Here is a 115,343-nt window from a genome sequence, read left to right on the forward strand (position 1 = left end):
CGACTGGATGAAATTGGTATTTGAGCGTGTATTGTTTAAAAACAGCCCTGCCACATGGTCAAATTGCGCAACAGTTTGTATCGATATTTCATCAGTAATAGTTACTTGATTGGGATAAACCGTGGTTGTCTGAACCCCAGTCTGTCCAGAATGAGATAAGGTAAATTGCATTATGCACCCTCCATATTTTTGCAGTAATTTTAGAAATATATCTTCTTAACTTACTAAGTAAGAATCTGACAAATTTTTCCGCTCTTTCAGAAAAAATTATTCAAAAAAATAGAAGTTTCCTATTAAATTGCACAGGAAACTTTTTTGATATTCAAAAATTTTTTCAAATCTAACGGAAAAACATCACTTAGTTCTACTTAGTAATGTGTAAGAGATATGTCTAAAAAAATCTCTTGCAAAGTGGAAAATTTAATAAAAACCTTACTTAGTAAGATAGGAGGACCAAATATGGTAAACGAACCATACATCAAACCTGATGAAGACGTAGCTGATACTCTCATCGCTATCAGCGTCATCTCAAAACTACTCGCTCGGAAAATTATGGAGGAAGAATACAATGAGCAAAATGAAAGAACTGAATAGACTAATTCATGATATGGAAGAAACCGCAAAGTACTACCTTCGATTGGTGGAAGAGTTCAAAAAACTCCTATCTAAAGATAATGAAACAGTTCCTGAACCAATATCACCAAAATCTGAACCACAAAGGGAAATTCAATTGGAGGATGTCCGTGCAGTCCTTGCTACAAAGGCAAAAGATGGCTTTAAGAATGAGGTTCGTGCTCTTCTAAATGCTTACGGTGCTTCTTCTCTATCAGCTCTTGACCCTAAACACTTTGCGGCAGTCCTTGAAGAAGCTGGAGGGATTGGTAATGACTAACCACGCCATTCTATCTGCTTCTGCATCACATCGTTGGTTGAACTGCCCACCTTCCGTTCGGTTAACAGAAGATATGCCAGATGTAAACTCTGAGTTTGCCCTTGAAGGTACGGATGCTCACGAGTTATGTGCTTATCTAGTCGAGAAAGCTTTAGGTAGGAATGCGCGTGACCCGACTGAGGATTTAGCATGTTACAATCATGAAATGCAGGATTGCGCAGAAGAATACTGCAATTATGTCATGGAACAAGTCGAGAAAGCCAGAGGCTACTCACGTGACCCTACAGTTCTTGTCGAACAACGACTGGACTTTTCTAAGTGGGTACCTGAAGGATTTGGAACTGGAGATTGCCTTATTGTGGCAGACGGACTTCTTCAGGTTATTGATTATAAGCACGGACTTGGTGTTCTAGTTGATGCAGACCATAACCCACAAATGATGTGTTATGCACTTGGTGCTCTTGAGATGTTTGACGGTCTTTATGATTTTGATAAAGTTACCATGACAATCTTTCAACCACGAAAACATAACATATCTACCTTTGAGATAGAAAAGACTGAGTTGCTTGAATGGGCTGAAAATGTACTCTCTCCAAAAGCTGAACTTGCATTCAAAGGTGAGGGGGATATGCAGTCTGGTAAACACTGCCAATTCTGTAAACTAAAGAATATCTGTCGCAAACGTGCGGAGGATAATTTGGCTCTTGCCAAGATGGAGTTTGCGAATCCAGCTACCCTTGATAACGAGGATATTGCTGATATTTTGCCTAAACTAGACCTGTTGATTTCATGGGCAAATGACATCAAAGCTTATGCTTTAAATCAAGCCACAGATGGACACCCTATCCCAGGATACAAACTGGTTGAAGGTCGCTCTGCTCGTAAATTCTCAGATGAGTCAGCCGTTAGCCAAGCAGTGATTGAAGCAGGCTATGACCCTTATGAGAAGAAACTGCTTACTATCACTGCCATGACTAAGTTACTTGGCAAGAAAACTTTTAACGACCTACTTGGTGGTCTCGTAATAAAACCAAGTGGTAACCCAACACTCGTTCCAATTGACGATAGCCGTCAAGAGATAAACCTAGCAAAAAATGAATTTAAAGAGGAATAACTATATGACAACTAAAGTAATTACAGGACCAAACACTCGCTTCAGCTACTTAAATGCCAACGAACCAAAATCTATCAATGGTAGCACTCCCAAGTACAGTGCCTCACTCATCATTCCAAAAGATGATAGTGAGACTGTCGATAAAATCAAAGCTGCCATTGAGCTTGCCTATAAGGAAGGCGAATCAAAACTCAAAGGTAACGGAAAAACAGTACCAGCACTGTCTATCCTTAAAACACCTCTACGTGATGGGGACTTAGAACGTCCTGATGATGAAGCCTATCGCAATGCCTATTTCGTTAATGCCAACTCGCCACATAAGCCTGGAATCGTTGATGGCAACCGCCAAGAAATTATCGATACGTCTGAACTCTACTCAGGTATCTATGGGCGTGCATCCATCACTTTCTACGCTTTTAACTCCAATGGTAATAAGGGGATTGCCTGTGGGTTGAACAACCTCCAAAAACTCCGTGATGGAGAGCCACTCGGTGGACGAACTCGTGCAGAGGACGACTTTGCGACAGAAGATGATGATGATTTTTTGAACTAAAGTTGGGAGGAATAGTAAATGTTTGATATTATTTTGAGCTATATTTTGATTGGGGTTTACATCTTTCTCGGACTCTACTTTAACTATATGTTAATCCGTGAAGACATTCGTCAGGAAAAGAAACGAAAAGCAGAGAAGAAACTTCAAGAAAGCAATTCAACTCCGCTACGACGTAGCCGATAATACTTCTGGTGGCAGCTCTCCTGCCACCTTTTTAAGAAAGGACAAGAAATGACAATGAAAGAATTGAGTATTGATATTGAATCGTATTCAGAAGTTGATTTACGGAAGTCTGGCGTCTATCGTTATGCGGAGGATAAGAGTTTCGAACTGCTACTCTTTGCCGTATCCGTCGATAATGGACCAGTCACAGTTTTCGACCTGACCAAGGAAGAACTTCCCCAAGAAATTATTCATGCTTTAGTGGACGACACTATCATCAAATGGGCTTTTAATTCTTCTTTTGAACGTATCTGTCTTTCCAACTGGCTGAAGAAACATCACCCTCAACTTTTATCTGAAGGCTTCCTATCTCCATACTCATGGCGTTGTAGCATGATTTGGTCTGCCTATCTAGGACTACCGCTCTCACTTGATGGGGTAGGTACTGTTCTCAAATTAAAAGACCAAAAGCTTAAAGAAGGTAGGGACTTGATTCGCTACTTCTGCTTACCTTGTAAAGCAACCAAAGTAAACGGTGGTCGGACACGTAACTTGCCTAACCATGCCCCAGATAAATGGACTACTTTTATCGCCTATAATAAGCGGGATGTCGAAGTCGAGCTAGCTATTAAAAACCGACTCAAAAAATTTCCAGTTCCTAACTTCGTTTGGGAGGAATACCACCAAGACCAAATCATCAATGACCGTGGGATTGGTATTGATGTGGATTTCGTCAAAGCAGCTATTGCCATTGATGAAGAAAGCAAAGCCAACATCCAAGCTAAATTGAAAGAACTCACTGGACTTGAAAATCCCAACTCTGTCCTTCAGATGATTGGTTGGTTACGGGAACACGGAGTAACCACTGATTCACTTGATAAGAAAGCTGTTAAAGAGCTACTTAAAACCGTTGATAAAAAGACGACTAAAGTCCTTAAATTGAGACAACAGGCTGCCAAATCCAGTGTCTCTAAATACCAAGCCATGATGAACTGTGTCTGCAAGGACGGAAGAGCTAGAGGAATGTTTCAATTCTACGGTGCTAACCGAACTGGGCGATGGGCTGGTCGCTTGGTGCAACTACAGAACCTCCCACAGAACCATCTTCCTGATCTTGAAGAAGCAAGAGAACTCTTCAAAACTGGGGACTTAGAGGCTACTGAACTTTTCTACGATACGCAAGATACCCTGTCACAACTTATCCGCACTGCTTTTGTACCAAACCACAGTAAAAAATTCATCGTCTGTGATTTCTCTGCCATCGAAGCTCGTGTTTTGTCCCATATTGCAGGCGAGACATGGCGAAGCAAGGTCTTTGAGCAAGGGAAAGACATCTACTGCATGTCTGCTTCACAGATGTTTGGAGTTCCAGTTGAGAAACACGGCCAAAATTCCAACCTCAGACAGAAAGGGAAAATTGCGGAGTTGGCTTGTATAGCAGAAGGAGAACTTGTCTTGACTGATAAGGGATTAGTTCCCATTGAACAGGTTTCCACAGAGAGGAAAGTTTGGGATGGACTGAATTGGGTATCTCATGAAGGAGTAATTTACAAAGGAAAAAGAGAGGTGATATCTTATGATGGACTTACAGCGACACCAGACCATCTCGTATGGATCGAAGGGAAATCGGAGCCAGTACCATTTGGAAAAGCCGCCACCAGCAGCTCACGTCTCCTACAAACAGGAAATGGTAGGCGAGCAATACGGTTGGGTAAAGATCATAAGCCCAGAGAAACGGTGGAATCAAAAGATGAATCACTGCTATGTTCTCACCCAATGTCAGAGATGTCAAAGTATTCAATGGCAAAATCGGAACAATCTTACCAGTGGGAAAAGCAAGGGCTGCCAAGCATGCTCACAACCACGTCAAATTCCAAAATGGTTAGACCGACGGCTAACCGCTGCAAAGCAACGATGCGAAAATCCAAACGACAAAGGTTACCACAACTATGGTGCAAGAGGCATTTTATTCAAGTTCGAAAGTGTCACCACTGCTGGTCTTTACCTTATCAAGCAGTACGGTCTTCCAAACAGAAATATGGAAATCGACCGCATCGACAACAACGGTCACTACGAAAAAGGAAATATTCGATTCGTTACCCATACCGAAAACAATCGCAACAAGCAGAGAACAGTCCTAAGCCACTTCTCTCAAAAATATTGGCCCTACACACGAAATGTTGTTATTCGAAAACTCAGCCAAGGAAAAAGCAGAGAGGAGATTATTCACGATGCCGAACTAGCAGTTCTAAACAAGCGGAAAAACTGGCATATCATCAGTGCGAGGTTAGACTTTATGATATACGAAATGCCGGACCACATCACCGTTTTACCGTATCGGATAAACTAGTACATAACTGTGGCTATGGCGGATCTGTTGGTGCATTAAAAGCCATGGGAGCTATTGAAATGGGGCTATTAGAAGAAGAACTTCAGCCACTTGTGGATTCTTGGAGACAAGCTAATCCCAATATTGTTCTCTTTTGGTGGGACGTGGATAGGGCTGTGAAAACTGCAGTCAAAGAGCAAGTCCAAACCGAGACGCACGGTATTCAGTTCGAAGTCAGAAAAGGGATGTTATTTATCACTCTCCCATCTGGACGCAAACTCGCCTATGTCAAACCCAAGATGGGTGAGAACCGATTTGGTGGGGAATCTGTCACCTACGAGGGTACAGGAACTGCTAAACGTTGGGAAAGACTTGAAAGCTACGGTCCGAAGTTCGTCGAAAATATCGTTCAAGCCATTAGCCGTGATATTCTTGCTTTTTCCATGACACAGTTAAAAGGGTTCAGTATTGTCGGTCACGTTCATGATGAAGTCATTATAGAATGTGACGAAACACAACCCCTTGACGTAATTGCCATGCACATGGCTATCGCACCAGACTGGATGCCTGATATCAATCTTCGTGCAGATGGATATGAATGTTCCTTCTACCAAAAAGACTAAACAACAAAAAACGGTTCACTACCTGAATTTGGTAATGAACCGTTTTCGTTTATTCATTATTTCGGATTTAATTCCTTCAATAAGGCCGCCACCAGAGCACGAGCTTTTGGCAAGCGATAGAAACCTGTAGAACGTTTAACCCCAATCCTAGCAAATACATCTTCAATACTCTCATCAAACTCTTTAGCGAGTAAGCCCAAAGTGATATCATACAAATCCTTATCTGCTTGCTTTACTTTCTCAAGTAAATCTTGCAGCATTTCTGCGAACATAAATTCTTCCAGTTCTTCGGTGGAACTGTGAAGAGTAGATTCAGTCGTATCAATCCATTCTTCATATGAAATTATCTCCTCAATATTTTTTGACTTACGTTGACGAAACTCATTCAAAAAATTCTCAACAGCATCTTTGTAGATACGCTCCGTTTGAGCATATTCGTCAGGATTAACTGAGATAAAAGCAACCAATACATAAACATTTAACCGTTTAGCAGGCCGCCAGGAGCGAAGGGTCTCTCTTTTAAGACGCATATCCTCAATAACTTGTTGGTTCTCAACCAGCATAGGAGCTAATACTTGCCCTTCTAAAAGTCCCACTTCTAGCGAGCATTCTTGCTTTTGACATTCATTGTAAATTTTGTCCTTGTTTGTCATCTGTTGGCATACATTTCCTAACAAGGAAAAGTACAGATAACAAACCAAGGCATGCAAAAAATATTCTTGACCGCATCGTATTTTCCTACTTGTAGCGATCAATACACCTCACAAACTGACTATGCACTCCTAACTAATAACCTTAAGGTGTCGGCTATGATCAGTAGCAAGTTATTAACTAGGTTTGTTTACAACTTTAGTATCTCATAGAAATAAAAAAATGAATCCGACTCCTAGATGTCTGATTCAAACTCTCTCTGAAATCAATATTTTTCGATAAAAAATAATAGAAAACTGAGCAAATGCTCTAAAAAGCACACAAAAAACGGACACTCACATGTCCGTTCGTTAGATTGAAACACCAACTTTTTCTAAAAAGGCCTTAACTTGGTCTACTGATTGGCTATGAAAAGTATTCAACACCAGTTGATAGCGACGATGGGTAATATTTCCAGGATCTAATTTCCACTTTGACTTCTCTAATAAGTGCATGGAGATACTGGGTGGTAAGTTCAGATAAACACAGACGAGTATGAATAACTCTAGGCTCCCCTCCCCTTTGAAGAGGCGACTAATTTGCTTCTCTGAGAAAAATAATTCTTCTCCAATTTCTTTGTAAGTCACCTTCCGCCATTTCTTGACAACCTGCATGGAAGCTTCAAAATCGTTGGAAAGCTGGTTATAAATAGCATCTTCCTCTTCCAACTGTTTGAGAAGGGCTTGTTCTTGCTTTTCTTTGGTGGAATTTTCATAGCCATTATGATAGACCAGTTCAAAGGAGATATTACTAAACTGGGAACGGTTTAAGACAAAATCTTGATAAGTGATTTCCTTCTGTTCATCACCTAAACAATGATACTCAAAGAGCAGAGCACACTCATCCAAGTGATAACGGGCATAATCTGTCAGAACTAAGTTCCCACTTATATCCTCGGTCACAAACTGAGGTAGATTCATGACCAGATGGGCCTCAATGTAAACATAGAGGCCTGAATGCAACACCTTGGTAAACGAATAGTCCTCCTCTACCAAACGCTCCAGCTCCGCAAGAGAAATCGAAAAAGTCTGGTTGTTTTTCAGTTCCATATCCCCAATGGTATAAGGTGGGAGATAGCTGCCGTCAACGTATTCCAAAACACCTCGTGCTTCTTTAAAACCCAATTCGACTAGACGAATCTTTGCAGATTGCCTTGAAACTTGAAAGAAACTAGCCAATTCCAAAATAACATGTTCCAAAATAACGAGATAGCTCAATTGAGAGTAGGTTTGCCAATCCTCTATCAAAGCTTGAGCCTTCTTTAGAAACATCTTCTTGGGCATGAGAATCCTAGGGGTAATAGCCTTGGCTTGTCTCTCCAGCCAATACCTAGCCATCTTCATATCGCCATAGACAGATTGATCTGACTCCAGCAAGTCCTTCAAGGCAAAATAGTGCCTATGTTTATACCAATGAAAACATTCATGGATAATCGTGTTACTGCGCCGACCTGCATTGCCACTGCTTGTATCATACAGAACTGTTCCTTCCGAAACCACTCCTCTCTCTTCCTCAGTAGACTTAAAATAGGTTCTTCCCAGTACCTGACTGCAGCTATCAAACTCATAGGGTGTAGCTTTTAAATCTAAGCGCAATGCCACATCAAAGCCATCTATTGGCATCGGCTTAGCTAGAGCTTCTGGATAAACATCACGCAAAAAAACTTCTGCCTCATCATCATAGCGAGAAGATGAGATATAGGGAATCAGGTCTTGTCTTAAGGAATTTGTCTCATCATAATTATCTTTAGCACCTGACCTAGCCTCGACAAAAAGAAAATCATAGCTTCCAGCCTTGTCAAAGGACAAATAGTAATCCAGCGTTAAATCTGATGTCACCTGACACCAATCATCATAACCATCAAAACCAAAACATCCTTCTGAATCCACCTGAAAGTTAATATGAAGCAAAATTAAATTAGCTGTTTTTAAGCGAGGATGGACTGAAATCACAGTTGCACTCTGAAAAATAATATCGTGCACCGTTTTAAGTCCCGGAGTTGAAGTCACCGCAAAAAGAGACTTATCCTCCTCCATGAGTCGCTTAATATCCTCAATAACCTCTTTGGAACAGTGATCAATCACAAACTTTACAATTGGCATCGCAAGCCTGCCTTTCTTTTCTCTTGCACTCTATTATATCCTATGTTATAATTTTGTCAAGTTATAGATTGACAAAAGATAAGGAGAAAGTTATGTTCTCATCCACCAAATTAAAAGAATACAGAACAGCCCAAAAACTATCACAGACAGCCATCGCAAGCAAGCTAAGTGTCACTAGAGCCACACTGTCAGCTTGGGAGACAGGCAAAACTGTCCCCAATAAGAAACACCTACAAGAGCTAGCTCAAGTTCTTCAAATCAAACCCAATGACCTTCAAGAAGAACACCCTCACTTAACCCGCTACAAACAGCTCAACAAGACAAACAAAAAGAAGGTCGATGAGCTAACTCAAGACCTTCTCAGAGCACAAAAAGTTGTGCCTCTCTTTAGTGTACAAGTTCTTGATAATGTCGCCCTCTCGGCAGGACATGGATCTGGCTTCTACGATGAATACGAGACTAGAGAAGTCTTTACAGACAAAGAATACCTCTACGATGTGGCGACTTGGATTGAAGGTCAATCGATGGAACCGGTCTATCAAGACGGTGAGGTAGCCTTAATCCGTGAAGGAAGCTTTGATTACGACGGTGCAGTCTATGCCATTGCCTGGAACGACCAAGTCTACATCAAGAAAGTTTATCTTGAGAAAGATGGCTATCGCCTCGTTTCCATCAATGACTCCTATCCAGATAAGTTTGCGCCAGCAGAGGACGAACCACGAATTGTCGGGAAAATAGTGGGAAATTTTATGCCTATTGAACAGTAAAAACCCTTGAAGAAGTTAATTCTTCAAGGGCTTTTAAGTATTGTATCGGTACTTCCTAGCCAACAAACAATTGATGTAGCTCCGATCGACTAATCGGATTTAGAATAATCTGAGAATCAGTCTCTTTAGCAACTTTACTAGATAACTGTCCCAGTCCTTCTCTAAACGGTAAATCAGCAATAACAGATTCTTCGTCAGAAATTATAGCAAGTATTCTAAACTCCGTCACCTGTTTCCCATCAACCTGATATAATTGTTCAGGATACTTAGGTAACAGGATTTTGTCATCAGAATCACGGATAGGAAATACTCCTAAAATTTCGGATCCATTCTCATAGAATGTCGGTTCAATAACAAGTGGTTTTTGAAACAAATTTTTAAACATTTAACCTCCAAAATGAACTAAATCGTAAGGGTAATACTTATTGTCTTTGAAAGAATCATCTGGGATATTCAACACCTTTACCAGAGCAGCGATTTCTAACGCCCAGTAACCGAAATATAGTAGTTCTGGCTTTTTATCAAAACCATAAAAATAATTCCCTTTTTGACTTCTATACCAGTTCGATAACTGATTCGAAATTATAACATCTCTGTCATCAGACCTTTGATAAAGTTCTGCAATCCAAGGTCTAAACTGTTTGATATCTTTATAGCTATTAATATCAGTAATATTCTTTTTGTTCATAAGAATATCAATCACACCATGTGAAACTTCAAATTTATCAAGTAATGATAAAAATTCCTTATCATCAAATAAATCAACATTCAATAGAACACCCAAAGCTATAAACTGAAGACTATTTACGTCAATAATTTCTGAAAACACAGCCTTATATTTAGGAATAGTATTCATATAATCCTCTCTGATCAAAGCTATGTCTTCACCCTTAGAATATTTCGCTAAAAGGATTTCAAAGGATATCTTGAAAATAGCATTCTTAATATTTCTAATAATCTTTTCATCCAAAGCTTCAATATCTAATAGTTTCTTTTCAAAATTATTTATACGCTGGAACTGTTTAGAAACAAATAGCTCAAAATAATCATGATTTTTTAGTTTATCTCTCATAAATCATAGCCCTCCTTTATGGTAAGGATTTAGACCTGATACTACCATCAGGCATAACTCTTACTAATAAACTATCATATCCGTTCATATTAATAGTATCTGCCAAATCAGCTCCAACAGCATCATCCAGTCGATTTTTTATCCAATCATATCCCATCTGAGGACCATCTTGGGTTTTTCCTAATTGCGCAGTATTATACTTAGCTTCTGCTACAACATATGTATCTGTACCCTTATGATAGTAAACACCATCAATTCCCTGATGCCCTTTAGCATCAATACTAGTTACTCGATCTGTACTTACCCTTGTATATCCCCTCTCTTCCATATAGCGATCCATTTTCATCTCACCATAATTTCCCTTCTGAGCGTTGGTTTTCAGAGGTGTAGTACCATTTTCTACATTATGGATAGCTTTAATAGTTCCTTCACGACGAAGATGTTCATCAAAATTAGAACTATCTCTGGCTTTTTTACTTGCATCAATATTCGCAAGAACTCTCTGACGCATGTCTTTAGGAGATTCAACAGTTGCTGATGGTTTGGTATTCTTAACCGATACATCTCCAGACTTCGGCTTGTTCTTCGGTACATCCGCTTTGGCAGATTTCTTACTTGAAACACTGCCTGAGCCATTGGTAATGAGATTGAGACCATAGTCTGTCACGACATTCTTAAGAGAAATTGGATTCCCTGTCGCAACGGAGATACCCGTATCTATAACGGTCTCAACACCAGCTTCAACACCCGCCTTCGCAACATGACGAACGGTCTGGTTGGCAATATTTTGTGTCACATTAGCGGCCACATTGGCACCAGCTCCAATAAATTGACCACCAACAAAACCTGTAATAGCTCCTAGTCCTGCTCCTTTGGCAATAGAACCAACCAAGGCCCAACCACGTTGCCCTGAGCTATAGGCATCATAGCCAGACATAATGGCTCCAGAAGCCGCACCGCCAATCGCCATTGCGACTGGAGCACCTAGACCACCGGTAGCTACGGTGAGGACAATACCAACACCAATAGCACCAGCTGTGACAGCTACCTTCTTCCAGTCGATTTTCTTAACGTAGTTGGCAACTTGTTTCTTAACACGTTTAGCTGTTTTACACACATGTGTGTACATTTCCTTAAGAGCTTTACCCCAGTTGCGGAACATGCTCTTAGCTTCTCGTGTCTTAGGTGTCGTCTTGATTCCTGTTGACTGACTATACTCATCTCGAATATGCTGCTGGCGACGTTGCTCGGCTTGGGCTCTAGCTTGAGCCTGTTGTTGCTGAGCATAGGCATGACTGCTACTTGGAGAGTGGTATCCTCCACCATAACTGCCTGATGAGGCCTGGTAACTTGGTGCAGAGTGATAGTTATTCCACTGCTGAACTGCCCAGTTCTTGACATGGTTAACTTGAGTACCAACCCAGTTAACCGCCTGACTGACCTTGTTGCCTACCCAATTAACCGCATGAAAGGCTGCACTCTTAACTGCATTCCAAATATTAGACGCAACTGTCTTAACTGCATTCCAAGTATTAGACGCAACTGTCTTGACTGTATTCCAAGCACTGCTTGCGACTTTCTTAACATTTAATATTTCTACTTACTTGAAATAAATTGGAGAAACTAACAGTACAGCCCAAAAATATCTTTTAGTTTTTGATAATCATTTTTTGTTAATGATTTGAATTTTTTTTTATCTATTTCGTATATTGCTGCCTTCCACGAGCCTGATTCAACTAAATCTAAAATTATTTTTTTTTCTTCGGCTCCATTAATATAGTCATTTAAAATATTTAATAGAATATTTTCTGCTTCTGTGTAACTCAACATTAAATCAATCTCCTATTATTGCTACATCTCTGAAGTTAATATTTTTCGCCTTATCTGTAATTAACTGAGGATAACCTCCTGTACCAAATTCAGGATATACCTTAGTTAAGGGTTCTAATGTTTCACCTGCTTTATCGCCATAAGCCCTTGGCACTCTCACATTATCAAATATTTGTAGAGTATCAAATTCACCACGAAGTTTAGTATCACTCCAATCAGGGGCAATCTGGTAGGCATCTTGAACTTGCTTAGCTGAATCGAATCTTGTAAATCCTATATATCCTCCCGGTGCCTGCATTGATTTCACTGTCTGATCTGCATATTGAGAATTCATATAACGATAGCCAGTAGCTGGCAAAGTAGTTCCATCTGGTCCTACATAAAAATCTGTCTTAGGTGTAGATTTAGGTTCTGGTAATGCAAGTGGTTTACTTGTCGGCCCAGGCAATGCTAATTGCTGAACAGGTGTCACATCCTTAAGAGGTTTCGTGACTGGTACATCCCCAGACTTGGGCTTATTCTTAGCTACATCTGCTTTAGGACCTTTAGAAGCTCGAACGGAAATACCTTCTGAAATCGCATTGATCGCAAAGCTAGCCGCAATGCTTCCAGGAGTGACTTTTCCGCCCTGGGTCGCATCCACAATCGTATCTGTTGCGGTTTCACCCACAGTATCTACCACATGACGTGCAAGAGGATTTGCAACGGATGAAGTCGCACTACCAAATCCTCCAAGTAAGCCACCTGTCAATCCGCCTGTGAATGCACCATTGATAGCACCATTAACAGTATTGTTGAGGATGTCACCTGGCTTCTGTCCAGAAAGGACGCCCGAGGTTAAGGCATGTACGCCTCCTCCTGCGGCTCCACTGACAGCTCCAACTGCTACACCCGTGGCTACTGCTGCTCCAAAACCGGTTAGTCCAGTAGCTCCTACTAGCCCCGCAACAACTGGTGCTGCTGCTCCTGCTGTCGCCACAGTAACCGCTACTGCTGCAACAGTCGCTACTGCCGCAATACCGACTTTCTTCCAGTCTACTTTTTTCAGGAATTGAACGGTATCATTTTTTATCCGCTTCGCAGTTGTACAAACATGTGTGTACATTTCTTTCAGTGCCTTACCCCAGTTTCTAAACATACTCTGAGCTTCGCGAGTTTTCGGAGTTGTTTTTAGACCAGTAGCTTGGGTATATTCATCTCGAATATGTTGTTGACGACGTGCCTCAGCTTGCGCTTGAGCCTGCGCTTGTTGCTGGGAAGCATAGGAAGAAGCGCTTGGATAATAGGCTTGTGGTCCCGATGCTTGATAACTTACTCCTCGTTGTTGATAGTTATTCCACTGCTGAGCTGCCCAGTTCGTAGCCTTGTTAACCTGAGTACCAACCCAGTTAGCTGCTTGGCTTACCTTATTGCCGACCCAATTGACAACATTTCTACCAAAATTAACAGCTGACTTAGCCACATTTCCTACAAAGGTTGTCGCTCTATTGTAAAGGTTCTTCACACCGTTCCAAGCTTTTTTAGCGCCGTTGATAAGTCCTTTCAAGAAATGCCCACTTGGGTCGGTGTAGTTGACGGGGTTATTATGGACATAGGCATAGCGGTTCTGGCTAAGTGGGGCTGTTACTTCACCTTGGTAGCTGTCTTCTGTCAGGAAGGTACCCGCATGACTATCATAATACCTTGCCCGTAAATAGTCAAGTCCTGTACTGTCTCTCGCTTCACCATTGTAGGCATAAGGATTGCCTGTCTCGTCTGTGCTCTTCTTAGTAGAACCATAGAGCTGGTAGCTACTTGAAGCAACGGCCTTACCGTCTTGAGTTAGACCTGTCACTGACCCTGACTGGTTGGTCAGATATTGGTAAGATTTGTTGGTCTGGTTGTTCAGGTACGAGGTTCGTCCATGACCATAGCTATAGGTCTCCCGAGCTTTCAAATCATGGTCGTAGGTTTGAAGAACCTCTGTATGTTCCCGATTGACATCATTGACATAGTTATGCTCTTCGTAGTATTTGTAGGTATCCTCTCGTGTGGTGTACGGAATCAAGACATCCTTCACTTCGGAGGCATAGGTCACATCTCCCTCTCCCGGTAGATTGCCGAGAGATGGTGGGTTAACGACAAGCCCATCCTTCGTTGCTCTATCTTTTGCGACCTTTTGGTGATAAGCACTTGACACATCGTCAAAGATACTATGCCAGATAGAACCAACCGTTTGTGGGAAACTAGACAGGGCTTGAAGAACATTTTGACTAAAGCCATACCAGAAGAGAGAGTTTTCCTCACCGTTCGGACTCGTCTTAGGAGATTTGCGACTGTTAGTCGTCTTTTGATCATTCTCTTTTATTCTAAAGAGCTGATAGGTGTTCTTACCTTCCTTACGACTAGCGGTAAACACTCGGTTATCATCCCCATCATAGAGGGCTGCCATGAGAAGCCCATCCTTGTCCTTCACGGCAAGGAGACGGTTTTCTGTATCGTAGATATACTCTAATTTCTCGTTATTCTTTTCTTGTGCAATTCGATTGCCATTCTTGTCATAGCTGTAGCTAATGATGCCTTCTGAACCTTCTAGCTTGATCAAGCGATTGTTGTCATCGTAGCTAAAGGTGGTTTTCTCTTCTTTCCCGTCTACCGTTTCGGTACTTGTGAGTTTATTGCCCGCAAGGTCATAGGTGTAAGAGAGGCTAGAGAGTTCCTCACCAGCCTTAGTAGATACCATCATGGTCTCTACTTGGCCCAACGTATCATAGGTGTAGCTATGGACAAGAGTCTCACCATCTTGCGTGATGGTTTCTTTGGTAATGTAATTCCCATCTCTTTAAGTTTTTGGTTACATTCATCGACAGTTAGATGGTAGCAGTTTCTTAATAACATTTTGTAAACACCATGAAAAACAATGGTATCATCAAACTTACAATTACTCTTATCAATAAGGTCGAAACTGAATGTAGGATATAATTTTAAGCCAATACAAATGGCCATAAGTCTACCTAATGTCTTTTGGTATTCCTTATCGTTTTCCATACGCTGAATAGTGGAAACACTAACAGTTGAGTGTTCTTCCAACTTCTCTCGTGTGAAATTTCTACGTTTGCGATGATACACCATTGTCCCACAAAAATTCCCTGGTAGCTGTTCCATTACCTCAGCAATCTTTGTATATACTTCCGCAGTATACTCTGGCACATTTCCAAGTATTTCCTGACTTATGAGGCATTCTGAAAAATCAACTTTAATCTTAAGTTCGGGATCACTCCCTCTATACATAATATAATCGTTGAAATCTTTGTACGATAAAGTTCCATCGGTTTGATATCGAACATCAAATGTTAAACAGCATTCATCCATATGTTCGTATCCATAATCAGTCATCTGGTAAATACCTAAATCAACCATCTCTACATACTTTTCATTATTCAAACAAAAGTGGGAGTCAACATATACAAAACGCTCTGTATTCATCAAATCCTTAAATTTAGTATTAGTCGCATTAAGCATACAGGCATTATTGAAAGAAATAGTGAACGTTTGACCTTTATTCAATGCCCCCAACTTCAAAAGCATAACTTCTGATGTATTCATTGCCTACGTAATTGTAAGTACCTTCAAATTCACTATAGCCTAGTTGTAATAACCGAATCTTCACAGCCAACCGTGATACTTGGAAGAATTCTGCCAGATCATCAATTACTTGTTCAAACATCAGAGCTTTTTTCTCCTGTTCAAACTCTAATGAGTATTTGACAAAAGACTCTTGAACCATCTGCTTAGTTGCTTTCTTTGGCATTAAAATTCTAGCAGCAATACCATTTGCTTGCCACTCCATCCAATCGTAATCACTCCAAGTAGACGAAGATAATGATGATCTATCACTTTTACTACTACTCAAACGGTGATTATCATCAAAGAGCATCTTATATTCATTGTGATAGCGATGAAGTAGCCAGTGAACGGATTCATGAACAACCGTATTATTATAGCTTCCTTGATTCCGTAAACAAATTACATCGGGGTCTACAAGAATAGTCTTTTTTCTAATCAACTTAGTTTCTGGGATATCCGAATCATAAAATACAACTTCGGTATCTTTAAATACCATCTCACCAAAAACGGAGCTGTCTTTTGTTAGTCTCCCTTCAACTTTCGTTAATCCAATATTTGCTAGGTACTCATCAATTGGAAGTGACATCGGAACTTGTAGTGCATCAGGATAGTATTGTTTTAGTATCTCCTCAGCAATGTCATCCAATTCCTTTGCTTTTATATAAGGGACAAATTCAGGACTTAAACCTAAATTAGATCTATCATAATCGGAAGATTCAAATGGGACAACGCTCATTATTTTAAAATCATGAATGCCTTGTTTTAATTTGTACATAACTTTGACTCGTAACCAAATATTACTACTGTCAGATTCATAACCATATTTAGTGTACCCCTTTATTTCAATGTTTGCAATAACCTGAAGGTCTGAAATAATAAATTTATCTTGAACTTTTCTAGATAAAACCTTTTTGATAGAAAAATCATCCAGTTTCATATAATTCGGGTCTATTATAGTGTGTGACTTAACTGATAAGCTTGCTTTATTAGAATAGATAAAACTATCTATTGCTTTAAATATAATGTTATAAAAATTAGATTCAAGTAATTTTTCAAATGAGATATTTGGCATATTTACCTCCAAAAAACTTTTTAAAACCATTATACTATAAAATTTTCAGCATGAAGTCGTTTATCTAATGGCATATTTTATTAGAAACAAGTGATTTTTTGCTTTAAATCTTACAAGAAGTGTCTTGTCATAGTCCATTATTAATTGTTTTTGATATAAAAATTGTGATATAATTATATTGGTTAAAATCAGGAGATAGATTTATGTTGAAAAACTTGAGAAAATTTCTACTAACTCAGCTTCCAATTAAGATAAGTCAAGGTAATTATTCATCATATAGTACATTTGGTAAAGATATAGAGGACGACATTTCTGACTTAATAGAACAATATCTAACCCAAAAAAACATTACTTATAGAGCAATTAGAGCTGAGACTAAAAATGATTTTCCAGACTTAGAGTTAACACTAAAAAATACCAGCTTTGCTATTGAGTATAAATCAGGCTGCTACGAGAAGGAGGGGAAAAAAAGTAGTGGCCCAGCTAATGATTTAGGAACATTAAATTCTTTTCCATCCCATATTAAAGAATTTGGAGACAGAATTATATGTATTTATTTAAAATACTCAATTAACCAAAACATAATTAAAATAGATGATATTTATATAGACAACATCTATAAGTTTGTGGGTAAAAATAAAGACAAACACAAGTTAATTTTAAAATATAGGTTAAAAGATGGGAATTTACGACCTAAAAACTGGAATGACTTCGATAATCAAACATACTATTTTAAAACACTAGATAGCTTTAAAAATGCTTTAGCACTTACAAACATACACCGCTCTCGTCAGCTTACCCTAAATAACTTAGAAAAGTTGAATCTCAAAGAATTACTAGAATGTAAAAGAAAAATAAACTTACTAATTTCAAGTAAAAAAAAGAAAAAACATACCTAGCACTATGAAAGGAACTCCTATGAAAAATATACACACAATTGAGGAATTATTTAGTTTAACGCACGAAAAACTAGTTGGTCAGAGTGGTGCGATTTCAATCAACTTTGCTAATAGAACTCACGTATACTCTGGCAATGATGTTATCGGTAACTGTCTTCAAGAATGGCTTCCAAGCTGGTTTTCTTTCTTAGGAGTCGATATTCAGGCTGGAGAGCATACTCAAGAATTTCCAGATTTTGTGGCAAATTTTGATGGTATCTCTTATGATGTTGAGGTAAAAGCTTGGAATGTGAATAATGCACCTGCGTTTGACTTAGCTAATTTTTTTAGTTTCCTTGATACAACTTACAATGAACCCGGAAAATTAAACGCTCATTATTTCATTCTTGGTTATCGTCCAGCTACCGATGGATTCTCCCAAGGTTTTCAACTTGAAAAAGTCTATTTGAAGCATATTTGGGAAATTACTAACCCTTCTAGAAATTATTCCATCGGATTACAGGTGAAACGAGGTATTCCTTATGCTATGCGCCCTTGTAATTTTTACAGAAATGAAGACAAACATTTCTCTGATATTTTTGAATTTGTTAGCGCAGTGACTGATGCATTTAAGGAATTTGAATTAGCAGCCGACTTACCTTTTACTCCTGAAGAATGGTATGATAGAGTTATGAGTTATCTCTAATTCAACACGAAAAAGCCAGCTAAAAGTTTAAGATAAAATTATTTAAAAAATCTATTAATTAAGAAGTCGCATGAATCCCGTCGTTTTAAGACGTCAGAATTCATGCGACTTTATTTAATCAGTGGAATTTATAAGTAGGATTTCAGTAATTTAATCGAAACTTCTTTAATCACTGGTACACAAACGGTGTTGCCTAACAAGTCAAATGCTTCGCTAGCTTTCAAAAAATCTAAGCTATAAGTTTCAGGAAATCCAAAAAGTCGGAGTCCTTCTTTGACCGTGAGAGATCTAATTCCTCCATCCACGGGTACTGCTAATTTATGAACATCTGTCGCAACTAAAGTCGGAGTCACATCATAAGGCGACAATATCTTTGTAAATTCAAATGACAACTTTCCTGTCACAATATTATAACCCTTTTCTAGCGTAGTATCTGGTACTCGTTTCCCATTGACCAATTTTTTAGGATGCTCATATGTTAAATAACCCTTTTCTACTAAGTCTTCCAACATAGTACCGAGATCCATGTGTTTATAGAAACTAGAAATCATTGTTTGAGTCAAAGGCATACCATCCATCCAATCAATTCCAATAATCTCAGCCCATTTTTTATTACGTCTTTGCTTCAATAACACTTCCAAGAGTTCTGATTGTTCTTCTGAGATCTCTCCCTTTAGTCCTATATCCCAGCTGTGAATATTATTTTTTCCCCCACGTTTATCTTTAATAGCTTTTCCATATACATCACTTAATTTATAATGACTTAGCAATTTTTCTGAAAAAGATGAACTGACTGGAGGGGTATCTATGTCAATAATATCAGCTAAAACTGATGAAGAATAGTTAAAATTTGTTAAAGGCTCAACACTTTTATTTTTTAAACCAATTATATAAATTCTCTTTCTCGACTGTGCTAATCCAAAATCCTTACCATTAAGTACTTTGTACTGAATATTATATCCAAGATCTGATAAAGTTCTAGTAATAACTTTGAAAGTATTTCCTTTATCATGGCTAACCAAGCCTTCTACATTTTCTAACACAAAACCTACAGGCTGCTTCTCTAGTAAAATTTTAGCTATATCAAAAAATAATGTTCCTCTTGTATCTTGAAAACCTAAACCTAAACCAGCTTGTGAAAAGGCTTGGCAAGGAAATCCTGCTAAAAGAAAATCGAAATTAGGTATACTTGAGGGGGAAATTTTAGTAACATCACACTGCGGGTTATGTCCAAAATTTGATTCGTATGCTTTGATCGCAGCAGGCTTTATATCGCTTGAAAACACACACTTTCCCACAAGCCCGAACTCTGATAGAGCCTGCTCAAAGCCTATTCGAATCCCGCCAAGGCCACTAAACAAATCTATAAACCTTACTTCATTTGATTTAGTATGTAAAGTTTCATGAATATTTTCTACTCCAATGCTGATTAACTCTCTGCATTTTTGAGAAAAATTGGAACTATTTGGAAGTGGCAAGTTGTCAATAATACTCACCTCCTCCTCACTTAAATATACTGTATAAGGTCTTCTCTTATTTTCCTGTGCTTTTCTACCAGCACCCTCTCGAACGCCACCATGCATAGTGAAATCCTCCATTTCTAATTACATTTTACCATTAGAGCATTGTTTTTTCAAGTTTTTAAAATCCCATTTTTCGAGAAATGTAAAACTAAAATTTAGAAGAACGATTATACAACTTTCAACTACTTTATCTTATAATAAACTCTATTGTCGAAATATTTCTTGTAAATTTTAAATAATCTGATATAATTTTGTTGTTTTATAAAACAACAAAAAGGGGTGTTATACCATGTTTTCAGGTAACTATCTCAAGAAAAGAAGAGAAAGTAAGCTATTATCTCAGACTGAAATTGCAACTCAGCTAGGTGTCAACCGTTCTTCATACAATAGCTGGGAGTCTGGCCGTTCAACACCAAACCAAAAAAAACTACTGCTGCTTTCGGAAATTTTAGATGTCGAGCCTAGTTACTTTGAATCTGAATATTATATCGTGACTAACTACCTTCAGCTTAATGAAACTAATCAGGTTCTTGCTGACAAGTTTGTAGAGAATTTACTCGCCAAACAGATTAAGAAAGAGTCTGAATCTAAAGTCATTCCACTCTTTTCAGTGCGTGTTCTTAAAGACGTGCCTCTTTCAGCTGGTCTAGGTGCAACTACTATGATGAATACGAGTATGAAACTGTCTATTCTGAGAAAGATCACAATTATGACATTGCTGCCTATATTCACGGTGACTCAATGTTGCCTAAGTACTCTGATGATGAGGTTGCTCTTATCAATGAAACAGGATTTGATTATAGTGGGGCTGTTTATGCTATCTATCTAAATGGTCAAACCTTCATTAAGAAAGTCTACAAGGAAGATGACCACTATCGCATTGTTTCCATCAATGATAAGTATGCTGACAAATATGCTTATGCTGAAGATGAATTTCGTATTGTTGGTAAAGTCATTGGCCACTTTATGCCAGTAGTTGGTGGATAGTGATGAAACTTAAAGATATTCTTGAACTCGGAACCTATGGTTACAACCCAGACTGTAAGGTTGAAATCTTTGATATGAAGAACTTCGAGGAACGTCTTGAAAATGAAGGTTTCCATGAGATTCTTCTACCTTCAGACGAGAACGCTACTATTCACCCTTATGGTTTCTTAATTGAAGATGCCATTCTTATTGCTATGGCAGATGTGGAGGAAAACAATGGAAGTTGATGATATTATTTACCTAAAAGATGGAAGAATATATATGAAACCCTATCTTAAGGAATACGATATCACTGACCACATTCAAACACTTGTTGATGAACTTGAAAAAATGAAAAGGTAGGTGATGAATAGGTTACACTAAACTAGACAAAAATTATAAAGTGTTCTACACTGAACTAAAAAAGAGGAATCCCTTATGTCTAGAAAACCACGTCGTCACTTCACGGATGATTTCAAAAAACAAATCGTTGACCTTTACCAAGCAGGGAAAAAGCGTAGTGAGCTCATCAGAGAATATGAGCTAACCCCTTCAACCTTCGATAAGTGGGTGAAACAATCCAAAACAACTGGATCGTTTAAGACCGTTGATAACCTTACTGCTGAACAGCGCGAGCTGATTGCCCTCAGAAAACGAAACAAAGAGCTTGAAATGCAGGTTGACATCTTAAAGCAAGCAGCGGTGATTATGGCGCAAAAAGGGAAGTAATCACCGCTAATAAAGATAAATACAAAATTGTAGACATGTGCCGTTGCTTAAATATCCCGCGTTCTAGCTATTATTACAAAGCCGTTGAACCTGTATCTGAAGCAGAGATTGAAGGAAAGGTTAGAAACATTTTCTCTGAAAGCAAGTCCAGATACGGGGCTAGGAAAATCAAGAAATGCCTGGAAGCTGAAGGCATCTGCTTGTCTCGCCGACGGATTCGGCGCATCATGAAGCGCCTAAATTTGGTCTCTGTTTACCAGAAAGCTGTCTTCAAGCCTCGTTCTAAAGGGAAGAACGAAGCTCCCATTCCTAATCTCTTAGATCGACAATTCGATCAACACAAGCCTTTAGAATCCCTTGTCACGGACTTGACCTATGTTCGTATGGACCAGCGTTGGGCTTACGTTTGTCTCATCATCGACCTCTTTAATCGAGAAATCATTGGCCTATCAGTCGGTTGGCAGAAGACCGCAGATCTGGTAAAGCAAGCAATTCAGAGTATCCCTTATGCTTTAACCAAGGTCAATCTTTTTCATTCTGACCGTGGCAAGGAGTTCGATAATCAGCTGATTGATGAGATGCTAGTGGCCTTTGGTATCACCCGTTCTCTTAGTCAAGCTGGTTGCCCTTATGACAATGCCGTGGCTGAAAGCACCTACCGTGCTTTCAAGATTGAGTTTGTTTATCAAGAACAATTTTCAACACTGGAAGAACTGGCCATCAAGACAAGAGACTATGTCCACTGGTGGAACCATCATCGCATTCACGGTAGTCTCAATTACCAAACTCCCATAGCTAAGCGAGGTACCGCTTAAGAAAAACACTTTATAAGACTGTACAGAAAACTGTTGCCTTTTCACCTTATCCTCTGGGATATGAATACCATCCACTTTATAGTGTTTGGTTTCATTCCACTCTGGCATGATATGCATCAATGTCTCTCTTAGGTTTTTGTTCATAATTTGAACAATACCTTTCTGCTCACTCTCTGGCTTAGAAAACTTGAATGAACCACGAGTTTTAGCACGACAAACTTGTAGCCCCATCACTTGAGTGTCCTTATTAAAAGCAATCAACACATGGGCAGGGTAATCTAATTCTTGAACAATCCCCTTACTGAAGGTAATAAAATTCTTATTGATTGTCATTGTGTACTCAAATGAAGCACGTTCAACTGTTACTACTTCTAGGTTAAAATCTTTAAAACGCATATTGGTTCCTCTTTCTTATTTGAATATATTATAAATGTCTTTGGACTTCCAACTGGAATCAAGCACAATAAAATCCCTCAACATACCAGACTTGATTTTCTTGATGTAGAGTTTAGGAGCATTTACTTTAGTTGTAGATTTCGATTTTCTTCTTGGATGTTTAAGTAATTGCTGCACTAGCTCCCATCTAGAATCTGGTATGATAGAGGGAATTCCATTTTTAAGACGGTACTTGGGTTTCTCACCATTGTTCTTGCGAGACTTATGGCTGAAACAATCGACCGTAAAAGTCTTCTGCATGATGATTTCACCCTTATACTTCTCGTTTTTGAGTATATTGTAGATAGCTAGGTTTGACCAAGTATCCAGCCCAGTAACCGTGGGTATCTTATTTTTCATCAATGATTCAGCAATCTCTCGTGCAGACATACCATCGATATAGGAGCCATAAATGAACTTCACAATTTTAGCTTCTGAATCATCAATGATGATACGACCATATTGGTCTTTGGTATATCCCAACAAATTATGTGTTGGAATGATTGGGATACCACGCTTAAACCTTTCGATAACAGACCATGTTATTGACGCACTTTTTTGCTCACTCTCACCTTGAGCCACGATAGACATAACCCCTAAAATGAATTCACTGTTGGTATCAAGTGTATTGAGGTTAATATCCTCTATGTATATGCCAACAGGATTTGGTAAAGTCTTCAGCTCACGGTATATGCCGATGAAGTCTAGTTGATTACGAGCAAAGCGACTGACACTCTTTACGATTATCAAGTCGATATTACCTGCTCTACAATCTTCAAGCATCTGTAAGAATTGTTCACGCTTTTTGATGGTTGTTCCAGAAGCACCTTGGTCTGCATATATTCCAGCTAACTTCCATTCTGGGTTGTTATTTATTTTCTGGGTATAGGTCTGCTTTTGAAGTTCAAAACTCCCAGATTGAGATTCATCAAAAGTACTGACACGACAATAGGCTGCCACACGCAGTTTTTTCGTCTTTATATCAGTATATTCACTTTTAGCTGGAATAATTTCAACAACACGTTCATTCTCAAAAGCTTCACGAATCCGTTCTTGCTGACGAGTTGTCTTTCTAGTATTCCTTCTTACCATAGTAGTTTACCTCCTTTCCAGAAATCTACATCTACAATTATATCTAACAGGACGTTGGTACAAAAATAATCACTGTAAAGCAAAAAAGATAGCAAAATTGCTATCTAGACTTATTATTGAATTTAGTGAATTATCAATAATTTTTTAAGAAATTATACAAGCGAGGATAGTCAAATAGAAGATTATTTGACCAAATTTTACCTCTAGAGTTCGGTCTAAGTAATAAATTACCAGCCTCATGGAACTTATAATCAAAAAGCGGTGAAATCACAAAATTATTATACAATACTTCTCCTTCCTCTCCCAAAGTACCAAAATAGATAATATTAAATATTTCTTGTTCTAGTCTATCATCAATGTTAGGTGTCTTACTATTAAAAATTGTACCGTATACGGTGTTGACTATCCCTAGAACCTTAAATAGTTCAGCAGCTAGCATCTGATATGGAATCTGACCATTATAGCATTTTTTATTACTGAACATCAGATCTTTATCAACATTCTCATGTTGCATTAAATAAGGAATAACTTGTCGGTTTTGGAAAATCTCACGATTTTCAAGAAGTTCCTCAAAAATCAAATCATCTATACCTACGCATTTCCCATCCCGAATTTTTATAACTTTATCTGAATTCGAGATATAATCCCCCCCAGTTTCTGGTGAATAATTCTCTAGGGGAAAGTGGTATTCTAGTTTTTTTACTTGACCATACAACTTTATTTTTTTAAAAAATGCGAATTCCATAAGTCCATTCATTTGACCTTTAGCTTCAAAAAAAGGTTGTAACAGCTCACTAATAGTGTTATAAATGAACCATGTATCTCTCTGATTTGTCTTTTCTATCGTACTTGGTTTTACATGACTAGCACCTAAATCAATTAATTTAACAGAAAGGCTATCTTCACCAATAATGCCCACATTTATTTCTGTCCCAAAATAATTTGAATAATAATGTTTTAATTTATCCTTTATAAACCTTATTCCCGTATCGACTGACTTAGAGTCGGAACTCGTAACTGACTTATATTTTTCAATATCCTCTAATAAGTTACTTGAAAATAGAGAGTTACATATCAGTATATTATCAAGATGCAAGTCACCATGTCGAATATTGCTTTTAATTAAATACGAAATCCCTCTGAGAAAGTAGACTGATATATTAATAGATTCTTGAAACAAGGGGCCAAAAATTGAGTTATATTGAAGTAATTCCTCACCAGGTGAAAGTTCAGATAAAATATTCCAGAAAGAAGTTCTATTATCTAAATAATCTTTCAGAGTCATTGAGTTTCCTACAAATTCCATTATTGAATAAACCACTTCAACTGGTTGACTCAAAATACCAAGGTCATGTACTCTAGCAATTGAATCTGCCAGATTCAAAGTACTATTCTTAATTGACTCTGTCAATGCTTTTTCCTTAGAAATATGATCTGTAAAAAAATATAGTTTCACTAGTTGCTCAATACCTAACATTTTATGTAAAACTCTGTATGTAATTCCGTTTGCTCCATAAGATAATTGAGCTATGAATTCTAAATTATGAAAAGGATAAAGGCCGTTATCCAATTGAAAAGGGCATTCATCATACAATAATACCCCACTTTGGCAATCTATTCTTAATTTCGGAAGAACTTCTTTTTCTATGTACTCTTTAGACATAAGTTATAGTCTCTCCTAACTATACGAATTTCTCTATAAATAGTATACCATAAAGGATGTACTACTGTTATCATATCTTACCTTTTTAAATAAAGTTCTTAAAAAAGTTTTTACTGATGTTCATAATAGAAAAAGATACTTTCTAACGATTTGATACTTTTTAACGTTTAGATTTTTTGCAGACATAAAAGTCGGACTACCATTCCATGAGAGTTTCTAGTTTCCACCAATAACTGCAAAAAAGCCTTGAAACAGGCTGATTTCAAGGCTTTTATTACGTTAAATTGTATCAATTAACTTCTTCTTATTTCGAATAATAGAAATTTGTAATACAATTTTAAGTTTTTCCTTTCTAGGGGTGTGCAAGGCGGTAAAAAGGGTGTGCATAATAGAACAATTCAAGTATCATTATACCACATTACACAAAGAAAATTTCCTATTTTATAAATAGCTTATCCGCCCTAGGTATACATACATCAGCCATTTTCTAGCTTTCATTTTTTCAAAAAATAAAGAATGAGATAAAATAGCTAGTTCCCCCTCAGTTTTATAGAAATATATCACCCTCTACTTAAGCTATCACTTTTAGAGATTCACCTTCACCTTCAACTTTCACTCCAATACTTCTCTACTATATAAGAAAAAACCTGATGTCTCCATCAAACTGAAAAATGATATGATTACTTGAAATAATGACAGAATATGGTATAATGAAATAGAAAAAGGAGCTGAGCGGGAACTCAACTCCAATGTAGAACCGTTTAAGACGGTGACTCGTTTTACAGATTAAATCCGTCCAACCTAGTCAAAAGTGGGGACGGATTTATTTTTTGTCCTTATCTTTGAAGATTTTATAGCACAAGCCAATCAAAGTAATGGTAAAGCTACCAAAACTTAAGATAGTTTGTACAACTTCAAAAGCGGTCAAAAGAGGCTCTTTGTCAACTGTAGTGGGTAGATGAAAAGCTAACACCTAGAGAGGACCAAATTGGTCTTCTCTCGTTTTATGTTTAAAGCAATGAAAATCCGCTTTTTAAAGTTTTCAAAGTTTCGAAAGCCAAAGGCATTGCGTTTGATGACTTTGATGAGATTATTCGTCGCCTCAAGTTTGGCATTTGAGTAAGGCAATTCCATGGCGTTGAGAATCTTATCCTTGTCCTTCAAAAAGGTATTAAATACGGTCTGGAAAATCGGGTCGACAGTCTGCCGAGTGTCTTGGATAAGTCCAAAAAACTGGTCAGCTTGCTTCTCCTGGAAGTGAAAAAGCAGTAGTTGATAGAGCTCGTAGTGTTCTCTCAGTTCTTGAGAATAGCCGAGCAGTTTAGCGACAATCTCCTTATTGGTCAAATGCATCCGAAAGGTCGGGCGGTAAAACCGCTTGTCACTGAGTTTTCGACTGTCCTGTTGTATCAATTTCCAGTAGCGTTTGAGCGTCTTGTATTCATGCGATTTGCGGTCAAAAGCATTCATGATTTGGGTACGGACACGGTTCATAGCACGGCTGAGATGTTGCACAACGTGGAAACGATCAAGCACGATTTTAGCATGAGGAAAAAGTTGTTTGGCTAGTTGATAGTAAGGGCTAAACATGTCCATAGTGATGAATTTAACGCGGTTTCTGACCTGTCTAGGGTATCTCAGAAAGTGATTTCGGATGGTTGCTTGCGTTCTTCCATCAAGGATAGCGATGACATTTAGGGAGTTGAAATCTTGAGCGATAAAGCTCATTTTCCCTTTCTTGAAGGCATACTCATCCCAAGACATGACTTCTGGAAGCTTAGACCACTCCGTTTCAAACTTAAACTCGTTGAGTTTTCGAATAACTGTAGATGTAGAAATGGAAAGTCTGTGTGCGATATGTGTCATTGCTTGCTTTTCGATGAGTAATTGTGCGATTTTCTGGTTGACAGCGACAGAGATTTGATGGTTTTTCTTAACAATAGGAGTTTCAGCGACCGCTATTTTCCCACATTCCTTGCATTTGAAACGACGCTTTCGAAGGCGGATAAGTAGCGGGTAGCCAGCAGTTTCTAAGTAGGGGATTTTAGAGGCTTTCTGGAAGTCGTACTTAGCCATTTGTCCCTTGCAGGAAGGGCATTTAGGGGCTGTGTAATCCAAGTGACCGTGGAGTTCTAAGTGTGTTCCCATGTCGCATTCATTAGTGATCGTGATATTTTTGTCTTTCATTTTGAGAAAATTTGTGATAAGATTTAGTTGTTCCATATGAGTCTTTCTAAATGATATTTTTGTCGCTTTTCATTATAGGTCATATGGGACTTTTTTTCTACACTGAAAAAGGCTCCATAATCTCCACAGTGGATTTACCCACTACAGATATTATAGAGCCTCAAAAGAGTGCTCCCTCCTTTCCGTCAGATTTTGATGAATTGCCCATAGACATCACCTCTCTTTCGGATTCAGGAGCCACCGTCTTCACTTTTCTACAAACAATATTATACTACAAAAGTCGATAGAATGAAACTACCTGTTTCAGTCTAGTACTAAATATAAAAATAAAGAGTGATGAGAAAATCACATAATGATTTCCCAACCACTCTTGACGAATGCTATCCAAAATAGTAATCCACTAATTCTTGGATTTTTCCTTCCTTCGCTGCTGGAACGGTGTCACATAGTACAAAATTCTTCCGACTAATATCCTGTGCATAATGACCAAAGATAAAATTGGTTGCAATGTTATAGATAATTTCCGTCGGTGCGAATCCATAAACTTGCTGTTCTAAGATATGCTTTAAGCGATGGGATTCATCTGGAAAGGCAGAAATCAAGCCCTCGCTATTATACAATCGTTTCACAATTTCAGTAATATAGAGCCCAGATTTCATGTAGAGGTCTATAAAAGTCTTGTCTGGGTCATCAAAAATCCCTGGATTTTCTTTTTCGAGGTCATCCACCATCTTCTTTACCACACGTTTTGGAGTAAAGATTTGGTTGGTCTTTTGAGGAGGAATATAGTCAAAAATATCCTCCTGATTATCTTTGAAATAATCTGCTAGCTCAGCTTTTTTACGAAGAAATTCCTGAATGGCCTCATCAAATGTTGCAGTATCAAAAAGATGTCCATCAAAATCCTGACCTCCATCTCGCAGATAACGAAACTGTTCTGTCGTGATGCCTGTCACTTCGTAAAAGACAGACTCAGGCACATAGGTATCGAAATTCTGCAAATTGAGTTTCTCATCACCATAGGCCATGATGAAACTAGGAATTGTTCTTGCAAATCCTCGCAAATGTCCACGAATTTCATCTTCTGCTACATCTCTAGCTTTTTCTACCTTCTTAACCTCTAATTGTTCAATTAAAGTTTCGGGTAATCGAGTGACTGTTTCTTTCAGATTTTCTTCCAGCTTCGTCTTAAAGGCCTGCCTTGTTTCGATTATTTTTTCGGCAAGGTCGGCTTTTAGATTTTCTTGCTCCGTTTTATCCTCTGTCTGATGAAGGCGTTCTTTAAATTCTTCTTGAATATGTGCTTCAGCGATTTGGCGCTCCATCTCATGACGCTTCACTTGATTGTCCAGAGTTTCCTTAATCTGAGTCTCTATCACCTTTGTTTCTTTCGATTTCAATCCATACTCAGCTCTTAGTTCATCCATCAAAACAGGGGCTACAGCCTTGGTTACTTGCGTAACGAAATTAGCTTTAGAAGGATCTTCTGCTTCTGCCAGCACAGTGGATACAGATTCTCCTAGGCCATAGATCTTTTCACCAAATAGTTTTCCTTGCTGGTTGATGACAATCGTTGTATCGACTACCGCTTCTCCATTTTCATCGACGGTAACATGCGAAAAGTCTAAAAAGTCGTTCTCTGAACTAGTAGCCATTTTCCCATTTTCAGCAACTGGTAATTGGTCCAAAATATCAAGAACCGTTTGAGACGCTCTAAAAATACCTGCAATGTTATCAAAAAGGAGATTAGACATAAAGCCTCGTTTGAGAACTTCTGCCGCCTTAATCTGGCGAGGGATCGTGAGAACAGCCTTAGCATCAATTTCAACCATCTTCCCTTCTCGGTCTTCAGCGATAACTGGGAAGAAATTCAAGAGTTCGCGGATATTATCTTCTCTAGTGGTACTTGTCCCTCCACCGGATACTGTCGCTAAGGACAAGTTATTCGCAAACTCATCAAAGAGAATCAGGGTGCGCTCAGGGGCAAAGTCAAAGACATAGGCATTTTCTTTACGGTAATGATTGCCCTTGCTATCTGTCCAGCTATGAGGATTTTGAGCCCGAAAGGCTGCCTGCATGTAGAGAGCTGGTGACTTGATATTCGACAACATTAGAACAGCTGACCATTCTGGAATCGTCACACCAGTCGTTAATTGCCCCACAGATAGCGTAATCGTCTTGTCATTTGATTGAATAGCCTTGCGCACTGCGTCTAATGATTTCAACTTGGCACGGTCATCATCTTCTGACATTTTCCCATCTCCAGCTGCTAAGACAATCTGATAGTTTTCATAAATGGGATGTTCTTCCAATAATGTCTTTAGAGCTTTTGCAGAAGCGACACGGTCTAAGAGCCAAAAGGTATGCTTTAACTCATTTCTGAGTTCCCTGGTTGAAAATGGATATTTTTCGTTCGTACTCAGGGTATCTAACCAATTTTTAACGGCTTGCTCATAGATAAACTGACCGGATTCATTGGTCGCAAAAAACTCATTTAAATCAAAGGCAAAATCAATGTTGCCACCATCCATCTGCACTCCGTCTTCTAATTGCTCACCAATCATATTCGACATCTGGTAGGTAAACATATTGAGTTGAGGCAGATTTTCATAGAGGTTTTCTTGCTCGACTTCTTTTAACCACCTACTTTTGGCTTTCTGTTCATCTGCATAAGACCAATTGAAAATTTGCTCAGCAGTGAAATCTCCCTTTGCCAACGCCTTAAATGGTGTCCCTGACAAGTGCAAGGTGAAATTTCTCTTAATCTGTTGGAAAGCTGTATCTGTCTTAAAGGTATCAACTCCTTCATGCGCCTCATCAATAACCAGTAAATCCCAAGTCGTATCGGTTACCCACTTGAGTTTAGTGTAATTGCCCCCAAAAAAGATTGAGCCTTTCAAGTCTTGCAAACTCAAAAATGCAATTTGCCCTAGCTCCTCAGTTTCATCTAAGTGAGATTTTAAATAGTCCGTATAGTCTTTTCGGCTCAATACAGGACGGTCTTTCAGACTATCTGACTCAGAAACAAACTTATAATGCGTTTTTCCAGCGATAAATGTCTCAAAATCATCAAACCATGAATTGGCAATCGCTGGACGGTTGGTCACAATCAAAACATTTGTCGCCTGTGTCCGACAAATCAAATCATAGGTAGCTAAGGTCTTTCCAAAGCGAGGTTTCGCATTCCAGAGAAACTTACCAGAAGGGTGCTTGACCATGTAGGCTGCAGTCTTTGTGACGGCCTCTTCTTGCTCCTGCCTCAAAACGTACTCTTGTCCCTGTCCAGGTTGATAATCGGACACATCGTGCACGACGAATTTATCAAATAACTGCTTGGCTTTATCAGGATGACCATTAAAGTAAAACCACTCCGTCCTCGGACGACGCTCTACCTTGTGAAATTTGAGAAATTGGTGAAAATCATGGTCCTTAAACGTCTTCCCTTTATCAGGTTCTGTCAGATACTCCGCCTTTTCAGACCAGAGAATATCGGTTGTCACATGCGCCGTGTGGGTTTGTTCCTTAATTCGCTTTTCTACCTCACGCTCCGTATAGCCAATCTTGATCCACCCATCATTGTCAAGATTTTTAGGTGTGGTGTAGGCATAGATTTTGGGTCTGATTTCTTTTGAAGTTTGAATCTTAACCATCTTATTCCATCTCCCTTACTTTCGTCTCGATGAAGGCGATTTCTTCTGGTGAAAGCTTATATTTTCGATATAATTGTCGGTCAATATCTGCCACTGATTGTGACCAATCAATGTCCGAATTGACCGTAAAGTCTTGGAGAGGGACTTTTGCCCAAGTGTTTCGTGAATTATGTTGAGTGATTTTTAGAACGCCTAACAGAACTCTTACAAAACGAGTTTTTACATATTTTAGACAAGAATTTGCCTCAAATTCTGATTTGAAATTACCAATAGATAAGAAAGTATCTGTATGCCCGATTAGGGGTTCCCCGATTAGGGGTGTAGATAACACTTCACCTAAGGCACCGCTTCCATTTGCTTCAGGAACAAAAACATTATAATTCTCAAACGTTTCTGGAAAATCTATATACCTAACATCAATATATTTATAGACTCTATCTGTACCAATTCTTCCAAGTAATTTCACTTTGCCAGTTTCAGGACTATCTGAAAATACAAAATCCAGTGCTGTCAATGACTTAGAAACAATCTTACTTTTTGTTCCTTTTCCTTGTAATTCCAATGCTTGAGGAAAGTCCTCAAACAGTTTTTTTGAAAATTTATATATACCTTGTGGATAGACAATATCTGAAAAAGGGGAAAATCCAGAGACTGTCATTACTTTTTTAACAATCTGATTCAATTCTTCGAAATGAGTAAAGACACCTATTTCTCCAAAGTTTTTTGTCTCGTCACGATAAGTAATCGCAACGCCACCTTTTATATCTGTATCTGGAAAGACTTTATTGCTCTTTTGTTTATATGACAACACTTTTAGATGTTTATCAGAAAGCATTTTCTTCATCCATGGCTTCGGTGTTTGCCCTGCATTAAAAAGAAAACGTGCTGGAGTAATTAAGCAAGATTTTTTAGCCAACTTATAAGATTCATCCATAAAATAGTGGTAAATCGGTTCGTCTCTTGCCCCGCCTTCCTCCTGATACGGTGGATTGCCAATTACAACATCAAATTTCATTGTTAATTCCTCGCTAGATAGGCGCTGAAAACCTATCATTTTTCCTGTTTTCCAATCTTTGATTTTTGTTTCTTTAGGTATGGGTAAGGGATCGAGCTCTGCTATTTCTTCAAAGAGATCTAGCTGAACAGCTCTTGGTGCTGTTGCAGAAAAAGGCGTTGTCTGCTCCAAACCGTCCATCTGGAATACATTATAGGAAATAATCGTGGCAATCTCTGTTTTTTGAGCGAGAGTTGGCGCATGGTGAAACTTCGCTACATAGTAATCGTCAAAACTTGCTAGTAAATTTTCACGCGCTAATAAGAGAGAATCCCCCTGATACTCATAGCCGTAGGAAGCCTGATAGGCACGCAGGGCTAGTTGGAAAAACGCAGCTTCATCAGATACCTCACGGCTAATCCGCTGAAGCTTTCTGTCTAAAAAGCCCACACGCTCTTCTAAGGGGACTTCTTCTCCAGTCACTGCATCATAACGGCTGACCATGTAAGGTGCTTCACCACAGGTAATTTCTAACCATTTGGTATCGACATACTCTTCAAGAGTTGTTCCAACCAGCTCGTCTTCTACGTACCCGTTTTGCATCTTCACTAACCAAGTCGGGGTAAAGACTTCTGCACGTACTTTCGTGCGGTCTTTTTGCTCTGCCTTTGACTTCTCTGATCGTGGTTGGATGAGATTAGCATAGCCTCCTGTAATCCTTTTCGGTGTCATGCTATCTGCCACACCAAATCCTCTACCCAAAAATTCATAGGAGTGTGTCGCCCAGACAATCGACTTGTTGGTTGTCCTGTCCTTTAGCAGTACCGACAGCAATTCCTTAGACTCTTTCGCTAAGCCTTCTTCACTAATATCAATCTGTGCCATCATCGCTCCTTTCTTTATCGTGTTCTTAGTTCTCATTATATCATAAAATAAGACAAGTGAAAAAAGCTGTTCGTGACAATCGTCCTATTCTGATTAGCTTTTCCTTTTTATGCCATGTAGATTTCTTTGTCCTACAGCGATTTGTCAGAACAGTACAAGAAGCCGTTTCAAAAGAAGTATAAAAAACAAGAGTTCACTGAATGAACTACACCCCAAGCGTTAGATTTTGACTCTAACTTTTAGGGGCAATCACACTTGAACTCCTGTTTTTTTATTTATGAGTAAATTATTGTACCCATTTGTTGTTGTCCATAATAAATGGTTTTGCCAATCCTTCTCCAGTATAATCTGCATATTTTGTCAATAGATACTGGTAGCAATCTTCCTTTGTCTCGAATTTAATCGCTTGATAGGGTTCCTCAAAGGATAGCTTTTCTACAAATAAGAAGCCCGCATCTGTTGGTACCAACACACCGACATGACCAATAAAGAGTGCTTCTCCATCCAAGTTATCGTGCAAAACGACAGAAAGCATTCTTGCCTTGTCGTCAAACTTGAATTGTGAAAGGAAGTTTTCCATTTTTTTCGCATGAACCTTTACATCCGTCGTTGATTCTGTCTTCACTCTTGAGAACAATCGATTAAAGGCTTCTTTATCTTCTGTGTCAAAGAGCTTTCCGCTTTCAATTGCATCATTGTCTATAAACAGCAACGCATCATCTTTTTCAATTGGGGGAATGTCCATCTTGTTTTTCAACAGCACATAGCTATTGATCCGACAGTTGGTTCCCACAAAATCACTGTGCTTTGCGGTCCATAGGTTGCTGATTTTTTCAACGTCATACTCTGTTTTACTAAAAGGAGCAAAATCACCTTGTAAACCTGCAGAAACGACAATTTCGTTGTAGTCATTCACAAGCTTAAAGAAAGCATCCACACTGTCCTTATTCAAATGAGTCGATAACAAAGCCTGCACATCTTCGACACTGGTCCGACTAGCTAAGTTTGTATAGGTCGCTACCCATTGTGGCATTTCTTGCTGCGAACTGCTTGCGGTTGTTTCTTTGGTAACTGGTGATTCTGCTGTTTTTTGTGCCTGCGAACAAGCACTCAAGCCTAAAAGCATTGCTACACAAAAACCAAATGTTACTCCTTTGAAAACTTTTTTCATCTATTCTTCCTCTTTATCTATTTCTTTCTGATACTCTATAACCATCAACATCTGACTAGCTTCCACAATTGAGAATTGTGGAAGCTGGAAATAAAACGAGCGCAGCTCGCACCTTGCAATCGAGAATTGTGGGAGGTGTTCGATAAAACTAGCGTAGCTTATGTACTAAAAAACGCAAGGATAACGATGTCAGATTTTGATTTTTGAGGAGTATTACTCTCCAACACGAAGGCTATTCTTATGACGAGTATAGGCCTATTGTATCAAACTTTAGCCGTATTTTCTACTCGAATGGCTGACACTCGTCATTCTATCACTATTTATAGTGACTTGAATAAAGGTTAGGACATCGTTAAGCCACTTTGATGAACGCTAGTTTTATCTGCCGCTCCTTGCCTTGTCCTATTTCCTTTCTCAATCTACTATAAAAGCTCTTGAAACCAAGCGATTTCAAGAGCTTTTAATCCATTTCTTATGTCATTTAATTTGTAATTAAAGAATAGGACTTTTCTTCTCACAACCGCTCCTTCAATTTCTCCACAAAGAGATAAGCAGCAGGGCAGGTCAGGGTATTTTTGATGGTCAAATGGTTGATTTGGTAGATTTTTTTGCGGTCTGTATGGGGAAATTCACGACAAGCCTTGGGGCGAACATCGTAAATGCTGCACAGATTGTCCTCTCCTAAAAATGGACAAGGCATGGCTTGAAAAACCTTATCCCCATCCTCATCGACCTTGAGATAGAGATCTTCAAAGACAGGTAGTTTCATCCGAAAATGCTTGGCAATGCGGGTAATATCCGCCTCCGTAAAGAGCGGCCCCAAACTCTTGCAGCAGTTGGCACAGGCTGTACAGTCAATCTCCTCAAAAACCTCTTGATGGACTTGTTGCACAATCTTGTCCAAATCCTTGGGCGCTTTTTTCTTTAAGCCAGCTAAAAATTTACGGTGCTCACCCTGCTTTTGCTGGGCTAATTGCTTATAATGCTCAATGTCTATCTGTACTTGGACCATATCCTTACCTTCTGATTTGTTTTTCCACCCTATTATAGCGAATTTTTCCTCGTTTTAACAGCTTTTTTAAACCAAATATTCGTCTTTCTCTCTATAGTTTTTTTAAAATTTTTCGGACAAAGAAGTTCACCATTTCCTTCTCATCAATCACCTAATAAGAGCAAGTTCTTCACACTTCCCGTCACTTTCCGTCTAACTCTTCCAAATCCTTTATTGCCCACCGACTGATTGAGACCATTTGTCTGCCACAATCATGGAAATGTTTCATGAGAGGAAATAAACCTTCCATAGCTTGAGCATCTACAAAGCCTTTCTCAGCATCGTCTAGTAAATAGACATCAACAGATTGCCCCAGAAATTTCCAATCACTTGATGGCAATTGCTTTACAAGTTCTTGACTGGATGCATGTACAATGAATTATCAAATTTTCCTAATTTCTCCGTAGCAGGGAGGGCGGAAACTCCCACCCTGATCTTTCATATCTACTTCGAATGTAGCAAACGTATATGATCAAGTTCATGTCAATCTTTTTCATACCATTTTTTCATCTTATCTAAGCTGGTCTTAAATTCTGCTACTAAACTGTGAAACCTCCGATTTTCCAATAAAATCTTCGAAATCACTAAGATATTCTTTGTATAAAATCAAGAATGTCCTTGTAAATAACGGCAGTAATCCCTAGGAGCATACACCTGTTCGACATCCATACTCGGCTGATACTTTAGAAATCACTGAGAAAGGCAATATCTCTCTGAATGGTTTTTTCACCCCTACCAAATTCTTTAGCGACTTGCTTTTGGAATAGTCTAGCACCTTCTTGAAACCTCAAAAAAAGTTCTAAAATACGTTCTTTGCTCCCTTTCAGCCTACAATATTTTCTCCATGATGGTGGATTGAGAGGTGAGCCCTAACTGTTCATAAAAGCGCAGTGCCCCTCCATTGTCATTCCACACACTCAGCGTGAGATTATAGCAGCCATTTTCACGAGCCAATTCCTCGGCAAATTGATAGAGTTTTTGACCAATCTTTTGTCCACGCGCATGCTCAGCCACACACAAATCCTCAATAAACAGGGTTTGAACTGGTACCAAAACCTTTGAATCAGCCTTTTTTAGCTGACAAAATAAATGACCCAAGACCTCCCCTTGCTCATCTTCATACACAAAAATTAAATGGTTCGGATTCTCCAGCATCTCTAGCAAATCTTGCTCTTGAAACTTCCGTCCCGTTTTTTGAAACAAGTCCGGTCGTACCGCATGATGAACCTGTAAAATCTGCTCCAGCAAGTTCAACATAATAGGAATATCCGTCACTTTCGCTTCTCTAATCATTTCTTTCCTCCACTTCTATTTAAGGTTAAGTTCAAGTTTAGCTTTACTTATTAAAATCTGTATTTACACCATCACAGGAACTTAAAAACAAGACGATTTTGTGATCATTTCACAATTCGGCTTCCTAAGATACTAAAAAATCAGTATCATCAAAAGCCACCTTTATGAAATGATCACATATTGGTCGTCTTTTAAAGGCATCATGATATTGCGAATACAGGTTCTTAAAATTTTCAACAATAGACTAACATGGTAATTAATCCATCTAACCTTCGCTTGTAAAACTCTAAAAACAGTCTAATCAACTGGGCGAAGGGGGAACTATGGAATCTTAAAACCAAATTCTTTCAATGGTTTTTAGTCCTTTCCCACTCCCAATCTCGTTTAAGGCTTCCCTTTTATCCCTAGCACAAACTTCACATTTTTTCTGGTTTTTATCTGACACTTGTAACCTTCTTTTATCGATAAAATATGCACCTGCTTTCCTATCCACAAACGCAAATAGAGGTCTTGCCATACGCTCATTGCGACGAGACCTCTTTTTCGGACTTCTCTATCTTCAAATTTCAGTTCTGTGCTGATTCCAAATCCTAAGAGATGATTATCTGGGTCAAAACCTATTTCAATAAAAATGGAACACTACTCTGAGCCCTTCATTTGACCTTGTTTAGATTGGGTCACTATTCCTACCTCACGTTTCTACTTCTAGGTTTAGAACCCTACGCTTGCACTTAAGGAAACATGCTCGACTGGACTGAACATCGCTTTCCTATTTTTGAGAGCGAGGATAAAACAGCCCCCTGGCGTGACTTCACTCTCTTATTTTCGAGCTTAGGATAAACAGGCTACTTGACTTGCCTCGCTCTCTTATTTTCGAACTCGGATAAACAGGCTACCGGACTTACCGTGCTTTCGGGTTTCTTAGCTCGGGATAAAATAGCACGCCAGACTTGCCTCGCACTTTTATTTTCGAGCTCGGGATGAGGCTGAGACAAAAGTCCTTGCCTCCATTATTTTTGTAGCTTTAACAGTTTGACGCAGTAGTTGTCTGGTTTGTAGAACGTTGATAAATCAACATTCTACAAACCTAATCAACCTTGCGGGGGTGGGACGACAAAATCGATTTCTACGAAATCACGATTTTTGTCCCGCTCCCATTATTCATCATCCATGCTCAAGACGCTTAGGAAGGCTTCTTGTGGGACTTCGACGCTTCCGATGGCTTTCATGCGTTTTTTCCCGGCTTTTTGTTTTTCAAGGAGTTTGCGTTTTCGTGAGACGTCTCCTCCGTAACATTTGGCCAAGACGTTTTTACGGAGGGCTTTGATGTCACTCCGTGCAACGATTTTTTGTCCGATAGCGGCTTGAATTGGGACTTCAAATTGCTGGCGTGGAATGATCTTCTTGAGCTTATCGACAATCAATTTTCCACGTTCATAGGCAAATTCTTTGTGGACGATAAAGCTGAGGGCATCGACCTTATCACCATTCAGGAGAATATCCATTTTCACCAATTTCGATGGACGATATTCTGAAATTTCGTAGTCAAAACTTGCATAACCACGCGTTGAGGATTTTAATTTGTCAAAGAAATCAAAGACAATTTCGGCAAGCGGAATTTGATAAATGACATTGACACGGTTATCATCAATATAATCCATGGTCACAAAATCGCCACGCTTACGCTGTGCCAATTCCATAACAGCTCCGACATATTCCTGCGGTACCATGATTTGGGCCTTGACATATGGCTCTTCGATACTATCAATCTTAGTTGGATCTGGAAATTCAGATGGATTGGAAACTTCAATGGTCTCACCGTCTGTCATATTGACATGGTACACTACGGATGGTGCTGTCATAATCAAGTCAATATTAAATTCTCGCTCAATCCGTTCTTGAATGACATCCATGTGGAGTAAGCCCAAAAATCCGCATCGGAAACCAAATCCAAGTGCCTGAGAGGTTTCTGGTTCGAACTGCAAGCTGGCATCGTTGAGCTGTAATTTTTCAAGCGCCTCACGCAGGTCATTGTATTTGTTGGAATCAATCGGATAAATCCCTGCAAAGACCATGGGATTCATCTGCTTATAGCCTTCAAGTGGGGCATCCGCTGGATTGGTCGCTAGGGTGACAGTATCACCGACACGGGTGTCAGCAACGGTCTTGATTGAGGCTGCAATATAGCCAACATCTCCTGTTGCAAGGTAATCGCGACCGACAGCTTTAGGAGTGAAAATTCCGACCTCTGTCACATCAAAGGTCTTGCCATTGCTCATCATCTGAATGGTGTCCCCAGGCTTAACCACGCCGTCCATGACCCGCACTTGCAGGATAACCCCACGGTAGGCATCATAGACTGAGTCAAAAATCAAGGCTTTGAGAGGTGCTGTCACATCTCCTGACGGAGCAGGGACTTTTTCTACAATTTGCTCTAAAATCTCTTCAATTCCGATTCCTGCCTTGGCTGACGTCGGCACTGCCTCACTCGCATCTAGACCAATCACATCTTCGATTTCTTGACGAACCCGTTCTGGATCTGCCGCTGGCAAGTCAATTTTATTGATAATCGGTAGGATTTCCAAATCATTATCAAGGGCTAGATAGACATTCGCAAGCGTCTGGGCTTCGATTCCCTGCGCCGCATCAACGACCAAAATCGCACCTTCACAGGCAGCTAGCGACCGCGATACTTCATAGGTAAAATCGACGTGTCCCGGGGTGTCAATCAGGTGAAAAATGTAGGTTTCCCCGTCTTTTGCAGTATAGTTGAGCTCAATAGCGTTGAGTTTGATGGTAATCCCACGCTCACGCTCCAAGTCCATGCTATCCAGCAACTGGGCCTGCATTTCACGGCTGGAAACGGTCTCTGTTTTTTCTAAAATCCGATCTGCCAAGGTCGACTTCCCATGGTCAATATGGGCAATAATCGAGAAATTCCGAATCTTCTCTTGGCGTTTCTTTAAATCTTCTAAGTTCATCTGTCTCATCCTTTTAGGGTATTCCCTTTATTATATCACATCTATCGTATAATTTTCCACTCACTATCTAGCAAATTTTCAGAATCTTTCCTTCAATCAACCTACAAGCAGAAGTTCAAAAATCCAATAATCGTTAAGATAAGGCTTCTTTGAATTTCTTATAAAAACGACACGCTTCCTATAACATTATAAGAATGCGCATTTGGATTTCGAAAGATGAAAACTTCAAATAATGAATTCTTATTACATTATATATAAAAAAGAGGAAATCTTTTATTCCTCTCCAAAATCTGGTTTTACAGCGACCAGCTATCATTGATAAAGAACTACTATTCATGTTTCAAGGGATAAACAACTTCAAACTCCTCTAAGACAAGTGGGGTTTTTTCTGTGAACGTCAACCCAACTTCCTCAAAATAAGGACGGAAAAATGCTTCATGTACCTTACGCCAATAGGCCAAGGACTTGTCGCCTTCTCCTTCTTTAAAGGCATGCGCCTCACTTACTTCTTCAAACGGTACAATGCTGACTTTACAAATCTTGATGATGCAAACTGCTTGATTGTCTGCATTTAAAATCACATCCAGTTCACCAACTTGAGGAAGTGGCTCTGCATCTAATTCATAGAGTTCGTAGGCTGAAGCTGTTGCAGTTTTCTCCCCTCGCAGGACCAAATCAGCCAGTAAATCTGGCTCAACTCCAAACTGCCAAGCATCGATATCCTCTCCAATCTGAGGATTGAGAAGGCGGTAAGCCGCCCACATTTCTTCTGCTGTCATCATTTATTTCTCCTTATGTTTCATAAAATGCTCTACGATATACTGCTTTTCCTGTTCAGTCAAGGTACGATAAGCTCCCACTGGGAGCTCCTCCTCTAAGACAAAATGACCAAAGCCTATGCGTTTAAGGGCGGTCACCTTGACTCCGTAGGCTAAAAACATCTTTTTGACCTGATGAAATTTTCCTTCTGAAATCCGAATTCTTGCACGACTAAAGGAAATATCTGCTGACAAAATCTCTAGAATCGCAGGTTGGCAAACCGTTCCATCTAAAAATTCTACCCCATTTTTGAAAAAGGTTACCGCATCAGGAGATAAAAAGCCATTCACCTCCACCTCATAGACCTTGTCCACATGGTACTTGGGGTGGAGCATCCGAAAGCCCAAGGGGCCATTATTGGTAATGAGCAACAACCCTTCTGTATCCCTGTCCAATCGACCAATTGGATAGAGTCCCGCTCGTCTGTCTTTTTCTGCAATGAGGTCAATCACCGTCTGGTGTGTGGCATCTGATACGGCAGAGACGACCCCAGCGGGTTTATGGAGTAGGTAATAAACAGCTGACTCAAGCCCCACCTTTTCCCCACCCACCTCTATGACCTGCAAACCAGGGTCCACAATTTGACTACCAGTCGTAGCAAACATGCCATCCACCGTCACCTGCCGACTTTTGAGCAAAGTTTTAATCTGCTTACGCGAACCCAAGCCCGCCTTTTCTAAACACTTATCTAATCGCATGGATCTATTCTATATTCGTCATCTATCTTTTTCATAGGCCTTATACTCAAAGAGAAAGCGATAGCCAAGCTGTTCTGCTAAATTTTTCGAGGCCTCATTATGTGCATCCCACAAGGGCAATACTCCTCTTCGACAAGATTCCAACATCATCTGCGCTGCTAAACTACGAGCATACCCTTGTCGTCGATGATTAGGAGCCGTTGCAATCTCAATTTCAATCGCTCCTTGATAGACCAAGCCAGTCGAAATCCCTGCACAGACACGTTCCTGACCTATCACCACGAAGCCATATCCACCTGCAGCTTGAAAGTCTGAAAAGGTCTGCCAAGCACCTTTTAAATCCTCAGACCAAACCTCATCTTGCAGACGCTTGAAAATCTCGGAATCAATCGCCTGTATCTCTGCTTGCTGAGGAAGAGCTTGGATAAGCTGGGCTAGGTGCTTCACATCAACATCCGCTTGAGCCTGAAAAGCATAGCGAGTAAAACACTTCACGCTCGTTTCCTCTTGGAACATCTCCTGCCAATCTGCTTCCTCAGAAATGATAATCTTATGCATCAAGTCATACGTGTCTCAGTAAGTAGTCCAAAGAGTTTTATTACTTTCGCCTGCTAGAAAAAGGAAATTTCCCAAATCATATAGAAAGCTCCGTTCACTATCATCCGAAAACAATCTCCCCACCCCTGACGCTAGTCCATAGTGAACCATATTTTTCTGCCAAGATTGAAAGGCAGGAATTGTTCTTACTGCGTGTTCTTTCATGTTTCTATCACTCCATTTAGCCAACTCACGATGCCTTGCATGACTTCTTCCTTATCCCACATGGTCGTGACCGACCACTGCATAACCTGCTTGATTGAAAAACAAGCAGAAGCATCGTCTCGCTCGATATGCTCAATCATGCCGTACACGATTTGAATGACTGCTTTTGGCTCATCGATTGCCCATAGAATCTCCCTGGTTTGCCGTTACTCAAAACATCATCCTGTCACTTTTTTGTCTTTCCCAGTTGATTTATTTTAAGCTCCAGCCACCGTCAATCTTGAGGATTTCCCCCTGCATACCACTAGCTTTTCCGCTGGCCAAAAAGAGGGTGACTTCAGCAATTTCTTCTGGCTCTAGCCAACGCTTAATCGGCGTTTCAGCCGCAACCCAATCTGCGAGGCCTCCTTCTTCAAAGTCACTAGCCGTCATGGCTGTCTTGATCGCACCTGGTGCTAAGCCAAAGACCTGAATACCCTTGTCTGCGTAGTCGAGTGCTAACTGCTTGGTAAAACCTGCAAGGGCATGCTTACTAGTCGTATAGGCTGCACCACCGCCACCTGCTAGGAAACTAGCAATCGAGCACATGTTGATAATGATACCTGCCTTTTTTTCCAGCATCTTTGTCAAATAAAAACGGGTAATCCGCATGGTCGCAAGCAGATTAATAGCTAAGATGTCCTCGATTTCTTCCTCACTCGTATCTAAAAGTGCCTTGTAAGCATCCAATTTCCCAGCGGTATTGCAGAGAATATCCACTTCTGGTAGCCAGTCAAAAAGCGGCACTAAGTTATCCCGTAAATCAAGTTTTAGAAAATGAAAGGCACCGACTAATAAGGGTTTTTCTCCCTTATCGACACCATAGACCTCATAGCCATGCTCCAAAAACAGCTGAGCCTGAGCCCGTCCAATGCCTGAGGAGACCCCTGTTACAAGGACTTTCTTAGTCATGGACTTCCACCCAGTCTGTCGCTAAGACATCACACGGTGTCGGGCTCCACATAGAAAAACCCTCACCCTCGCCTGACACATTGATTAAAAAGTAGGGCGTTACTTCAAGTGCTACACCATTTTGCTCAATCGTGTCAAAGAGTTGGACATAGTTTTCAGCCCCGCCCCAGCCTGTACGGACGTATTTCTTCTTAGCTTTTAGTCCCGGTAAAATGTCTTCAAATGTCATATTTTTTCTCCTTTAGTGGCTATAAACCTTGATTTCAAAAGGTTTTCACAACCTTCTTTTCTATTTTTGATTAGAAGTTACTGGATAACTCCTTTATCTTTTGGAATTTTTATAATCTATCTACTGAAATGAATTTCACGCGCCCATTTCTAGCAAACTTCCCTTACTCCAGTTCCTTTTTCATCTTGACAAAAAGATGAATACCGCCGTTGCTTTCCATCGGTACTCGCTGGACAAATTCAAAGCCCATATTCAGATAGAGTTGCTGAGCACGAGCATTAAAATCCGCCACTGAAAGAGACACAACCTTGCTTGGTATGTGGATAGAACAGTAGTCCAAAATCACCTGCATAAAGGCTTTTCCCTCTCCCTTGCCACAATACTCAGGTTTCATTCCTAGACCCAACTCAAGAACCGCTCCATCTGTATTGACTGTAAAATAGCCATAAAGCTTGCCATCTCTCAGCACTTGGTAATAGTTGTCTCCTCGTAAATCCGAGTTCACCATCTCCTGATAATCTTCTAGATCATTTTCTAAATCATAAAAATCATACGGAGCTGGATAGTGCCAGTGGTTCGCAATTTCCATAGCATGCTCTTGGCTTAATAGCTCAATCTTCATCTGCTCTCTCCCATCGTAAGAAAAATCGTTTTTGGTCTGCTTTTTCTTCACAACCAAGTCTGCGGTAACATTCGTGAGCTCCTTCTCGCATGATACCAGAATTAATCCGTAAGCCATGATAGCCTGCCTTTTTGCCTATCGTTTTGATACCTTCTATCAAAGCACGTGCATGACCTTTCCCGCGCGCTTCTTTTTTGACTGCCAAAGCGAGTAAATTCAGCAAAGGCTCAACATACAGACAGTCATAGGCAGTAGCATGAGCGTAGCCCACAACTTCTCCCTCCTCTTCACAGACAAGAATGATATGCTCCTCACGTAAGAGTAAGTCCCTTAACCGCTTCTGCGTAGCTTCCAGCGGAAAATCATATCCTAAACTATCAGCGTTGAGGAGGCAAATTGCTTTGCCATCTCGTTCCTGTGCTGGTCGAATCATGAACTCACCTCCAGTCTTTATTATAGCATAGAAGCGAGCATTTTTGTAGCAAGAAAAAACGAGGAAAAGACCCACCCTTCTCATCCTCGTGTGACGACTGACTGCTAAAGAAAAAAATGGACAACTATCGCTTTCAAACCACTGTCAGATAGATTTAGTTGCCTGCTACTTCTTGCAGCCATTGTTTAGCATCCTCTAAGGGGGACTGGGTTTCCACGTCCGGCTCTAGAGGATGATTTTCATAGATCCGCCCTGTACTATCCTTAATTCGCCCTGTGCTTAGGACAAGCTCCGCCCCATCATACATGGGATAAGACATGTTAGAAGTCGTGTAGCCTGCAGTGGCTTGGCCAAAAGTCCTCACTTGAGGCAGTTGCTGCAAGGCAAGTATCAAGATTTCCGCAGAACTCGCCGTCTCAGCACTCATCAATATAGCAATCGGAACTTCCTTCCTGTTTTTGGTCGTTCCCTTTATCTCTCTAAGATTTTCCAAACTTACTTTCGAGGACTGCTGCTCACTATAAACAATCTCAAACAGCGTCTTGTCTCTCAGCCAAACGTCAAATCCCGCTGCCATCGCATCCAACCTGCCGCCACTATTGTGACGGACATCCACAATGATCCCCTTCACATCTTGGGCGATGACTCCTGCAATCTTATCTATATAAGCAGCCGCTTGCTTTTCATTTCCTGAAAAGGAAGGCAAGGTTAGCAAAAGAAATTCACCTTCTCTTCGCACTTCCGGCAACTCACTCTTCCTTTTTCGGAGAACCTTAACTTCTTCTGGCGTGTAAAAGTGAGAATGCTTGCCCCCAGCTTTTTGTGCCAAGTCTTTCAGCAAGGGATAAGTATCTTCATATCGCTTCATTTGGCTCCATTGTCCCCGTACAGTCTCCTCGGCTTTATGAAACTCTTCATCCGCATATAAGCCAAAATGCATCCGATACAGGGCACTCTCTGCATACTGCACAGGACTTGGACGCACAATCGTCACCCCATAACGAGGAGCTAGGTAGAAAAAGAGCCCAATCAAGGCCAAACATACCATTGCCACCACCGTCAAACAGCCGACACATCCTTTTTTCATGGTGCCACCTCCTTTTCTTTGAGTATACCTCAAAAAGAAAAGGCACTCCATAACTTGAGCTTACATTTTCTAAGGATTTCTTACAATTCTGTAAGAAAAAAAGCTGGGCAAACACTCCAACTTTTTAACCATTTTTTTCTAAAAAATCCATCACTAAGCACCTAATCAATCTAACCTATCAGCTAAATTTTTTTCACCATCATGATTGATTTTCACGATTGACTTCTGAATGCTGGTAGCCATAAAAGGCATAAATCAGCGTTCCGATAATCAGGGCAAGTCCAAAAGCAATCCACGTATCGGCACTGTATTGGGTCATGAACGAGAGGCAGATAACAATAGACAAAATCGGCAAAAACGGAACCAAAGGGGTACGGAATTGCCCTTCTTTAGGCTCTCCCTGATCCTTACGGAGCTTGATGATCGCATAGGCCAGCATAATGAGATAAGCCAGCGTACAAATGTTCAGAAAGGACGCAATACTTGCTAGTGGGAAAATCCCTGCACAAATGGCAGAAACTACCCCTACCAAAATCGTTGCATTCTTTGGAACCTTGCTGGTCTTGGTTAATTGTTCAAAAGAACGAGGTAAGAGACCATCACGAGCCACACTGTAAATCATCCTAGAAAGGGCATAGCTCATGGAAATGCAAACTGTAATCAAAGTCAAAACAGCGACAACCGAAATATAATTGGCTGCCCAGTCAAGGCCTGCACTCCGAAGAGCAAACGCCACAGCATCCGGCACATTTAATTGGCTGTAATGAACAATCCCTGTCAAGACCAAGGTCACCAAGGCATACAAGATTGTCACGATACTAAGCGAGAGAACAATTCCTTTTGGAATATTCTTTTGAGGGTCTTTGACCTCATCCACAGCCATAGAAATCGATTCAAAGCCTAAAAAGGCAAAAAACATAATCGAGGCACCTGCCATAATTCCGGTCTTGCCTCCATAGATTTGTCCAAAGCCAAAGGGTGCAAAATCAGACCAATTCTCAGGCTTGATGAAAAAGAAACCAGCAATGATAAAGAGGGCAAGAGCTGAAAATTTAAACAATACCAAAACAGAATTAAAACGCAACGCTGCCTTGGAATTTAGCAATACCACACCTGTCACCAGAGCCACCACAACAATTGGCAACAAATCCACATAAGTCCCTGCTTGAGGATTAAAGGTGCCGTTCAGTGCCGTAGGCAAGCTCACTCCGAAATTTCCCAAGAGCCCCTTTAAATAAGCTGCCCAACCAGAAGCCACACCAGAGACAGCCGTCATAAACTCCATCATCGTCAGCCAACCAGCCAGCCAAGCTGGAAACTCCCCTAAAACAGCGTAGAGGTAGGAATAGGCCCCACCCGTCGCAGGGATACGTGAGGCAAATTCAGCAAAAAACAAGGCTGAAATGCTGACACACAAAGCTGAAATAATAATCGAGATAATGAGAGCTGGGCCTGCATACTGAGCCGCTCCAATCCCTGTAATGGTGAAAATCCCTGTCCCCACCATGGCACCAATCCCCAGTACAATCAAATCATAAATCTTGAGATGCCGCTTCATATCCGTTCGGTCTTGGCTGACATCTTTTTTTCTAAAAATGTGCATATCTTTCTCCTTTGTTGATACACCATTTTACCATAGTTTAACCGATTTGAAAACCAGTCAGATGTCCTTTTCTTGCATAAATATTTGAAGGAAGTCCAAAAATATGCCACCATAGAATTAGAAAACGTTTTCGCTATTTTGGAAGAAGAGGAGTATGCTAACAGTTGTTTCTCTTGTCAACCGTGAAGCTCAAATCGAGCCTTTCTTCTCCAAACCTAGAAAAAAACGAGGCTTATTTTTGAAAACCTCGATTTCTTTCTCACTCCTATGATTGGAGGTCCTGATGACTTTATTACAGTTTCTTAAACAACGATTTCACTATTTGATTTACCTCGGCTTTTTCCTCTGGATAGGTGGATTTTTCTTTGAACCAACCCATCTCATTCCTCATTATCAGGGAGCCTTTCGTTGGGGTGGATTTTTAGTGTTCCAACTCCTGCCAGCCATGGGGCTCATTTCCCTCATCCTATCCATTCTTTTTCGAAAATGGGGCTATGCAATTCTCAGCCTGTGCTTGATTTTTGCCTTTCCCATTACCCTGCTCTTGTGTGGAGGGGGTCTCTAAAGATACGGAAGTAGCTTTTCAAGAAGGAGGCGTGCGAGCGGTCCTGCTAGGAGAAAATTCAACGGTAGAGCCATCACTACATTGCTCAAAAAAGCCCTGGCATAACTTGCTAAACTCAGACCAACTCCATTCATCCATAAGCCATAAAGGGACATAAAGGTCACCATAAACAAGGCCATCGTTCCAGAAATCACAAGGATTTTCTGCCAGATTTTGACTGGTTGGGGCAAATGGTGCAGTAGGCGAAAGGCTATGGTCTTTGCAATCGGTCCCACCAAGAAGACATCCAAGCAAAAAGCCAAAATAAAAGCCGGTAAGAAGCCAGCAAACACATGCCCCCAAGAGAACTGCCCAACCAAGACCAAGTTCCAAATGCTCATTCCAAAGACCATGATACTACACATCAAGAAGGTAAATACAAAAGATTCTTTTTTCGTTTTCGGCATTGTCCTCTCCTTTCTAATCAAAGTCCTGCTATTCTACCATATTTCCAGCTTTCGCGTAAGTAGTTTGAAAAAGAAAACGTTTTACCACACTGAACTAAAATCTGCAATTCCTAGTTTTTGTTAGAACAATATGATGATTTTTTATATGAACTATTGTATAATTAAACTAAGATAAAAATTATGATAGAAAGGAAGAAAGTCGGAAACTATATTTTGTAATTTTTATCTACTCCCTCATTCTATGTTTACACAAATACAGAATGATTTTCAAACAGAAAAGGTGAGCACAATGAAAAAATATATTACATTTAGTATTTTTCTACTTGGAGTGCTTGCTTGTTTCCTTGCTATCCAGCCACTGAATCTGAGTAGTGATGTGCAAGTCAACCACCCCAAAACTAGCTATAGTCACGTTCAAAACATTCCCAATCAAACAGTCAGAGAGTTTACTATTTTTTGTGAGGAAACTGGTGCTTCTGTCCAAGAAATCTTGAACTTGGAGTATTTCCCACGAGATGGACAGCGATTTGTCACCTTAGGAGAACACGAGCCAAACAAAGTTCCTGTTCTTGCTTTCTCCTCCCTTGGAGACGAAGGCATTGTTGCAAGGATTGGTGAAGAAATATATGATACAAGTGACAAAACAAACTCATGTACCTATGATGAATTGAAAGAACAGCTACTAGCTTGGGATAAAAAACGATGACAACCTATATAGAATAGGTAAAGTAGATTTCCGCTTCACATAAAAAACGCATAAAATCAATGATTAAGAAGGGTTGATTTATGCGTTTTTCTATTGAATGCGTTTAACTCAGCTTTTTTCTCACAAGGCTACAATCTTATGGTAACTTTTTGAGGTAATGAGAAAGACAAACAGATAGAGAAGAAAGAATAGACCACAGATGCCCAGTGTTACCATCAGCATCAAACTACTATTCAAGACACCCAAGACTTGTAAAATCAGACTGATGATGTGATAGGCAAAAGCCAAGTGCACAAAGGCAAAGATAAGCGGGAGGAAAAAGACGGTCAAGACTTGTTTGCGAATGGTCTGCTTGATTTGCCCTTCATCCAAACCGACCTTTTGCAAGATAACAAAGCGGTCGCGATCCTCAAAACCTTCAGAGATCTGCTTGTAATAGATGACCAGCACCGTTCCTAGCATAAAGACAAAGGATAGGAAAATCCCAATAAAGAAGATACCTCCAATCAAGCCATTCATTTGCTCCACAGCATCTGCCTTGACACTTCCATACAGATACCCTTCTGCTAATCCCTGACTAATTTGATCGATTTTTTCTTCATAGGCTGCTGTTAAGGCCAACTGGCTTTCTCGACTTGCATCTGTATTGAAACCTCCGTAGAGTTCTTGATTCACACGAGCTGTTTCCCTAACGGGGCTTAAAACTTGGCTCGGATCATTGACCACGAGATAGACGATTTTAGAAACCAAGACAGAATATTGATCAGGGATGTTGCCCACGATGAAGTTATCCTTTAAACGTTCCTTGATTTCCAAGTTCTGATTTGCAAAACGAATGGGCTTACTAGAGTCGAGTTGAATATTTTTAGAATAAACAGCTGCTTCATTTTCTTTTAAGGTCAGCTCTTCACCTGTCATCTTTTCATAATCTGCTGCCGAAAAAAGGAGTAAAATAGCTTGTGGCAAAACATTCACTTCCGTTTTATGAAAAACGTCAAATTGATTGCCTTCCTGTGAACGGACACCCAAGACATAACTTTCATAGACATCCTGCTTGGTCATTGTTAACTCATGCTCTTTAGCAAAATCTCGCAAGGCTTCTGTGACAAGAGCAGGGTCAGCTCCTTGACCAGCGACAGCAAAATCCCGTGGATTCATCACCTTTTGGTAAAAGTCACTCCCAGCATAGATATTGATTCCTGCTGTCAAGGTCACAAGCACCATGGTTGACAGGATAGAAATGGTCGCTAATCCGACTGCATTTTTCTTCATGCGGTAGATAAGGTTGGAAACCGAAATCATGTTATTGGGCTGGTAATAATAGTGCTTGCGTTTTTTGAGAAATGCCAAAAAGAGCGTAATACCTGCGTTAAAGAGCAGATACGTCCCCAAAATCACGGCTAGAACTGCTAGAAAAAAAGTCATAATAGCAGCTACCGGGTCTTTTACACTCAAGGCTAAAAAGTAGCCAAGAGCAAGAGAAATCCCACCAAGAAAGGCTTGTAACCCCAGAAAACGCCCCTTTTTCTCCCCGCTAGCCGTTTCCTTAGAAAGTTGCAGTGGATTGAACCGCACAAGACGCCAGCCATTGATGAGAATGAGCAAAGCAAAAATGAGCATGTAAATGATAAGGACAATAACGAGCACCGGCCATTGAAAGCTCGAGATGAGCTCTACTTTTACCTTCATCAGCTTTAAAAGAAAGGCATAAATGAGCTTATCAAAGAGCAAACCAATTCCTAGACCGAGCACAAAGGTGCCTATCCCAAAGAAAATCAATTCTTGTACAGTCATGAGAAAGAGGTGCCACTTGGTCATCCCAAGCATGCCATACACCCCCAGCTCTTTTGAGCGATTCTTCATGACAAAGCTATTGGCATAGAGTACAATAATAACTTCTGCAATGCTCACCACCACAATCCCCAAACCAAGGGCAAAGGCAATGCTCGAAGCCCCCGCAACTTTCTCCAAATGAGGATTGAGGGTAAGGGAGATAAACAGATAGGACAGAGCCACAGCCAGGCAACTAGCTAGGGCAAAGGGATAATAGAGTCTACGGTTTTTAAAGAGATTGGACACCGCTAGCTTACTGGTTAGCTTAATCACGGCCCTTCACCTCACTTGCCATCATGGTGAGGGTATCTGCGATTTCTTGGAACATCTGCCGCTCGCTCTTATCTCCTCGGAAGATTTGATTGTAAAGAATTCCGTCCTTAATAAAGAGAACGCGTTTGGCACGACTGGCTGCTGCTGTCGAGTGCGTAACCATCAGAATGGTTTGCCCCCGACTATTGATATCATCAAAGACATCTAGAAGTGCAGCAGAGGACTTGGAATCTAGTGCCCCTGTCGGTTCATCAGCCAGCAAAATCTCTGGCTCTGTGATAATGGCACGTGCCACAGCCACCCGTTGTTTTTGTCCTCCTGAAATTTCATAGGGGAACTTTTCTTGCAAGCTATTAATTCCCAATTCATTGCAGACGAGGACTAATTTTTTCATCATCTCCGTAATGGGACGGCGAGACAAGACAAGTGGCAGGAGGATATTATCCTTGACAGACAAGGTATCCAGGAGGTTAAAATCTTGAAAGACGAACCCTAACTTCTCCCTTCGAAAACTGGAAGCCTCACTATTTTTAATAGTAGACATGTCCACCTGATTGAGATAAACCCGTCCTTCTGTCGGCTTATCAAGCATAGCAAGGATATTTAAGAGTGTGGATTTCCCAGACCCTGATTCCCCCATGATAGCGACATATTCGCCTTCTTCGACCGTAAAATGAATATCCTTCAACGCTTCCACTTGGCTACCTTGGAAACGAGTTTTGTAAATTTTCTTCACGTGTTGCACATCGAGTAATGACATTGTTATTCTCCTATTCTATATTTACGAGGATTAGTGGCTGTATTGGAGCCAAAAGTAATATTGACTAGTTTCATATCCCAGGCTGACTCTATCAATTTCTTGTTGAGTTAGCTGTTTTTTCTTTTGTTTTCTAAAAAATTTCATAAGCTTTCTCCTTCTGTAGCTAAATCAAATGACATCTCTTATACTCTATAAGCATCAACATCTGACTAGGTTCCACCATTGAGAAATGGGGAAGGTGATCGGTAACACTAGCGTCACTTGTGTCCTAAAAACAGCAGGGGTAGGTACGTTAGCTGGTTTGTCCCAACCTTCAACAGCCCGCTGGACTGTTGAAGCAAGGTGAGTTAAGGACGTCAGATTTTAATTGTTGACGAGTATTACCTCTCTAGTATAGAGCACTCTAGCAGTCGCTTCCATAACCTAATCTTTCATTTTATGTTGATTTCTTACATTTTTGAAAGACGGGAGCGAGAGACGATTGTCTGGTAGCTTCTTGAGGTCAGCCAAAAGACCAGCATATAAACAAGAAGGAAAAGCAAGCAAACGATAACGGTCGTCTGTACCAAAAGAGGGGTATTGGTCGCTCCTAACATCATGACAATCAGACTAATCATCTTAAAGGCGACAGCTAGGTGTAAGAAAGAAAAGAGCAGCGGGAGGAAGAAAACCGTCAAAATCTGTTTTCGAATGGTTGCCCGAGTGGCTCCTTCATCAAGACCCACTTGCTGCAAAATCACAAAGTTTTCCCGGTCTTCATAGCCCTCAGAGATTTGCTTGTAGTAGATGACCAAGACCGTTCCTAATAGAAAGACAAGGGATAGAAAAATACCAATAAAGAGCAGCGTTCCTACAACACTGAGGCTTTCATGCTCAATGTCAGCTCGCACCGCCGTCATAAGTGACTCTCCTTTTTTCTGCCTATCATGAACCGCTTGCATAAAAGCCTGATTCTCCTTGTCCTTGCTATCCACACCGACATAGTAAACGGTCTTTGCATCCGGTGCTAGCATTGCTGCATCCTTGACTACCAACACCAAGATTTTATCAAGGTAGAGCTTGCTAGCATTGCTTATCTTGCTTTGTAAAATATCCTTTTTGGAAAAGCTTCTTACCTTCCATTCCTTAGATTCGATAGTCAGTGGTTTCTGGGGATCAAGCGACACTTTTTGACCAAAAGCTAGAACCTCGTCTTCTTTTAGAGAGACTGTTTCACCAGTCAGAGCTTGGTAGTCTTTTTCGGAAAACGTCAGAACCAGACCAGCTATATCCGTTTCTTCCTTTAATTCATTGATCAAGGTCAAGTGATTGCCCGAAATCTGCTCCAAACTATGTTGCTGGTAGAAAATAGAGGTGAATTGAGGATCGGTTAACCCCGCTTTCTTAGCACTGTCTTTGATCAAGTTCAGGTAAGACTCTGTCCCATCTCTGTCCACATAATAGCGAGAAATATTGTAATCATGGGGATAGAGAGTATTTAGGTAATCTTTTTGACCGACAAAAATGCTAATCGAGCCAGTCAAAGTGACCAAAAGCATGGTGGAAACGATAGAAATGGTAGCCAGACCGGCTGCATTTTTTCGCATGCGTGCCATCAGATTGGACACTGCAATCATATTTTTAGGCTGATAGTAATAGGATTGATGTCTTTTCAGCCCTTGTAACAAGGTAATAGTCCCTGCATTAAAGAGAAGATAAGAAGCAAGGATGACTAAAAGTACTGCTAAAAAGAAATAGGGAATGGCCACCACTGGTCTAGTCACCGTCAGGGCAATACCATAAGCTGTCCCAAGTAAGACCAAACCAAGCAAGGTTTGCAAGCCTAAAAACCGTGCTTTCTTCTCTCCAGCCTTCTTTTCCTTTAGCAGATTTAGCGAGCTGTACCGCCATAAACGCAGGCTGTTGATAGCGACAATCACAAGGAAAATCACGCCCAAACTGCCCAAGGTCAGAAAAACACTACTCCACTGAAAGCTTGAAACAATCACAACTGGCAAATTAGTAATCTTGAGCAAGAAGGCAAAAAGCAACTTGTCTAAGACAAGACCAAGGCCTAGCCCTGCACCGACTGTCCCTAGGAAAAAAAGGAACAATTCGACAAAGGTCATAAGCAGCAAATGCCGCCTTTCCATACCAAGAATACTATAAAGACCCAGCTCTTTCGAGCGATTTTTTATGACAAAGCTATTTGCATAGACGACCATAAATAAGACCGCCAACTGAATGATAAAAATCCCAAATTGTAAGACCGACCGAGCAGGGGAACCCCCATAACTCTCCTCCAAATGCGGACTATGAGCCAAGGCGACAAAGATATATAAAATCGCAGTTGCCACCATCGTAGACAAGGCAAATGGGGTATATAATCTACGATTTTTGATAAGATTGGACACAGCCAATTTGCTAGTTAACGAAAACATCCAAGTTCCTCCCTTTCTACACTTTCAGAAATAGCTACAATTCCTGAGCGATTGCGATTGTTTATACTCCATAACAATCCAAATCTGACTAGGTTCCACAATTGAAAATGGTGGAAGGTGACAGATAACACTAGCGTAACTTGTATCCTAAAAACCGCAAAAGTAACGTAAGTTAGCTGGTTTGTCCCACTCCCTTATTTTCAACCTTCAACAGTCCTGCGGACTGTTGAAGCAAGGTGAGTTAGCGACGTCAGATTTTGATTGTTGACGAATAGTACTCTCTTATTGTATAAAAAATGAAAGGAGCTATCCATAACTTATCCTTTCATTTTTCTATGAAATCTTACAATTTTGTAAGAAAGCTATTCAAATACCAGTCGATGGCGGGCAAAGGAAATCATAACGGTCGTTCCCTGTCCGATGGTGGACGTCAGAGAGAGGCTATGCCCTAGACTGTCTGCGATTTTTTTGGATAAATAAAGTCCCAAACCAGACGATTGCTGGGTCAAGCGACCATTATAGCCAGAAAATCCACGTTCAAAGACCCGCAAACTATCGCTATTTTGTATCCCAATTCCTGTATCTTTGAGGTAGAGAACTCCATTTTCTGCATAAATCTCAATCCCTCCAGTCTTGGTATATTTGAGGCTGTTGGAGAGGATTTGCTCCAAAATCACCAGAAACCATTTTCGATCAGTCACGACAGCTACCTCTAAATCATGCAGATCAAGTGACAGACCTTGGCGGATAAAAAAGAGAGCATACTTTTTCACCACTTCCTTAACCATGGATTCCAAGTTTTCCTGTTGGACAACCAAGTCATCGTGAAAACTTTCTAAGCGTAAGTATTGAAGGACGAGATTGGTATAAGAGTCAATCTTAAACAACTCCTGCTCCATCTGCCCTTTCAACTCTCGGTTTTCAATGGATTGGACCAGCAATTGACCAGCTGCAATGGGAGTTTTAATCTGGTGCACCCAAAGCGTGTAATAATCCAATAAATCGTTTCGCTTTTTCTGCTCTTCTAATTGGAGGGCCGCTTTTTCCTTCTCCAAGGACGCAATTCTTTCTGACAATAATCTTTCCATAGGCGTACGACTGCTCTCTTCTTGGTAGAGAGCGTATTTTTTAAAACGCTGATAGGAGAACACAAGGTCTATGAGCCAAAAAACGCCCCCTAAAATCGTTAAGATGAGTAGAAGATAGCCCAAAACAGTGCGACTTGTTTCAAATAAATAAAGAAAGAGCCCAAAACTTCCATACATGAGGACCAGATAAAATCCCACTTGCCCACATTTTTTCAAATAGGCTTGGGCAAACAGCCATTTTTCCTCTCTAGTCATGACGTAATCCGTATCCTATCCCTTTTTTTGTCTGGATGAATTGGGCCAAGCCATATTCTTCCAGTTTCTTTCGCAGACGAGCCACATTGACAGACAAGGTATTGTCATCAATAAAGAAATCACTATTCCACAATTCCTTCATCAAATCATCTCGTGCCACAATCTCTCCCCTATGTTCAAACAAAACTCGCAAGATGTGAAATTCATTTTTGGTCAAAGAAATCGTCTCTCCATCATACACCATATCCATGGATTTCAAATTTAAAATCGCCCCTTGATACTCTAACAGACTGGTTTCCTGACCAAACTCATAAGAGCGTCGTAAAAGTCCTTGAATTTTTGCCAAGAGGACATTCGTGTCAAAAGGTTTAGTCACAAAATCATCTGCTCCCATGTTAATGGCCATGACAATATCCATGGCTTGGTCACGGGACGATAAAAACATGATGGGAACCTTAGAAATTTTGCGAATTTCCTGACACCAATGGTAGCCATTAAATAAGGGCAAGCCAATATCCATCAGAACCAAATGCGGACTTTCTTTGACAAAAATCGTCAACACCTCCATAAAATCTTCCACCGCAATCACGTCAAATCCCCATTGAGTAAGCATTTTCTTGACCTCTTGGCGAATTACTCCATCATCTTCTACCAATAATATCTTGTGCATGAATATCCCCTTTCTTTTCTCCCTCTATTATAGCAAAGCTAGGGCGAATTATGCTATACTAAATGAAAGATTAAAAAAAGGAAGTGCCATGAACAATATTTTTTCCTACCTTGAGGACATCCAACATCATCATATCTATGACGTTCCATTCAATGCTCTTGATTGCTTGATATTGACCGAATTGACCTATCTAGACTACAAAGAGCTTGTCCCCCAAGCGATTGACCAAGAAATTCGTCTTTCCGACTTAGCTGACTACGAATACTCTGAATCTCTCATTACCCATACGAAAAATCGAATTCAACTCTTTCAGGAAGTGACCACTGCCAAACGCTATAAAAATCTTAAACTCTTTGCCTATCAAGAGGATTTAGACATGGAGGTCGAAAAACAATTTGCCGCCCTCACCTACAAGCTAAAGCCAGATACCTATGTCATCGCCTTTCGCGGGACTGATGATTCGATTATCGGATGGAAGGAAGATTTCCAGATGACTTACCTGTCTCAAATCCCTGCCCAAAAAACAGCAACAGCCTACGTCGAAAAGGTCATGACTGCCTACCCTGAGGGGCAGTTCATTCTCACTGGCCACTCTAAGGGAGGAAATCTCGCTGCTTATGCTGCTAGCCAAATTTCTCCTGCTCTCCAAGATAGAATTACTGATATTTATAGTTATGATGCTCCCGGTCTTAATCGCTCTGTGACACAGTCTTTCGGCTACGAACGGATTTCCCATCTGATTCGCCGTTATATTCCTCAGGGTTCTTTGATTGGGATGATGTTAGATGTGCCAGAACAGGCCTCGATTGTAAAAAGTACAGCCCTTTTTGGACTTGCTCAGCACAATACCTTTTCTTGGGTGGTAGAAGGCCACGAATTTCTACTCCTAGACACCCTCAATCCCGATAGTATCCAAGTAGACCAGACCCTAAAAAACTGGGTGGCCGGTGTTTCAGATGAAGAGCTAAAAGCCTTTTTTGATGTCTTTTTCGGCTTGATTTTGGACGCAGAAATCACCTCTATCAATCAGCTCTTTAAGGCATCTGAACTCAAGAAAGTCTCTCAAATCCTTGACAATGCCAAAAATTTGCCTGACTATCAAAAGGAAATGTTGGAACGCTTGATCCAACTCTTGATTTCCATGCGTTACCAAGCCTTTCTTGGCTCTTTCAAATCCTTTTCTTTCCCTTCTTTATTTGAAACAAATGATACCAACGAGCTCCCAAAAAACTAGGTGAATGGGTAAACTCAACAAATGAAAATCAACGTTGGCATTTTTACTCCTTTCTTAGATGGTTCAGACATAAACTACCTATTTTTAATGCCCATTCCATTTACTGAAACAGTATCCTGTTTCACTCATTTAGTTCTCTATATTTTATACCAAAAAATAAATATACACAGATGAAATAGCTATTTTTGAAATTAAATGAGTATAAGTTGACAGAAGAACTCACATTCTGTTAGAATAAAGAATATTACAACAAAGGAGTTTTTCTATCGTGATTAAATCACTCAACGGCATTGCCCTCTTATTCTTTAGTCTTATACTGACCATTCTAGCCTGGTTGAACGCTGGATTCAGTCAGTTTCTCATTCCAGGACTGGCCCTCACTAGCCTGTCTCTAACTTTTTTACTCTCCACCCGTGCAGCTTTCTTGGAAAAGCTCTTTCACGGTATTGAGAACATGTATTTCTTCCATAAAATTATGGCTACCTTCTCCCTTCTCTTACTCGTATTTCACAATGTAGCCATGGGCGGACTCTGGGGGTCTCACTTGGCCGCTCAGTTGGGGAATATCGCCATTTACCTCTTCTTCAGCATTATTCTCGTCGCTTATTTAGGGAAATTTCTCAAATATGAAAGTTGGCGTATGATTCATCGTTTGGTCTATCTTGCCTATATCTTTGGACTGCTCCATGCTTACATGATTTTAGGAAGAGTCTTGCTCCAGCCGACTTTCCTCGGTTTTGTAGTCGGTGGTTTTGCCCTCATCGGACTAGTTTCTGGCTTTTACATTATTTTTCTCTACCAACGTATCGGCTTTAAACACAAGGGGACCATCAAACGCATTGATAAGCTCAATCACGATACGCTGGATATCGAAATCGAGCTGGATCGCCCCTTTGATTATGACTACGGTCAATTCGCCTTCGTTAAAATTTTTCAAAAAGGCTTAGAAAAAGCACCTCACCCCTTCTCCATCTCAGGAGGACATGGAAATACGGTCTATTTCACCGTCAAGACATCTGGTGATCACACCCAGCAAATGTATGATAAGTTGGCTGTGGGAACATCTGTCAAAATTGACCGTGCTTATGGACACATGAAATTAGACCAAGGTCGTAGCCAGCATATCTGGATTGCAGGTGGAATCGGTATTACTCCTTTTCTGTCCTACATCCGCGAAACTCCAACCCTCAAAAAACCTGTAGATTTTTATTATGCCTATACTGGCGCAGAAAATGCTGTTCATCTGGACTTGCTCATGGACTACCAGGCCAACAACCCGCTCTTTAAGCTCCATCTCCTAGACAGCAAGGTCGATGGGTATCTTGATTTCAGCAATCATCAAATCCCCTCTAATACCACAATTTTTATGTGTGGGCCAACTCCTATGATGAACGCTCTAGCCACTACCTTCAAAAAAGTCAATCCCTTGGCTGAACTCATCTATGAAGGCTTCTCCTTCAAATAAATCTCTATAAAGAAGGCTAGGACAAAATCCAACCCTAAATACAACAAACGAACAAAACGAGTTTTCTGACCTTCAGAATTCTGTCTTGTTCGTTTTTTTATGTCTAATGTATCAAATTTTAGATTAGAGGAACATAAATGTCAACAATCTTATTTTTCCTTATACTCATCAAAAATCAACATCTGACATCGTTAACTCACCTTACTGAACCCTAGTTCTACCTGCGATTTCGTTGCCTAGTCAGATGTTAATCTTTGTAGAGTATAAAACGTTTCCAATACTAATCTTAGCTGAAATTCCAGCCGCATCTTGATTTCAAATTTCGTTTTCCACTTTTATTGTTTAAAATTCAGCAGACGCAATCCATTTAAAATCACTAAAATTGTGGAAGTTTCATGGAAGAAAACTCCTTGAGTAAGATCCAAAAGTCCTAGGATATTTAAGACAATCAAGATAAGAATTACAGCGATGGAAAAGATAATATTGCTCCGCGTAATGCTACCGTATTTTTGACTGAGATGATACAGCAAGCTAATCTTGGCTAGATGATTTTGCGTGATAATCACATCGCTCACATCCATGGCAATATCCGTCCCCCCTCCCATAGCAATACTAATATCTGCATTGGCAAGAATCGGGGCGTCATTAATGCCATCTCCAATCATCCCAACCACTGCTTTTCCAGTCTTTTCTTTCTTGAGATAAGAAAGCTTGTCCTCTGGCATACAAGCAGCATGATAGGAGTCTATCTGCAATTGCTGAGCAGCAAAAGCAGCAGATTTTTCACGGTCGCCTGTCAACATGACCATCTTGACCCCTCTTTGTAAAAAATCACGGACCATTTCCTTGGCATCTGGACGAATTGTATCCACCAATTCAATATAACCAACAAGAATCTGAGATTGGGCCACAAATAAAAGCGTTCCTTGACTATCTTTTTTCAAATAACCATTCGGATCAAAACAGCCCTTTACCAAGGCGTGATTGCCAACAGATACTTCGCCCATAGACAGCCCCTGTCCAGCGATTTCTTGAACAGGCGCCATTATCCCTTGGTAGCGGATGGCTTCCTCTGTAAAACGAACCAAGATAGCCCTTGCTAAAGGATGAGAAGACTGACTCTCCATATAACAAATCAGCGGGAGCAAATCAGGAATGTCCAAATGATAATCATGCACCTCAAACTCACCTCTGGTCAAAGTCCCCGTCTTATCGGAACACAAAACAGACAACTTCATCATATTTTCCAAGGCATCTGCATTTTTGATGAGAATGCCATTCTTTGCTCCAAAACTCATACTACTCAGCATGGCAGGCGTGATAGAAGCAATCAAGGCACAAGGACTTGCCACTGTCAGTAAAATCATCCCTCGGTAAAAAGCTTGAGTGAAGGACAGCTCTTGAAATGTAATCAAAGCAAGGATAAAGACAAGGACTGTTGCTAAAACACCAATCACATAGGTCTTTTGCATTTGGTGAATAGCCTGGTCTCGTTTGCTTTTGGTTTCTGTGGCCTGTTGAACCAACTCCAAGATATGGGAAAAGACGCTTTCTTCATTTCTCTTTGTCACCTCATAACTACTGGCCTCGCCAATATTCACAGTCCCTGCAAACACGGAATCTCCTACCTCCTTATTCACAGGAATACTTTCACCCGTCAAGAGGCTTTCATTGACCAGCATAGCCTGCCTTGCTCGACCATCTAGACTAATCTGTTCACCTTTTTTTACGAGAATCATCTCTCCTTGCTGAATTTCATGTAAAGCCAGAATCTCTGTCGAACCATCTTCCCTTACCACCGTAGCTTGCTTGGGAAGTTGATTCATCAAGCTCTCCATCGTTTTGATGGACTTTCTAAAAACATACTCTTCTAACACTTCTGATCCAGCAAATATAAAGAGCAGAATCGCCGCCTCATGAAAAGAGCCAATCAACATAGCACCAACTGCAGAAACAATCATCAAAAAATCCACCTGCATATCTCTGGTTTTCACCATTTCCAAACATACATCCTTAGCAATCGGATATCCTAATAGGAAAATTGCAATCCCTAAAGCATAAAGGCTCAAGGGAAAAGCTAGGTGATCCAGCACCAATCCTATCCCTAAAAAAGCACTTCCTCCAGCAAAATAGGCACCTTTTTTTGTGTTCAACATCTCTATCATCTTTTTTCTCCTTTCTGATGTTTCCCGAACAAAAAAGAGCATACCTATGGACAGTTTGTACTGTCTCACAGATATGCTCAGTCAATCCTAAAGCTTGTCTGCTGTCTAAACACTTATAGACCCGGCTACGCAAATCACTTTGCTGCTTGTTCATATTTCAAATTTACACTATTATTATAAATAATTTTAATTTCTTTGTCAAGATATTTAAGAAAAAAATGTAATTATTATTCCTCAATTCTTGTCATTTTATAAAGAGTTTGTTTCAATTCCTCAGACAACAGATTTTCCCTGTCCAATTGGAGGTAAATTTCTAGCAAGCAGGAACGTACAGCTGAAAACCGATAAAAATCAAGATTGGTTTCCAAAGGAAAATGCAAGGTTTTAATCCAGTCTATCAAAATGCCCTCCTGAAGATGACCGTGTTTTATTGCCTCATAGATGACACGCGCCAATCGCCATTCCTCGTCATCAACAAATCGCTGAGGCAGACGTTTAAAAATTCCTGTTAGCATTGGAAATAGTCTACTCCAGTCTTCTTGTTGAAAAAAAGGGTGTTTTACAAGAGCAACTGCCAAATCCGCTCCATGGGCAAAGGCATGCACCCAGCCATAGCTTTCTGAATAACCAGTAAAATCCTGCTCTTTTTCTAAATACTCATAGGCTTTCTGGCAAATGCTCTGATACTCCTGCTCAGAAATCAATTGGAAATAGGGGCTATCTAATAGACAACTAACTTCTACGAGATGCCCTAACAGCAAGGCAGTAAAGGAGCGTGTCAAGGTCGCAAGTCCTCTTTCATCTATGCGATAAAGTAAATAGTCTTTCGCCAGACTTTTCTCTACCAATAAGCGAAATTGAGCTCTCGTAAATAGACCTTCAAACAGACCCCGTCCTAGGCTGATATAGACTAATTCATCACGAATAGCCGCATCAGAATGACCGATGTGCTCCAACAACCACATCACTTCATCATCTGAGTAGCTTGGCTTTTCTGATTGTAATTTTTCCTCTAAACGATTTTTCATCATGCACCTCCTTTCTATCAGTATAGCATGAAGAATGAAGAAAAAGCCACCTGACAGGTAGCTTTCCTCTCTATCTTCTAAATAGCGTTCTTATCCAACCCTAATTTCCGTTGAACGAACTTAACAATTTCTACAATGATAATCATAGAGAAACTTCCGATAAGGACGACACCCCATTGTGTCAAGTCAAGATGAGTCACGTGGAAAATGGCTTCTAATGGCTCAATAACAATGGTTGCTGCCAAGAGAATAAAGGAAACAAGGATGGACCAGTTAAAGGTCTTCGACTTGAATGGTCCAACTGTCAAGATGGATTGGTAAACAGACTTCACATTGTAGGCATGGAAGAGCTGGATCAAGCCAAGGGTTGCAAAGGCCATTGTGAGTGCATCGGCATGGATGGCTTTTACATCACCAATATGGACTGGATTTGCAATCGCATAACCATATACCGCAAGAACCAAGGCACCTTGTAAAATTCCTTGATAAATAATGGAGCTCATGACACCACCTGAGAAGAAGCTTGACTTGCGTCCACGAGGTTTGTGGCTCATGACACCTGGTTCAGCTGGCTCGACCCCAAGCGCAATCGCTGGGAAGGTATCCGTTACCAAGTTAATCCACAAAAGATGAACTGGCTGAAGCACATCCCAACCAAAGAGGGTTGCAAGGAAAATGGTCAGAACTTCTGCCGTATTGGCTGAAAGAAGGTATTGAATGGTTTTTTGGATATTGGAGAAGACTTTCCGTCCTTCTTCAACGGCTACGATAATGGTTGCAAAGTTATCATCTGCAAGGACCATATCAGAGGCACCTTTAGATACTTCCGTACCTGTAATTCCCATACCGATACCGATATCAGCTGTTTTAAGGGCTGGAGCGTCGTTGACACCGTCTCCTGTCATGGCAACAACTTTTCCTTGGTTCTGCCATGCTTTCACGATACGTACTTTATGCTCCGGAGATACCCGTGCATAAACAGAGTATTGACCAACCACTTTTTCAAACTCTTCATCTGATAAGTTGTTCAATTCAGCCCCCGTCAAGACATGATCTTCTGTATCATTGGCATCAATAATGCCAAGACGTTTGGCAATTGCTTCTGCTGTATCTTGGTGGTCACCTGTAATCATGATTGGACGAATTCCAGCTTCTTTTGCCACACGCACAGCTTCTGCAGCTTCTGCACGTTCTGGGTCAATCATCCCAATCAAACCTGTAAAGATCAAGTCCGTTTCAAGTGTCTCACTTGTCAATTCTTCTGGGATACTGTCGATAATCTTATAGGCACCTGCAAGAACACGAAGTGCTTGATGCGCCATTTCAGAGTTATTCGCCTTAATAGCTGCGGCTACTTCATCTGTTAATGGACTAACTTCTCCTGCTATATCCACTTTACTTGAACGATGTAAGAGCTGATCTGGCGCCCCTTTAACGGCAACGAAAAATTTTCCATCTGGTAACGGATGAATTGTCGACATGAGTTTGCGATCTGAGTCAAATGGTAACTCAGCAACACGTGGATATTGCGTTAAGAATGCTTTTACATCATAGGCCTTGTCCAGTGCATATTGGATAAAGGCAGTTTCTGTTGGATCCCCAATCAGTTTTCCGTCTGCATCAATCTTCGTATCATTTGCCAGAACAACCGCACCCAGTAATGGTAAATCTAGTCCTGCTTCAATGGTTTCTTTGGCATCCACTAATTGACCATTGTAATAAACTTTTTCAACAGTCATCTTGTTCATGGTAAGAGTCCCCGTCTTATCAGACGCAATAATTTCTGTTGAGCCAAGTGTTTCGACCGCTGGTAATTTCCGAACAATCGAATGACGCTTTGCAAGGACTTGTGTGCCAAGTGAGAGGACAATGGTTACAATAGCTGGCAAACCTTCTGGAATGGCTGCAACTGCAAGAGCAACAGAGGTTAAGAGACCCGTTAATGGATGTTCACCACGAATAAAGACGGCTACAGCAAAGGTAATTGCTGCAATGACCAAAATCACATAGGTCAAAACCTTAGACAGATTGTTCAAGTTTTGTTTGAGTGGTGTATCTGTCTCATCAGCTTCTTGAAGCATACCTGCGATATGACCAACTTCGGTAAACATCCCTGTATTTACAACCACACCAAGTCCACGACCATAGGTGACATTGGAATTTTGGAAGGCCATATTGACACGGTCACCAATTCCGGCATCTTCTGCGACTGTCATACGGACATCTTTTTCAACCGGTACTGATTCTCCAGTCAAAGCAGCTTCTTCGATTTTTAAGGAATTTGCTTCCAATAAGCGCATATCAGCTGGTACGACATCTCCCGCTTCAAGGCTCACAATATCTCCTGGAACCAATTCTTTTGAGTCAATTTCTGTCACATGACCATCTCGTAAGACATGGGCAGAAGGACTAGACATGGATTTCAGAGCGTCGATTGCTTCTTCAGCTTTCCCTTCTTGATAGACACCAAAGAGCGCATTGATAATGACCACAGCAAGAATGATAATCGCATCTGCAATATCTTCACCACCTGATGTTACAACCGATAGAATCGCTGCAAGTAGCAAGATAATAATCATCAGATCCTTGAATTGATCTAGGAATTTCGCTAAAAGGGAGCGTTTCTCACCTTCTGCTAGTTCATTTCGTCCATATTGCTCCAAACGCTTGCTTGCTTCACTCGTTGTTAAGCCTCGCTCACTTGTCTCTAGCTCACGCAAAACAGCATCTGAATCTTGGGCGTAAAAAGCTTGGCGCTTTTGTTCTGTTGACATGTTTTTCTCCTTTTCGTCCCTTTTTGAAAACACAAAAAGAGACTTGTTTTATTCAAACAAGTCTCGCTATTTCATACAAGGCCGGAAATTTCTTTCGGATTGACGACCTTGTAACGGATACTTCCGTCAGCTACTCCCTTGATATGCTGACTATTATAGCAAAAATGAAATTTTTTTGCAAGAATGTTTTCCTTTTTTACATGACAATCGCAGAAAGCCCTTTTTTCCGAAAAATGCAGAAAAGCTTATTTTCTTGCTAAATATTTTTCCTGTGTCTGTCGTTCCTTTTTTATGATGCAGCCCACTGTATCCGAAGTTTATAGCGAGCCAAGTCTTGCCCTGTCTGCGGAATGCGTAAGGCATAGCGAATGGTTACTTGATTGCCTTCTTTCTGGTAGAAGTCTGTCACCACATGGAGGATTTGCACACCGACTGGAGTGGCAATCTGCGTCACACTTGTCTCATTACTGAGAAACTGCATGACAGATTTAGGAGTTGAAAAGCGGGTCATGGTGCATTCTTGCTGATTTATTTTTAGGACCACGCGTTCTTTTTCCTCATTTTGGTAAGTCAGGTAGAGAAAGTCTCCCTTTTCAACCGCTTCTGCCTCATACACCTGCTCAATGACTTCTAGTTGACCATCCAGATCAATTTCATTGTAAATATCTATCTTCATTTCTTCTCCTTCATTCGAGATACAAATGATGAACGCAACAAGGATAATCCCGTATAAGAAGCAATAAAGACCACAAGAATTTTCAAATTATTGACATCCAAGCTACTCAAGAATTTCGCTGCTGTCAGCACCCCACAAACTCCACCAAGGATAATGCCCGGTACGCCCGGCCAATTGACCCGACCAGATTCAATAAATTGCTTGGCTCCAGCTGTCATGATCATAGCTGCATTTAACATCATAACGGGCAGCGCAATCGCTGGGCTGATGCCCATCAGAGAAAAGAAAATCAATTCTGGTGCATAATTTCCCAAGCCCATGCTCATCAGCATCCCAACGATAAAGTCAAAAACAATCCCAAGGACTAATTTCCAGCCTGACAAACCACGGACATCTGTGGTCAAATCAGCTCCAGGATTGGTCAGCATGCGATAGACCATAAAGAAGGCTGCAATGACCAGCAAAATCCCTAAAATCCGCTGCACCTTCTGCGTATTCCAATGCTGCGTCACGCGCGCCCCCACAAAAGCACCTGTAAAAGCTGCCGTCGCCATGGCAACCAAGGTCAGCAAATCGACCTCAACGATGGTAATAAACAGGAGTGCTTCAACCAAGACTGGTATGATATGAGCCGTGGTCATGGTGGCAGGAATCTTTCGATCATCCTGTACTAGCTTAGTCGCTTTAAAGAGTGTCGTAGTCGTTGCAAACGTCCCAATTCCTAACGTATCGAGCAAATCAGTGATAAAACCAATTCCAAAACCTGTCCAAAACCGCTCACCAAGGTTAACCCTGTGTTTTTTAGTATAGGACAAAATCGTCCAAGCTATCCATACAATCAACCCTACCAAAAGGGCTTGTATCAAATGTAAAATCATCTCTTCTGTCATAGTCTTATTATAATATGAAAAGCCACTTTCGTAAATAGCTTTTACGCAATATTCTACTACTACCACCCAAGCATCTTTAACATTTTTTTGATATAATAGAAAAATGAATGAAAAAGTGTTTCGCGATCCAGTCCACAATTACGTCCATGTGGAACATCCTATTATTTATGAACTCATCAATTCCAAGGAATTTCAGCGACTTCGTCGGATTAAACAGCTAGGAACGTCAGGTTATACCTTTCACGGCGGAGAACATAGTCGCTTTTCCCATTGCTTAGGGGCTTACGAAATTGCACGACGTATTGTGTCCATTTTTGAAGAAAAATATCCAGAAGCTTGGAATTCAAAAGAAAGTCTTTTGACCATGACTGCAGCTCTCCTTCACGATGTGGGGCACGGTGCCTATTCCCATACTTTTGAGCGGCTCTTTGATACAGATCACGAGGAAATGACTCGGCAAATCATGACCCAAGAAGAAACCGAAATCAATCGCATTCTTGCCCAAGTTTCCCCTGACTTTCCAGACAAGGTCGCCAGTGTCATCAACCACACTTATCCCAATAAACAGGTCGTACAGCTGATTTCAAGCCAAATTGATGTCGATCGGATGGACTATCTGCTACGCGATTCCTATTTTACAGGAGCCAATTACGGTCAGTTTGACTTGACGCGAATTCTTAGGGTCATTCGACCCGTTCCAAACGGGATTGCCTTTCAGAAAAATGGGATGCATGCGGTGGAAGACTATGTCCTCAGTCGTTATCAGATGTATATGCAGGTCTACTTTCATCCAGCCAGTCGTGCCATGGAAGTGCTCCTTCAAAAACTCTTGCAGCGAGCGAAAGCACTATACACTATAAACAAGGACTTTTTTGTGCGATCCTCTCCTCATTTGATTCCTTTTTTTGAAAAAAGCATGAGTCTATCAGATTACCTAGCTCTAGATGATGGCGTAATGAATACTTATTTCCAAAACTGGATGACTAGCTCGGATAAAATCCTCTCGGATCTCGCCCAACGCTTTATCAATCGTAAGGTGTTAAAGTCTATCGTTTTCTCAGAAAAGAATGAACCTCATCTCCATATCCTACGCAAGCTTGTCAATCAAGTCGGATTTGAGGCAGACTACTATACCGCTATTCATCGAAATTTTGATTTGCCCTATGATGTCTATCATCCAAATAGCGACAAACCTCGTACTCAGATTGAGATTTTGCAAACAGATGGAGAATTAGCTGAACTCTCTAGTCTATCTCCGCTTGTCAAATCCCTAGCTGGCACAAAGCATGGAGACAATCGGTTTTATTTCCCCAAAGAAATGCTGAGCCAAACAGGACTTTTTCGCGACATTCACACGCAATTCCTATCTTACATTTACAACGAAACTTTTATCTATGGAGAATAACATGAGCATACAATTAGTCGCCGTTGATATTGACGGCACACTCTTAACCAGTAATCGTGAAATCACCCCAGAAGTATTTGCGGCTGTTCAGGATGCCAAAGCAGCTGGTGTCAAAATCGTCATTGCTACTGGTCGCCCAATTGCAGGAGTGAGACAACTACTATCCGACCTTCAGCTAAACGAAGCTGGCAATTTTGTGGTCACCTTCAACGGAGGACTTGTCCAAGACACCGTGACAGGTCAGGAATTTATCAAAGAAACCATGTCGTATGAAGATTATCTGGACATTGAAGTGCAAAGTCGCAAACTAGGCGTCCACATGCATGCCATCACCAAGGAGGGGATTTTTACAGCCAACCGAAATATTGGCAAATACACCGTTCATGAATCCAACCTCGTTCAGATGCCTATTTTCTATCGTACTCCCGAAGAGATGCACAACAAGGAAATTGTCAAAATGATGTATATCGACGAGCCAGACATCTTAGACGCTGCCATTGCTCATTTACCAGCTGAATTCTATGAACGCTACAACATCGTCAAATCAGCTCCTTTTTACTTGGAAATTCTCCCAAAAACAACCAGCAAAGGAGCTGCCATCCTGCATTTGGCTGAAAAATTGGGACTGACCAAAGATCAAGTCATGGCCATCGGAGATGAAGAAAATGACCGCTCCATGCTAGAAGCCGTCGGCAATCCTGTTGTCATGGAAAACGGCAATCCAGAAATCAAAAAAATCGCCAAATACATCACCAAGTCAAATGATGAATCTGGCGTGGCTTATGCCATTAGAAAGTGGGTACTCAAGTAATGTACAGCTATAAATTAAATATCCCAGCTGAAGTACATGACGAATTTGCACAATCTCATCCTCAAGCGAATCTTTTGCAAAGTAGCTCTTGGACCAAGATTAAGGACAATTGGAAATCGCAACGTGTAGCCTTCTACAAAGATGATGAGATTGTTGGGGTAGCTAGCATACTAATTCAATCACTTCCTCTAGGATTTACGATTTTTTATATTCCGCGCGGACCTATTTTTGATTATGAAAACACAGATTTACTTCATTATATCGTCCAAACATTAAAAAAACTGGGTAAACAATCAAGAGCGTTATTTGTTAAGTTTGACCCTACTATCATCTATCGTATTCATTCTGACCAAGCAGCTAAAACACCAAACCAGCATGCTCTAGACATTATCAAGAATCTTCAAGATGCAGGGGCGGACTGGACTGGACTAACCACCGATTTGGCCGCAAATATTCAACCACGTTACCAGGCAAATATCTATGCTCATCAGTTCCACTTTGATGACCTTTCAAAAACAATGAAACGCAAAATCAAGACAGCCCGTCAAAAGGGTGTTGAAATTGTGATAGGCGGTAGCGAATTAGTAGAAGAATTTGCTCGGGTGATGAAAAAGACTGAAGACCGGAAACAGATTAACCTAAGGAGTGCTGACTATTACCAAAAACTGATAGACACTTATCCTGAACATTCTTTTATCGCTGTTGCTCGTTTTCACATTGCCAATCGCTTAACTGCCATTCAAGAAGAACTGGCAAAACTGAAAGATGCTGAAACAAAATTTACGGAGAAAACCAAGGAAGCCAAACGTTTAGAAAATAGCAAGGCACAGGAACGGTTAACGGAGGAATTTATCTGGCTACAAGACAAGTATGAAAAGGAAAATCGCCCAGACTATATTCCAATCGCAGGCACACTAAATTTGCAATTCGGGCAAGTCTCAGATAATTTGTACGCTGGAACAGATACGGAATATGGCCAATACCAAGGATCTGTCTTAGTTTGGTATGAAACGGTTGACTATCTTTTCAAGAGCGGTTATCGTTCTCAAAATATGGGTGGGCTTGAAAATACACTGGATGGTGGATTGTATAAATTTAAAATTCAATTCTTACCAACTGTCGAAGAATTAATCGGAGAATTCAATCTACCTACTTCACCATTCTATAATCTCTTTAACCTTGCCTACAAACTCCGCAAAAAAATGCGAACCAAACATTCTTAGAAAGGATCCCATGACGTTTACTCGTATTACAGAAGATGAATTTATTGCACATGCCAATCGTGCAACACAGCGATCGTTTATGCAAACTCCTGAAATGGCTCATCTGTTACAAAAAAGAGGGGCTGAGGTAGAGTATATCGGCTATACAGATGAAAAAGGAAATATCCAAGTATCTGCTGTCCTTTATAGCCTTCCTATGACAGGAGGACTCCACATGGAGATTAACTCAGGTCCAGTGAGTACCGATTCAAGCTATCTCCAACCTTTTTACAAGGCTTTACAGGGCTATGCCAAGGAAAAAGGAGCTTTAGAGCTCCTTGTCAAACCGTATGAAATTTACCAAAGTTTTGATAATAACGGACAACCAACAACTCCCGAACACAAGGACATGATTGCGACGCTGACAGATATCGGTTATCAGTTTGATGGACTACAAACTGGCTATCCTGAAGGAGAACCTAATTGGCACTATGTAAAAAGCTTAGAAGGATTGACAGAAGAATCACTACTCAACTCCTTTAGTAAAAAAGGGAAACCCTTAGTCAAAAAAGCCAACACCTTTGGTATCAAGATTCGTAAATTAACACGAGATGAATTATCTATCTTTAAAGAAATTACCACAGCAACCTCCGAACGGCGCGAGTACAGGGACAAATCCTTGGAGTATTACCAAAAATTATATGATAGTTTTGGTGAAAATGCTGAATTCATGGTGGCTACTCTAAACTTTCAAGACTATCTCACTTCTATCGAGAAAGAGCATCAACAATTGCTCAAAAAAATCGAAAAACTAGAACAACGCCCCACCACAACAAAACAACAAAATCAACTGCGGGAATTATCTAGCCAGTCCGACACCTTCCACGTTCGAAAACAGGAAACCCAGCTATTTCTTGAAAAATATGGCAATACAGATCAACTATTAGCTGCTAGTCTCTTTCTCTATACGCCACAAGAGACAACCTACCTCTTTAGTGGCTCCTACCCAGAATTTAATAAATTTTATGCTCCTGCTCTGTTACAGGAGTATGTCCTAAAAGAAAGTATCAAGCGAGGTATTCCTTCTTATAATTTCCTGGGTATCGATGGTCTATTTGACGGCTCCGACGGTGTCTTACGCTTCAAACAAAATTTCAATGGTTTTGTCGTTCGTCGTATGGGAACTTTCCGCTACTATCCTTCACCTCTCAAATACAAATTATTACAAGGAATAAAACAAGTTCTAGCACGATTTAGAAAATAGAGCATTAAAACGATTGTAACATTTTGAAATGCAGGATATGAACTTCGGGGGAGCAACCTTACTTCATTGGACTATGCTGCAATATGCTCTAAAACATGAATATCAAACCTTTAACTTTTATGGAACTAGTGAAACCAACCTCGTTGGCTCAGGAAAAGGAAATTTTAACTTCAGACGACAGTTCAAAGGACAATTACACCTACTCCTTGGTACCTTCACCAAATCTCTCACTGTCATTGGCAAATCGTTAGAGATTCTGGCACCAATCAAATCAGGCTCTTTGTCAACTGTAGTGGGTAGATGAAAAGCTAACATCTAGAGAGGACCAGCTTGGTCTTCTCTTTTTTGATGTTGATGGCAATCAAAATCCGCTTTTTGAAGTTTTCAAAGTTCCGAAATCCAAAGGCATTACGCTTGATGACTTTGATGAGATTATTCGTCGCCTCAAGTTTGGCATTTGAGTAAGGCAATTCCATGGCGTTGAGAATCTTATCCTTGTCCTTCAAAAAGGTATTAAATACGGTCTGGAAAATCGGGTCGACAGTCTGCCGAGTGTCTTGGATAAGTCCAAAAAACTGGTCAGCTTGCTTCTCCTGGAAGTGAAAAAGCAGTAGTTGATAGAGCTCGTAGTGTTCTCTCAGTTCTTGAGAATAGCCTATCAGTTTAGCGACAATCTCCTTATTGGTCAAATGCATCCGAAAGGTCGGGCGGTAAAACCGTTTATCACTGAGTTTACGGCTATCTTGTTGTACCAGTTTCCAGTAGCGTTTGAGCGTCTTGTATTCATGCGATTTGCGGTCAAAAGCATTCATGATTTGGGTACGGACACGGTTCATAGCACGGCTGAGATGTTGCACAACGTGGAAGCGATCCAGCACGATTTTGGCATGAGGAAAAAGTTGTTTGGCTAGTTGATAGTAAGGGCTAAACATATCCATAGTGATGAATTTAACGCGGTTTCTGACCTGTCTAGGGTATCTCAGAAAGTGATTTCGGATGGTTGCTTGCGTTCTTCCATCAAGGATAGCGATGATGTTATTTGTGTCAAAATCTTGAGCGATAAAGCTCATTTTCCCTTTCTTGAAGGCATACTCATCCCAGGACATGACTTCTGGAAGCTTATCCCAATCCGTTTCAAACTTAAACTCATTGAGTTTTCGAATAACTGTAGATGTAGAAATGGAGAGTCTGTGTGCGATATGTGTCATTGCTTGCTTTTCGATGAGTAATTGTGCGATTTTCTGGTTGACAGCGACAGAGATTTGATGGTTCTTCTTAACAATAGGAGTTTCAGCGACCGCCATTTTCCCACAGTCTTTGCATTTGAAACGACGCTTTCGAAGGCGGATAAGTAGCGGGTAGCCAGCAGTTTCTAAGTAGGGGATTTTAGAGGCTTTCTGGAAGTCGTACTTAGCCATTTGTCCCTTGCAGGAAGGGCATTTAGGGGCTGTGTAATCCAAGTGACCGTGGAGTTCTAAGTGTGTTCCCATGTCGCATTCATTAGTGATCGTGATATTTTTGTCTTTCATTTTAAGAAAATTTGTGATAAGATTTAGTTGTTCCATATGATTCTTTCTAAATGATAGTTTCTTCGCTTTTCATTATAGGTCATATGGGACTTTTTTTCTACACTGAAAAAAGCTCCATAATCTCTACGGCGGGCGTACCCACTACAGATATTATAGAGCCTCAAATCAGGATGAGTAAAGACTCTGCAACTAGCGAAAACGCATAAAATCAGGATTTTTGACAATCTGATTTTATGCGTTTTCTTAATCCTTATTTTGGCTTAAAATTTAGTTTTTATCCAGAATCATTTTTATTTTTTAACGATAGGCTAGCTCCCTTATAGAGAAACATAATTTTTTTCAGATTTGGTTCAAGACTATTTAGAGTCTATCTTACTTGATTCTTTATAAACATACGTTTATTAGAATTTCTAAGATAAGGATAAGACGAATAGATTTTCTATTTAAAGAACACACACTGAGTAAAATCAACCACTCTCAGTCTTATCGCTCTTCTTTTTTTAGGCCTGCAGCAGCTAAAGTAGCGGCTCCAAGCAATAAGCCCATAGCTGCGATAGAGCTTGCACTTCCTCCAGTTGATGGCAGGAAGGTATTAGCATACTTAGCTTGACCCATGGAAGGAGCAGATTTTGCCCCTGAAGTTTGAGAGGATGCTGTTGCTAAACCGCTAGCAGCAAGCGCACGGCCTTGGTTGCCTAGATTTTGAACCCCTGATCTACCTGGGTTATTTTGTAAACCGGCTGGTTTCAATACTCTTGTGCCCTGACTTTGCGGAATAATCTGTGGATGAAGTCTACGATATTCGCTCTCCAGCTGTTTATAAGTCGTTTGAAGACGAATAAGTTTTTCACTTTCTTGTTCCAGTAAGGCTTGCTTAGCATCATAGTCAGTCTGAGCCTCTGCCAATGCCTTCACTGCTTTCGCATGGAGTAAAGGAGCCTGTTCTAATCTCGCAAGATAGTTCCTAGCTTCTTCTAGTTTCTGTTTAGCAGTTGCCAAATTCCCTTTGGCTTGCTCCAAATTTTTCTGCTTAGCAGCAAGAGTTGATTTCAAACTTGCTAATTGATTTTTAGATTGCTCCAGATTTTTAAGCGCTGTTTCTAATTCTTTCTCTTTTGGAGCCAAATTCCGTTGAATAGATTGGCGGGCTACGTCCAACTTACCTTGTTTTTCAGTGGCTACTTGCTTCGCTTTTGCAAAAATAGCTTGAGCAGTCATCAATGCTGCTGTAGCTTTTTGGGTAGTCGCCACTTGATTATTCAAGCTCGATTGCAAATCTCTTAAAGTAGCTTTCTTCATATTGAGTGTAGATTCTTGATTGGTTTTTTGAACCTTCAACATTGCCAAATTATTTTTCAAAGCCGTGACTTGTGGGGATGGCGCTGTCGAAGAACCAGCATAATTTCGAAGCGCTTTTTCAAAGTCCTCAACCGTCATAAGCGTTCCATTAGCCAATCGTCGATTTACATCAGAAACACTGTAAAAGGCTGCTTCTGCCGTACCATAAACATTACTGTAACGATTTGGTTGCGTATCATAGGCCGCAGACATCGTATTGACAGTGTTATTGACAATTTGCAAGTAGTGACCTACTTGAGCAAAAATTCCCATGCCAACTTTGTTCAAAATAGCATACGCATCAATTTGTCGTTCATCTGTCGGTAAGCCGTATTGGGCTGCATATTTTTGGTAGAGTGCCTTTTCATTGTACCAAAATTTAACCGCATCCTGTGGAGAGAATGAAATAGCAACATTTTCTCCATTCGCATACTTAAACATATGAGTTCCTGCTTTTTCAAAATAGCGCGTTTGAATTTGACTTCCAACATTTGCGTACGGATCCACCAATAATTCTGGAAGTCCTGCTCGCTTACGGTAGGCATTGATAGCCTTCATAACCTCAACAGCCTTTAAATTATTGGCCAAGGTTGCCGGGCTGTTCACGTCTGTACCGACTACAATCCCATCTTCCTTTTGCCCACGTTGATAAATTCCTAGAGCCTTAGTTGCTTCAGCTTTCACATCAGCGTTTGCTCCATTTTTTTGTAAATGGGTCAAAAATTCTTGGTAAGTTGCTGTTTTTAAATCTACATGCCGAGTCGGAGTAGCCTGACTTTCTGCTTGTTTCAAAGCTGTTTCTGTCTGCTGGATGTTTTTCTCAAGACTAGCCAGATTCTTCTCTCCTTCTCGGATTTCTTGAGTGGTTTGATTGATTTTTTCAGGAATGGTATGGCTATCTGTTTGAGCAGCTTTTAAAACAGCTGTTTTTTCAGCCACTTCTTTTTCAGCCTGAGCGACAGCAGCTTGAGCTTGTTTTAAGGCCTCCTCTTCTTCGTGAATTGGCTTCTTCGCTTCATTGACTGCTGTTTGAGCCATATCCACGAGGGACTCTTGACCGCTTACTACATTCTCTTCTTTGCTGACTTCCGTTTGAGCTGTTTCTACTTCAGTTTGAGCGATTTCGACATTTGCTTCTTCCGTTGAAATCTGTGCTTCTAAAGCTGGAAGGCTATCTTTGGCTTCTTGAATCGTTGTTTCAGTTGCCTTGTCCAACAATTCTTTCGTATCAGTTTCTTCTTTTGTTGCCTCATCAAGCATTTCTTTGGCTTGTTGACTCGCTTCTTGTGCTTTTTGAACAAGCTCTTCTTGATTTTCTGATTCTGTTTTTGCAGCTAAGACTGCTTCTTTCGTAACAGGTGTTTCTGCTGGTTTACTAGCCTTAGTTTCGGCTTGTTCTGCCATTCGTTTAGTAGCTTCTTCTGCCTTGACTTGCTGAGTCGTTGCAGCTGATAGAACCGTTGTCGCAGCTAAGCCGGTCACCACCATTGATTTTGTCAGTTTTTTATCCATGTTTTCTCCTGGTTTTTATATGTTATTTATCATTATTGACTAGTTGTTTATACTGATTTACTCATTCTAACAAGGTAAAGCTCTATTTTATCCCGAAAGAATTTACCTTGCCAATAATAGTATACCAATTTTTCTTCAAAAATGCTGGAGAAAACAGTTTACTTTTTAAAGAGAAATATTGCCAACAAATGACAAACGTATGTGGCAAATTGTGATATAATGTCAGTAGTGATGTAGAAAAGAGGTTGCTATGATTCAATTGATTGCCCTTGATATGGATGGAACTCTCCTCGATGAGGCAAAGGAAATTCCTCAAGCGAATATCGACGCTATCCATCAAGCCTTAGAAAAAGGCGTAAAACTGGTGCTCTGCACAGGTCGCCCTTTAATTGGTGTCAAGCCCTACTTTGAAAAGCTAGGTCTTGATTCAGAAAACGAGTATGTGATTGTCAATAACGGCTGTTCCACACACCAGACCAGTGACTGGAGTCTGGTTGATTTTGAAGCACTGACTGCTGACGACATCCGCTATTTAGCCAGCCTTACAAAAGATAGAGCTGTTCAATTTACCCTATTTGATGAAGAGCATTATTTTGTTGTAGATGAGAAACCCAGCGAGATTGTCAGGCAAGATGCTAGTCTTGTTTTCACACAACCAACAGAAATTTCTCTCGCTGAAGCTACTTCTGGTAAACACACCCTATTTGAAGGCATGTTTTTGGCTGAAAAAGAAATACTTGACCAGTTTGAAAAGGACTATGCCACCATACTTGCTGGACGATTTAATGGTGTACGTTCGCAACCCACTATCTACGAAACCTTGCCTAAAGCCACCAGCAAAGCCTCTGCTCTCGCCCGTCTGGCTGCCAATTTACAGATCGAACCTGCAACTATCATGGCCTTGGGCGATGCCAATAACGACATCGAAATGCTCGAATTCGCAGGACTGGGCATTGCCATGGGAAATGCCAGTGACACTGTCAAATCCATCGCTGACGCAGTCACAGGCAGCAACGAAGAAAACGGAGTAGCAACTGCTATTCAACGCTACATTTTAAAGGAGAACCTATGAAATATGAAAATCTACTCGAGCGTTTTTTGACCTATGTTCAGGTCAATACCCGTTCTGATGAAACATCAAGCACAACGCCAAGCACGCAAAGTCAGGTAGAGTTTGCCCAAAATATCTTAATTCCTGAGATGAAACAGGTAGGATTAGAAAATATCTACTACCTACCAAACGGTTTTGCCATTGGAACTTTGCCAGCCAACGATCCCCGTTTAACTCGGAAAATCGGTTTTATCTCTCACATGGACACAGCCGATTTTAATGCGGAAGGCGTCAACCCGCAAATCATCCAAAACTATGATGGAGCAGACATTCGTCTAGGAGAATCTGGATATACCTTGAGCCCATCTGACTTCCCTAACCTATCCAACTACAAAGGCCAAACCCTTGTCACTACTGATGGAACGACTCTCCTCGGTGCTGATGATAAATCAGGGATTGCAGAGATTATGACCGCTATCGAATACCTCCACCAACATCCTGAGATCAAACACTGTGAAATTCGTGTCGGCTTTGGGCCAGATGAGGAAATCGGCGTTGGAGCAGATAAATTTGATGCTGAGGATTTTGATGTTGATTTTGCGTATACCGTTGACGGCGGGCCACTTGGTGAGCTCCAATATGAAACTTTTAGTGCTGCCAGTGCTGAATTGACCTTCAAGGGGCGCAATGTTCACCCAGGCACTGCTAAGGATCAAATGATTAATGCCCTGCAATTAGCCATCGATTTCCACGCTCAATTACCAGCAGATGATCGTCCTGAAAAAACAGAGGGCTACCAAGGTTTCTATCACCTCATGAAAATAGAGGGAACGGTCGAAGAAGCTAAGGCAAGCTACATCATCCGTGATTTTGAAACACCAGCTTTTGAAGAGAGAAAAGCCCTGATGGAAGCCATCGCCCACCAAATGAACCAAGAGTTCGGAAGCGAGCGCGTTCTTCTCACCCTTGCAGATCAATATTACAATATGAAACAAGTCATTGAAAAAGATATGACTCCTGTCACAATTGCCAAAGAAGTGATGGAATCCCTTGAAATCCAACCTATTATCGAGCCGATTCGTGGGGGAACTGATGGATCCAAGATTTCCTTTATGGGCATTCCAACGCCAAATATCTTTGCTGGTGGCGAAAACATGCACGGTCGTTTTGAATATGTCAGTTTAGAAACCATGGAAAAAGCTGTCGATGTCATTGTCGGAATTGCTTCATTCCAAAGATAGTCTCCCGTGACTAGAAAGCCATAACCGCCCGTGAAAACAGGGTCTTGCACACCTGCTGTAAGCCCATTCATCTTCAATAGCTCCTAAAGACGCTTTCCGAACCTTGTTCAGGTTATGCTTTTTTTCCTTGACTACTACAACGAGCCTATATCGTATTCTAAATCCTCCATTCGAAACATGTTTATCAACTAGTTTACTTTTTAAATCTCCCACAAACTCGGAAATCACTAGTTTTGGTGGTCTCAGCACTGGCATGTGAACATGATACCGGATTATATGCCCTTCTATGATTACTACTCCTTTATACAAGCATAGATGACGAAAAATTTCTATTAAATCTTGTCTAATTTTGGTAGTACATGAATTTTCTGCCATATTTCGGAGTAAAGATAATAGGATAGAACACATCCATTTAGTGTATGATAAACTATAACTGCTTTTAGCCATGTATTTTTCCTTTCTGTGTCTAATCTGAACAATTAGCGAAAAATAAATGAAAGCTAAAAGCCTTGTCAGCCACCAGCATAGCTGGTGGTTCAGATTGAAGACAAAGTCCTAGAAATACTTGTTTCTGAGGGCTTTTTTTGATGTCAAGGAGTATAATAGAGGTAAGAAGAATGTGAGGTGTTGGCTATGTTTCACAAAGAAAATCCCGATTATAACCGTCGTCAAGTAGGCTTCTATACGCTTGAAGAGTTAGTTCCAAAGGACCACTTTCTGCGTCAGTTGGAGGAAACTGTCGACTTTTCTGTCATCTATGACTTGGTGGAGGATAGTTATTCCTCAGACAAGGGTCGTCCTAGCCTTGACCCTGTTATGCTGGTCAAAATCCCTCTGATTCAGTGCTTCTATGGCATTCGCTCCATGCGTCAGACCATCAAGGACATTGAGGTCAATGTTGCCTATCGTTGGTTTCTGGGCTTGAGTCTGGACGATAAGGTGCCTCATTTTACCACATACGGTAAAAACTACAGCCGTCGTTTCGCTGAAACAGAAGTGATCACGCGTATCTTCGAACATGTCCTCAATCTCTGTTTGACTGCTGGATTAGTGGATACAGATGAGATTTTCATCGACGGAACGCACATCAAAGCAGCTGCCAACAACCATAAATACAGACGACAAGAGGTCGAGGCTCAAGCTAAATGGATGAGTGAACAACTCGAAAAAGAAATCGCACAAGATCGGGTAACACATGAAAAAAAGCCCTTAAAGCCCGCCGCAAAAGGCGAGGCTAACACTAAAAAGATGTCCACGACTGACCCTGATAGTGGTTGGTTTCATAAGGGGGAGCATAAGGAGGTTTTCGCTTATGCAGCACAGGTGGCTTGCGACAAACACGGTTGGGCATTAGCCTATACTGTTGAAGCAGGCAATGTCCATGATAGTCAAGCTTTCCCTGCTTTCGCAAAGCTAGAACCGTTTCACCCCAACTATATCATCGCTGACTCTGGTTATAAAACTCCCAGTATTGCCAAATGTCTACTGGATCAGCATATCACACCTGTCTTTCCCTACACCAGACCTCGTGGCAAGAAGGGCATGTTACGACCGAATGATTTCATTTATGACGAGCATTATGACGTCTACCTCTGCCCTGAAAACCAAGTCTTGTCTTACAGCACTACCAACCGTTCTGGCTATCGAGAATACAAGAGTGACCCTAAGACTTGTGCAACCTGTCCACTCCTAAAGAGTTGTACTGAAAGTAAGACCAAGCAGAAGCTAGTCACCAGACATATCTGGAAAGGTTACATGGAGATTTGTGAAGAGATTCGCCACCAAAGAGGGATGAAAGAGCGATATCAGCACCGAAAGGAGACGATAGAGCGACTCTTTGGGACGGCTAAAGAATACCATAATCTCCGCTATACAAGAGAAATTGGTAAGCCCAAAATGCGAGATAAAGTTGGGCTGACTTTGGCGTGCCTTAATCTCAAAAAACTGGTGAAAATGAGGGCAGGAAGGCCTTTTTATGTTGCCCTAATCTACTCTTTTAGACTACTTTTTTCAAAAATAACACAGCAAACAAAAAGACAAACTAGTTTAAGGGCTAGTTTGTCTTCAGTCTGAGCCACCAGCATAGCTGGTGGTTTTCTTGGCTCTATAATATCTGTAGTGGGTAAATCCACTGTGGAAATTATGGAGCCTTTTTCAGTGTAGAAAAAAAGTCCCATATGACCTATAATGAAAAGCGATAAAACCATCATTTAGAAAGACTCATATGGAACAACTAAATCTTATCACAAATTTTCTCAAAATGAAAGACAAAAATATCACGATTACTAATGAATGCGACATGGGAACTCACTTAGAACTCCACGGTCACTTGGATTACACAGCCCCTAAATGCCCTTCCTGCAAGGGACAAATGGCTAAGTATGACTTCCAGAAAGCCTCTAAAATCCCCTACTTAGAAACTGCTGGCTACCCGCTACTTATCCGCCTTCGAAAGCGTCGTTTCAAGTGCAAAGACTGTGGGAAAATAGCGGTCGCTGAAACTCCTATTGTTAAGAAGAACCATCAAATCTCTGTCGCTGTCAACCAGAAAATCGCACAATTACTCATCGAAAAGCAAGCAATGACACATATCGCACATAGACTTTCCATTTCAACATCTACAGTTATTCGAAAACTCAATGAGTTTAAGTTTGAAACGGATTGGGCTAAGCTTCCAGAAGTCATGTCCTGGGATGAGTATGCCTTCAAGAAAGGGAAAATGAGCTTTATCGCTCAAGATTTTGACACAAATAACATCATCGCTATCCTTGATGGAAGAACGCAAGCAACCATCCGAAACCACTTTCTACGATACCCTAGACAGGTCAGAAACCGCGTTAAATTCATCACTATGGACATGTTTAGCCCCTACTATAAATTGGCTAAACCCTTCGCCCTCCAATTTCTAAGCTCAGGCTGAAACAGTCTATTCCCAGACTGTTTCACTCCCACATGCCAAAATCGTGCTGGATCGCTTCCACATTGTGCAACATCTCAGCCGTGCTATGAACCGTGTCCGCATACAAATCATGAATCAATTCGATAGAAAATCTCTTGAGTATCGAGCCTTGAAACGCTACTGGAAATTGATACAACAGGATAGCCGTAAACTCAGTGACAAGCGGTTCTATCGCCCTACTTTTCGCATGCACTTAACCAACCAGGAGATTGTCGCTAAACTGCTCGGCTATTCTCAAGAACTGAGAGAACACTACGAGCTCTATCAACTACTGCTTTTTCACTTCCAGGAGAAGCAAGCTGACCAATTTTTTGGACTTATCCAAGACGCTCGGCAGACTGTCAACCCGATTTTCCAGACCGTATTTAATACCTTTTTGAAGGACAAGGATAAGATTCTCAACGCCATGGAATTGCCTTACTCAAATGCCAAACTTGAGGAGACGAATAATCTCATCAAAGTCATCAAGCGTAATGCCTTTGGATTTCGGAACTTTGAAAACTTCAAAAAGCGGATTTTGATTGCCTTAAACATCAAAAAAGAGAAGACCAAGTTGGTCCTCTCTAGATGTTAGCTGACATCTACCCACTACAGTTGACAAAGAGCCGTTTTCTTTTTTTCTTTCTGAGAAAAACTGACGGAAAGCCAGAACAAAAAGAATACCAAACTGATCCTCTCTCATTGCCCACTATAACTCTCCCCAGTTGACAAAGATGAAAAAACTGTCCTCATCCAAGAACAGTTTTTCACCTAAGATTAATAGTATTCCCCTTGACGATAATCCCAAGATTGGAACGTATCAGACAAATGCATCATAATCTTGTCAATATCAAGACCCTTACGAATCACGACTGGACATGGAGAAACAGAACGTTTACCGCCTTGTTCTGGAACCAAATTGCCATCTTTATCGACCATAGATACCATCACGCCTTGCTCATATCGAGTTTCAATTGTCTTATCTGGCTGGATTGAGGCTACATAATCATCCGCTTCAATGACTAAGTCAACACTTGATTCAATGCGTTCACCAATGCCTTCTACCTTACCACGATTGCCCTTTCCAGATGGATTAGCAGATGAGGCATAGACCATTTTACCTTCTTCCCAAAGGCGGGCTGCCAACTGCTCCCCTGCTTTACCAAACTTAATGACAAAGCAACTGGTTCCACGGCTATCTGTCATCAATTCCTCACGGCCATCTCCATAGGCTTTGAGTTTTGCCATAGCCTCATCCTTCCACGGTAAGATACAACCAAGAAGAATGTCCTCATCCCAATGATTTTGGTAAAAGGCCTCAATTTCTGGATTAAGCTGTGCTAATTCCCGGAGTTCATCCATACTACCGCACAGCACAACCCCTGGTTTGTTCCGATTGCGCTCCTTAGCTTCAAATTTTCGCTCTAGGCCAGCTCTATCGCTTGTCATAATAATGTAGCCTACCTTTGTAGGACAGACAATACAGCCACCTTGCCCCTGTAAAATGTCAAATCCTTCTTGTGAAAGTTCACCTGTCCATTGAATATGTTTTGTCATGATTATTTCCTCTTTTCTTTTAGTGTTATTTATATTTTATAAAAACGAATGCTCATTCAGCCTTTATTCTACTATTTTTCATCCTCTCTCCAATACGCTGGTCGATTGCGTTCATAAGCTGCAATCAAGCCCTCGTATTGAAGGGTAATGCTAATATCATCCAAACCATTTAGGAGCTTGTACTTCCATTCGCTGTCAATATCAAAATGAAAATCGCCAATTGGTGAGATAATCACCTGTTTTTCTAGGTCAACGGTCACCTCATCATCAGGGCTAAGCTTTGCCAATTTCTCCCGCACCTCTCGTGGCTGGACAATCGGCAACATGCCATTATTTAACTCATTGTTGTAATGAATATCCCCAAAAGAACCTGCAATAACAACCTTAAAACCATAGTCAGCTAAGGCCCAAGCTGCGTGTTCACGCGACGAACCAGCTCCAAAATTGTCACCTGTCACCAAAATGGTCGCTTTGCGGTACTCCTCTTGATTAAAAATAAAATCCGGATTTTCCGTATAGGCATGATCTAGGTAGCGCCAAGCATACATCAAATACTTGCCAAAACCTTTTTTATCAATCAACTTCAAAAATTGCTTGGGTAGAATCTGATCCGTGTCAATATTGTCATTCATCAGCGGAACAGTTGTTCCTGTATAAGTGGTGAATTTTTCCATTCTTACTCTACCTCCGCAAGCTGTCTCACATCCACAAAGTGCCCTGCAATCGCTGCCGCTGCTGCCATAGCAGGACTACACAAGTGCGTTTTCGCGCCAAATCCTTGCCGATCCTCAAAATTTCGATTGCTGGTCGAGGCACAATGAACCCCCTCAGGCACCTTGTCTGGATTCATCCCCAGACACATGGAACAGCCCGGATCTCGCCATTCAAAACCTGCCGCTAGGAAAATCTTATCCAAACCCAACTTTTCAGCTGCCCGCTTAACAGGTCGACTCCCTGGCACAACAATGGCTGTTAGGTTAGGCGCAATTTTTTTGCCCTTGACAAATTTGGCAGCTAGTATCAAATCGCTCAAGCGCGCATTGGTACAAGACCCAATGAAAATATACCCCAACTCAATCTCTTCAATCTTCTGACCAGGACGTATCCCCATATAATGATAGGCTCGTTCATCATTTATATCCTTAATCGCCGGAAATGGCTCATCAAAGGAAACCCCCATAGAAGGATTGGTCCCCCAAGTCACCATAGGAGCAAGAGCCGAAACATCCATGCAAATGACCTTATCATAAACAGCATCCTCATCTGAGACCAAGGTTCTCCAGTCTGCAATGGCAGCCTCAATGTCTGTTGGTGCATTAGCTGTTTTTCTAACATAGTCAAAGGTCGTTTGGTCAGGGTTCATCATGCCGATTTTGGAGCCAAATTCAATTGACATATTACAAATGGTCATGCGTTCTTCCATACTGAGTCGCTCGACTGCTTCTCCACGGTACTCCACCGCATAGCCGACACCGAGTCCAACACCATATTTGGCAATGAGAGCTAAAATAAAGTCCTTGGCATAGACCCCTTTTTGCGGACGACCGATAAATTCAACCAAGAGTTTTTTGGGTTTAACCTGCCAAATGGTCTGAGTGGCAAAGACATGCTCAACTTCACTGGTTCCGATACCGAATGCCAAAGCTCCAAAAGCACCATGGGTCGCTGTATGACTATCGCCACAAACAATGAATTTTCCTGGTTGGGTACGACCTGTTTCTGGTCCAATCATGTGGACAATCCCCTGAAGTTCTGAACCGTGATCGGCACAATCAATGCCAAACTCACGAACATTATCAGCCAAAGTATCCATTTGCGCCTTTGAAATCACATCACGAATGTCAAAAATATTAACAGTTGGCACATTATGATCAAAAGTGCCATAGGTCAAATCAGGTCTTCGCAAGTGTCTTCCTGCCTCACGTAATCCTTGAAAAGCCTGAGGACTCGTCACTTCGTGGATATAATGTTGGTCTACATACATGAGCTGGGGCTGTCCTTCTTTGCCCGTAACGACATGGCGTTCCCAGACCTTATCTAAAATCGATTTCCCAGCCATGCTACCTCCCAATCCAATAAATCAACACTCCGTCTATGATAAGACCCAGTAGCCAAGCTAATCGGAAATACCATTTTTTCGTCTTGTGGCGAAAACGAGTTCCACCTGCCCAAGCTCCTAGTCCACCACCCAAGATACTCATCCCCAATAAGGTCTTTTCGGAAATTCGATAAGCTTGGTGTTCTGCCTTTTTCTTATCTATTCCATACGTCACAAAGACGACTAAATTCCAGACCATGAGGGTCATACTAATAATTTGTTTTCCTGTCATAAATGTTTAATGATTGCTTCTACCGCTTCAAAAGTAGAAGCATTTCCTCCTAAATCTTTGGTCACAATACCTGCTGCAAAGCTGGCTCCAACTGCTCCTTCTATTTTTCTGGCGACAAGTTCTTCTCCAAAACTCTCACGTAACATCATAGCCACCGATAAAATCATGCTGACGGGATTGGCAATGCCCATTCCTGCAATGTCAGGAGCAGAGCCATGAATTGGCTCATAAAGACTAGCCCCTGTCCCATGACTGGCTGACGGCATCACCCCAAGAGTGCCGGATAAGACACTTGCTTCATCTGATAAAATATCTCCAAAGAGATTTTCCGTCACGAGCACATCAAAGCGAGCGGGATTGGTAATCATAAGCATGGCTGCACTATCAACCAATTGGTGTTCCAAGATGACCTCAGGGTAGTCTTTGGCAACCCTATCTGCTATTTTTCGCCATAATTTTGAGGTTGCAAGGACATTTTGTTTGTCAATGCTGGTTACTTTTTTCTTTCTCGTTTGGGCTAATTCAAAGGCCTGACGCATGATTCGCTCAATTTCCACAACATGGTACTCATTGACATCACGTGCCATTTCCTCTTCAAGCCTGTGTTCTCCAAAATAAATTCCTCCAGTCAACTCACGAACCACAACGAAATCCACATCTGCAATCCGTTCTTCCTTTAAGGGCGATAAGTGCTTCAGTGCAGGCCAAATCGTCACTGGACGAATGTTGGCATATAAACCGAGTTCCTTCCGTAGCAAGAGCAAGCCCTGTTCTGGTCGAATAGGAGCCTGATCATACTGGGGACTTCCAATTGCAGCAAGGAGGACTGCATCTGCCTTCTGGCAAGCCTCTAAAGTAGCTGAGGGAAGCGGATGTCCTTCTGCATCGATTCCTGCACCACCGAAGTTTTTCTCAATAATGTCATAGTCAAAAGAAAGGTGAGCTTTCACCGCATCAAGCACCTGCAATCCTGCCTGCATAATTTCAGGCCCAATACCGTCTCCAGCTAGGGCAACGATTGTTTTTTTCATAGCACCCTCCTTGACTACTCTAGCATATCGCGATAAGAAACACTTTGTCCAATACTGCCTTCATTTTCTTTTTGGACAAAGATGTTGGCATGGATATAAGCAATGGCACTCGCTTTCAAGACATCAAAATCCAGTCCTGAAGCATTGAAAATCGTTTCTGTTGCTTGATTTTCTACCGTCACTAAAACACGCGCCTGCGAGTCAATACCGTCTGTCACGGCCTCAATATTATAAGACAAGAGCTTGACCTCTTGGTGGAAGAAGTCATCAATCGCATTGAAAATGGCTTCGACACTTCCCTTACCAGTTGCTTGGCATTCTACCTCTTCTTTGTCTTCGTTGACAAGGCGAACAGTTGCCACCATACTATCACCCTCTACAGCAAGTGTCAAGTCATCAAAATGGAACCCTTCTGGATTTTCTACCGTAACGCCTGCAATCAAGGCACGAATATCAGCATCAGTAATTTCTTGTTTCTTATCAGCCAAAGCCTTAAATTTCGCAAACAATTCATTGATTTCTGCCTCATCAAAATCAAGGGCCAATTCTTTTAGTTTCTCGACAAAGGCATGGCGACCTGAGAGCTTTCCAAGTGGCAAACTATTACTCTTAACCCCGACCAATTCTGGTGTAATAATCTCATAGGTCAATGGATTTTTTAGTACACCGTCTTGGTGAATACCAGACTCATGTGAGAAGGCATTGCCGCCAACCACAGCCTTATTTTTAGGAATGGCAATTCCAGAAAAACGAGATACCATTTCTGATGTGTTAATCGTTTCATTCAGAACAATATCCGTTTCCACCTGATAATAGTCCGCACGAATATTGAGCGCAACGGCTACTTCCTCCAAGGCTGCATTTCCTGCCCGCTCACCAATACCATTAATCGTACCCTCCACACGACCAGCACCATGTTTAATAGCAGATAGGCTATTTGCCACCGCCATTCCCAAATCATCATGGCAATGAGGGCTGAAAATAATCTCACGATCTGATTTCACCTGTTCAATAAGATACTGGAAAATCTGACCATATTCTTCTGGTGTTGTGAAACCAACGGTATCTGGAATGTTAATGTAGGTCGCCCCTGCATCCACCGCTGTCTGAACCACTTCCAGCAGAAAATCCAATTCCGTCCGTGTTCCGTCCTCTGGTGAGAACTCGACAATCTCGAATTTGGAACGTGCATAGCTGACATACTCTGTAATGGTCGCAAGAATTTCTTCCTTGGTCTTTTTCAGCTTGAATTCTCGGTGAATAGGACTGGTTGCAATAAAGACATGAATCTGCGGATACTTGGCATCTTTTAGAGCCTCATAGCAGGCATCGATGTCTGATTTAACCAAACGGGCAAGACCGGTAACAGCAGTTGTTTTCATCGCTTTTGCGATCTCTTTCACCGCTGTAAACGAATCTGGACTAGCTGCCGGAAAACCTGCTTCAATTGCTGAAACTCCCCATTTTTCCAATTGCTTGGCAATAGCAATCTTTTCTTTAATTGAAAAATTTACTCCTGGTGTTTGCTCTCCGTCACGAAGACTGGTATCAAGAAATTCAACCTTACGCATCTCTACTCCTCTTTCCTTATAAAATAAAAACATCTCACTTGCTCAAGCGAGATGTGGTAACTCCCGCTTGGTAAGCCAAACAGGACTAATGCTTTTTTGCACTAGCCCGAATACCACAACAACAATTCTGCTACAAAAATCTGTGCTGGCTTCATGTTTGACCCTCCTGTGATGTAAGTAATAGTATTTTACCATAGCAAAAAACCACTGTCAACAGAAAATTCAATATTTTTAGAAAATTTTGTAAACTGAAACTTTCTTGATTATTTTCATATCAAAATTCTCTTTGTACTCAAATAAAAGGTGTGAAATGCGTCAAAGATGCTACTGCCACAATGAGTAGAACGTCTAGCAGCACAACATAACTTTCTTGCGTCCGTAGGACCGTAAGTATCCAAGGACAGCCAAATCAGAGAGAATAACCTACTTCACCTGCTCTATTTTCTATCAAAAAATAGATAATTGAAGGCAAAATGTCTGTATTTGAAATTTAATGAGTATGACCTCGTTGAACACTCAATCGCTCTGCCCTTCTTCCTTTCCTAGAAAAAGAGCAGAAGCCGCCTCCACACTCTTTAGAATGTAAGGGGAACTTCTGCTCTTTTAGTTTTGGTCTCTTGCTTCTTCTAAAATCTTTGCGATTTTTGTCGTAATCAAATCAATAGCAACCGTATTGGACACCCCTTCTGGAATCACAATATCCGCATAACGCTTGGTTGGTTCGATAAATTGATGATACATGGGTTTTACCACCCCTAGATACTGGGTAATGATACTATCAAGACTGCGACCACGCTCTTCCATATCTCGCTTAATCCGACGAATAATCCGCACATCATCATCCGTATCCACAAAAATCTTAATATCCATCAAATCACGTAGGCGTTTGTCTTCTAAGACAAGAATTCCCTCCACAATAAAGACATCTTGAGGCTCTTGACGATACGTTTTATCACTTCTAGTGTGCTCAGTATAATCATAGGTCGGAATGTCCACCGGACGACCTTCTAACAACTCCTTTAATTGTCCAATCATTAAATCCGTATCAAAGGCCAAAGGATGGTCATAGTTGGTCTGGATTCGCTCTTCAAAAGTCAAATGGGATTGGTCTTTATAGTAGGAATCATGCTCAATCATGGCAATTTTTTCATTGGGAAAATTTGCCAAAATGGCACGAGAAACGCTGGTCTTTCCACCACCAGAACCACCTGTCACTCCGATAATAATAGGTCTATTTTGCATCTGTCTCTCCAATATTTGTTATCCTATCTATTTTACCGCAAATCATGGTATAATGGAAGAGTTAAATGGTAAATTCGCCATCATTACCCGAAAAGGAGCGATATATGTTACAACTTGGTATCATCGGAACAGGAGCTATTGCCCATCATTTCATCGCAGCAGCTCATCAGACAAAACACTATCAATTAGCAGCCATCTATTCACGGACTATGGAAAGTGCTAAAGCCTTCGCTGAGCGGTATCAGCAATCGCTTCAGCTCTACACAGATATGGAGGAATTTCTAACGAGTACAATCGATATTCTCTATATTGCTAGTCCTAACTCTCTCCACCACGGGCAAGCCAAAGCGGCACTTCTTGCTGGCAAACACGTCATCATTGAAAAACCTGCTGTCACTCGACCAGAAGAATGGGCTGATTTGGTGACAATCGCTAAAGAAAAGCAGGTCTTTGTTTTTGAAGCCGCTCGCAATTACCACGAACAGGCTTTTACCACCATCTCTGACTTTTTAGTGGATAAGGAGATCTGGGGAGCTCATTTTAGCTATGCCAAGTACTCGTCCAAAATGCCTGACCTCTTAGACGGAAAAACGCCAAATGTCTTTTCTAGTCAATTTGCGGGTGGTGCTCTCATGGACTTAGGGATCTATCCTGTATATGCCAGCGTTCGCCTTTTTGGTGCACCCATTTCTGCTCGCTATACCGCGCAACAATTGCCAAATACAGTTGACTTAAATGGTTCTGGACAGCTCATGTATCCAAACTTCCAAGTAACCATTCAGACAGGAAAAAATATCCATAGTTCACTTCCTGCTGAAATTTATACCAATCAAGGGACGCTCGTCCTAGATACGATTGAACATATCAGCTCAGCTATTTTCCACCCACTAAAAGGAGAAGCCGAAGTACTTGCCATCACGCAAGCTCCCCACACTATGCTAGAAGAAGCAAGGCAATTCGCGACCATGATTGAGCAGCCTCAGCCAGAACTCTATGAGAATTGGTTAGCCGCAGCACAAGCCGTCCACACTACTTTGTACCGTATGCGGCAAGATGCCCAGATTTATTTTGAAGGAGAACCACATGAAAACGACACTTCCTGCTAGTTGGCAACATCAACTGGAACACCTTGGCTTTACGAGCTTTACTGCAATTCAAGAACAGCTCTTTGAACCCATTAGAAGCGGAGAAACCGTTCTTGGCATTAGCCCAACTGGAACCGGTAAAACCTTGGCCTATTTGCTCCCTAGCCTTTTGAATCTTCAGCCGAAAAAAGCCCAGCAATTACTCATTTTAGCGCCCAATACAGAGCTAGCCGGTCAAATTTTTGATGTTTGTAAGACCTGGGCGGAACTCATAGGGCTTCAGACGCAACTATTCCTCTCTGGCTCTAGCCAAAAGCGACAAATCGAACGCTTGAAAAAAGGGCCTGAAATCTTGATTGGTACGCCGGGGCGGATTTTTGAGCTGATTAAACTCAAGAAAATCAAGATGATGAATGTCACTACCATTGTCCTCGATGAATTTGACCAATTACTCAGCGATTCTCAATATCCTTTTGTAGATAAAATTTGTCGCTATGCACCACGCGACCACCAGTTGATTTACATGAGTGCAACGAATAAGGTCGATGTGGACAAATTAGCTCCCAATACCCGCACCATTGCGATTGACAATCTGGAATTAACCAATATCCAGCATTTCTATCTCCAAGTAGAAAAGCGAGAAAAAGTCGAATTACTACGCAAACTTGCCCATGTAGAAGATTTCCGTGGTCTTGTCTTTTTCAATTCCTTATCTGATCTTGGAAGCGCTGAGGAAAAATTGCAATACCGTGATATCGAAGCCGTTTCTCTTGCTAGCGATGTCAATGTCAAGTTTCGCAAGGTTATTTTGGAAAAATTCAAAGACCATGCCCTTACGCTACTTCTTGCAACCGATTTGGTAGCACGAGGAATCGATATTGATACCCTTGAATGCGTTGTGAATTACGAAGTTCCGCGCGACCAAGAAACCTATACCCACCGTGCGGGACGAACTGGCCGTATGGGGCAAGATGGCTTTGTCATCACCCTCATCAGTCATCCAGAAGAACTCAAATCGCTCAAAAAATATGCCTCGGTACAAGAAATCTTTCTCAAAAATCAACGCTTATATGTGAGCTAGAAAAGTTTGAAGTCGTAGATTATCCGATACTTACGACTATGAAGCATCATTTATACTCATTTAATTTCAAACATAATCATTTGATCTATCAATATCTATTTTTGATCTAAAATGACGTAGGTTTAATGCCTCAAAGACGAGTTTTTTCAGTCGATGAAAAGGATAGTCATAAAAAGAGAGCATTTATGTCCGAACGATCTGATACTCGTCAAAAATCACAATCTGACGTCCTTAACTCACCTTTCTGAACTCTAGTTCTACCTGCGATTTCACTGCCTAGTCAGATTTTGATTTTTTATAAAGTATAAGAAAGCAGCAAAAATGCCTCGCCAAATCTCTGGCGGGGCGTTTTTGTGACTTTTGAAATCTAAAAAGAGAGAACCAATTTCGTCCTCTCCAGAATCGAACACTTCTTCAAGCTACTACGCTTGACCAGCAATCAAAATAGATTACTTTTCACGGATGACTTCAACCTTGTAGCCATCTGGATCTTTGACAAAATAATAATTTGGCGGATTTCCTGGCAATCCTTTTGGTTCTGTCACTTCGTAACCTTTTTCGCTATGCTCTCTGTGCAAGCCTTCCAAATCAGGTGTGCTAAGTGCCACATGGGCAAAGCCATCTCCAATCACATACGGACCGTGATCGTAATTATAGGTCAATTCTAGCTCATAGTCATCCCCATCCAGTCCCAAATAAACAATGGTAAATTGATAATCTGGAAAATCCTTACGGCGCAATTCCTTGAATCCAAAAGCATCCTCATAAAATGCGATTGATTTTTCTAAATTTTCCACCCGCAAACAGGTGTGCAACATTTTACTAGCCATCTTATCCTCCGTTTATGCATAGTTCTAGTTCCATTATACCTTAAAACTGGAAAATTGGCTGAGTTGACGATTGTAGCCCTCATTTTGATTAGAAATAGCATTTAACAAATAGAAACTTTTATATTTTGGCCGGCCCAGCAATTTCATCTCACCCTTTTGGCAGCAATGCAGCTAAATATGGTACATAGAGCTCATCTTTTAGTTCCTTCAATGACTCAATCCAGCGATAGTCACTGTGCTCCTCTGGATCTAAGATAATAGGACGCTCCGAGACGAGTGTCGCTTCGTAAACTAAGCGGGTAAAAACGAGTTTCTTTTCCTCATCTACATTACTATCTTCATGCACAATAGCCCCTAGTTGTACATCTTGATTGACCTCTTCCATACTCTCTCGTCGAGCAGCTTTTCTGGGTAATTCTAAGTATTCTACTCTGCCGCCTGGAATATCGTAATAACCAGGATAGGTATTGACCTCACCTCGTTTTATCATGGAACGTTTGATCACTAAATAGCGTCCCTGATGTTTCAGCAACGCATGGGCAATTAATTGGACACTCATACTATCACCTATAATAATCTTTGTAACTCTTCTAAATCTTGCTCTGTCGTAGACCAGCTGGTTGCCAAGCGAACAACTACATGATTTTCATCATAAGTCTCCCAAAATCCCATAGCAACCTCTTTTGACAATTCTTTGTAGTGAGCATTCTCTAAAATAACAAACTGTTGATTGGTTGGAGATTCTAAAAAGAAAGTATATCCTTTTTCTGTGAGTATCTCTTTCAAACGCTCCGTCTTCTCCATCACCGTTTGCCCGATTTTCAGATATAAATCATCGGTAAAGAAACGATCAAATTGCACCCCTAATAAGCGCCCTTTCGCTAGCAAGGCTCCATGCTGTTTGACAATCGTAGGAAATCGTTTTGGGGAACTGTCTTTAGAAAAGACAACAGCTTCGCCGCACAAAGCTCCCATTTTTGTGCCACCGATGTAAAATACATCTGCTACATGTGCTAAATCTGCCAAGGTCACATCATTCATCGGACTTGCCAAACCATACCCCAAACGAGCCCCATCAATGAACAGTGGAATCTCATACCTTCGACAAACTCCTGCTATTTCTGTAAGCTCGTGCTTTGTATAAAGAGTTCCGTATTCTGTAGGGAAAGAAAGATAAACCATCCCAGGATACACCATGTGGGCATGATTGGCATCCTTATAAAAATTTTCCAAATAGGTTTCCACTTGCCGTGCAGAAATTTTCCCATATTCGTGAGGGAGGGTGAGCACCTTGTGTCCGGCAAACTCAATGGCTCCTGCCTCATGCACACTAATATGCCCTGTATCTGCTGCAATCACTCCTTCATAGGACTGCAAAAGGCTATCAATGACAATTTGATTGGTCTGTGTTCCTCCAGTCAAAAAGAACACTTCCGCATCTGGAGCCTGACAGGCGACTCGAATCTTATCCTTAGCCCGTTCGCTATACTGATCAAAACCATACCCTGCCAATCCCTCGTCATTGGTGTCCACTAAGGCTTGCAATAAATCCTTATGAACACCCCTGTTATAATCATTTTCAAAATGAATCATCTCAACTCCTTTTTCTACATCCGTTCGTAGCTTAAAAAAAAAATAGAAAAGCCTTGCAAGACAAGACTTTTCCAAAGTATCCACCCTGAGAGAATCGAACTCCCATCTCAAGAACCGGAATCTTACGTGATATCCATTACACTAAGGGTGGCAACTCCATTATTATACCGAATTTTTTAAAAAATAACAAGTCTAATCCCCAATGAAAATCAAAAATAATTAAAATTTTACAAGAAGATTATTGCCAATCATGATAGTAAGGCAAGTCTAGTTTCCTTTATCAACGATATCATGACATGAAATCAAAGCAGTACATTTATGGTATATTCACTAGATTTTCGTAAAAAAATTCTCCATCATTACGAGACAACCGGTAATATTTCTGAAGCAGTTAAGAATTTGTATTCACACCGTCCCAAGGTCTTTAAAATACGATGAATATGTGATAATTTCACAAAAGAGAGCTCTGTTGACACTAATTTTCATAAAAGTTATAGTATCATGAAATTTCATTGTAATGTAGAGGAAAACCATGATAAACCAGCACTTATATGGAAATATTTCAAAAAAAATGCATGTAGCTAGAACCTAATTACATGCATTTTCTTCGTGCATACAGCGTGATGTGGAAGCACCCGCCATTGACAGCCTCTTTTCGTGATGTATAATATCGCAATTCACGAGTTCTCATTTAGACCATTTATAGGCACGGTGGTTTGAGAAATAGAAAGCCAGTTTGCCTCATTCTTGAGCCGTTAAATCAGTATCATATAGAGGGTGCCATTTTCAAGATACTAATATGCAACTAGAAATATCTAGCAAGGGACTGTTATTCATGCCCTACATAGACTAGCTAGGCCATCAGACAAAGACTATAAACGTTTGTCAGTTTTTTACGGTTGATAATGACTATAATAGCACTGATGCGGGAGCAAGTTCTCTTGGAATAATTCACTAACGGTTACAAAGGTATAGCCATTTTCTTTCAGGTATTCTAACACAGATGGCAAAGCATCAATCGTTGTCTGATGAATGTCATGCATTAGAATGACCGAGCCTGGCTGCGTCTTACGAACTTCGCGCATAATAGCTGCTGTATTATGCGTTTTCCAATCCAGAGTATCGACATCCCAAAGCATGAAAGATACATTGACCGCATTTTGAACGGCTTGATTAATGGAACCGTACGGCGGACGCATGGTGCGGGGAGCTTCTCCTATCACAGCCTGTAAAGCAGCCTGCGTATCAGAAATTTCCTGCACAGCCTGATTTAAAGGAATAGCCGTCAATTGAGGATGATTCCAACTATGATTTCCAATTTCATGGCCGGCAGCCTTTACTTGCTTAATGAGCTTTTCATTTCCAGCTACCTTCTTACCCAGCATATAAAATGTTGCTTTTGCATGATACTTGGCAAGAATTTCCAAGGCTTGTGGAGTCGTTTCAGGGCTCGGACCATCATCAAAAGTCAAGGCGACTAGTTTTCGATCTTTCTTTTCTTGGTAGGCTTGATAAGCTGTTAATTCATCTCCCATGAGAGCATCCGTATCAATCACATCATAGAAATTCGCAAAGGGAACGTTGACAGTTCCTTCTTTTGCTAGATCAATCTCAAATTGACCTTGCTGGTAACGATAGATCCAATTTTCTAAAGGCGTCTCATCTAAGGTAGCCATGATTTCTTCAAGCAGAGTTGAATCTAGCTGTTTCTTAGTCAATTCTTCTCGAATTTTCTCTAAAAAAATGAGTTTTGCGGTATAAGGTTCTGTAAATAGGTGATTAAGATGCAAAATTCCTTCGTCGGCCCCAGTATTCAAAAGAAGGCTTCCAAATTCCTCTTCCTTCTCTTTTTCGACATTTTTATCAACAGGGTAAACTTTCGCTTTTAAGGTGACTTGCTGGCTCTTTTTAAATGGACCATCTCCCACTTCAGCATAATAAAACCGTAAAGCTGTTGGAGCCACGTGCCCTTTTGCCTGAGGGAGTTCTTGAATTATCTGGAGCATTTGCTCCTTGATGAGATTTTTGGTTTTACCAGCTGTTTTCGGGTAATAGGCTGTTACATACTGGGTCCCAACGAGGCCACTATGCTTTTCTGTTCCCTTTTTGTCCTCTTTCTGATCCATTTGCTGAATGGTTTTGGTGATAGACTCTTGACGCTGATAATCCTGCCATTTGCGATGTAAGAGGTAGCCACCCCCTATCATCACAGCAATCAAGAACACATTCAACAAAAGTAATAATCCTTTTTTCACACGCTCACCTCTTTCCCTTTTATTATATCAGATTTTTTTGCTACTTTCAAAAAGGAAGAAAAAAATTCCCATTTTCTTCTCTAGAAAATAGAAATGCTCTAATTTTTGGTTAGTTTTCGTTGAATACCGGCCAAGAAAAAGACTAAAAGGAAAGCTGAGAGCACCAAGATACTTCCGAGTGCTAGAAAAGTAGGGGTAAATCCTAATCGCTCAATACACCACCCTGTCAACGGAAAAAGAACAATCATGCTCAGACTGAAAAACATAGCATTGATACTCAACATCGTCGCTCGAATTGAATTCGGTAGATACTGCTGGATATCATTGGATATAATAGGCATATAAAGAGCATAGAGAGCATTGCTCAGCAAATAAATGAACATAAAGACAAGCACCTGATTGGCAACGACAGCGGTATAAAGCAAGCCTGTCAATCCAACAATCCACGGAAATAGTTGAAAGGAAGACCATTTCTTGCCCACTTGACTAGCGACATAGGCAGCTCCAATGTTGAGCCCGCTTCCGACAAGCATGAGGAAAGCAATCTGCCAACTGCTTAAATCTGGCAAGTGATTTTGATAGTAGAAATAAAACATACACATCGTAGCACAAACAATCTGTCCAATCAAAAACCACCATAGCAGGGCAGAATTGGTCTTAAATTCTTTCAATACAGTGTTTACAATGCTAGAAAAGCTAACCCGCTCCTCTGTATAAGTTTTTCTATCTGGCTCTTTTAGAAGTGCAATCAAACAAATGGCACACAAGGAACAGGCAATCATCATCAGATAGGTCACTTCCAAATACCCGTGCACAAAAAATCCTGCCAGCACCGCTCCTAAAGACATCGTTGCCTCTGTCACGCCTGAAATGATACTCGAGAAAGTCAAATATCTTTCTTTCAAGCCCGCATCGACAGCTGAATCATAGAGCATGGCACTACTTGTTCCTGAATCAAAATTATAAGCCCAAGCATTAACCACCATAGCAAGAGCATACAGCCAAAAGTTCCCCTGAGCTAGCAACATAAGCATAGAAGAAACGATGGCGGCAAGACGCCCCAATATAAGATTGGCTTTATAAGAAAAACGATCAGCCAGCATCCCTGACGGAATCTCCGACAAAAGACTAGTCCCATGAAAGATACTTTCCAAAAGACCTATTTCCAGCAAGCTCATCCCCTTTTGACTTAAAAATAAGACCCAAAAAGTCGTAATTCCAAAAAATGAGAACCATTCGACAGCATAAAGCAAAGGGATATTTTTTCGATAAGAAGATACACGCATACATTTTCCTCCTATACATGTTATTATACCCCCCCCCCCCCCCCCCTTTTTTTTTTTTTTTTGCTTTTTGCAAGAAAAAATGTAAGGAGAAAGGGAGAAAGTTCAAAAAAATCTATTCTCTAATTTTTATAGAGTACCATAGGCTATCTTTGGAACTTCTCCTGTTCGTCGCTTTTCCTCTTCATTCTATCAACAGAAGTCAGACTTGAATTCGACCTCTGACATCATTTTTGCTGCTAGCTATTTTAGACTATCCAACTGCTGTTGCACAGCTTTTCCTGTCATAGCTCCTTCAAATTTTTGTGCAATGGTTCCGTCACGATTGATAAAAATATGAGTGGGGAAAGCTCTGACTTGATAGGATTTAAAAACCTGATCCTTGGTGTCAAACAAGACTGGATAAGTAATGCCTAGCTCAGCAGCTGCTTCTAATATTGGTTCCTTGGCCTGCTCCGCTGGTCGTTCATTTTCAAACTCTTTTTCAGCCGTGGACACGACAGATAAGAACACAAGATCGTCCTTTTCCTTCAGCCCTTGATAGACTTTTTCTAGCTCTGGGATCTCCTGCTTACAAGGCCCACACCAGCTGGCCCAAAGATTGAGGTAAACTTTTTTCCCTTTAAAATCCGCTAAAGAGACATCCTTACCATCCTTATCCTTAATCGTAAAGGCTGGGGCTTCCTTGCCAACCATCTGCTGAACCGCAGGACTGTCAGAATGATTGGTTCCCCTCATTTCCCCACATGCTGCAAGAGTTAATAAAGATAAGCTCAATCCAATGTAGATCATTCCTTTTTTCATCGATCCTACCTCCTGAAATCTTTTCTATTATTATACCATATTATTTTATATCAATATACATTTTTATCGTTTAAAAAATCCTCGTCTGTTTGCACAGACAAGGAGATCATGATTATGGTTTTAAGCGATGGAGCATCCGTGGGAATGGAATGGCTTCACGGATATGTTTGGTACCAGCGACAAAGGTTACCATCCGCTCGATTCCAATTCCAAACCCTGCATGGGGAACAGAGCCATACTTACGAAGATCAAGGTAGAATTCGTACTCTGAACGATCCATGCCAAGGCTCTCCATTTTAGCCACAAGGGCATCGTAATCATCTTCACGGACAGAACCACCGATGATTTCTCCATAACCTTCTGGTGCTAGTAAGTCTGCACAAAGCACGCGCTCTGGATTGCCCGGAACTGGTTTCATATAGAAAGCCTTGAAACTTGCTGGATAGTTGACCACAAAGGTTGGCACACCAAAGTAGTTTGAAATCCATGTTTCATGAGGAGAACCAAAATCATCTCCATGCTCCAAATGTTCGTAGTCTGTATCTTCATCTGCTTCATGCTCTTGAAGAAGACTAATCGCATCATCATAGGATACACGCTTGAAAGGCTCAGCGATGTATTTCTTCAAGAGTTCTGTATCACGTTCCAAGGCTTCAAGAGCTTGCGGCGCACGATCCAAAACGCCTTGAATCAATGCTTTTACATAGGCTTCTTGCAGGTCCAATGATTCATCATGAGAGAGGAAGGAATACTCCGCATCCATCATCCAAAACTCCGTCAAGTGACGACGTGTTTTTGATTTTTCTGCACGAAATACTGGACCAAAGTCAAATACACGCCCTAGTGCCATCGCTCCTGCTTCCAAGTACAATTGCCCTGATTGGCTCAAGTAAGCAGGGGTTCCAAAGTAATCTGTTTCAAACAGTTCTGTCGAATCTTCTGCCGCATTTCCAGACAGGATTGGACTGTCAAACTTGATAAAGCCATTCTTATCAAAGAACTCATAAGTCGCATAAATAATAGCGTTACGAATTTGCATAATGGCCATTTGCTTACGAGAACGGAGCCACAAGTGACGATTGTCCATCAAGAAATCCGTTCCATGTTCTTTCGGCGTAATTGGATAGTCTTTTGAATCACCAACTACCTCAAGATCCGTAATATCCAACTCATAGCCGAATTTTGAGCGTTCATCTTCTTTGACGATACCTGTTACCAACACAGATGTTTCCTGGCTGAGTTTTTTAACAGTATCAAACTTAGCTGTTCCTTCTTCTTCACCAAATGTTTCAATAAAGTTTGGCTTAAAAGCAACCGCTTGGAAAAAGGCAGTTCCGTCACGAAGCTGTAGAAAGGCTAATTTCCCTTTCCCTGATTTGTTGGCAACCCAAGCACCAATGGTTATTTTTTCACCAACATGGTCTTTGACATCAATAATCGATACTAACTCTTTAGACATAATTTCTCCTGTTCTTTTGTATAATGCTCTGTTAACTTTCTTAGGCAGTAGTCCACCGCAACAAGGACGAAGCTCCGTTTTCACTTACCCTTCCATAAATGTTTTTAGGCGTTTAACAGCTTCTTTTAAGGTATCAAGGTCTGTCGCATAGCTGAGACGGACATTTTCAGGTGCACCAAATCCTGCTCCCGTCACCAAGGCAACTCCTACTTCTTCCAAAATCGCTGTTGTAAAGGCTGTCACATCCGTGAAACCTTTCATGTCCATGGCTTTTTTTACATTTGGAAAGAGATAGAAGGCACCTTGCGGTTTCACCACTTCAAATCCTGGAACTTCAGCCAGTAAGGGATAGATGGTATTGAGTCGCTCTTCAAAGGCTTGACGCATTTGCTCTACTGTATCCTGCTCGCCAATTAGGGCTTCAATCGCTCCATACTGGGCTACAGCTGTTGGATTAGACGTTGTTTGTCCCGCAACCTTGGTCATGGCAGCGATAATCTCTGGCTCTCCCACTGCATAACCAATCCGCCAACCAGTCATGGCATAGGTCTTAGAGACACCATTGATGACAACCGTCTGCTTCCGAATGGCTTCTGACAAGCTGGAAATCGGGGTGAAGGTATTCCCATTATAGACAAGTCGTCCGTAAATATCATCTGCCAAAATCAGAATGTCATGCTCGACAGCCCAATTCCCAATCGCAAGAAGTTCCTCCCTGCTATAAATCATACCAGTTGGATTAGACGGTGAATTGAGAACCAAGACCTTGGTTTTAGCCGTGCGTGCTGCTTCTAATTGCGCAACGGTCACCTTAAAATCATTGGCTTCTCTTGCCTGCACAAAAACAGGCACACCTTCCGCCATTTTAATCTGATCCGCATAGCTGACCCAATAAGGGGTTGGAATAATCACCTCATCAAGCGGATTGATAACGCTCATGAAAAAGGTATAGAGAGAGAATTTTGCTCCTGTTGCCACCGTCACCTGGTTTGGGGCTACTGAATAGCCATAGAATTTCTCAAAGTAGCCGCTAATAGCCGTCTTTAATTCTGGCAACCCACTGGTTACCGTATAAAAGCTCGCACGACCATCTCTAATAGCAGCTATGGCTGCCTCTTGAATATTTTCTGGAGTGGTGAAGTCAGGTTCTCCCAAAGTCAAGGATAAAATATCCCTTCCTTCTGCCTTTAACTGCTTAGCACGCGCACCCGCAGCCAAGGTTACACTTTCTTCCATTTCAAGCACTCGTTTTGATACCTTCATATTCCCTCCTTGCTCAGAAATGTTCCATTTTCAAAAGAAATCACGTAGTAGTTCTGGCCCGACTTGACTTCCCAAATCGGTTGATTGTCGAAGTAACCCAAGACCACTCGCTCAATCTTACCAGCCCCATTTTCTTTGGCAATTTTCTTCGCCCTCGCTTGAGAAATCCCATTTGCCAAGTCGTAGAGATAAATCTTATCACTGTCTTTTTGAATTAATACGCCAATGGCCTTGCCACTCGTGTCCTTTCCTAAAAGGCTGGCATAAGACTCCTTGCCATGGTACATAGTAAAGGTCTCTAACTCCTTCAATGCTGCATATTTTTCCGCCAAAAGCTGGCTTGAATGTTTTTCAGACTGGTAAGGGGCTTTCGCTGTTTCTAACACATATAAAAATGAAAAGGCTAGGACAGATAAGAGCAAGATAATTCCAATGATGTATTGCCAGATGAGCAATTTCCGTTGACTATTTCCTCTATTTTTCACTCGTTTATTGTACCACCAATCAAGGATAATTACAAGTCTATTCAGTCATCTGAGCTTAGCAAGCCCCTGTATCTTCTTTCTACCGAAAATAATAATCTAAAAACACCCCTTTCGAGATGTTTTTAAATGATTATTTGCCAAAAACGTTTTTAAGACCTTCAACAGCACCCTCTACGGCACCTTTAGCATCCTCTACCAATTCTTTGGCCTTATCCGTTGCATCTCCTGCTAGTTCTTTAGCTTCTGCTGCAACTTTTTCAACAGCACCTTCGACTTCTGTTTTCTTATCGCCAACTAATTTTCCAGCTTGTTCTTTCAAACCGCCTGCTAATTCATCTAAATTTAAAGACATATCTTTGTCCTCCTTCTTTATTCTATTCTCATGATAACATAAATACTTGCAAATCTCAAATTATCTGTTTTTTAAGCCATTGGAAAGGAAAGGGAAATCCTCGTATGACTACCTTGTTTCGAATCAATTTCCATGTGGTAGTCTTGTCCAAACTGTAGACGCAAGCGTTGGTCCACATTTTTTAAGCCAACACCACCGAGTTTTACAAGAAGATTTTCGGTCGTATCATGCGCAATAAAGCCACGACCATTGTCATAGATAGACACGACAAGAAAGCCGGCTCTTTCTTCAACGGACACACGCACCAAGCCCTGTTCCTTGATTTCTTTAATCCCATGGTAAATGGCATTTTCCACCAAGGGCTGCAAGACCAACTTGGGTAATTGGAAATCATCAAAACGCGTATCTTCTTCGATTTCATAGGTCAACTTGTACCCGTAGCGCTGTTTTTGGATAAAAAGATACTGGCGAACATGGTCAATTTCATCTTTTAAGGCAATCTGTTCATTGCCTTGATTTAGTGCCAAGCGGAAATACTTGGCGAGCGATTTGGTCACCTCAACCACTTTCTCACTATTATTAAACTCCGCCATCCAGACAATCGTGTCTAAGGTATTATACAGAAAATGAGGATTGATTTGACTAGAAAGGGCTTGTAGCTCGTATTTGCGGACATTTTGCTCTTCTTCTTTAACGGCCAGCATCAATTTGTCAATCTGATCTAACATACGGTTAAATTGATGAGCCAAATCAACCAATTCTGGTGCCCCTTGCTCATTGGCTCGTAAACTGGCATTTCCATTTCCAATGGCCAAAATCGTTTCTTGTAAATTCCGCAAAGGCTTAATCCAATGCCGTAAAATGAACCAAATTCCTAAAAGACAAATTCCCAAGGCAACCAGCCCCGTTCCTACAAAAGATGTCAACACTTGACCTTGCAGTTGGTGAAGATTTTCCATAGAAGAAACCCCAATCATGACCCAATCACTCTGGGGGATCTGGTACTGATAAACATAGGAACTATCCTGGTCAACATAGCCATTCTTTTCTTGGATATAGGGTTCTAGGGCTTTCATCTCCTCACTAGATGAATAGACACTCTTCTTTGGATGATAGACAAATTCATGATTGCTATTGACAATAAAGGTAAAGCCCTTTTCTCCGAGCTGTAAGCTATCGAGATAAGCCGTCAAAGTATCATAAGCAATATCAAGACGGACAACCGCTAGATTGTCTCCTTTGCTATCCACCACTTCTTGGGTAACAGACACCACCCATTTCTCATTGGCTTCAGAAAGATTTTGGCGTGCAGGAGTGACAACCGGCATGGCATGTTCATGAATAGCGGCTTGGTACCAAGCTTCTTTCATCATGTCACTGGAGGTTTTCATACTAACTGCTTCATCTGTTGATACTAGGTGGCCTGATTTAGTGACGAGAACGGCAGATACCAAATCACGATCCGTTGATAAAATCGTACCCAATAGTTTTCTTAACGCTCTCTCATTTTCTACCGTTGCATCTTCTGCGTAAGTCTTGACTAGTTCATGATTTGCCAAACTACTGGTCGTTTCTTTTAATTTTTCCAAATAAGACTGGACAAATTGACCGCTTTGGGAAATGGTATGTTGTGTACTCTGCTCAGTCGTTTCTCGAATGACATCTGCACTCTTATAATAGTAACCAGCACCAACAATCCCAAGCAGTAATAACATGGTAACAGCCACATAAACCACTAACTGCACAAAAAGAGAAAACCGCTTCATCCCTGCTCTCCTTTTTTAAATTGACGAGGGGTCACACCCACGACCTGCTTGAAACGCTGCGAAAAATAATTCATATCTTCAAAGCCGACTTGCTCTGCTATTTCATAAATCTTTAAATCTGTTGTCAAAAGCAGTAACTTGGCTCTTTTCATCCGCTCCTGAATGAGATAGTCCTGAAAGGGCAGGCCCAGTTCTTTTTTCAAGACCACACTGAGATGCGAGGAGCTAAATCCCAAGTCCTGGGCTAGAGACTTGAGCGATAAATCCTGATCAGCTAGTCGTTCTTGGATGAGCTGGGCGAGACTGGAGGTTTCACTCTGTTCGACCAAATCGCTGATTTGTTGCCGCTTTTCTTCCTTATCTAGCTTCATCTTTACTTTGACGAGCATCTCCTCCACGTCTGCCTTAGAAAAAGGTTTGAGAAGATAGTCATCTGCCCCCAATTTAACAGCTGAGAGGGCATAGTCAAAATCATCATAGCCAGTCAAAAACACAATATGCGTCTCTGGATACTGCTCTCTAACGAGCTGTGCCAAGCGAATCCCGTTCATCTGAGGCATATTGATGTCGGTTAGTAGAATATCCGCCTGTTCTTTTTGGAAAAGTTCCCAAGCCTCCACACCGTTTTCTGCTTCTGCTAAAACTTCCATCCCCAATTTTTCAAAATCAAGCAAGGAGGCAATCCCTTGACGGACAAGGTATTCGTCTTCTACAATCATGAGTTTATACATACTATTCTCCTGTCTGAAATCCTACCTCTAGTATAGCAAATCCACCCAAATAAGGCGAGGTGAACCCCGCCTTTTTCATCTCTTTACAACCTGAAAGAGTTTATACATAGTCCAACAGATAGCCGTAGCCTTTACTTTCCATTTCTGCTTTTGGAATGAATTTGATTGAAAGACTGTTAATGCAGTAACGCAAACCACCCTTGTCTTTTGGACCATCGGTAAAGACATGCCCTAAGTGGGAATCCCCAACCCGGCTACGAACTTCCGTTCTCACCATGTTAAAGCTAGTATCATCCTTATAAGTCGCTACATCTGGGCTGATTGGGCGCGTGAAGCTTGGCCAACCGCAACCAGACTCATACTTGTCTTTGGAAGAAAATAGCGGCTCACCTGTCACGATATCCACATAAATCCCTTCCTCAAATTGATCCCAGTAGCGGTTTGAAAAGGCACGTTCTGTGTCATTTTTTTGAGTCACAGCGTACTCTTCTGCCGTCAACATTTTCTTAATTTCTTCATCGCTTGGTTTGTGGTACAAACTTTCGTCAATGACTGGATAGCTCGCTTGATTGACATTGATGTGGCAGTAGCCATTCGGATTTTTCTTGAGGTAGTCTTGGTGATATTCTTCTGCTTCTACGAAGTTTTCCAAAGCACCTTTTTCAACAGCAAGGGGCTTATCTAATTTCTTTGCTTGCTCATCAAAGACTTCTTCAATGACCTTTGAATCCTCTTTATCCGTATAATAGACACCCGTCCGATACTGTGTTCCACGGTCATTTCCTTGTTTATTGACACTAGTCGGGTCGATAATGCGGAAATAATGAAGCAAAACTTCACGTAAGGAAATTTGGTTCTTGTCATAGGTTACTTTTACTGTCTCAGCATGGCCTGTTTGACTAATCAATTCATACTTGGTGGTGCTGCCTTTTCCATTGGCATAACCTGATACGGCATCTGTCACTCCTCCTACACGTGAGAAATATTCTTCAACGCCCCAGAAGCAACCGCCTGCTAGATAAATGTCGCGGAGCTCTTCTTTCATTGCTTTTTTCTCCTTTGGCTTGACTTGGTTGACCTGACTGACAGCTGCCTCCTTAATATGGGCAGTTGCAGAAGACGATTGATTTCGATAGGCTCCAAAGACAATTAAGCCCAGCACTAGGAAAATCGCTCCGATGGTTAAGAGTACTTTCATTTTCCCTTCCATGGGTCACCTCCTATTTAATCTCTTTTAATTTGCTTTCAATACCAGCCTTATCCATAAATCCTGGATGAACATCCACTAAAACACCATCACTGCCAATAAAAGCAGAGGTTGGATAGGCACGAACACCGTATTCTTCTAAGAGTTTGCCACTTGGATCAAGGAGGACTGGCATGTGCTTGTAATCTAAGCCCTTGTACCAGTCTTTGAAATCTTCTGCAGATTTTTCACCCATGTGGTCTGGAGAAACGACGGTTAAAATGACATAATCCTTGTCCGCTACCTGACTTGAAAGGTCATCTGTGTCACGTAAAGTTGATAGACAAATGGAACACCATGACGCCCAGAATTTCAGATAGACTTTTTTTCCTTTAAAATCAGAAAGTTTATAGGTCTTGCCATCTACACCTTCTAAACTAAAGTCTGGTGCTGGTTTTCCGTCATTCATCATCTCTCCTTTCATACTTTCTTTGCCTGCCATCTTATCGTCAGACATCTTCTTATCATCCGACATCTTGTCCGTTTTCTGCTCCTCTTTTTTCATCATAGAGCTATCATCCATTTTTTTATCTTCGTGTGCTGCCTGAGTGGAGCATGCAGTTAACATTCCTAAGCAAGCAAGACTTGCAATCAACAAACGACGTTTTTTCATCTTCATCCTCCTAGTTTTTATCCTTCATTTCATCAGACATCTCTTCATCATCGGACATCTTGTCATCCGACATGTCATCGGCCATATCCTTTTTCTCCTCATCAGACATCTTATCGTCTTTCATAGCGTCTTTATCAGACATTTTCTCGTCTTTCATAGCATCCTTATCGGACATTTTTTCGTCTTTCATCTCTTTCTTTTCATCAGACATCTTATCCTCTTTTTTCATCATGGAACTATCGTCTGTTTTTTTCATATCTTCCGTCTTTTGGCTAGAGCATGCCGTTAAAAGACCAATAGAAAGTAAGCTCGCAAGCAGTAAAGTTTTTGTTTTCATGAAATTTCTCCTTTTATATATAATTATCCAAAAATTTGTGCAAAAATGTTAAGATTTCCCAACATGAGTAAAATTCCCATCAAGATAATGATGATTCCACCAATTTTCTTTAAGGTGCCCATATAAGGCTTTATTTTGCTGAAGTAGCGTAACACAAAGGAGGACGCTAAGGCAACGAGCAAAAATGGAATGGCTAAGCCAAGAGTGTAAAGAAGCATAAGAACAGCTCCCTGCCAAGCTCCGTTTCCACCAGAAGCGGCAATGGCTAAAACCGAACTCAAGACTGGTCCGATACACGGGGTCCATCCGAAGCTAAAGGTCAAACCGAGCAAGAAAGCATTGTAGAAATCATTGCGTTTTTTATCCTGCTTGAATTGGACACTCTTTTGCTTTTGTAATTGGGAAATATTGATAATTCCTATCTGGTGAATTCCCAAGATAATGACGATAGCCCCCAGAAGGTAACGGAACCAAGCAGCATAGAGAAGATTTCCTAGAAAGCCTGCCCCATAGCCCAAGGTAATAAAGACCATGGATAGGCCAGCGATGAAAAAGAGGGTTTTCACAATGCCGTACCAGGCAATCTCAAAGCCTAAAAATCGCACCGTTCTTGGTTCATCTGAATCGAGTAAAATTCCTACATACACAGGTAACAGTGGTAAAATACACGGTGAGAAGAAAGATAAAATACCTGCTAGAAACACCGATACTAAAAATACAACTGAGGTCATCGCCATCACTCCTTATCCTTTTGTAACTCTAGTATAATCCTCTTTGACTTTAAAAACTAGAGAATTTCATGCGGAAAAACTTGAATTTGATAAGGTAAACAAAAAATCTACCACTTTCGTGATAGATAAGAGAGTTATTCCATTTCAAAACTCTCTGCTGTTTGCCCATCAGGCATACAAATAGAAAATAAAATTCCCACAATTGCTGGTACAAGCCACGGAAGCGACGCATCTGCAAATGGCAGAGCATTGATGAGTTTATTTAATCCTTCCAAGTTAAATTGTTTACCGATAATGGTTGCAAAGGCTACACTCGTTACCAAGGCAATGGTCAGCTGCATGCCGATTTTAGATAAAGGTACCAAGCGATTGACCATCACCAAGAGCACAATTGCAATGGTAATGGGATAAAGGATTTCTAAGACCGGAATAGAATAGGCAATAATAGCTGATAAGCCAATGTTTGCAATTCCAAAACCAATCAAAGTGAACAAGGTCGCATAAACTTTATAGCCTAATTGCGGGAAGGTCTTGACAAAAAATTCTGATGTCGATACAATCAAGCCCACCGTTGTCGTAAAGCAGGTCATGGTCACCATAATGGCTAGGAAAATCTGAGCACTAGGACCAAAAATGGCCTGAGTTGCTTGCGAAAGGACATAGACACCTTTATTGACATCTGAGGTCATAACTTCTGCCGGAATTGGGAAATGATTGCCCAAGAAGCCAAGTCCTACGTAAAGGGCACTAAAGCCAAGAGCAACAACAACTCCTACCACCCAAATGGTTGAAACGTATTCTCTCTTAGACGCAAAACCAAGCTGGTTCATCGTTTCAACTGCAATCACACTAAAGGCAACAGATGCAAGGGCATCTAATGTATTATAGCCCTCTAAAAATCCTGTCCCAAAAGCCGCATTCACATAGGTTCCTGAAGCAGCCATCGGACTTGCACTCCCATATTTCGCAGCTCCTAGAACCACTAATACAACGATTAAGAAGGCAAAGAGGGGGGTTAAAATCCGTCCTACTAAGTCTAAAATCTTAGATGGATTAAGGGAAATCAGATAGGCCGCCGCAAAATAACACAGGGTAAAGAGCAACAAACTCCACTGGCTATTTCCTGCTAAAAGCGGCGCAATCCCGACCTCATAAGCCGTTGTCGCTGTCCGCGGAATGGCAAAGAACGGACCGATAGAAAGGTACAAAGCCACAAGATAGGTCGTTGCAAACCAAGGAGCGATTTTCCGAGAAATCTCAGATACATATCCCTTAGGATTGAGCGTACCAATAATCAGCGTCAATACAGCAATTCCAACTCCAGACAAGACAAATCCACTAATGGCCGGCCAGAAATTCTCTCCCGATAAAGCTCCCAAACTCGGAGGAAAAATTAAGTTTCCCGCCCCAAAAAATATACCAAACAGGAGGAGTCCTGTTAGTGAACCTTTTTTAAACATAGTCATCTCCTTTTCATTCGATAGTATCCATTATATCAAAAAGCCCTTCCATTCTAAAAGGGCTTCTGACATTTTTAAAAGTTTTGTAAATTCAGAATTTTACAACAAAGTGGCTAAGAGAATGAATTAGAGAGCTGCTTCTATTACACATCACTGTTAGACAGAATGTTTTTTCTTGTAGGCAAGAATAGTTCCAAGTACAACGAACAGTACCCCTCCTGAGGCAAAGAGAACCGATTTTTCTCCTGTTTTTGGTAAAATCTTCTGTCTCGCCACTTTCTTGCTCTCTGATTCTCCCTGATCTTTTACAGATGATGTATATAAGTCAGACTCTTTATGAGTTTTCCTTGCTTTACCTGATGAAAGAGAGGAGTCACCTAGACGAACAGCCTTCCATTCTTCCGATGAAGCAAAATTAAAGGATGCAGAAGTGCTAGATGAATTCGTTTGTTGAGAAGAGGCTCCCTCTTGAGATGAAGGCTCAGGCGAAATCAAAGTATCCTCCATTTGCCCTTCACCTTTTCCAAAAGTAATTTGCACAACCAAAGGATCGTGGTCTGACGCACGCCCGTCCTCTGCCATAAAAGAAGAATTCACATGTACGGCGTCAAAAGCTACTTTGTCAGCAATATTTTTAGACACTAAAATATTATCCAGACTCTGCTGATTGCCTCTAAAGAAGTAGGAATAGCGATCTCTAAAATCATGACCAGACAAAAGATTGACCAAGGTATCTCCTTCAAGCGCTTGAATAGTCTGCGAAAATTCAAAATCATTAAAATCACCTGTCAAAACAAATTTTAGATTTGGATTTTGTGCTAATCCTTCTTGGACAAATTGATTTAAGATTCTTGCTTGTTCAATTCGAGCAGCCTGCGAATGTTCTAGTGCTGGCTGACTAGCTCCGTATAAGGAATCATCTCCTCGTTTTGATTTCAAGTGATTCGCGATAACAACCACGCGCTCTCCCTTAAATTCAAATTCAGCTGCCAATGATTTGCGGACATTTGTAAAAGCTGGATTGGTCGGATCAATACGAGACGGATTTTTCTCTAAACTTCCATTTACAAAACGTGCTGCTTCCTGACTACCACCGATTGCCTTATCTACCAAAGTCACTCGAGCTGGATTGTAGAGAAAGGCAACGCGGATATTTGCCCCTGGTTTACCGCCATCAGCGTTATTTTCTGGCGTCACTTCGACATACTTATAGGACGGCCCGCCCAATTGACGAATCTTTTCACTCAAGCGCGCTCCACTTTTGACACCGCTGACTGTTCCATCATCAATTCCTCCGTTATCATCTTGAACTTCAATCAAAGACACAATATCTGGGCTATGAATTTCATGAATAAGAGAACGAGCAATTTTTTCCACCTTGTCCTCAGGCGTTTCTTTAGCATCGCCATTGGCAGAAAAGTTTTCAATATTGTAAGACGCCACCAAAAGTTTGTGCTCCTCTGGAAGCAAAGTCGAAACTTCCCGTTCTAAGCCACCATCCATCTTTTCAGGAAGGTTGCCAGCTGCATCCACCTTATAGGCACCGTAGCTATAGGTCACTGTTCCTTTAATATTTTCTGTAAAATAGTCCTTAGCTTTGGCACGATAACGTCGATTGCCAACCAAGATACCTACAACTTCTGTATTTGGATAATCAGCATGAAGACTCACACCATCTGCACTATTGAGTTCTTGCTCATGATAGCTTTGTGGCAAAACATAAATCTCACCGTGAAGTTGTGGCCCTAACACACGTGGCTTTTCTACTTCGACCAGCATCCCTTCCAAACTTTCCCAGAAATCAATCGCATCTTCTTCTGGTTGAAATTCTGTCAAGCTATCATTATCAATATTTTTTCTTGGAATTTTTCGATCACGGTCAAGCATAAGAGCTTTGGGAAGGTCAGCTACACCAATTTTTTGAATATGTTCTGATTTCAACTGCGTAATCGTCAAATCAGTCTCATCTTTATCCGCATAGCCGTCTCCTGTCTGCTCAAGAACTTCTCCGATTACTTCTAGCTGATCACCGACAGTTACCGCCTCTTTACTAACTACATACAGTCCGTCTGATGTCTTATCATTTCCATCTGGATGAAGATCTTGAATATAGAATCCTTTTTTGCCATCTACTTTCGTAACGACAACATCTTTGATCTGCACTTTCTGACCCACTAACGGCGAAGTATGGGATTCTCCTTGAATCTCACCGATATTTGCAACTGTGCGAACCATAGGAAGATTAGAGTCGTTATCTCCAAGAGCGGCAATATCTTCTAATCGATAAGGTTTTAGTTCTAAATGCCCTTTATTAGCATAAAGAATCCCCTTCACAGAAATCTGATCACCATCTTTGATTTTGGCTGAAACATCTGAAAAAGTTGCCCCAGAGCGATTATCAACAAAGACAGGTAGCGTTAAACCAGCTTGATCTGTAATTGTAAAGCTACTATTTTGGTATTTCCCAACGGATTTTAAATTTGAAACTGTAACATTTTCGAGTGCAATATAGCTTCCTTGCAGCTCATCTTTCACATCTGCCAAAGTTTTTAGACTGGCTTCCACAGGATGTCCATTAGACAGGATCTGGGCATCTGTAACCGTAGTCAACTGCAGAGCCCCACTGTATTCCTCAACCCTACCCGTTAAGCGTACACGTTCCCCTTTTTCAACCCCTAATGAATCTTTTGGATAGATAAATAGGCCTTGTTGATTGTCTGCTTGAACGAAGAAACTATTGCCACCCCAAGCGTTAACATCGCTGACCACAAGTCCTTCAATCGTTGTTTGATCACCAACGACGAGCTGACTTCGGTCAAAAGTTGTATCACTTGTCACCATCTCCTCTGCCTGCACCTGCACAGGTTCTGACACAGCATAAACCGAAGCAGACAGAGCCAAGCCTAAGCTGACACCGTATAGCGCCCGCATCCAATACTTCTTTTCCATTATTCCCTCCTTATTTGAAATAGGATTTCTAATCTAGAAATCTAAAAAACGAAGTTAAAAACGTTTCCTACTCACTTAGTGTACTATTTTTTCTACAAAAGTTCAATATTATTTTCATTTTTCTAACAAAATATATCTTAAATACGAATAATTGAATTTACACAAAAAACTCCCAAAGCTAGAGCTTTGAGAGTAACTGATTATTTATCTAACGGTTTGCGAAGGGCTCCAAAGAGAATACCGCTGACAATCGCACCAATCAAGATAAAGGCAAGATACAAGATTGGATTGCTTGTAAGAGCAATCACAAAGATTCCTCCGTGTGGAGCGATGAGCTTGATACCCGCCAAGCCAACAAGGGCTCCAGCCAAGGCTGATCCTGCAATAAAGCTTGGAATTGCACGTGCTGGGTCTGCTGCACCAAACGGAATTGCACCCTCAGTGATGAAAGACAGCCCCATAACGATATTTGTCAAGCCAGAATTACGCTCTTCTTCTGTAAATTTATCTTTAAACAAGAGTGTTGCAACAAAGACAGCAAGAGGAGGCACCATACCACCCGCCATAACAGCTGCCATGACGATTGAACCACCTGTGGAAACACTTGCTGCAAGTGTCCCTGTACCAAAGACATAGGCTGCTTTGTTAAAAGGACCGCCCATATCGATAGCCATCATTCCTCCGACAACCAAGCCAAGAAGAACGGCAGAGCTACCTGATAGGCCTTCAAGGAAATTGTTCAGACCTGTATTGATAGCAGCCATTGGAATATTCACAAGCAACATCAAAAGACCTGTAACCATTGTTCCAAGAAGTGGATACAACAGAATGGACTTGATACCTTCCAAGGATTTTGGTAGACCAGCAAGAGCTTTTTTCAAAAAATTAACGGTATATCCTGCAAGGAAACCACCTACAAGCGCTCCGAGGAATCCAGATGAAACCCCTGCAAGTGCTAGACTTGCTTCGCCGCCTGCTGCATAAGGAACTTTACCAAATGCAAGTCCAGCAGAAGCCATGCTACCTGCTACAAAACCGGGAGCCAACCCTGGTTTTTCAGCGATAGAATAAGCGATATAACCCGCTAGCACTGGCAACATAAAGCCAAAGGCTGCACCACCAATACTCTTGAAAATCGCTGCAATTTCATGGTAGGAACCAAGACTTCCAAGCGAATCTTGAGGCACACCCATGAATTGGTCAAAGAGGAAGGCAAGTGCAATAAGGATACCACCCCCAATAACAAATGGCAACATTTGGCTTACGCCACTCATCAAATGCTTGTAGAAACCGCCTGCTGTATTTGTACTCGCAGCAGACTCCGCTTTTTGGCTGGCATGATGGACATCGCCACCATCGTTGAGAGCTAAGCGAATCAGCTCTTCTGTCTTACGAATCCCATCTGCTACTGGACGGCTAATCACTTGTTTTCCATCAAAACGATCCATCTCCACAGCCTTATCTGCTGCAATGATAACCGCTTTAGCACGCTTGATGTCGTCTGCGGTCAATTGATTGCCGACACCGCTCGCACCGTTGGTTTCCACCTTGATGCCAACACCCATTTCCGCCGCAACTTTCTGAAGGGCTTCTTGTGCCATATAAGTGTGGGCAATCCCTGTTGTGCAGGCTGTAACAGCAACGATAAACTCATTTGTTGAAGGCACTGTTGCGGCTGCTGGCTCTGCCTTTTCTTCCGTAGCATCAAACAAGGCTAAGACCTCATCTGCTGAATTTGCCTGTCTCAATTGATCCGCAAAGCCATCTTTCATTAAATATTGGGACAATTCTGCAAGAGCTGCCAAGTGAGTGTCGTTTGCCCCTTCTGGTGCTGCAATCATAAAGAACAAGTCCGTTGGTTGACCGTCTAGACTCTCGTAATCAACTCCTTTATTTGATTTTGCAAAAAGAACCGTCGCTTCATTCACAGCTGCATTTTTGCTATGTGGCATAGCAATCCCGTCTCCAAGACCTGTGGATGTTTGTGCTTCACGTTTTAAAATTCCTTCTTTAAAGGTCGCAAAGTCTGATACATAGCCTTGCTTCACCAAACTTGCAACCATTTCTTCAATGACTGCTTCTTTTTCTGTTGCTGCTAAATCCAACAACATCACATCTTTTCTCAGTAAATCCTGAATTTTCATCGTTTTTCTACCTCAACTTTTTGATAAATTTCCTGAATATAATCGGCCGTTGCTAAATCATCTGAAAAGGTTGTCGCTGTTCCGCAAGCCACTCCCCATTTAAAGGCTTCAAGCACATCTTTGCTACGCACAAATTCACCAGTAAAACCAGCCACCATCGAATCTCCTGCACCGACTGAATTTTTTACAATTCCTTTGATGGGTTTGGCAAAATAGGTACCTTCTTGAGTCACTAGAAGAGCTCCATCACCCGCCATTGAAATAATCACATGCTGTGCTCCTTTTGCGAGTAATTCTCGTGCATAACGCTCAATATCGTCTAAATCTGCCAACTCTACACCAAAAATAGCTCCCAACTCATGGTTATTCGGCTTCACAAGTAAAGGCTCATAAGTGAGGGCATCAATCAAAGTCTGACCTTCAAAGTCACACACAACCTGAGCACCTGTCTTTCTCGCCAAAGGAATCAACTCTTTGTAGACTTCATTGCCTAAATTTTTAGCACTAGAGCCTGCAAAAACAACCGTGTCATCCGCAGATAAGTTAGCTAAAAGCGCTTTTAAATCTGCCAACTTTTCCTCCGAAACAAATGGACCTGTGCCGTTGATTTCAGTTTCTGCATCGGCTTTTATTTTCACATTAATCCGTGTATCCTCTGAAACCTCCACAAAACGAGTCGCAATCGCCTCTTCCGCTAGGGTATCTGTGATAAATTTTCCTGTAAAACCTCCGATAAAACCAGTTGCTGTACTGTCTATTCCCAGACGCTTCAAGACACGGCTGACATTGATCCCCTTACCCCCAGCAAAGGTATCGTCGCTCGACATGCGATTCACACTCCCGACTTCGACCTTATCCAAACGAACAATGTAATCGATAGACGGATTGAGTGTTACGGTATAAATCATACTTCTATAACCTCCGTTTTTTCTTTTAATAGTTGCAAAAGGGGTGACGCATTCTTCGTTGTAATCAAACTAGCTCGCTTAATAGGGGCAACCTTAGCGAAGGAAGAGTAGCCAATTTTTGAGCTATCTGCCAAAACATACGTCTTTTTAGCATTCTCTAAAATCGCTCGCTTAATTGCTCCTTCTTCCATATCTGGTGTCGAATAGCATTCTTCGCTAATCCCATTCATCCCTAAAAAAGCCTTGTCAAAATTTAATTGACCGATCTGATTTAAAGCCATGCCACCAATGCTCGCATCCGTAGAACGTTTGACCATACCGCCGATAATCACCGTTGAGATTTGTTGCTCCACCAACTGCGTAGCATGATGAATAGAGTTCGTGACAACCGTCACTTGCTTAGCAGTCAATTCCCGGATGAGCAATTCATTGGTCGTCCCGGCATCAATAAAAACCACTTCTTGCTCACGAATCAGACTGGCTGCCTTTTGAGCAATCTTCTGCTTTTCGTGAACGTTTTTGATAGATTTTTCTTGATTGCTCTCCTCTTCTTGGAGAGAATGAAGGCTCTCTGCACCACCATGAATGCGCCGAAGCTTACCCTCTCCCTCCAATTCATCTAAATCCCTACGAACAGTGGATTCAGAAGTCTGTAAAACCTGGGTTAGCTGCTCTAAGGAGACCACACGATGACGGCTGATTTCTGATAAAATCACTTGTTTACGTTCTGATTTTAACATAAGCCCTCCTTCTGCAATCGTTTACAGTATCTATTATATCTAAATTTCAAGCAAAGTCAAGCATTATCTATCAAATTCTTTCAAAATATCTCATTTTTTAATGCATCCTAAATCTTGTTAACTAGAATTAAAACAAGCTATTCACTTTTCACGGCTGATTTCAGGTCGTTGAATACTTCAAGCTCACATTAAACCACGACAGATGCATGAAGAAAATCATTTATTGAAAAAGTTGTGAAAATAGTAAAACGCCTACTTTGATAACCTTATTTTAAAAAAAATTCGAAAGATTTTTGAGAAATTCTCTAGTTTTTCATCCTTTAATACTACATGAAAGTTTCTCTTTCGGCAATTACAGGGGCTTGGTTTTCAATATTTCAGAATAAAAAATCATATTTTAGAAATTATTTGGAAAAATTTTCTTCATGCGTTTGGCGTGATACTGTCGAACACAAAAAGAGAGACGAACGATTGTTCTTCCCTCCCTATTTATACTCGTCAAAAATCAAAATCCAACCTTGTTCACTCACTTTGCTGAACTCTAGTTCTACCTGCAGTTTCATTTCCTAGTCAGATTTTAGTTTTTATAGACTTCAATTCATGATACTTGCTAAACATCCTATAGAAAAAAGGTTGAAAATCTCTTCTCAACCCTTAATTCATTATAATTCGATATCACCGAAAAGGTCTGCCATTGAGAATCCAGTTTGTGTTTCTGGAAGTTCAAAGTCACGTTTTTCTTGACGTTTTGGACGACGTGGACGTGATTGACGTTTTTCAGCTTTCTCTTCGCCTTCAGCTTGTGCTGGACGCTCTTCCAAGGCTTTGATAGAAAGTGATACACGTTCTGCATCAGCATTCACTTCAAGAACTTTAACAGTTACTTCTTGACCCACTTTAAGAGCATCTTTTGGATTTTCAAC

98 protein-coding genes, 1 tRNA gene and 8 pseudogenes (2 of these 107 only partly in view) are annotated in these 115,343 nt (G+C 41.0%); 29 read left to right on the plus strand and 78 right to left on the minus strand.

Annotation, left to right across the window (positions count from 1 at the left end):
- On the minus strand, nucleotides 1-171 hold the start of the coding sequence (locus BFM96_RS09780) for a phage/plasmid primase, P4 family (protein ID WP_068993613.1). The gene continues 2,115 nt to the left of window position 1, outside the view; only the first 171 of its 2,286 coding nucleotides appear in the window; its start codon is at nucleotides 169-171; its stop codon lies off the left edge, out of view.
- 288 nt (nucleotides 172-459) lie between these two features.
- Here BFM96_RS09780 and BFM96_RS11470 point away from each other — a divergent pair, with 288 nt between their 5' ends.
- The 7 genes and pseudogenes from BFM96_RS11470 to BFM96_RS11525 all read left to right on the plus strand — a co-directional run.
- Nucleotides 460-594 carry a hypothetical protein gene (locus BFM96_RS11470; protein ID WP_262981925.1) on the plus strand — a complete coding sequence of 45 codons (135 nt, stop codon included), beginning with the start codon at nucleotides 460-462 and terminating at the stop codon, nucleotides 592-594.
- Nucleotides 569-892, plus strand: a complete 324-nt coding sequence (locus tag BFM96_RS09785) for a hypothetical protein (RefSeq protein ID WP_068993617.1) — start codon at nucleotides 569-571, stop codon at nucleotides 890-892. The genes BFM96_RS11470 and BFM96_RS09785 overlap by 26 nt, the downstream gene beginning before the upstream one ends.
- Complete coding sequence (locus tag BFM96_RS09790) at nucleotides 885-2,006, plus strand: DUF2800 domain-containing protein (protein WP_068993624.1); 1,122 nt, start codon at nucleotides 885-887, stop codon at nucleotides 2,004-2,006. The genes BFM96_RS09785 and BFM96_RS09790 overlap by 8 nt, the downstream gene beginning before the upstream one ends.
- Before the next feature lie 4 nt (nucleotides 2,007-2,010).
- Nucleotides 2,011-2,559 carry a DUF2815 family protein gene (locus BFM96_RS09795; RefSeq protein ID WP_068993628.1) on the plus strand — a complete coding sequence of 183 codons (549 nt, stop codon included), beginning with the start codon at nucleotides 2,011-2,013 and terminating at the stop codon, nucleotides 2,557-2,559.
- Between the two features lie 18 nt (nucleotides 2,560-2,577).
- The gene (locus BFM96_RS11285) at nucleotides 2,578-2,742 is read left to right on the plus strand and encodes a hypothetical protein (protein ID WP_188595267.1); all 165 of its coding nucleotides are present in this window, start codon (nucleotides 2,578-2,580) and stop codon (nucleotides 2,740-2,742) included.
- 48 nt (nucleotides 2,743-2,790) lie between these two features.
- Nucleotides 2,791-4,155, plus strand: a pseudogene (locus BFM96_RS11520) (DNA polymerase); the annotation flags it as partial.
- A 924-nt stretch (nucleotides 4,156-5,079) separates the two neighbouring features.
- Nucleotides 5,080-5,673 (plus strand): annotated as a pseudogene (locus tag BFM96_RS11525) (hypothetical protein); the annotation flags it as partial.
- Between the two features lie 56 nt (nucleotides 5,674-5,729).
- On the opposite strand, the gene BFM96_RS09805 reads toward BFM96_RS11525, so the two are convergent.
- Nucleotides 5,730-6,326, minus strand: a complete 597-nt coding sequence (locus BFM96_RS09805; RefSeq protein WP_068993631.1) for a hypothetical protein — start codon at nucleotides 6,324-6,326, stop codon at nucleotides 5,730-5,732.
- A 348-nt stretch (nucleotides 6,327-6,674) separates the two neighbouring features.
- Nucleotides 6,675-8,465, minus strand: a complete 1,791-nt coding sequence (locus BFM96_RS09810; protein WP_068993633.1) for an ImmA/IrrE family metallo-endopeptidase — start codon at nucleotides 8,463-8,465, stop codon at nucleotides 6,675-6,677.
- A 92-nt stretch (nucleotides 8,466-8,557) separates the two neighbouring features.
- Here BFM96_RS09810 and BFM96_RS09815 point away from each other — a divergent pair, with 92 nt between their 5' ends.
- Complete coding sequence (locus BFM96_RS09815; RefSeq protein WP_068993638.1) at nucleotides 8,558-9,232, plus strand: XRE family transcriptional regulator; 675 nt, start codon at nucleotides 8,558-8,560, stop codon at nucleotides 9,230-9,232.
- A gap of 55 nt (nucleotides 9,233-9,287) precedes the next feature.
- On the opposite strand, the gene BFM96_RS09820 is transcribed toward BFM96_RS09815, so the two are convergent.
- The 7 genes from BFM96_RS09820 to BFM96_RS11410 all read right to left on the minus strand — a co-directional run bounded on the left by BFM96_RS09820 (nucleotide 9,288) and on the right by BFM96_RS11410 (nucleotide 16,812).
- Nucleotides 9,288-9,617 (minus strand): hypothetical protein, encoded by a 330-nt coding sequence (locus tag BFM96_RS09820; protein ID WP_068993639.1) that lies wholly within the window; start codon nucleotides 9,615-9,617, stop codon nucleotides 9,288-9,290.
- Nucleotides 9,618-10,304: a PoNe immunity protein domain-containing protein gene (locus tag BFM96_RS09825; protein WP_068993642.1), complete on the minus strand. Its 687-nt coding sequence runs from the start codon at nucleotides 10,302-10,304 to the stop codon at nucleotides 9,618-9,620.
- A 16-nt stretch (nucleotides 10,305-10,320) separates the two neighbouring features.
- Nucleotides 10,321-11,421, minus strand: a complete 1,101-nt coding sequence (locus BFM96_RS11400; protein ID WP_223245859.1) for a hypothetical protein — start codon at nucleotides 11,419-11,421, stop codon at nucleotides 10,321-10,323.
- 506 nt (nucleotides 11,422-11,927) lie between these two features.
- Nucleotides 11,928-12,134 (minus strand): hypothetical protein, encoded by a 207-nt coding sequence (locus BFM96_RS09835; RefSeq protein ID WP_068993647.1) that lies wholly within the window; start codon nucleotides 12,132-12,134, stop codon nucleotides 11,928-11,930.
- A gap of 4 nt (nucleotides 12,135-12,138) precedes the next feature.
- Complete coding sequence (locus BFM96_RS09840) at nucleotides 12,139-14,859, minus strand: RHS repeat-associated core domain-containing protein (RefSeq protein WP_223245860.1); 2,721 nt, start codon at nucleotides 14,857-14,859, stop codon at nucleotides 12,139-12,141.
- A gap of 5 nt (nucleotides 14,860-14,864) precedes the next feature.
- Entirely contained in the window at nucleotides 14,865-15,719 is an 855-nt protein-coding gene (locus BFM96_RS11405) for a helix-turn-helix domain-containing protein (RefSeq protein ID WP_223245861.1), read from the minus strand.
- Nucleotides 15,673-16,812, minus strand: coding sequence for an ImmA/IrrE family metallo-endopeptidase (locus BFM96_RS11410; RefSeq protein ID WP_068993654.1), 1,140 nt, complete (start codon nucleotides 16,810-16,812; stop codon nucleotides 15,673-15,675). Before BFM96_RS11410 ends, BFM96_RS11405 begins: the two co-directional genes overlap by 47 nt.
- Before the next feature lie 203 nt (nucleotides 16,813-17,015).
- Here BFM96_RS11410 and BFM96_RS09855 point away from each other — a divergent pair, with 203 nt between their 5' ends.
- Together BFM96_RS09855 and BFM96_RS09860 are read left to right on the plus strand one after the other, a co-directional pair.
- On the plus strand, nucleotides 17,016-17,711 hold the full coding sequence (locus tag BFM96_RS09855) for a hypothetical protein (RefSeq protein ID WP_068993657.1): 696 nt from the start codon (nucleotides 17,016-17,018) through the stop codon (nucleotides 17,709-17,711).
- Between the two features lie 19 nt (nucleotides 17,712-17,730).
- The gene (locus BFM96_RS09860; RefSeq protein WP_068994319.1) at nucleotides 17,731-18,396 is read left to right on the plus strand and encodes an NgoBV family restriction endonuclease; all 666 of its coding nucleotides are present in this window, start codon (nucleotides 17,731-17,733) and stop codon (nucleotides 18,394-18,396) included.
- Nucleotides 18,397-18,524: 128 nt separating this feature from the next.
- Here BFM96_RS09860 and dcm read toward each other — a convergent pair whose 3' ends face one another.
- Nucleotides 18,525-19,979, minus strand: a complete 1,455-nt coding sequence (dcm, locus tag BFM96_RS09865; protein WP_083201789.1) for a DNA (cytosine-5-)-methyltransferase — start codon at nucleotides 19,977-19,979, stop codon at nucleotides 18,525-18,527.
- A gap of 229 nt (nucleotides 19,980-20,208) precedes the next feature.
- Here dcm and BFM96_RS09870 point away from each other — a divergent pair.
- The 4 genes and pseudogenes from BFM96_RS09870 (at nucleotide 20,209) to BFM96_RS09885 (ending at nucleotide 22,429) form a co-directional block, all read left to right on the plus strand.
- Nucleotides 20,209-20,906, plus strand: a pseudogene (locus BFM96_RS09870) (XRE family transcriptional regulator).
- 2 nt (nucleotides 20,907-20,908) lie between these two features.
- Nucleotides 20,909-21,133 (plus strand): hypothetical protein, encoded by a 225-nt coding sequence (locus BFM96_RS09875; RefSeq protein ID WP_068993661.1) that lies wholly within the window; start codon nucleotides 20,909-20,911, stop codon nucleotides 21,131-21,133.
- The gene (locus tag BFM96_RS11475; RefSeq protein ID WP_262981926.1) at nucleotides 21,123-21,248 is read left to right on the plus strand and encodes a hypothetical protein; all 126 of its coding nucleotides are present in this window, start codon (nucleotides 21,123-21,125) and stop codon (nucleotides 21,246-21,248) included. Before BFM96_RS09875 ends, BFM96_RS11475 begins: the two co-directional genes overlap by 11 nt.
- Nucleotides 21,249-21,323: 75 nt before the next feature.
- Nucleotides 21,324-22,429 (plus strand): IS3 family transposase gene (locus BFM96_RS09885; RefSeq protein WP_145939729.1). Its coding sequence is split into 2 segments (ribosomal slippage): nucleotides 21,324-21,600 and nucleotides 21,600-22,429, totalling 1,107 coding nucleotides; the frame shifts between segments, so codons are not numbered across the junction.
- Here BFM96_RS09885 and BFM96_RS10990 read toward each other — a convergent pair.
- The 22 genes and pseudogenes from BFM96_RS10990 to BFM96_RS09985 form a co-directional block, all read right to left on the minus strand.
- Nucleotides 22,313-22,825 carry a hypothetical protein gene (locus BFM96_RS10990; protein WP_223245862.1) on the minus strand — a complete coding sequence of 171 codons (513 nt, stop codon included), beginning with the start codon at nucleotides 22,823-22,825 and terminating at the stop codon, nucleotides 22,313-22,315. The genes BFM96_RS09885 and BFM96_RS10990 overlap by 117 nt on opposite strands.
- Nucleotides 22,826-22,840: 15 nt before the next feature.
- Nucleotides 22,841-23,956, minus strand: a complete 1,116-nt coding sequence (locus BFM96_RS09890; RefSeq protein WP_068993668.1) for a recombinase family protein — start codon at nucleotides 23,954-23,956, stop codon at nucleotides 22,841-22,843.
- Nucleotides 23,957-24,089: 133 nt separating this feature from the next.
- A complete protein-coding gene (locus tag BFM96_RS09895; RefSeq protein ID WP_068993669.1) occupies nucleotides 24,090-25,619 on the minus strand; it encodes a serine/threonine-protein kinase in 1,530 nt (509 codons plus the stop codon).
- An 823-nt stretch (nucleotides 25,620-26,442) separates the two neighbouring features.
- Complete coding sequence (locus tag BFM96_RS10995; RefSeq protein ID WP_083201790.1) at nucleotides 26,443-26,592, minus strand: putative holin-like toxin; 150 nt, start codon at nucleotides 26,590-26,592, stop codon at nucleotides 26,443-26,445.
- A complete protein-coding gene (locus BFM96_RS09900; protein WP_068990592.1) occupies nucleotides 26,586-27,842 on the minus strand; it encodes an ISL3 family transposase in 1,257 nt (418 codons plus the stop codon). The genes BFM96_RS10995 and BFM96_RS09900 overlap by 7 nt, the downstream gene beginning before the upstream one ends.
- 344 nt (nucleotides 27,843-28,186) lie before the next feature.
- Nucleotides 28,187-31,456, minus strand: a complete 3,270-nt coding sequence (locus BFM96_RS09905) for a DEAD/DEAH box helicase family protein (RefSeq protein WP_068993672.1) — start codon at nucleotides 31,454-31,456, stop codon at nucleotides 28,187-28,189.
- 1 nt (nucleotide 31,457) lies between these two features.
- Entirely contained in the window at nucleotides 31,458-33,338 is a 1,881-nt protein-coding gene (locus tag BFM96_RS09910; protein ID WP_068993675.1) for an Eco57I restriction-modification methylase domain-containing protein, read from the minus strand.
- Between the two features lie 283 nt (nucleotides 33,339-33,621).
- A complete protein-coding gene (locus BFM96_RS09915; RefSeq protein WP_068993679.1) occupies nucleotides 33,622-34,506 on the minus strand; it encodes a DUF4300 family protein in 885 nt (294 codons plus the stop codon).
- Nucleotides 34,507-35,020: 514 nt separating this feature from the next.
- Entirely contained in the window at nucleotides 35,021-35,518 is a 498-nt protein-coding gene (locus BFM96_RS09920; RefSeq protein WP_068993682.1) for a YkgJ family cysteine cluster protein, read from the minus strand.
- An 867-nt stretch (nucleotides 35,519-36,385) separates the two neighbouring features.
- Nucleotides 36,386-36,850 (minus strand): GNAT family N-acetyltransferase, encoded by a 465-nt coding sequence (locus BFM96_RS09930; RefSeq protein WP_068993687.1) that lies wholly within the window; start codon nucleotides 36,848-36,850, stop codon nucleotides 36,386-36,388.
- Between the two features lie 384 nt (nucleotides 36,851-37,234).
- Nucleotides 37,235-37,483 (minus strand): DUF3977 family protein, encoded by a 249-nt coding sequence (locus BFM96_RS11555; RefSeq protein ID WP_145939757.1) that lies wholly within the window; start codon nucleotides 37,481-37,483, stop codon nucleotides 37,235-37,237.
- A gap of 524 nt (nucleotides 37,484-38,007) precedes the next feature.
- The gene (gene lepA, locus BFM96_RS09940; protein WP_068993693.1) at nucleotides 38,008-39,831 is read right to left on the minus strand and encodes a translation elongation factor 4; all 1,824 of its coding nucleotides are present in this window, start codon (nucleotides 39,829-39,831) and stop codon (nucleotides 38,008-38,010) included.
- Between the two features lie 329 nt (nucleotides 39,832-40,160).
- Nucleotides 40,161-40,610, minus strand: coding sequence for an ASCH domain-containing protein (locus tag BFM96_RS11150; protein ID WP_068994323.1), 450 nt, complete (start codon nucleotides 40,608-40,610; stop codon nucleotides 40,161-40,163).
- A 3-nt stretch (nucleotides 40,611-40,613) separates the two neighbouring features.
- Nucleotides 40,614-41,348, minus strand: a complete 735-nt coding sequence (locus tag BFM96_RS11155) for a 16S rRNA pseudouridine(516) synthase (RefSeq protein ID WP_068993696.1) — start codon at nucleotides 41,346-41,348, stop codon at nucleotides 40,614-40,616.
- An 18-nt stretch (nucleotides 41,349-41,366) separates the two neighbouring features.
- Nucleotides 41,367-42,110, minus strand: a pseudogene (locus tag BFM96_RS09955) (GNAT family N-acetyltransferase).
- Nucleotides 42,107-42,250, minus strand: coding sequence for a hypothetical protein (locus tag BFM96_RS11160; RefSeq protein ID WP_145939731.1), 144 nt, complete (start codon nucleotides 42,248-42,250; stop codon nucleotides 42,107-42,109). The pseudogene BFM96_RS09955 and the gene BFM96_RS11160 overlap by 4 nt, the downstream one beginning before the upstream one ends.
- A gap of 112 nt (nucleotides 42,251-42,362) precedes the next feature.
- Entirely contained in the window at nucleotides 42,363-43,061 is a 699-nt protein-coding gene (locus BFM96_RS09960) for a 3-oxoacyl-ACP reductase (RefSeq protein WP_068993699.1), read from the minus strand.
- Entirely contained in the window at nucleotides 43,054-43,290 is a 237-nt protein-coding gene (locus BFM96_RS09965; RefSeq protein ID WP_067088403.1) for a DUF2829 domain-containing protein, read from the minus strand. Before BFM96_RS09965 ends, BFM96_RS09960 begins: the two co-directional genes overlap by 8 nt.
- 163 nt (nucleotides 43,291-43,453) lie before the next feature.
- On the minus strand, nucleotides 43,454-43,912 hold the full coding sequence (locus tag BFM96_RS09970) for a GNAT family N-acetyltransferase (RefSeq protein ID WP_068993702.1): 459 nt from the start codon (nucleotides 43,910-43,912) through the stop codon (nucleotides 43,454-43,456).
- A complete protein-coding gene (locus tag BFM96_RS09975; protein WP_068993705.1) occupies nucleotides 43,902-44,345 on the minus strand; it encodes a GNAT family N-acetyltransferase in 444 nt (147 codons plus the stop codon). The genes BFM96_RS09970 and BFM96_RS09975 overlap by 11 nt, the downstream gene beginning before the upstream one ends.
- A 154-nt stretch (nucleotides 44,346-44,499) precedes the next feature.
- Nucleotides 44,500-45,432, minus strand: a complete 933-nt coding sequence (locus BFM96_RS09980; protein WP_068993708.1) for a S41 family peptidase — start codon at nucleotides 45,430-45,432, stop codon at nucleotides 44,500-44,502.
- 199 nt (nucleotides 45,433-45,631) lie between these two features.
- Nucleotides 45,632-47,035: an APC family permease gene (locus BFM96_RS09985; protein WP_068993709.1), complete on the minus strand. Its 1,404-nt coding sequence runs from the start codon at nucleotides 47,033-47,035 to the stop codon at nucleotides 45,632-45,634.
- 283 nt (nucleotides 47,036-47,318) lie between these two features.
- Between BFM96_RS09985 and BFM96_RS09990 the strand changes: the two genes are divergently transcribed.
- Complete coding sequence (locus BFM96_RS09990; protein WP_068993712.1) at nucleotides 47,319-47,600, plus strand: hypothetical protein; 282 nt, start codon at nucleotides 47,319-47,321, stop codon at nucleotides 47,598-47,600.
- On the opposite strand, the gene BFM96_RS09995 is transcribed toward BFM96_RS09990, so the two are convergent.
- Nucleotides 47,597-48,046 carry a DUF2798 domain-containing protein gene (locus BFM96_RS09995; protein ID WP_068993715.1) on the minus strand — a complete coding sequence of 150 codons (450 nt, stop codon included), beginning with the start codon at nucleotides 48,044-48,046 and terminating at the stop codon, nucleotides 47,597-47,599. The two genes, BFM96_RS09990 and BFM96_RS09995, sit on opposite strands and share 4 nt — an antisense overlap.
- A gap of 289 nt (nucleotides 48,047-48,335) precedes the next feature.
- Between BFM96_RS09995 and BFM96_RS10000 the strand changes: the two genes are divergently transcribed.
- On the plus strand, nucleotides 48,336-48,752 hold the full coding sequence (locus BFM96_RS10000) for a hypothetical protein (RefSeq protein ID WP_068993717.1): 417 nt from the start codon (nucleotides 48,336-48,338) through the stop codon (nucleotides 48,750-48,752).
- Between the two features lie 120 nt (nucleotides 48,753-48,872).
- Here BFM96_RS10000 and BFM96_RS10005 read toward each other — a convergent pair whose 3' ends face one another.
- The 5 genes from BFM96_RS10005 to BFM96_RS10025 all read right to left on the minus strand — a co-directional run bounded on the left by BFM96_RS10005 (nucleotide 48,873) and on the right by BFM96_RS10025 (nucleotide 56,051).
- Nucleotides 48,873-50,858 (minus strand): ABC transporter permease, encoded by a 1,986-nt coding sequence (locus tag BFM96_RS10005; RefSeq protein WP_068993720.1) that lies wholly within the window; start codon nucleotides 50,856-50,858, stop codon nucleotides 48,873-48,875.
- A complete protein-coding gene (locus BFM96_RS10010; protein WP_068993723.1) occupies nucleotides 50,851-51,618 on the minus strand; it encodes an ABC transporter ATP-binding protein in 768 nt (255 codons plus the stop codon). Before BFM96_RS10010 ends, BFM96_RS10005 begins: the two co-directional genes overlap by 8 nt.
- 449 nt (nucleotides 51,619-52,067) lie before the next feature.
- Complete coding sequence (locus BFM96_RS10015; protein ID WP_068993725.1) at nucleotides 52,068-54,038, minus strand: FtsX-like permease family protein; 1,971 nt, start codon at nucleotides 54,036-54,038, stop codon at nucleotides 52,068-52,070.
- 362 nt (nucleotides 54,039-54,400) lie between these two features.
- Nucleotides 54,401-55,381 (minus strand): sensor histidine kinase, encoded by a 981-nt coding sequence (locus BFM96_RS10020; RefSeq protein ID WP_068993728.1) that lies wholly within the window; start codon nucleotides 55,379-55,381, stop codon nucleotides 54,401-54,403.
- The gene (locus tag BFM96_RS10025) at nucleotides 55,374-56,051 is read right to left on the minus strand and encodes a response regulator transcription factor (RefSeq protein WP_068993731.1); all 678 of its coding nucleotides are present in this window, start codon (nucleotides 56,049-56,051) and stop codon (nucleotides 55,374-55,376) included. The genes BFM96_RS10020 and BFM96_RS10025 overlap by 8 nt, the downstream gene beginning before the upstream one ends.
- An 88-nt stretch (nucleotides 56,052-56,139) precedes the next feature.
- Between BFM96_RS10025 and BFM96_RS10030 the strand changes: the two genes are divergently transcribed.
- Together BFM96_RS10030 and BFM96_RS10035 are read left to right on the plus strand one after the other, a co-directional pair.
- A complete protein-coding gene (locus tag BFM96_RS10030; protein WP_068993734.1) occupies nucleotides 56,140-57,285 on the plus strand; it encodes a DUF2974 domain-containing protein in 1,146 nt (381 codons plus the stop codon).
- A gap of 271 nt (nucleotides 57,286-57,556) precedes the next feature.
- Nucleotides 57,557-58,750, plus strand: a complete 1,194-nt coding sequence (locus tag BFM96_RS10035; protein WP_068994326.1) for a ferredoxin reductase family protein — start codon at nucleotides 57,557-57,559, stop codon at nucleotides 58,748-58,750.
- A gap of 335 nt (nucleotides 58,751-59,085) precedes the next feature.
- On the opposite strand, the gene BFM96_RS10040 is transcribed toward BFM96_RS10035, so the two are convergent.
- The 5 genes from BFM96_RS10040 to BFM96_RS10060 form a co-directional block, all read right to left on the minus strand.
- Complete coding sequence (locus tag BFM96_RS10040; RefSeq protein WP_068993741.1) at nucleotides 59,086-60,915, minus strand: heavy metal translocating P-type ATPase; 1,830 nt, start codon at nucleotides 60,913-60,915, stop codon at nucleotides 59,086-59,088.
- Nucleotides 60,916-61,142: 227 nt separating this feature from the next.
- Nucleotides 61,143-61,943, minus strand: coding sequence for a DUF2785 domain-containing protein (locus BFM96_RS10045; protein ID WP_068993743.1), 801 nt, complete (start codon nucleotides 61,941-61,943; stop codon nucleotides 61,143-61,145).
- Between the two features lie 77 nt (nucleotides 61,944-62,020).
- Entirely contained in the window at nucleotides 62,021-64,717 is a 2,697-nt protein-coding gene (locus BFM96_RS10050) for a cation-translocating P-type ATPase (RefSeq protein ID WP_068993746.1), read from the minus strand.
- Nucleotides 64,718-65,006: 289 nt separating this feature from the next.
- Nucleotides 65,007-65,393, minus strand: a complete 387-nt coding sequence (locus tag BFM96_RS10055) for a DUF1934 domain-containing protein (protein WP_068993750.1) — start codon at nucleotides 65,391-65,393, stop codon at nucleotides 65,007-65,009.
- Nucleotides 65,390-66,283: a sulfite exporter TauE/SafE family protein gene (locus BFM96_RS10060; RefSeq protein ID WP_068993753.1), complete on the minus strand. Its 894-nt coding sequence runs from the start codon at nucleotides 66,281-66,283 to the stop codon at nucleotides 65,390-65,392. Before BFM96_RS10060 ends, BFM96_RS10055 begins: the two co-directional genes overlap by 4 nt.
- A 103-nt stretch (nucleotides 66,284-66,386) precedes the next feature.
- Here BFM96_RS10060 and BFM96_RS10065 point away from each other — a divergent pair, with 103 nt between their 5' ends.
- From BFM96_RS10065 to BFM96_RS10085, 5 genes are all read left to right on the plus strand, one after another.
- The gene (locus BFM96_RS10065; protein ID WP_068993756.1) at nucleotides 66,387-67,688 is read left to right on the plus strand and encodes an HD domain-containing protein; all 1,302 of its coding nucleotides are present in this window, start codon (nucleotides 66,387-66,389) and stop codon (nucleotides 67,686-67,688) included.
- A 1-nt stretch (nucleotide 67,689) separates the two neighbouring features.
- Nucleotides 67,690-68,499 (plus strand): sugar-phosphatase, encoded by an 810-nt coding sequence (yidA, locus tag BFM96_RS10070; RefSeq protein ID WP_068993759.1) that lies wholly within the window; start codon nucleotides 67,690-67,692, stop codon nucleotides 68,497-68,499.
- On the plus strand, nucleotides 68,499-69,722 hold the full coding sequence (locus BFM96_RS10075) for a peptidoglycan bridge formation glycyltransferase FemA/FemB family protein (RefSeq protein WP_068993762.1): 1,224 nt from the start codon (nucleotides 68,499-68,501) through the stop codon (nucleotides 69,720-69,722). The genes yidA and BFM96_RS10075 overlap by 1 nt, the downstream gene beginning before the upstream one ends.
- Nucleotides 69,723-69,732: 10 nt before the next feature.
- Nucleotides 69,733-70,965 carry an aminoacyltransferase gene (locus tag BFM96_RS10080; RefSeq protein ID WP_068993764.1) on the plus strand — a complete coding sequence of 411 codons (1,233 nt, stop codon included), beginning with the start codon at nucleotides 69,733-69,735 and terminating at the stop codon, nucleotides 70,963-70,965.
- Nucleotides 70,966-71,038: 73 nt separating this feature from the next.
- A complete protein-coding gene (locus BFM96_RS10085; RefSeq protein ID WP_317614659.1) occupies nucleotides 71,039-71,269 on the plus strand; it encodes a hypothetical protein in 231 nt (76 codons plus the stop codon).
- Nucleotides 71,270-71,273: 4 nt separating this feature from the next.
- Here BFM96_RS10085 and BFM96_RS10090 read toward each other — a convergent pair whose 3' ends face one another.
- Complete coding sequence (locus tag BFM96_RS10090; RefSeq protein WP_068993769.1) at nucleotides 71,274-72,530, minus strand: ISL3 family transposase; 1,257 nt, start codon at nucleotides 72,528-72,530, stop codon at nucleotides 71,274-71,276.
- A gap of 447 nt (nucleotides 72,531-72,977) precedes the next feature.
- The gene (locus BFM96_RS10095) at nucleotides 72,978-75,344 is read right to left on the minus strand and encodes a CAP domain-containing protein (RefSeq protein ID WP_068993772.1); all 2,367 of its coding nucleotides are present in this window, start codon (nucleotides 75,342-75,344) and stop codon (nucleotides 72,978-72,980) included.
- A 250-nt stretch (nucleotides 75,345-75,594) separates the two neighbouring features.
- Between BFM96_RS10095 and BFM96_RS10100 the strand changes: the two genes are divergently transcribed.
- Nucleotides 75,595-76,416, plus strand: coding sequence for a Cof-type HAD-IIB family hydrolase (locus BFM96_RS10100; RefSeq protein ID WP_068993774.1), 822 nt, complete (start codon nucleotides 75,595-75,597; stop codon nucleotides 76,414-76,416).
- A complete protein-coding gene (gene pepT / locus BFM96_RS10105) occupies nucleotides 76,413-77,636 on the plus strand; it encodes a peptidase T (RefSeq protein ID WP_068993776.1) in 1,224 nt (407 codons plus the stop codon). The genes BFM96_RS10100 and pepT overlap by 4 nt, the downstream gene beginning before the upstream one ends.
- Here the strand turns inward: pepT and tnpA are convergent.
- Nucleotides 77,622-78,083, minus strand: a pseudogene (tnpA, locus tag BFM96_RS11415) (IS200/IS605 family transposase). The gene pepT and the pseudogene tnpA overlap by 15 nt on opposite strands.
- 186 nt (nucleotides 78,084-78,269) lie before the next feature.
- Between tnpA and BFM96_RS10115 the strand changes: the two are divergent.
- A complete protein-coding gene (locus BFM96_RS10115) occupies nucleotides 78,270-79,709 on the plus strand; it encodes an IS1182 family transposase (protein WP_068992646.1) in 1,440 nt (479 codons plus the stop codon).
- A 151-nt stretch (nucleotides 79,710-79,860) separates the two neighbouring features.
- Nucleotides 79,861-81,169, plus strand: a pseudogene (locus BFM96_RS10690) (transposase).
- A 182-nt stretch (nucleotides 81,170-81,351) separates the two neighbouring features.
- Here BFM96_RS10690 and BFM96_RS10130 read toward each other — a convergent pair.
- From BFM96_RS10130 to udk, 7 genes are all read right to left on the minus strand, one after another.
- Nucleotides 81,352-82,131, minus strand: coding sequence for an L-threonylcarbamoyladenylate synthase (locus BFM96_RS10130; RefSeq protein ID WP_068993784.1), 780 nt, complete (start codon nucleotides 82,129-82,131; stop codon nucleotides 81,352-81,354).
- 71 nt (nucleotides 82,132-82,202) lie between these two features.
- A complete protein-coding gene (gene leuD / locus BFM96_RS10135; RefSeq protein ID WP_068993787.1) occupies nucleotides 82,203-82,805 on the minus strand; it encodes a 3-isopropylmalate dehydratase small subunit in 603 nt (200 codons plus the stop codon).
- A gap of 2 nt (nucleotides 82,806-82,807) precedes the next feature.
- On the minus strand, nucleotides 82,808-84,190 hold the full coding sequence (leuC, locus tag BFM96_RS10140) for a 3-isopropylmalate dehydratase large subunit (protein WP_068993789.1): 1,383 nt from the start codon (nucleotides 84,188-84,190) through the stop codon (nucleotides 82,808-82,810).
- Between the two features lies 1 nt (nucleotide 84,191).
- Entirely contained in the window at nucleotides 84,192-84,461 is a 270-nt protein-coding gene (locus BFM96_RS10145) for a DUF1294 domain-containing protein (protein ID WP_068993791.1), read from the minus strand.
- Nucleotides 84,458-85,492, minus strand: coding sequence for a 3-isopropylmalate dehydrogenase (leuB, locus tag BFM96_RS10150; RefSeq protein WP_068993799.1), 1,035 nt, complete (start codon nucleotides 85,490-85,492; stop codon nucleotides 84,458-84,460). The genes BFM96_RS10145 and leuB overlap by 4 nt, the downstream gene beginning before the upstream one ends.
- 14 nt (nucleotides 85,493-85,506) lie before the next feature.
- A complete protein-coding gene (locus tag BFM96_RS10155) occupies nucleotides 85,507-87,063 on the minus strand; it encodes a 2-isopropylmalate synthase (protein WP_068993801.1) in 1,557 nt (518 codons plus the stop codon).
- A gap of 603 nt (nucleotides 87,064-87,666) precedes the next feature.
- Nucleotides 87,667-88,305, minus strand: coding sequence for a uridine kinase (gene udk, locus BFM96_RS10160; protein WP_068993804.1), 639 nt, complete (start codon nucleotides 88,303-88,305; stop codon nucleotides 87,667-87,669).
- Nucleotides 88,306-88,409: 104 nt separating this feature from the next.
- On the opposite strand from udk, the gene BFM96_RS10165 reads away from it, so the two are divergent.
- Both BFM96_RS10165 and BFM96_RS10170 read left to right on the plus strand, forming a co-directional pair.
- On the plus strand, nucleotides 88,410-89,411 hold the full coding sequence (locus BFM96_RS10165; RefSeq protein ID WP_068993808.1) for a Gfo/Idh/MocA family protein: 1,002 nt from the start codon (nucleotides 88,410-88,412) through the stop codon (nucleotides 89,409-89,411).
- Nucleotides 89,389-90,471 carry a DEAD/DEAH box helicase gene (locus BFM96_RS10170; protein ID WP_068993811.1) on the plus strand — a complete coding sequence of 361 codons (1,083 nt, stop codon included), beginning with the start codon at nucleotides 89,389-89,391 and terminating at the stop codon, nucleotides 90,469-90,471. The genes BFM96_RS10165 and BFM96_RS10170 overlap by 23 nt, the downstream gene beginning before the upstream one ends.
- A gap of 449 nt (nucleotides 90,472-90,920) precedes the next feature.
- Here the strand turns inward: BFM96_RS10170 and gloA are convergent, their stop codons facing one another.
- The 24 genes and pseudogenes from gloA to rpsA all read right to left on the minus strand — a co-directional run.
- Nucleotides 90,921-91,301 carry a lactoylglutathione lyase gene (gene gloA, locus BFM96_RS10175; protein ID WP_068993814.1) on the minus strand — a complete coding sequence of 127 codons (381 nt, stop codon included), beginning with the start codon at nucleotides 91,299-91,301 and terminating at the stop codon, nucleotides 90,921-90,923.
- 148 nt (nucleotides 91,302-91,449) lie between these two features.
- Nucleotides 91,450-91,860, minus strand: a complete 411-nt coding sequence (locus BFM96_RS10180) for an NUDIX hydrolase (RefSeq protein WP_068993817.1) — start codon at nucleotides 91,858-91,860, stop codon at nucleotides 91,450-91,452.
- Between the two features lie 8 nt (nucleotides 91,861-91,868).
- Nucleotides 91,869-92,894, minus strand: coding sequence for a threonine aldolase family protein (locus tag BFM96_RS10185; RefSeq protein ID WP_068993819.1), 1,026 nt, complete (start codon nucleotides 92,892-92,894; stop codon nucleotides 91,869-91,871).
- A gap of 79 nt (nucleotides 92,895-92,973) precedes the next feature.
- Nucleotides 92,974-93,045, minus strand: a tRNA-Arg gene (locus BFM96_RS10190).
- Nucleotides 93,046-93,787: 742 nt separating this feature from the next.
- On the minus strand, nucleotides 93,788-95,149 hold the full coding sequence (locus tag BFM96_RS10195) for a polysaccharide deacetylase family protein (protein ID WP_068993822.1): 1,362 nt from the start codon (nucleotides 95,147-95,149) through the stop codon (nucleotides 93,788-93,790).
- Between the two features lie 98 nt (nucleotides 95,150-95,247).
- Nucleotides 95,248-96,435: an MFS transporter gene (locus BFM96_RS10200; RefSeq protein WP_068993824.1), complete on the minus strand. Its 1,188-nt coding sequence runs from the start codon at nucleotides 96,433-96,435 to the stop codon at nucleotides 95,248-95,250.
- 240 nt (nucleotides 96,436-96,675) lie between these two features.
- Nucleotides 96,676-97,236, minus strand: coding sequence for a TlpA family protein disulfide reductase (locus BFM96_RS10205; RefSeq protein WP_068993827.1), 561 nt, complete (start codon nucleotides 97,234-97,236; stop codon nucleotides 96,676-96,678).
- A gap of 112 nt (nucleotides 97,237-97,348) precedes the next feature.
- Nucleotides 97,349-98,695 carry an asparagine--tRNA ligase gene (asnS, locus tag BFM96_RS10210; protein ID WP_068993830.1) on the minus strand — a complete coding sequence of 449 codons (1,347 nt, stop codon included), beginning with the start codon at nucleotides 98,693-98,695 and terminating at the stop codon, nucleotides 97,349-97,351.
- Nucleotides 98,696-98,779: 84 nt separating this feature from the next.
- The gene (locus BFM96_RS10215) at nucleotides 98,780-99,958 is read right to left on the minus strand and encodes a pyridoxal phosphate-dependent aminotransferase (RefSeq protein ID WP_068993833.1); all 1,179 of its coding nucleotides are present in this window, start codon (nucleotides 99,956-99,958) and stop codon (nucleotides 98,780-98,782) included.
- Nucleotides 99,955-100,443: a cell wall elongation regulator TseB-like domain-containing protein gene (locus BFM96_RS10220; protein ID WP_068993835.1), complete on the minus strand. Its 489-nt coding sequence runs from the start codon at nucleotides 100,441-100,443 to the stop codon at nucleotides 99,955-99,957. The genes BFM96_RS10215 and BFM96_RS10220 overlap by 4 nt, the downstream gene beginning before the upstream one ends.
- Nucleotides 100,444-100,573: 130 nt before the next feature.
- Nucleotides 100,574-100,795 carry a CsbD family protein gene (locus BFM96_RS10225; protein WP_068993838.1) on the minus strand — a complete coding sequence of 74 codons (222 nt, stop codon included), beginning with the start codon at nucleotides 100,793-100,795 and terminating at the stop codon, nucleotides 100,574-100,576.
- 71 nt (nucleotides 100,796-100,866) lie between these two features.
- The gene (locus BFM96_RS10230) at nucleotides 100,867-102,561 is read right to left on the minus strand and encodes a cache domain-containing sensor histidine kinase (RefSeq protein ID WP_068993840.1); all 1,695 of its coding nucleotides are present in this window, start codon (nucleotides 102,559-102,561) and stop codon (nucleotides 100,867-100,869) included.
- Nucleotides 102,558-103,292 (minus strand): response regulator transcription factor, encoded by a 735-nt coding sequence (locus BFM96_RS10235; protein ID WP_068993843.1) that lies wholly within the window; start codon nucleotides 103,290-103,292, stop codon nucleotides 102,558-102,560. Before BFM96_RS10235 ends, BFM96_RS10230 begins: the two co-directional genes overlap by 4 nt.
- 100 nt (nucleotides 103,293-103,392) lie before the next feature.
- Nucleotides 103,393-104,502 carry a peptide-methionine (R)-S-oxide reductase MsrB gene (msrB, locus tag BFM96_RS10240; RefSeq protein ID WP_068993846.1) on the minus strand — a complete coding sequence of 370 codons (1,110 nt, stop codon included), beginning with the start codon at nucleotides 104,500-104,502 and terminating at the stop codon, nucleotides 103,393-103,395.
- Between the two features lie 10 nt (nucleotides 104,503-104,512).
- Nucleotides 104,513-105,151: a redoxin family protein gene (locus tag BFM96_RS10245; RefSeq protein ID WP_068993848.1), complete on the minus strand. Its 639-nt coding sequence runs from the start codon at nucleotides 105,149-105,151 to the stop codon at nucleotides 104,513-104,515.
- 10 nt (nucleotides 105,152-105,161) lie between these two features.
- Nucleotides 105,162-105,488 carry a hypothetical protein gene (locus BFM96_RS10250; protein ID WP_068993851.1) on the minus strand — a complete coding sequence of 109 codons (327 nt, stop codon included), beginning with the start codon at nucleotides 105,486-105,488 and terminating at the stop codon, nucleotides 105,162-105,164.
- A 23-nt stretch (nucleotides 105,489-105,511) separates the two neighbouring features.
- Nucleotides 105,512-106,219 (minus strand): thiol-disulfide oxidoreductase-associated membrane protein CcdA2, encoded by a 708-nt coding sequence (ccdA2, locus tag BFM96_RS10255; protein ID WP_068993854.1) that lies wholly within the window; start codon nucleotides 106,217-106,219, stop codon nucleotides 105,512-105,514.
- Between the two features lie 134 nt (nucleotides 106,220-106,353).
- Complete coding sequence (gene brnQ, locus BFM96_RS10260) at nucleotides 106,354-107,679, minus strand: branched-chain amino acid transport system II carrier protein (protein WP_068993857.1); 1,326 nt, start codon at nucleotides 107,677-107,679, stop codon at nucleotides 106,354-106,356.
- A gap of 156 nt (nucleotides 107,680-107,835) precedes the next feature.
- The gene (locus tag BFM96_RS10265) at nucleotides 107,836-110,628 is read right to left on the minus strand and encodes an endonuclease/exonuclease/phosphatase family protein (protein WP_068993866.1); all 2,793 of its coding nucleotides are present in this window, start codon (nucleotides 110,626-110,628) and stop codon (nucleotides 107,836-107,838) included.
- A 200-nt stretch (nucleotides 110,629-110,828) separates the two neighbouring features.
- Nucleotides 110,829-111,923, minus strand: a pseudogene (locus tag BFM96_RS11560) (PTS fructose transporter subunit IIC); the annotation flags it as partial.
- A 62-nt stretch (nucleotides 111,924-111,985) separates the two neighbouring features.
- Nucleotides 111,986-112,772, minus strand: a pseudogene (locus tag BFM96_RS11565) (fructose PTS transporter subunit IIA); the annotation flags it as partial.
- Nucleotides 112,769-113,680: a 1-phosphofructokinase gene (gene pfkB, locus BFM96_RS10275; protein ID WP_068993871.1), complete on the minus strand. Its 912-nt coding sequence runs from the start codon at nucleotides 113,678-113,680 to the stop codon at nucleotides 112,769-112,771. The gene pfkB and the pseudogene BFM96_RS11565, both read right to left, overlap by 4 nt.
- Nucleotides 113,677-114,420 carry a DeoR/GlpR family DNA-binding transcription regulator gene (locus BFM96_RS10280; protein ID WP_068993874.1) on the minus strand — a complete coding sequence of 248 codons (744 nt, stop codon included), beginning with the start codon at nucleotides 114,418-114,420 and terminating at the stop codon, nucleotides 113,677-113,679. The genes pfkB and BFM96_RS10280 overlap by 4 nt, the downstream gene beginning before the upstream one ends.
- A 662-nt stretch (nucleotides 114,421-115,082) precedes the next feature.
- Nucleotides 115,083-115,343, minus strand: the final stretch of a protein-coding gene (gene rpsA, locus BFM96_RS10285; protein ID WP_068993876.1) for a 30S ribosomal protein S1. The gene runs 945 nt beyond the window's last position; the window shows 261 of its 1,206 coding nt (coding positions 946-1,206); its start codon lies beyond the right edge, outside the window; its stop codon occupies nucleotides 115,083-115,085.

This window comes from Streptococcus himalayensis (assembly GCF_001708305.1).
In the GTDB taxonomy this organism is placed as follows: Bacteria; Bacillota; Bacilli; order Lactobacillales; family Streptococcaceae; genus Streptococcus; species Streptococcus himalayensis.

Excerpts from the sequence above, each read along its gene's own strand:
- BFM96_RS11470 (WP_262981925.1), top strand. The coding sequence starts at position 460 with ATGGTAAACGAACCATACATCAAACCTGATGAAGACGTAGCTGATACT.
- BFM96_RS09785 (WP_068993617.1), top strand. The coding sequence starts at position 569 with ATGAGCAAAATGAAAGAACTGAATAGACTAATTCATGATATGGAAGAA.
- BFM96_RS09790 (WP_068993624.1), top strand. The coding sequence starts at position 885 with ATGACTAACCACGCCATTCTATCTGCTTCTGCATCACATCGTTGGTTG.
- BFM96_RS09795 (WP_068993628.1), top strand. The coding sequence starts at position 2,011 with ATGACAACTAAAGTAATTACAGGACCAAACACTCGCTTCAGCTACTTA.
- BFM96_RS11285 (WP_188595267.1), top strand. The coding sequence starts at position 2,578 with ATGTTTGATATTATTTTGAGCTATATTTTGATTGGGGTTTACATCTTT.
- BFM96_RS09805 (WP_068993631.1), bottom strand. The coding sequence starts at position 6,326 with ATGACAAACAAGGACAAAATTTACAATGAATGTCAAAAGCAAGAATGC.
- BFM96_RS09810 (WP_068993633.1), bottom strand. The coding sequence starts at position 8,465 with ATGCCAATTGTAAAGTTTGTGATTGATCACTGTTCCAAAGAGGTTATT.
- BFM96_RS09815 (WP_068993638.1), top strand. The coding sequence starts at position 8,558 with ATGTTCTCATCCACCAAATTAAAAGAATACAGAACAGCCCAAAAACTA.
- BFM96_RS09820 (WP_068993639.1), bottom strand. The coding sequence starts at position 9,617 with ATGTTTAAAAATTTGTTTCAAAAACCACTTGTTATTGAACCGACATTC.
- BFM96_RS09825 (WP_068993642.1), bottom strand. The coding sequence starts at position 10,304 with ATGAGAGATAAACTAAAAAATCATGATTATTTTGAGCTATTTGTTTCT.
- BFM96_RS09835 (WP_068993647.1), bottom strand. The coding sequence starts at position 12,134 with ATGTTGAGTTACACAGAAGCAGAAAATATTCTATTAAATATTTTAAAT.
- BFM96_RS09840 (WP_223245860.1), bottom strand. The coding sequence starts at position 14,859 with ATGATGGTATCTACTAAGGCTGGTGAGGAACTCTCTAGCCTCTCTTAC.
- BFM96_RS11405 (WP_223245861.1), bottom strand. The coding sequence starts at position 15,719 with ATGAATACATCAGAAGTTATGCTTTTGAAGTTGGGGGCATTGAATAAA.
- BFM96_RS11410 (WP_068993654.1), bottom strand. The coding sequence starts at position 16,812 with ATGCCAAATATCTCATTTGAAAAATTACTTGAATCTAATTTTTATAAC.
- BFM96_RS09855 (WP_068993657.1), top strand. The coding sequence starts at position 17,016 with ATGTTGAAAAACTTGAGAAAATTTCTACTAACTCAGCTTCCAATTAAG.
- BFM96_RS09860 (WP_068994319.1), top strand. The coding sequence starts at position 17,731 with ATGAAAAATATACACACAATTGAGGAATTATTTAGTTTAACGCACGAA.
- dcm (WP_083201789.1), bottom strand. The coding sequence starts at position 19,979 with ATGCATGGTGGCGTTCGAGAGGGTGCTGGTAGAAAAGCACAGGAAAAT.
- BFM96_RS09875 (WP_068993661.1), top strand. The coding sequence starts at position 20,909 with ATGAAACTTAAAGATATTCTTGAACTCGGAACCTATGGTTACAACCCA.
- BFM96_RS11475 (WP_262981926.1), top strand. The coding sequence starts at position 21,123 with ATGGAAGTTGATGATATTATTTACCTAAAAGATGGAAGAATATATATG.
- BFM96_RS10990 (WP_223245862.1), bottom strand. The coding sequence starts at position 22,825 with ATGCGTTTTAAAGATTTTAACCTAGAAGTAGTAACAGTTGAACGTGCT.
- BFM96_RS09890 (WP_068993668.1), bottom strand. The coding sequence starts at position 23,956 with ATGGTAAGAAGGAATACTAGAAAGACAACTCGTCAGCAAGAACGGATT.
- BFM96_RS09895 (WP_068993669.1), bottom strand. The coding sequence starts at position 25,619 with ATGTCTAAAGAGTACATAGAAAAAGAAGTTCTTCCGAAATTAAGAATA.
- BFM96_RS09900 (WP_068990592.1), bottom strand. The coding sequence starts at position 27,842 with ATGGAACAACTAAATCTTATCACAAATTTTCTCAAAATGAAAGACAAA.
- BFM96_RS09905 (WP_068993672.1), bottom strand. The coding sequence starts at position 31,456 with ATGGTTAAGATTCAAACTTCAAAAGAAATCAGACCCAAAATCTATGCC.
- BFM96_RS09910 (WP_068993675.1), bottom strand. The coding sequence starts at position 33,338 with ATGATGGCACAGATTGATATTAGTGAAGAAGGCTTAGCGAAAGAGTCT.
- BFM96_RS09915 (WP_068993679.1), bottom strand. The coding sequence starts at position 34,506 with ATGAAAAAAGTTTTCAAAGGAGTAACATTTGGTTTTTGTGTAGCAATG.
- BFM96_RS09920 (WP_068993682.1), bottom strand. The coding sequence starts at position 35,518 with ATGGTCCAAGTACAGATAGACATTGAGCATTATAAGCAATTAGCCCAG.
- BFM96_RS09930 (WP_068993687.1), bottom strand. The coding sequence starts at position 36,850 with ATGATTAGAGAAGCGAAAGTGACGGATATTCCTATTATGTTGAACTTG.
- lepA (WP_068993693.1), bottom strand. The coding sequence starts at position 39,831 with ATGAACTTAGAAGATTTAAAGAAACGCCAAGAGAAGATTCGGAATTTC.
- BFM96_RS11150 (WP_068994323.1), bottom strand. The coding sequence starts at position 40,610 with ATGACAGCAGAAGAAATGTGGGCGGCTTACCGCCTTCTCAATCCTCAG.
- BFM96_RS11155 (WP_068993696.1), bottom strand. The coding sequence starts at position 41,348 with ATGCGATTAGATAAGTGTTTAGAAAAGGCGGGCTTGGGTTCGCGTAAG.
- BFM96_RS11160 (WP_145939731.1), bottom strand. The coding sequence starts at position 42,250 with ATGATTGAGCATATCGAGCGAGACGATGCTTCTGCTTGTTTTTCAATC.
- BFM96_RS09960 (WP_068993699.1), bottom strand. The coding sequence starts at position 43,061 with ATGACTAAGAAAGTCCTTGTAACAGGGGTCTCCTCAGGCATTGGACGG.
- BFM96_RS09965 (WP_067088403.1), bottom strand. The coding sequence starts at position 43,290 with ATGACATTTGAAGACATTTTACCGGGACTAAAAGCTAAGAAGAAATAC.
- BFM96_RS09970 (WP_068993702.1), bottom strand. The coding sequence starts at position 43,912 with ATGAAGATTGAGCTATTAAGCCAAGAGCATGCTATGGAAATTGCGAAC.
- BFM96_RS09975 (WP_068993705.1), bottom strand. The coding sequence starts at position 44,345 with ATGATTCGACCAGCACAGGAACGAGATGGCAAAGCAATTTGCCTCCTC.
- BFM96_RS09980 (WP_068993708.1), bottom strand. The coding sequence starts at position 45,432 with ATGAAAAAAGGATGTGTCGGCTGTTTGACGGTGGTGGCAATGGTATGT.
- BFM96_RS09985 (WP_068993709.1), bottom strand. The coding sequence starts at position 47,035 with ATGCACATTTTTAGAAAAAAAGATGTCAGCCAAGACCGAACGGATATG.
- BFM96_RS09990 (WP_068993712.1), top strand. The coding sequence starts at position 47,319 with ATGACTTTATTACAGTTTCTTAAACAACGATTTCACTATTTGATTTAC.
- BFM96_RS09995 (WP_068993715.1), bottom strand. The coding sequence starts at position 48,046 with ATGCCGAAAACGAAAAAAGAATCTTTTGTATTTACCTTCTTGATGTGT.
- BFM96_RS10000 (WP_068993717.1), top strand. The coding sequence starts at position 48,336 with ATGAAAAAATATATTACATTTAGTATTTTTCTACTTGGAGTGCTTGCT.
- BFM96_RS10010 (WP_068993723.1), bottom strand. The coding sequence starts at position 51,618 with ATGTCATTACTCGATGTGCAACACGTGAAGAAAATTTACAAAACTCGT.
- BFM96_RS10015 (WP_068993725.1), bottom strand. The coding sequence starts at position 54,038 with ATGTTTTCGTTAACTAGCAAATTGGCTGTGTCCAATCTTATCAAAAAT.
- BFM96_RS10020 (WP_068993728.1), bottom strand. The coding sequence starts at position 55,381 with ATGACTAGAGAGGAAAAATGGCTGTTTGCCCAAGCCTATTTGAAAAAA.
- BFM96_RS10025 (WP_068993731.1), bottom strand. The coding sequence starts at position 56,051 with ATGCACAAGATATTATTGGTAGAAGATGATGGAGTAATTCGCCAAGAG.
- BFM96_RS10030 (WP_068993734.1), top strand. The coding sequence starts at position 56,140 with ATGAACAATATTTTTTCCTACCTTGAGGACATCCAACATCATCATATC.
- BFM96_RS10040 (WP_068993741.1), bottom strand. The coding sequence starts at position 60,915 with ATGATAGAGATGTTGAACACAAAAAAAGGTGCCTATTTTGCTGGAGGA.
- BFM96_RS10045 (WP_068993743.1), bottom strand. The coding sequence starts at position 61,943 with ATGAAAAATCGTTTAGAGGAAAAATTACAATCAGAAAAGCCAAGCTAC.
- BFM96_RS10050 (WP_068993746.1), bottom strand. The coding sequence starts at position 64,717 with ATGTCAACAGAACAAAAGCGCCAAGCTTTTTACGCCCAAGATTCAGAT.
- BFM96_RS10055 (WP_068993750.1), bottom strand. The coding sequence starts at position 65,393 with ATGAAGATAGATATTTACAATGAAATTGATCTGGATGGTCAACTAGAA.
- BFM96_RS10060 (WP_068993753.1), bottom strand. The coding sequence starts at position 66,283 with ATGACAGAAGAGATGATTTTACATTTGATACAAGCCCTTTTGGTAGGG.
- BFM96_RS10065 (WP_068993756.1), top strand. The coding sequence starts at position 66,387 with ATGAATGAAAAAGTGTTTCGCGATCCAGTCCACAATTACGTCCATGTG.
- yidA (WP_068993759.1), top strand. The coding sequence starts at position 67,690 with ATGAGCATACAATTAGTCGCCGTTGATATTGACGGCACACTCTTAACC.
- BFM96_RS10075 (WP_068993762.1), top strand. The coding sequence starts at position 68,499 with ATGTACAGCTATAAATTAAATATCCCAGCTGAAGTACATGACGAATTT.
- BFM96_RS10080 (WP_068993764.1), top strand. The coding sequence starts at position 69,733 with ATGACGTTTACTCGTATTACAGAAGATGAATTTATTGCACATGCCAAT.
- BFM96_RS10085 (WP_317614659.1), top strand. The coding sequence starts at position 71,039 with ATGCTGCAATATGCTCTAAAACATGAATATCAAACCTTTAACTTTTAT.
- BFM96_RS10090 (WP_068993769.1), bottom strand. The coding sequence starts at position 72,530 with ATGGAACAACTAAATCTTATCACAAATTTTCTTAAAATGAAAGACAAA.
- BFM96_RS10095 (WP_068993772.1), bottom strand. The coding sequence starts at position 75,344 with ATGGATAAAAAACTGACAAAATCAATGGTGGTGACCGGCTTAGCTGCG.
- BFM96_RS10100 (WP_068993774.1), top strand. The coding sequence starts at position 75,595 with ATGATTCAATTGATTGCCCTTGATATGGATGGAACTCTCCTCGATGAG.
- pepT (WP_068993776.1), top strand. The coding sequence starts at position 76,413 with ATGAAATATGAAAATCTACTCGAGCGTTTTTTGACCTATGTTCAGGTC.
- BFM96_RS10115 (WP_068992646.1), top strand. The coding sequence starts at position 78,270 with ATGTTTCACAAAGAAAATCCCGATTATAACCGTCGTCAAGTAGGCTTC.
- BFM96_RS10130 (WP_068993784.1), bottom strand. The coding sequence starts at position 82,131 with ATGACAAAACATATTCAATGGACAGGTGAACTTTCACAAGAAGGATTT.
- leuD (WP_068993787.1), bottom strand. The coding sequence starts at position 82,805 with ATGGAAAAATTCACCACTTATACAGGAACAACTGTTCCGCTGATGAAT.
- leuC (WP_068993789.1), bottom strand. The coding sequence starts at position 84,190 with ATGGCTGGGAAATCGATTTTAGATAAGGTCTGGGAACGCCATGTCGTT.
- BFM96_RS10145 (WP_068993791.1), bottom strand. The coding sequence starts at position 84,461 with ATGACAGGAAAACAAATTATTAGTATGACCCTCATGGTCTGGAATTTA.
- leuB (WP_068993799.1), bottom strand. The coding sequence starts at position 85,492 with ATGAAAAAAACAATCGTTGCCCTAGCTGGAGACGGTATTGGGCCTGAA.
- BFM96_RS10155 (WP_068993801.1), bottom strand. The coding sequence starts at position 87,063 with ATGCGTAAGGTTGAATTTCTTGATACCAGTCTTCGTGACGGAGAGCAA.
- udk (WP_068993804.1), bottom strand. The coding sequence starts at position 88,305 with ATGCAAAATAGACCTATTATTATCGGAGTGACAGGTGGTTCTGGTGGT.
- BFM96_RS10165 (WP_068993808.1), top strand. The coding sequence starts at position 88,410 with ATGTTACAACTTGGTATCATCGGAACAGGAGCTATTGCCCATCATTTC.
- BFM96_RS10170 (WP_068993811.1), top strand. The coding sequence starts at position 89,389 with ATGAAAACGACACTTCCTGCTAGTTGGCAACATCAACTGGAACACCTT.
- gloA (WP_068993814.1), bottom strand. The coding sequence starts at position 91,301 with ATGGCTAGTAAAATGTTGCACACCTGTTTGCGGGTGGAAAATTTAGAA.
- BFM96_RS10180 (WP_068993817.1), bottom strand. The coding sequence starts at position 91,860 with ATGAGTGTCCAATTAATTGCCCATGCGTTGCTGAAACATCAGGGACGC.
- BFM96_RS10185 (WP_068993819.1), bottom strand. The coding sequence starts at position 92,894 with ATGATTCATTTTGAAAATGATTATAACAGGGGTGTTCATAAGGATTTA.
- BFM96_RS10200 (WP_068993824.1), bottom strand. The coding sequence starts at position 96,435 with ATGCGTGTATCTTCTTATCGAAAAAATATCCCTTTGCTTTATGCTGTC.
- BFM96_RS10205 (WP_068993827.1), bottom strand. The coding sequence starts at position 97,236 with ATGAAAAAAGGAATGATCTACATTGGATTGAGCTTATCTTTATTAACT.
- asnS (WP_068993830.1), bottom strand. The coding sequence starts at position 98,695 with ATGTCTAAAGAGTTAGTATCGATTATTGATGTCAAAGACCATGTTGGT.
- BFM96_RS10215 (WP_068993833.1), bottom strand. The coding sequence starts at position 99,958 with ATGAAGGTATCAAAACGAGTGCTTGAAATGGAAGAAAGTGTAACCTTG.
- BFM96_RS10225 (WP_068993838.1), bottom strand. The coding sequence starts at position 100,795 with ATGTCTTTAAATTTAGATGAATTAGCAGGCGGTTTGAAAGAACAAGCT.
- BFM96_RS10230 (WP_068993840.1), bottom strand. The coding sequence starts at position 102,561 with ATGAAGCGGTTTTCTCTTTTTGTGCAGTTAGTGGTTTATGTGGCTGTT.
- BFM96_RS10235 (WP_068993843.1), bottom strand. The coding sequence starts at position 103,292 with ATGTATAAACTCATGATTGTAGAAGACGAATACCTTGTCCGTCAAGGG.
- msrB (WP_068993846.1), bottom strand. The coding sequence starts at position 104,502 with ATGGAAGGGAAAATGAAAGTACTCTTAACCATCGGAGCGATTTTCCTA.
- BFM96_RS10245 (WP_068993848.1), bottom strand. The coding sequence starts at position 105,151 with ATGAAAAAACGTCGTTTGTTGATTGCAAGTCTTGCTTGCTTAGGAATG.
- BFM96_RS10250 (WP_068993851.1), bottom strand. The coding sequence starts at position 105,488 with ATGAAAACAAAAACTTTACTGCTTGCGAGCTTACTTTCTATTGGTCTT.
- ccdA2 (WP_068993854.1), bottom strand. The coding sequence starts at position 106,219 with ATGACCTCAGTTGTATTTTTAGTATCGGTGTTTCTAGCAGGTATTTTA.
- brnQ (WP_068993857.1), bottom strand. The coding sequence starts at position 107,679 with ATGTTTAAAAAAGGTTCACTAACAGGACTCCTCCTGTTTGGTATATTT.
- BFM96_RS10265 (WP_068993866.1), bottom strand. The coding sequence starts at position 110,628 with ATGGAAAAGAAGTATTGGATGCGGGCGCTATACGGTGTCAGCTTAGGC.
- pfkB (WP_068993871.1), bottom strand. The coding sequence starts at position 113,680 with ATGATTTATACCGTAACACTCAATCCGTCTATCGATTACATTGTTCGT.
- BFM96_RS10280 (WP_068993874.1), bottom strand. The coding sequence starts at position 114,420 with ATGTTAAAATCAGAACGTAAACAAGTGATTTTATCAGAAATCAGCCGT.